103 protein-coding genes, 3 pseudogenes and 1 other annotated feature (2 of these 107 cut by a window edge) are annotated in these 115,343 nt (G+C 46.0%); of the genes and pseudogenes, 34 read left to right on the top strand and 72 right to left on the bottom strand.

The window, feature by feature from the left end:
- From srfAB (NSQ12_RS02110) to hxlR, 5 genes and pseudogenes are all read right to left on the bottom strand, one after another.
- Positions 1–243, bottom strand: a pseudogene (gene srfAB, locus NSQ12_RS02110) (surfactin non-ribosomal peptide synthetase SrfAB); its annotated part reaches 7,287 nt to the left of the window's first position; the annotation flags it as partial.
- Positions 189–329 carry a competence protein ComS gene (comS, locus tag NSQ12_RS02105; RefSeq protein WP_010886404.1) on the bottom strand — a complete coding sequence of 47 codons (141 nt, stop codon included), beginning with the start codon at positions 327–329 and terminating at the stop codon, positions 189–191. The pseudogene srfAB (NSQ12_RS02110) and the gene comS, both read right to left, overlap by 55 nt.
- 43 nt (positions 330–372) lie before the next feature.
- Positions 373–3,465 (bottom strand): annotated as a pseudogene (gene srfAB, locus NSQ12_RS02100) (surfactin non-ribosomal peptide synthetase SrfAB); the annotation flags it as partial.
- 12 nt (positions 3,466–3,477) lie between these two features.
- The gene (gene srfAA, locus NSQ12_RS02095; protein ID WP_339175781.1) at positions 3,478–14,241 is read right to left on the bottom strand and encodes a surfactin non-ribosomal peptide synthetase SrfAA; all 10,764 of its coding nucleotides are present in this window, start codon (positions 14,239–14,241) and stop codon (positions 3,478–3,480) included.
- Between the two features lie 573 nt (positions 14,242–14,814).
- Positions 14,815–15,177: a transcriptional activator HxlR gene (gene hxlR / locus NSQ12_RS02090; RefSeq protein WP_003246265.1), complete on the bottom strand. Its 363-nt coding sequence runs from the start codon at positions 15,175–15,177 to the stop codon at positions 14,815–14,817.
- 231 nt (positions 15,178–15,408) lie between these two features.
- Between hxlR and hxlA the strand changes: the two genes are divergently transcribed.
- The 5 genes from hxlA to nin all read left to right on the top strand — a co-directional run bounded on the left by hxlA (position 15,409) and on the right by nin (position 19,478).
- Positions 15,409–16,041, top strand: coding sequence for a 3-hexulose-6-phosphate synthase (gene hxlA, locus NSQ12_RS02085; RefSeq protein ID WP_032724921.1), 633 nt, complete (start codon positions 15,409–15,411; stop codon positions 16,039–16,041).
- Between the two features lie 5 nt (positions 16,042–16,046).
- Complete coding sequence (hxlB, locus tag NSQ12_RS02080; protein WP_339175779.1) at positions 16,047–16,604, top strand: 6-phospho-3-hexuloisomerase; 558 nt, start codon at positions 16,047–16,049, stop codon at positions 16,602–16,604.
- Positions 16,605–16,714: 110 nt separating this feature from the next.
- Positions 16,715–18,436: a methyl-accepting chemotaxis protein TlpC gene (tlpC, locus tag NSQ12_RS02075; RefSeq protein ID WP_160243140.1), complete on the top strand. Its 1,722-nt coding sequence runs from the start codon at positions 16,715–16,717 to the stop codon at positions 18,434–18,436.
- A 167-nt stretch (positions 18,437–18,603) separates the two neighbouring features.
- Positions 18,604–19,053 carry a DNA-entry nuclease gene (gene nucA / locus NSQ12_RS02070; RefSeq protein ID WP_014475770.1) on the top strand — a complete coding sequence of 150 codons (450 nt, stop codon included), beginning with the start codon at positions 18,604–18,606 and terminating at the stop codon, positions 19,051–19,053.
- A gap of 26 nt (positions 19,054–19,079) precedes the next feature.
- A complete protein-coding gene (gene nin, locus NSQ12_RS02065) occupies positions 19,080–19,478 on the top strand; it encodes a DNA-entry nuclease inhibitor (protein ID WP_029317188.1) in 399 nt (132 codons plus the stop codon).
- Between the two features lie 36 nt (positions 19,479–19,514).
- On the opposite strand, the gene bglC is transcribed toward nin, so the two are convergent.
- From bglC to NSQ12_RS02045, 4 genes are all read right to left on the bottom strand, one after another.
- Entirely contained in the window at positions 19,515–20,948 is a 1,434-nt protein-coding gene (gene bglC / locus NSQ12_RS02060; protein WP_029317189.1) for a 6-phospho-beta-glucosidase, read from the bottom strand.
- Positions 20,949–21,101: 153 nt separating this feature from the next.
- Positions 21,102–21,434, bottom strand: coding sequence for a YckD family protein (locus NSQ12_RS02055; protein WP_015252849.1), 333 nt, complete (start codon positions 21,432–21,434; stop codon positions 21,102–21,104).
- 81 nt (positions 21,435–21,515) lie between these two features.
- Positions 21,516–21,971: an RDD family protein gene (locus NSQ12_RS02050; RefSeq protein ID WP_160243142.1), complete on the bottom strand. Its 456-nt coding sequence runs from the start codon at positions 21,969–21,971 to the stop codon at positions 21,516–21,518.
- A gap of 18 nt (positions 21,972–21,989) precedes the next feature.
- Complete coding sequence (locus tag NSQ12_RS02045; protein WP_160243144.1) at positions 21,990–22,187, bottom strand: hypothetical protein; 198 nt, start codon at positions 22,185–22,187, stop codon at positions 21,990–21,992.
- 160 nt (positions 22,188–22,347) lie between these two features.
- Between NSQ12_RS02045 and NSQ12_RS02040 the strand changes: the two genes are divergently transcribed.
- Complete coding sequence (locus tag NSQ12_RS02040; protein WP_160243146.1) at positions 22,348–23,211, top strand: transporter substrate-binding domain-containing protein; 864 nt, start codon at positions 22,348–22,350, stop codon at positions 23,209–23,211.
- A 9-nt stretch (positions 23,212–23,220) separates the two neighbouring features.
- Positions 23,221–23,901 carry an amino acid ABC transporter permease gene (locus tag NSQ12_RS02035; RefSeq protein ID WP_003234624.1) on the top strand — a complete coding sequence of 227 codons (681 nt, stop codon included), beginning with the start codon at positions 23,221–23,223 and terminating at the stop codon, positions 23,899–23,901.
- Positions 23,902–23,949: 48 nt separating this feature from the next.
- Here NSQ12_RS02035 and zinU read toward each other — a convergent pair whose 3' ends face one another.
- From zinU to NSQ12_RS02005, 6 genes are all read right to left on the bottom strand, one after another.
- Positions 23,950–25,143: a zinc metallochaperone ZinU gene (gene zinU / locus NSQ12_RS02030; protein WP_087614274.1), complete on the bottom strand. Its 1,194-nt coding sequence runs from the start codon at positions 25,141–25,143 to the stop codon at positions 23,950–23,952.
- A gap of 27 nt (positions 25,144–25,170) precedes the next feature.
- Entirely contained in the window at positions 25,171–25,350 is a 180-nt protein-coding gene (locus NSQ12_RS02025) for a hypothetical protein (protein WP_032677541.1), read from the bottom strand.
- A complete protein-coding gene (locus NSQ12_RS02020) occupies positions 25,281–25,499 on the bottom strand; it encodes a hypothetical protein (protein ID WP_162175546.1) in 219 nt (72 codons plus the stop codon). The genes NSQ12_RS02025 and NSQ12_RS02020 overlap by 70 nt, the downstream gene beginning before the upstream one ends.
- 81 nt (positions 25,500–25,580) lie before the next feature.
- Positions 25,581–26,165: a L,D-transpeptidase gene (locus NSQ12_RS02015; RefSeq protein WP_032730538.1), complete on the bottom strand. Its 585-nt coding sequence runs from the start codon at positions 26,163–26,165 to the stop codon at positions 25,581–25,583.
- Positions 26,162–27,076, bottom strand: a complete 915-nt coding sequence (folE2, locus tag NSQ12_RS02010; protein ID WP_144500918.1) for a GTP cyclohydrolase FolE2 — start codon at positions 27,074–27,076, stop codon at positions 26,162–26,164. The genes NSQ12_RS02015 and folE2 overlap by 4 nt, the downstream gene beginning before the upstream one ends.
- A gap of 116 nt (positions 27,077–27,192) precedes the next feature.
- Positions 27,193–28,398, bottom strand: a complete 1,206-nt coding sequence (locus NSQ12_RS02005) for a nitrate/nitrite transporter (RefSeq protein WP_032677544.1) — start codon at positions 28,396–28,398, stop codon at positions 27,193–27,195.
- 179 nt (positions 28,399–28,577) lie between these two features.
- Between NSQ12_RS02005 and nasB the strand changes: the two genes are divergently transcribed.
- From nasB to cobA, 5 genes are all read left to right on the top strand, one after another.
- The gene (gene nasB, locus NSQ12_RS02000) at positions 28,578–30,893 is read left to right on the top strand and encodes an assimilatory nitrate reductase electron transfer subunit NasB (protein ID WP_003234634.1); all 2,316 of its coding nucleotides are present in this window, start codon (positions 28,578–28,580) and stop codon (positions 30,891–30,893) included.
- A 6-nt stretch (positions 30,894–30,899) separates the two neighbouring features.
- Positions 30,900–33,032, top strand: a complete 2,133-nt coding sequence (gene nasC / locus NSQ12_RS01995; protein ID WP_032677547.1) for an assimilatory nitrate reductase catalytic subunit — start codon at positions 30,900–30,902, stop codon at positions 33,030–33,032.
- Between the two features lie 120 nt (positions 33,033–33,152).
- Positions 33,153–35,570, top strand: coding sequence for an NADPH-nitrite reductase (gene nasD / locus NSQ12_RS01990; RefSeq protein WP_003234637.1), 2,418 nt, complete (start codon positions 33,153–33,155; stop codon positions 35,568–35,570).
- Positions 35,571–35,601: 31 nt separating this feature from the next.
- Positions 35,602–35,922 (top strand): nitrite reductase small subunit NirD, encoded by a 321-nt coding sequence (gene nirD, locus NSQ12_RS01985; RefSeq protein ID WP_003246252.1) that lies wholly within the window; start codon positions 35,602–35,604, stop codon positions 35,920–35,922.
- A 60-nt stretch (positions 35,923–35,982) separates the two neighbouring features.
- On the top strand, positions 35,983–37,434 hold the full coding sequence (gene cobA / locus NSQ12_RS01980; protein ID WP_074794510.1) for a uroporphyrinogen-III C-methyltransferase: 1,452 nt from the start codon (positions 35,983–35,985) through the stop codon (positions 37,432–37,434).
- A gap of 31 nt (positions 37,435–37,465) precedes the next feature.
- Here the strand turns inward: cobA and ffoR are convergent, their stop codons facing one another.
- Entirely contained in the window at positions 37,466–38,476 is a 1,011-nt protein-coding gene (gene ffoR, locus NSQ12_RS01975; RefSeq protein ID WP_163136475.1) for a ferredoxin--NADP(+) reductase, read from the bottom strand.
- A 160-nt stretch (positions 38,477–38,636) separates the two neighbouring features.
- Between ffoR and NSQ12_RS01970 the strand changes: the two genes are divergently transcribed.
- The 3 genes from NSQ12_RS01970 to NSQ12_RS01960 all read left to right on the top strand — a co-directional run bounded on the left by NSQ12_RS01970 (position 38,637) and on the right by NSQ12_RS01960 (position 41,349).
- Entirely contained in the window at positions 38,637–39,491 is an 855-nt protein-coding gene (locus tag NSQ12_RS01970; RefSeq protein ID WP_217011617.1) for an alpha/beta hydrolase, read from the top strand.
- 99 nt (positions 39,492–39,590) lie between these two features.
- Positions 39,591–40,475 (top strand): permease, encoded by an 885-nt coding sequence (locus NSQ12_RS01965; RefSeq protein ID WP_010886400.1) that lies wholly within the window; start codon positions 39,591–39,593, stop codon positions 40,473–40,475.
- A 4-nt stretch (positions 40,476–40,479) separates the two neighbouring features.
- Entirely contained in the window at positions 40,480–41,349 is an 870-nt protein-coding gene (locus tag NSQ12_RS01960; RefSeq protein ID WP_160245385.1) for a TIGR03943 family protein, read from the top strand.
- 36 nt (positions 41,350–41,385) lie between these two features.
- Here the strand turns inward: NSQ12_RS01960 and putR are convergent, their stop codons facing one another.
- From putR to NSQ12_RS01925, 7 genes are all read right to left on the bottom strand, one after another.
- Positions 41,386–42,621 (bottom strand): proline utilization transcriptional regulator PutR, encoded by a 1,236-nt coding sequence (putR, locus tag NSQ12_RS01955; RefSeq protein ID WP_003234651.1) that lies wholly within the window; start codon positions 42,619–42,621, stop codon positions 41,386–41,388.
- A 152-nt stretch (positions 42,622–42,773) separates the two neighbouring features.
- Positions 42,774–44,195, bottom strand: coding sequence for a sodium/proline symporter PutP (putP, locus tag NSQ12_RS01950; protein ID WP_010886399.1), 1,422 nt, complete (start codon positions 44,193–44,195; stop codon positions 42,774–42,776).
- A 123-nt stretch (positions 44,196–44,318) separates the two neighbouring features.
- A complete protein-coding gene (gene pruA / locus NSQ12_RS01945; protein ID WP_134991932.1) occupies positions 44,319–45,866 on the bottom strand; it encodes an L-glutamate gamma-semialdehyde dehydrogenase in 1,548 nt (515 codons plus the stop codon).
- A gap of 16 nt (positions 45,867–45,882) precedes the next feature.
- A complete protein-coding gene (putB, locus tag NSQ12_RS01940) occupies positions 45,883–46,794 on the bottom strand; it encodes a proline dehydrogenase PutB (protein ID WP_003246421.1) in 912 nt (303 codons plus the stop codon).
- 189 nt (positions 46,795–46,983) lie between these two features.
- The gene (locus NSQ12_RS01935; RefSeq protein WP_129092922.1) at positions 46,984–47,766 is read right to left on the bottom strand and encodes a nucleotidyltransferase domain-containing protein; all 783 of its coding nucleotides are present in this window, start codon (positions 47,764–47,766) and stop codon (positions 46,984–46,986) included.
- Positions 47,767–47,849: 83 nt separating this feature from the next.
- Positions 47,850–48,806 (bottom strand): cephalosporin C deacetylase, encoded by a 957-nt coding sequence (cah, locus tag NSQ12_RS01930; protein ID WP_015715213.1) that lies wholly within the window; start codon positions 48,804–48,806, stop codon positions 47,850–47,852.
- A 71-nt stretch (positions 48,807–48,877) separates the two neighbouring features.
- Positions 48,878–49,852 (bottom strand): LysR family transcriptional regulator, encoded by a 975-nt coding sequence (locus NSQ12_RS01925; protein WP_119898983.1) that lies wholly within the window; start codon positions 49,850–49,852, stop codon positions 48,878–48,880.
- Between NSQ12_RS01925 and NSQ12_RS01920 the strand changes: the two genes are divergently transcribed.
- Positions 49,775–50,731 carry a class I SAM-dependent methyltransferase gene (locus NSQ12_RS01920; RefSeq protein ID WP_326379060.1) on the top strand — a complete coding sequence of 319 codons (957 nt, stop codon included), beginning with the start codon at positions 49,775–49,777 and terminating at the stop codon, positions 50,729–50,731. The genes NSQ12_RS01925 and NSQ12_RS01920 overlap by 78 nt on opposite strands.
- Before the next feature lie 27 nt (positions 50,732–50,758).
- Here NSQ12_RS01920 and NSQ12_RS01915 read toward each other — a convergent pair whose 3' ends face one another.
- Complete coding sequence (locus NSQ12_RS01915) at positions 50,759–51,319, bottom strand: shikimate kinase (protein WP_003246473.1); 561 nt, start codon at positions 51,317–51,319, stop codon at positions 50,759–50,761.
- A 277-nt stretch (positions 51,320–51,596) separates the two neighbouring features.
- Between NSQ12_RS01915 and tmrB the strand changes: the two genes are divergently transcribed.
- Positions 51,597–52,190: a tunicamycin resistance ATP-binding TmrB gene (gene tmrB, locus NSQ12_RS01910; protein ID WP_160245580.1), complete on the top strand. Its 594-nt coding sequence runs from the start codon at positions 51,597–51,599 to the stop codon at positions 52,188–52,190.
- 49 nt (positions 52,191–52,239) lie between these two features.
- On the opposite strand, the gene nadE is transcribed toward tmrB, so the two are convergent.
- Together nadE and NSQ12_RS01900 are read right to left on the bottom strand one after the other, a co-directional pair.
- A complete protein-coding gene (nadE, locus tag NSQ12_RS01905) occupies positions 52,240–53,058 on the bottom strand; it encodes an ammonia-dependent NAD(+) synthetase (RefSeq protein WP_019712417.1) in 819 nt (272 codons plus the stop codon).
- A gap of 129 nt (positions 53,059–53,187) precedes the next feature.
- Positions 53,188–53,784, bottom strand: coding sequence for a DUF1989 domain-containing protein (locus NSQ12_RS01900; RefSeq protein WP_003246345.1), 597 nt, complete (start codon positions 53,782–53,784; stop codon positions 53,188–53,190).
- Positions 53,785–53,913: 129 nt separating this feature from the next.
- Here NSQ12_RS01900 and NSQ12_RS01895 point away from each other — a divergent pair, with 129 nt between their 5' ends.
- Positions 53,914–55,254: an amino acid permease gene (locus tag NSQ12_RS01895; RefSeq protein ID WP_003234675.1), complete on the top strand. Its 1,341-nt coding sequence runs from the start codon at positions 53,914–53,916 to the stop codon at positions 55,252–55,254.
- A gap of 1 nt (position 55,255) precedes the next feature.
- Here NSQ12_RS01895 and NSQ12_RS01890 read toward each other — a convergent pair whose 3' ends face one another.
- The 3 genes from NSQ12_RS01890 to NSQ12_RS01880 all read right to left on the bottom strand — a co-directional run bounded on the left by NSQ12_RS01890 (position 55,256) and on the right by NSQ12_RS01880 (position 57,254).
- Positions 55,256–56,017, bottom strand: a complete 762-nt coding sequence (locus NSQ12_RS01890; RefSeq protein WP_327842241.1) for a YqcI/YcgG family protein — start codon at positions 56,015–56,017, stop codon at positions 55,256–55,258.
- A gap of 69 nt (positions 56,018–56,086) precedes the next feature.
- The gene (locus NSQ12_RS01885; RefSeq protein ID WP_003246469.1) at positions 56,087–56,716 is read right to left on the bottom strand and encodes a LysE family translocator; all 630 of its coding nucleotides are present in this window, start codon (positions 56,714–56,716) and stop codon (positions 56,087–56,089) included.
- Between the two features lie 73 nt (positions 56,717–56,789).
- Positions 56,790–57,254, bottom strand: a complete 465-nt coding sequence (locus tag NSQ12_RS01880; RefSeq protein WP_003246360.1) for a MarR family transcriptional regulator — start codon at positions 57,252–57,254, stop codon at positions 56,790–56,792.
- A 112-nt stretch (positions 57,255–57,366) separates the two neighbouring features.
- Between NSQ12_RS01880 and bmr3 the strand changes: the two genes are divergently transcribed.
- Positions 57,367–58,905 (top strand): multidrug efflux MFS transporter Bmr3, encoded by a 1,539-nt coding sequence (gene bmr3, locus NSQ12_RS01875; protein ID WP_003246377.1) that lies wholly within the window; start codon positions 57,367–57,369, stop codon positions 58,903–58,905.
- A 43-nt stretch (positions 58,906–58,948) separates the two neighbouring features.
- Here the strand turns inward: bmr3 and NSQ12_RS01870 are convergent, their stop codons facing one another.
- From NSQ12_RS01870 to NSQ12_RS01850, 5 genes and pseudogenes are all read right to left on the bottom strand, one after another.
- Positions 58,949–60,574, bottom strand: a complete 1,626-nt coding sequence (locus NSQ12_RS01870) for an L-lactate permease (RefSeq protein WP_339175764.1) — start codon at positions 60,572–60,574, stop codon at positions 58,949–58,951.
- 31 nt (positions 60,575–60,605) lie between these two features.
- Positions 60,606–61,571 carry an L-lactate dehydrogenase gene (locus tag NSQ12_RS01865; protein ID WP_029727056.1) on the bottom strand — a complete coding sequence of 322 codons (966 nt, stop codon included), beginning with the start codon at positions 61,569–61,571 and terminating at the stop codon, positions 60,606–60,608.
- Between the two features lie 176 nt (positions 61,572–61,747).
- Positions 61,748–63,727, bottom strand: coding sequence for an alpha-amylase (amyE, locus tag NSQ12_RS01860; protein ID WP_339175761.1), 1,980 nt, complete (start codon positions 63,725–63,727; stop codon positions 61,748–61,750).
- 148 nt (positions 63,728–63,875) lie between these two features.
- Positions 63,876–64,477 (bottom strand): annotated as a pseudogene (locus NSQ12_RS01855) (DUF6773 family protein).
- 115 nt (positions 64,478–64,592) lie between these two features.
- A complete protein-coding gene (locus NSQ12_RS01850) occupies positions 64,593–66,026 on the bottom strand; it encodes a YfcC family protein (RefSeq protein ID WP_029727054.1) in 1,434 nt (477 codons plus the stop codon).
- Positions 66,027–66,175: 149 nt separating this feature from the next.
- On the opposite strand from NSQ12_RS01850, the gene NSQ12_RS01845 reads away from it, so the two are divergent.
- Complete coding sequence (locus NSQ12_RS01845; RefSeq protein ID WP_029317212.1) at positions 66,176–67,327, top strand: M20 peptidase aminoacylase family protein; 1,152 nt, start codon at positions 66,176–66,178, stop codon at positions 67,325–67,327.
- 37 nt (positions 67,328–67,364) lie between these two features.
- Here the strand turns inward: NSQ12_RS01845 and opuAC are convergent, their stop codons facing one another.
- The 3 genes from opuAC to opuAA are packed head-to-tail and all read right to left on the bottom strand — an operon-like array spanning position 67,365 to position 70,352.
- Complete coding sequence (gene opuAC / locus NSQ12_RS01840) at positions 67,365–68,246, bottom strand: glycine/proline betaine ABC transporter substrate-binding protein OpuAC (RefSeq protein ID WP_003234700.1); 882 nt, start codon at positions 68,244–68,246, stop codon at positions 67,365–67,367.
- On the bottom strand, positions 68,246–69,094 hold the full coding sequence (gene opuAB, locus NSQ12_RS01835) for a glycine/proline betaine ABC transporter permease subunit OpuAB (protein WP_003234703.1): 849 nt from the start codon (positions 69,092–69,094) through the stop codon (positions 68,246–68,248). The genes opuAC and opuAB overlap by 1 nt, the downstream gene beginning before the upstream one ends.
- 1 nt (position 69,095) lies before the next feature.
- On the bottom strand, positions 69,096–70,352 hold the full coding sequence (gene opuAA / locus NSQ12_RS01830) for a glycine/proline betaine ABC transporter ATP-binding protein OpuAA (RefSeq protein WP_024571578.1): 1,257 nt from the start codon (positions 70,350–70,352) through the stop codon (positions 69,096–69,098).
- 289 nt (positions 70,353–70,641) lie between these two features.
- On the opposite strand from opuAA, the gene NSQ12_RS01825 reads away from it, so the two are divergent.
- Positions 70,642–70,944: a metalloregulator ArsR/SmtB family transcription factor gene (locus NSQ12_RS01825; protein ID WP_010886398.1), complete on the top strand. Its 303-nt coding sequence runs from the start codon at positions 70,642–70,644 to the stop codon at positions 70,942–70,944.
- A gap of 68 nt (positions 70,945–71,012) precedes the next feature.
- Positions 71,013–72,185, top strand: coding sequence for an MFS transporter (locus NSQ12_RS01820; protein WP_327837500.1), 1,173 nt, complete (start codon positions 71,013–71,015; stop codon positions 72,183–72,185).
- Positions 72,186–72,471: 286 nt separating this feature from the next.
- On the opposite strand, the gene niaP is transcribed toward NSQ12_RS01820, so the two are convergent.
- The 7 genes from niaP to NSQ12_RS01785 form a co-directional block, all read right to left on the bottom strand.
- Positions 72,472–73,674, bottom strand: coding sequence for a niacin permease NiaP (niaP, locus tag NSQ12_RS01815; RefSeq protein WP_015252880.1), 1,203 nt, complete (start codon positions 73,672–73,674; stop codon positions 72,472–72,474).
- 121 nt (positions 73,675–73,795) lie between these two features.
- Positions 73,796–74,887 (bottom strand): toxic anion resistance protein, encoded by a 1,092-nt coding sequence (locus NSQ12_RS01810; protein WP_003234715.1) that lies wholly within the window; start codon positions 74,885–74,887, stop codon positions 73,796–73,798.
- A 15-nt stretch (positions 74,888–74,902) separates the two neighbouring features.
- Positions 74,903–76,516, bottom strand: coding sequence for a YceG family protein (locus NSQ12_RS01805; protein ID WP_339175757.1), 1,614 nt, complete (start codon positions 76,514–76,516; stop codon positions 74,903–74,905).
- Positions 76,517–76,599: 83 nt separating this feature from the next.
- Positions 76,600–77,373 (bottom strand): TerC family protein, encoded by a 774-nt coding sequence (locus tag NSQ12_RS01800; RefSeq protein WP_003234719.1) that lies wholly within the window; start codon positions 77,371–77,373, stop codon positions 76,600–76,602.
- A 51-nt stretch (positions 77,374–77,424) separates the two neighbouring features.
- Positions 77,425–78,003 carry a TerD family protein gene (locus NSQ12_RS01795; protein WP_003241242.1) on the bottom strand — a complete coding sequence of 193 codons (579 nt, stop codon included), beginning with the start codon at positions 78,001–78,003 and terminating at the stop codon, positions 77,425–77,427.
- 34 nt (positions 78,004–78,037) lie between these two features.
- Positions 78,038–78,619 (bottom strand): TerD family protein, encoded by a 582-nt coding sequence (locus NSQ12_RS01790; RefSeq protein WP_003234723.1) that lies wholly within the window; start codon positions 78,617–78,619, stop codon positions 78,038–78,040.
- 21 nt (positions 78,620–78,640) lie between these two features.
- Complete coding sequence (locus NSQ12_RS01785; RefSeq protein WP_003234725.1) at positions 78,641–79,240, bottom strand: TerD family protein; 600 nt, start codon at positions 79,238–79,240, stop codon at positions 78,641–78,643.
- 283 nt (positions 79,241–79,523) lie between these two features.
- On the opposite strand from NSQ12_RS01785, the gene NSQ12_RS01780 reads away from it, so the two are divergent.
- Positions 79,524–80,519, top strand: a complete 996-nt coding sequence (locus tag NSQ12_RS01780; RefSeq protein ID WP_339175754.1) for an LLM class flavin-dependent oxidoreductase — start codon at positions 79,524–79,526, stop codon at positions 80,517–80,519.
- Between the two features lie 37 nt (positions 80,520–80,556).
- On the opposite strand, the gene znuB is transcribed toward NSQ12_RS01780, so the two are convergent.
- From znuB to rapJ, 6 genes are all read right to left on the bottom strand, one after another.
- On the bottom strand, positions 80,557–81,399 hold the full coding sequence (gene znuB / locus NSQ12_RS01775; protein WP_003246340.1) for a zinc ABC transporter permease ZnuB: 843 nt from the start codon (positions 81,397–81,399) through the stop codon (positions 80,557–80,559).
- The gene (gene znuC / locus NSQ12_RS01770) at positions 81,357–82,052 is read right to left on the bottom strand and encodes a zinc ABC transporter ATP-binding protein ZnuC (RefSeq protein ID WP_014475714.1); all 696 of its coding nucleotides are present in this window, start codon (positions 82,050–82,052) and stop codon (positions 81,357–81,359) included. The genes znuB and znuC overlap by 43 nt, the downstream gene beginning before the upstream one ends.
- Positions 82,053–82,106: 54 nt before the next feature.
- Positions 82,107–83,066, bottom strand: coding sequence for a metal ABC transporter substrate-binding protein (locus NSQ12_RS01765; protein ID WP_003234733.1), 960 nt, complete (start codon positions 83,064–83,066; stop codon positions 82,107–82,109).
- 187 nt (positions 83,067–83,253) lie between these two features.
- Entirely contained in the window at positions 83,254–84,939 is a 1,686-nt protein-coding gene (locus tag NSQ12_RS01760; protein ID WP_339175751.1) for an alpha-glucosidase, read from the bottom strand.
- Positions 84,940–84,963: 24 nt separating this feature from the next.
- A complete protein-coding gene (locus NSQ12_RS01755) occupies positions 84,964–85,740 on the bottom strand; it encodes an SDR family oxidoreductase (RefSeq protein WP_339175749.1) in 777 nt (258 codons plus the stop codon).
- Between the two features lie 106 nt (positions 85,741–85,846).
- Positions 85,847–86,968 carry a response regulator aspartate phosphatase RapJ gene (gene rapJ, locus NSQ12_RS01750; RefSeq protein WP_015715201.1) on the bottom strand — a complete coding sequence of 374 codons (1,122 nt, stop codon included), beginning with the start codon at positions 86,966–86,968 and terminating at the stop codon, positions 85,847–85,849.
- Positions 86,969–87,090: 122 nt separating this feature from the next.
- Here rapJ and cwlK point away from each other — a divergent pair, with 122 nt between their 5' ends.
- Positions 87,091–87,594, top strand: a complete 504-nt coding sequence (cwlK, locus tag NSQ12_RS01745) for a peptidoglycan L-alanyl-D-glutamate endopeptidase CwlK (protein ID WP_029317221.1) — start codon at positions 87,091–87,093, stop codon at positions 87,592–87,594.
- Between the two features lie 7 nt (positions 87,595–87,601).
- Here the strand turns inward: cwlK and NSQ12_RS01740 are convergent, their stop codons facing one another.
- A complete protein-coding gene (locus NSQ12_RS01740; protein WP_038428124.1) occupies positions 87,602–88,963 on the bottom strand; it encodes a YcdB/YcdC domain-containing protein in 1,362 nt (453 codons plus the stop codon).
- Positions 88,964–89,149: 186 nt separating this feature from the next.
- On the bottom strand, positions 89,150–90,571 hold the full coding sequence (locus NSQ12_RS01735) for a YcdB/YcdC domain-containing protein (protein ID WP_339175746.1): 1,422 nt from the start codon (positions 90,569–90,571) through the stop codon (positions 89,150–89,152).
- Positions 90,572–90,744: 173 nt separating this feature from the next.
- On the opposite strand from NSQ12_RS01735, the gene NSQ12_RS01730 reads away from it, so the two are divergent.
- Together NSQ12_RS01730 and NSQ12_RS01725 are read left to right on the top strand one after the other, a co-directional pair.
- Complete coding sequence (locus NSQ12_RS01730) at positions 90,745–90,876, top strand: hypothetical protein (RefSeq protein WP_003246334.1); 132 nt, start codon at positions 90,745–90,747, stop codon at positions 90,874–90,876.
- 22 nt (positions 90,877–90,898) lie between these two features.
- Complete coding sequence (locus tag NSQ12_RS01725; protein ID WP_003234750.1) at positions 90,899–91,963, top strand: DUF4352 domain-containing protein; 1,065 nt, start codon at positions 90,899–90,901, stop codon at positions 91,961–91,963.
- Positions 91,964–92,001: 38 nt separating this feature from the next.
- Here the strand turns inward: NSQ12_RS01725 and NSQ12_RS01720 are convergent, their stop codons facing one another.
- The 3 genes from NSQ12_RS01720 to natA all read right to left on the bottom strand — a co-directional run bounded on the left by NSQ12_RS01720 (position 92,002) and on the right by natA (position 94,971).
- Positions 92,002–92,934, bottom strand: coding sequence for an aldo/keto reductase (locus tag NSQ12_RS01720; protein ID WP_339175744.1), 933 nt, complete (start codon positions 92,932–92,934; stop codon positions 92,002–92,004).
- A 135-nt stretch (positions 92,935–93,069) separates the two neighbouring features.
- Positions 93,070–94,230, bottom strand: a complete 1,161-nt coding sequence (natB, locus tag NSQ12_RS01715) for a sodium ABC transporter permease NatB (RefSeq protein ID WP_339175742.1) — start codon at positions 94,228–94,230, stop codon at positions 93,070–93,072.
- Positions 94,231–94,971, bottom strand: a complete 741-nt coding sequence (gene natA / locus NSQ12_RS01710) for a sodium ABC transporter ATP-binding protein NatA (RefSeq protein WP_015252894.1) — start codon at positions 94,969–94,971, stop codon at positions 94,231–94,233.
- Positions 94,972–95,114: 143 nt separating this feature from the next.
- Here natA and natR point away from each other — a divergent pair, with 143 nt between their 5' ends.
- On the top strand, positions 95,115–95,816 hold the full coding sequence (natR, locus tag NSQ12_RS01705) for a two-component system response regulator NatR (protein WP_003234759.1): 702 nt from the start codon (positions 95,115–95,117) through the stop codon (positions 95,814–95,816).
- Positions 95,817–95,828: 12 nt separating this feature from the next.
- Positions 95,829–96,785: a two-component system sensor histidine kinase NatK gene (natK, locus tag NSQ12_RS01700; RefSeq protein WP_153939946.1), complete on the top strand. Its 957-nt coding sequence runs from the start codon at positions 95,829–95,831 to the stop codon at positions 96,783–96,785.
- Between the two features lie 39 nt (positions 96,786–96,824).
- Here the strand turns inward: natK and NSQ12_RS01695 are convergent, their stop codons facing one another.
- Positions 96,825–97,901: a helix-turn-helix domain-containing protein gene (locus NSQ12_RS01695; protein WP_003234762.1), complete on the bottom strand. Its 1,077-nt coding sequence runs from the start codon at positions 97,899–97,901 to the stop codon at positions 96,825–96,827.
- 234 nt (positions 97,902–98,135) lie between these two features.
- Here NSQ12_RS01695 and NSQ12_RS01690 point away from each other — a divergent pair, with 234 nt between their 5' ends.
- Positions 98,136–98,519 carry an RDD family protein gene (locus tag NSQ12_RS01690; RefSeq protein WP_009966469.1) on the top strand — a complete coding sequence of 128 codons (384 nt, stop codon included), beginning with the start codon at positions 98,136–98,138 and terminating at the stop codon, positions 98,517–98,519.
- 37 nt (positions 98,520–98,556) lie between these two features.
- On the opposite strand, the gene lipA is transcribed toward NSQ12_RS01690, so the two are convergent.
- The gene (lipA, locus tag NSQ12_RS01685) at positions 98,557–99,195 is read right to left on the bottom strand and encodes a lipase LipA (RefSeq protein ID WP_038428323.1); all 639 of its coding nucleotides are present in this window, start codon (positions 99,193–99,195) and stop codon (positions 98,557–98,559) included.
- 161 nt (positions 99,196–99,356) lie between these two features.
- The gene (ansZ, locus tag NSQ12_RS01680; RefSeq protein WP_069703672.1) at positions 99,357–100,484 is read right to left on the bottom strand and encodes an asparaginase AnsZ; all 1,128 of its coding nucleotides are present in this window, start codon (positions 100,482–100,484) and stop codon (positions 99,357–99,359) included.
- 216 nt (positions 100,485–100,700) lie between these two features.
- Between ansZ and lmrA the strand changes: the two genes are divergently transcribed.
- The gene (gene lmrA, locus NSQ12_RS01675; RefSeq protein ID WP_029317230.1) at positions 100,701–101,267 is read left to right on the top strand and encodes a transcriptional regulator LmrA; all 567 of its coding nucleotides are present in this window, start codon (positions 100,701–100,703) and stop codon (positions 101,265–101,267) included.
- A gap of 38 nt (positions 101,268–101,305) precedes the next feature.
- A complete protein-coding gene (lmr(B), locus tag NSQ12_RS01670; protein ID WP_032728901.1) occupies positions 101,306–102,745 on the top strand; it encodes a lincomycin efflux MFS transporter Lmr(B) in 1,440 nt (479 codons plus the stop codon).
- 42 nt (positions 102,746–102,787) lie between these two features.
- Here lmr(B) and NSQ12_RS01665 read toward each other — a convergent pair whose 3' ends face one another.
- Positions 102,788–103,900, bottom strand: a complete 1,113-nt coding sequence (locus NSQ12_RS01665) for an aminotransferase class V-fold PLP-dependent enzyme (protein WP_339175738.1) — start codon at positions 103,898–103,900, stop codon at positions 102,788–102,790.
- Between the two features lie 78 nt (positions 103,901–103,978).
- Here NSQ12_RS01665 and pcp point away from each other — a divergent pair, with 78 nt between their 5' ends.
- The gene (gene pcp, locus NSQ12_RS01660; protein ID WP_339175736.1) at positions 103,979–104,626 is read left to right on the top strand and encodes a pyroglutamyl-peptidase I; all 648 of its coding nucleotides are present in this window, start codon (positions 103,979–103,981) and stop codon (positions 104,624–104,626) included.
- Here the strand turns inward: pcp and tatC are convergent.
- The 6 genes from tatC to cwlJ form a co-directional block, all read right to left on the bottom strand.
- A complete protein-coding gene (tatC, locus tag NSQ12_RS01655; protein ID WP_014475692.1) occupies positions 104,623–105,351 on the bottom strand; it encodes a twin-arginine translocase subunit TatC in 729 nt (242 codons plus the stop codon). The two genes, pcp and tatC, sit on opposite strands and share 4 nt — an antisense overlap.
- Positions 105,352–105,411: 60 nt before the next feature.
- A complete protein-coding gene (gene tatAD / locus NSQ12_RS01650) occupies positions 105,412–105,624 on the bottom strand; it encodes a sec-independent protein translocase protein TatAD (RefSeq protein WP_003223835.1) in 213 nt (70 codons plus the stop codon).
- 12 nt (positions 105,625–105,636) lie between these two features.
- Positions 105,637–107,388: an alkaline phosphatase PhoD gene (phoD, locus tag NSQ12_RS01645; protein WP_038427315.1), complete on the bottom strand. Its 1,752-nt coding sequence runs from the start codon at positions 107,386–107,388 to the stop codon at positions 105,637–105,639.
- 18 nt (positions 107,389–107,406) lie between these two features.
- Entirely contained in the window at positions 107,407–107,583 is a 177-nt protein-coding gene (locus tag NSQ12_RS01640; RefSeq protein ID WP_136654900.1) for a hypothetical protein, read from the bottom strand.
- Positions 107,584–107,662: 79 nt separating this feature from the next.
- Entirely contained in the window at positions 107,663–108,394 is a 732-nt protein-coding gene (locus NSQ12_RS01635; protein WP_339175733.1) for a VWA domain-containing protein, read from the bottom strand.
- A 105-nt stretch (positions 108,395–108,499) separates the two neighbouring features.
- Positions 108,500–108,928, bottom strand: coding sequence for a cell wall hydrolase CwlJ (gene cwlJ / locus NSQ12_RS01630; protein WP_015715185.1), 429 nt, complete (start codon positions 108,926–108,928; stop codon positions 108,500–108,502).
- A gap of 311 nt (positions 108,929–109,239) precedes the next feature.
- On the opposite strand from cwlJ, the gene NSQ12_RS01625 reads away from it, so the two are divergent.
- Positions 109,240–109,626, top strand: coding sequence for a YndM family protein (locus tag NSQ12_RS01625; RefSeq protein WP_339175731.1), 387 nt, complete (start codon positions 109,240–109,242; stop codon positions 109,624–109,626).
- A complete protein-coding gene (locus tag NSQ12_RS01620) occupies positions 109,586–109,720 on the top strand; it encodes a hypothetical protein (protein ID WP_119122840.1) in 135 nt (44 codons plus the stop codon). The genes NSQ12_RS01625 and NSQ12_RS01620 overlap by 41 nt, the downstream gene beginning before the upstream one ends.
- Here the strand turns inward: NSQ12_RS01620 and NSQ12_RS01615 are convergent.
- The 7 genes from NSQ12_RS01615 to mphK form a co-directional block, all read right to left on the bottom strand.
- Positions 109,681–110,367 carry an ABC transporter permease gene (locus NSQ12_RS01615; protein ID WP_080121049.1) on the bottom strand — a complete coding sequence of 229 codons (687 nt, stop codon included), beginning with the start codon at positions 110,365–110,367 and terminating at the stop codon, positions 109,681–109,683. The genes NSQ12_RS01620 and NSQ12_RS01615 overlap by 40 nt on opposite strands.
- Before the next feature lie 18 nt (positions 110,368–110,385).
- Positions 110,386–111,309, bottom strand: coding sequence for an ABC transporter ATP-binding protein (locus tag NSQ12_RS01610; protein WP_024572520.1), 924 nt, complete (start codon positions 111,307–111,309; stop codon positions 110,386–110,388).
- A gap of 91 nt (positions 111,310–111,400) precedes the next feature.
- Positions 111,401–112,336, bottom strand: coding sequence for a two-component system sensor histidine kinase YcbM (ycbM, locus tag NSQ12_RS01605; RefSeq protein WP_072175252.1), 936 nt, complete (start codon positions 112,334–112,336; stop codon positions 111,401–111,403).
- A 1-nt stretch (position 112,337) separates the two neighbouring features.
- Positions 112,338–113,006, bottom strand: coding sequence for a two-component system response regulator YcbL (gene ycbL, locus NSQ12_RS01600; RefSeq protein ID WP_339176651.1), 669 nt, complete (start codon positions 113,004–113,006; stop codon positions 112,338–112,340).
- A gap of 96 nt (positions 113,007–113,102) precedes the next feature.
- Positions 113,103–114,041 carry a DMT family transporter gene (locus NSQ12_RS01595; protein WP_144500909.1) on the bottom strand — a complete coding sequence of 313 codons (939 nt, stop codon included), beginning with the start codon at positions 114,039–114,041 and terminating at the stop codon, positions 113,103–113,105.
- Between the two features lie 20 nt (positions 114,042–114,061).
- Positions 114,062–114,223: an anti-TRAP regulator gene (gene rtpA / locus NSQ12_RS01590; protein WP_003234807.1), complete on the bottom strand. Its 162-nt coding sequence runs from the start codon at positions 114,221–114,223 to the stop codon at positions 114,062–114,064.
- 96 nt (positions 114,224–114,319) lie between these two features.
- Positions 114,320–114,567 (bottom strand) — a binding site (T-box leader).
- Between the two features lie 56 nt (positions 114,568–114,623).
- On the bottom strand, positions 114,624–115,343 hold the 3' portion of the coding sequence (mphK, locus tag NSQ12_RS01585; RefSeq protein ID WP_088467501.1) for a macrolide 2'-phosphotransferase MphK. 201 nt of this gene lie beyond the right edge of the window; only the last 720 of its 921 coding nucleotides appear in the window; its start codon lies beyond the right edge, outside the window; its stop codon occupies positions 114,624–114,626.

The following is a 115,343-nucleotide window of genomic DNA, read 5'->3' as shown; positions in this document are numbered from 1 at the left end:
AAACGGCCGAACAAATGCTTTGATTATCTCTTCCGCGTCTTCTTCCCGTCCCTTGGCAGCCTCCAGCTGGAACGATATGTTTTTATGAACGGTTTGCACAACCTCTCCGTCGATCATGTCAAACGATGTACGGAGGATTTCGTGCCGGTTGATTAATTGCTGAATCGCGTTTTCAAGCCGGTCTTTATCTACTTCTCCCTCCAGCAGAAGTACAGCGGGGACGTTGTAGCTTGTGTTTGCTTGTCCAAGCTGATTGAGGATATACATTCTCCGCTGGGCCGGGGATACAGGATAATGCTGCTGATAAGATGCTTGCCTGATCGGTTCAAACGTCTGCTCCTCCTTGCTTTCGTTCTCTTCCAAATACAGTGCCAGTTCTTGAATAGTCGGCTTTTCAAAAAGCACTTTTATCGGAACTTCCTTATGAAAATGCTCTTGAATTTTCGCCGTCATCATCATCGCTTTCAAAGAATGGCCGCCGATCATAAAGAAGTTATCGGTAACGCCTGCTTTGACGCCGAGTATTCCTTCCCAGATCTCCGCTAATTTCTTTTCACTCTCTGTTTTTGGTGCTGCGTATTCCGGCTGCACGGCTTCTGATTGCGGTGCAGGCAGTTCTTTTTTGTTGATTTTCCCGTTTGGCGTGAGCGGCAGACTGTCCATTTGAATCAGGTGGGCAGGGACCATATAGTCAGGCAAAGACTGAGACAGTGTTTTTCTCAGCTCACTCACAGCCACTTCACGATCCGCCGTGAAGTACGCGCAAATTTCATTTTCATCTGCTTTGTTCTTGCGGATGATCACCGCAGCCTCTGTCACATGCTCAGCCATGTTCAGTTTTGTTTCAATTTCGCCAAGCTCAATTCGGAAGCCGCGCACCTTCACTTGGTTGTCGATTCTGCCTAAAAATTCGATATTGCCGTCCGGCAGCCATCTTGCCAAGTCACCAGTGCGATAAATTCTCTCACCCGGTCTGAACGGGTCTTCGAGAAATTGCTTCTCCGTCAGCTCAGGGAGATTGACATATCCACGCGCTACACCGATTCCGCCTACGCAAAGCTCACCAGGCGCGCCGATTGGCTGCAGGCATTGCTGCTCATCCATAATATAGGCAGTGGAATTTCCGATCGGCTTCCCGATTGGGATAGAGCCGCCATACTCGCGGTCGATCAGAAAACTGGTTGAAAACGTCGTGTTTTCTGTCGGGCCGTACCCGTTCCACAATGAAAGCGACGGCGATGCCTGTTTTACTTTGCTGACAATATGCGGGACAAGGGCATCTCCGCCGATGATTAAATGGCGCAGTGTGCCGAACATACCCGCATCCTTTGCAGCAAGCTGGTTGAATAAAGGTGATGTCAGCCACATGGTTGTGATGCTTTGCTCACGCAGGAATGCAGCAAATTGTTTCGCATCAAGCAGTGTCTCTTTTTTGACCGGATAAAGCGCTGCGCCATTCAGCAGTGCGCCGAATACCTCAAACGTTCCGGCATCAAAGCTGACTGCCCCCGTTTGCGCCATGCGGTCCTCTTCAGTAACAGGAACGTACCCGGCATTTTTGACGAGGCGCAGAATGCTTTTATGTTCGATCATGACGCCTTTCGGTTTGCCCGTTGAACCGGATGTGTACATGATGTACGCCAAATCAGACGGGGCGGATGGCAGGTTGAGATTGTCAGCCGCTTCACTTTCTTCAAAGCCTATGGCCAGTGTAAGAACCGGCACCTGCAGCTGATGTGCCTGCCCTGTATAAGAATTTCCGGTCAAAACCATTCGAACGGAGCTGTCCTCTGCCATGAAACGAAGACGATCCCCAGGAAGCGCTGGATCAAGCGGCACATATGCGGCGCCTGCTTTTAACACAGCCAGCATGCCGACAACGGTTTCTACTGAGCGGTCGTTCATAATCGCTGCTGTTTCCCCTTTTTGAAGCCCTTGTTCGACAAGCTTTCTCGCCAGACGGTTAGCCGCTGCATTCAGCTCGCGGTACGTCAGCTCGGTTCCTTCATATACGACGGCAGTGCTCGCCGGCGTCCGTTTCGCTTGCTCTTCAAACACTTGGTGAACAGCCATTCCTTCAGGGAGTTCGGCTTTCGTGCTGTTAAACACCTCGACAATTTGCCGGTGCTCTTCGTCTCCAACAAGCCCGTACTCACGCACAAAAGCGGCCGGCTGATCGACAGCTGCTTCCATCATGCGGGTAATGTGCTCCGCTGTCCGTTCGATAAAAGCGGAATCAAAGGCGGCTCCGTTATATTTAATTTTGACGGTCCATGTTTTGCCTGGATACACAATCAGGTTGAAATCGAAGCTCGTTTGTTCAAATGCGCTTTCTACCTTAATCGAAAACCCGAGGCGGTCTTCCATGCTGCCGTTTTCAAGCTCTTGATCAAGCGGATAATTTTCAAACGCGACCAGATGGTTTAAGAGATTGCCATCAAGGGCTGAGCGTTTTTGAATCTCATAGAGCGGCACGTAATCGTAACGCTCTGCCTCTACTGCATGCTGCTGAACAGCTGTGAAAATATCAGCGAATGCAGCATCTCGTTCAACTTTCACCCGCACCGGAATGGTGTTGATAAACAGCCCCGCCATCGTTTCAATTCCGTTGATTTCAGACGGCCTTCCTGAGACGACCGTTCCGAAGACAACATCATCCGTAAAGTTGTATTTGCTGAGAACAATGCCCCAAACGGCCTGAAATAGGTTAGGCCCTGTCACTTGATGGAGATTTGCGGTTTGCTGAATACGGGCAACCAATGTTTCGTCCCATGTAAAGGAATATTCTTTATTGACGTATTCGTCTTTTTTCACAGGCAGGCGGCCCGGGAGCACGCTTGGCTGTTCAAAACCCGCCAAGCGCTCGCTCCAGTAGCTCTCCGCTTCTTCATTGTCCTGTTTTCCAAGCCATTTGATGTAGTCGGAGTAAGGCTTGCCTTGACCGTTTGCAGGTGTCCTTCCTGCTCTGAGCGCTTCATAGTTTTGGAACAGGCTTTTCATGAGGACGCCCATGCTCCAGCCGTCCATCATAATATGATGATTGCTCCAGACAAGATACAGCTGATCTGCAGCAAGGCGGAAAACCGCTACCTTGAACAAAATGTCTTTTGCCAGGTTAAAGCCTTGGCGCTGAACGTCTTGTTTGTAACGCTCAATGTGCTCTTTCTGGCGGTTCTCGTCTGCATGACTGATATCCTCATAATGCACCTTTGTTTTGCGTTCCGCTAACACGACCTGACGCGGTTTTTGCAGCTGCTGATGCACAAATACCGTACGGAGAATATCGTATGACCGAATCAGTTCATTGACGCTTTTCTCAAAGATTTCAAGATCAAAAGCGCCGTGAATCCCAAGCTCTAATTGTGTGAAGTACGAGGAAGAATGCGGATCAAGCATCGCATGATACAGCATTCCTTCCTGCATTGGTGTCAGTGCGTACACCTTTTGAATCGATTTTTTGCTCATATGCCACCTCTATTAGAAAATTTCCATTAATTTATCCAGCTCATCCAGCGTCAAATCGTCGTCACCAAGATCACTCGGGGTCAGTTCCGTACCGTCTTGAGATAGGCAATGTTCAATGATTCTGAGAAGATGCGCTTTAAAGCTGTCACTGAATGTTTGTACTGTTTTTTCATGAAATTCAAGAGAATGATAGGCCAGTGACATCGTCAGTTTTCCGTTTTCGATATATCCGACAACATCCAGCGCATTCGGTTTTTCTGTTTCAGGGCTTAATGACTGTCCTGATGGCAGCTCTGATCTCGTAAACAAACCTGCATCCGACATTTCGTCAAACTGACCTAAATAGTTGAAGCTGACATCCGGCTGAATCGAGAACGCCACATCTTCTTTATGTTCCGGTGCCGTCAGATAGCGCAGAATGCCGTATCCGACTCCCTTATTCGGCACATGTCTGATATCTTCTTTCATTTGCTTCAGCTGGTAGCCCAGATCATCCGCATGCTTCATATCGAGCACCATTGGGTACATACTTGTAAACCAGCCGACTGTGCGAGAAATGGTCAGGTCTTCTATGATTTCTTCACGTCCATGCCCCTCTAAATGAACACTTACTCGATCTTGACCCGTCCACTCCTTCATTGCCAATCCGAATGCCGTCAGCAAAATATCATTCATTTCTGTGTGATATGCCTCATGCACCTTTGTGGTGAGCTGTTCTGTCTCTTCAGCAGTCAGCGAGAATTCAATTGTCTTTGTATGTTTCATTCGCTGATCACCAGATTCGCGGTCTTTCGGAAGCTTTGCCGCAACAGCTTGTTCTTCAAGCTGTCTCCAATACTCTTTTTCTTTCAAAAAGGCTTTGGAGTTCGCGAAGTCTTGCAATCTCTCTGCATACTCTGCAAATGAATGTGTTTTCTGCGGGAGAACCGGTTCATTGCCTTGCTCAAGCTGTGTGTATACCGCGGCGAAATCCTCCAGTAAAATCCGCCACGACACGCCGTCAACCACTAAGTGGTGAATGGCAAGAAGCAAGTGGTCTCCGTCTTCCGCTTGGAACAATCCTGCTTTTAACAAGCCGCCTTCCTGCAAGTCGATGCTGCTTTGCAAACGCTCCGCTTCTCTCTCTATACGGTCTTCGTAATCTGCAGCTTGGCCCTCAATCTGGATGACCTCCAATTGAGCTGAAGCAGCTTCAAGACCTCTGTTGTATTGAATGACGTCTTCCAGTCCCTCACGGTAGACCATACGGAGCGCGTCATGATGCTCGATCAGCGCCTGCAATGTTTTCTCCACCCGTTCAGGGTCAAAGCCCTTCGCGGCGTGAAGCATCACCGACTGGTTCCAGTGGTGCTTGTTCGTGAAGTTCTTTTCAAAGAACCAGCGCTGGATCGGCGTCAGGATGACTTCGCCCTCTACCGGGCCTTGGTCTGCCTGTTTGCCTTCGGCACGCTCTACGTACTGGGTAAGCTCCTCGATCGTCGGATGCTGGAAGAGATCTTTCATTTCCAGCTTCCAGCCGTGCTGATTCAAGCGGCTCGCCATTTGAATTCCTTTGATGGAATCTCCGCCAAGCGAGAAGAAATTGTCGGTGACACCGACTTCAGGTATTCCAAGCACGTCCTGCCAGATGCCGGCAAGCAGCTCTTCCATGTCAGTCGTCGGCGCTTTGTATTCTCCGCTTCCCGCTTCGATGTCCGGCTCAGGCAAGGCTTTGCGGTCCACCTTGCCGTTTGCCGTAACCGGAAGCTCGTCCAGCGTCACCCAGAACGCCGGGATCATGTAATCCGGCAGGGTTTCCTTCAGTGCTGATTTCAGTGCTTCTATGTCAGCTGATTCCGGTGTGACATACGCCGCGATCGCTGTGTTGCCGCCTTTATCTTTGACAGCTGTCACCGCCGCATCCTGCACCTCAGAAAGCTGGGCGAGCTGGACTTCAATTTCTGAGAGCTCGATCCGGTAGCCGCGGACCTTGACCTGCTGGTCGATCCGGCCGATGTATTCGATGCCGCCGCCCGTCCATTTCACCAAATCGCCGGTGCGGTACATGCGCTCACCCGGCACAAACGGATCAGCGACAAACCGCTTCGCGGTTTCGTCTTCTCGATTCAGATAGCCGCGTGCCAGTCCGCGCCCCGCCACGCAAAGCTCTCCGGCTACGCCTTCCGGCTGCACCTGATTGCCCTCGCCGAGAATGTATACTCTCGTATTGGCAATGGCCCTTCCGATGGAAAGCGAGCCTTCCTCCGGATGGATTTCTGCGCTTGTGGCAACGACCGTATTCTCTGTCGGCCCGTAGTTATTGACGAGTGTGTACGGCTTTTTCACTGCGCGCTTCAGCTTGTCTCCTCCAGTAAGCAATACGCGAAGTGATGTGTTCTCAAGCTCCATGAACTGTTCCGCAAGCTGTGTCGGCAGGAACGTGATCGTTACGCCGTTCGTTTCGAAGTAATCGTTCAGGCGGACGATATCGAGTCGGATCGCTTCATCAATGACGTGAAGCTCGGCACCGATCGTCCAGGTCGGGAACATCTCCCAAATGGAAGCGTCGAACCCAAAGCCCGCGTACTTCGCACTGCGGTCCTCCGCTGTCATGCTGAACGCGTCGTGGTGCCAGAAGCACAGGTTCACAAGCGCATGGTGCTCAACCATGACACCCTTCGGCTGTCCGGTCGTTCCAGACGTGTAAATCATGTACGCCAAGTTCTCCGCGGTTACAGCGGTTTCTGGATTTCCCTCGTCGTTTTCATCAAGCGGCAGGCTTAGAATCGTGCGGCTTCCGTCGAGAAGAATGACATCTCCCGTAAAGCTGTCCGGCACTGAAATCCCTTCCTGTTTCAAGAGAAGCTTCGCGCCGCTGTCCTGTAAAATATACTCAATCCGCTGATCCGGGTAGTCAGGATCAATCGGCACAAACGCCGCTCCGGCTTTCAAGACGCCGAGCACCGCGGCGGACATTTCAAGCGACGGCTTCGTGAGAATGCCGACGCGGTCATCCGGGCTAATGCCGCAGTCCATCAGAATCCGCGCGAGACGGTTCGCCTTCGCATTCAGCTCGCCGTACGTCCAAGACTGGCCGTTGTATGTGACAGCCGGGCGGTCTTTGTGGCGCTGGACAGTCTCTTCGAATAGCTGATGAACCGTTTTGTCTGTCGGCACAGGCAGCGCTTTGCCCTTCCATGCCTCAAGAAGCGCTTGTTTTTCTGTTTCAGTGACCAGTGACAAGCTGGAAAGCGGCTGGTTCGGGTTCCCAGTAACAGCATCTAAAAGCTCCATCCAATATTGCTTCCATCGTTCAATCGTTTCCTGCTTAAACAGAGCTGTATTGTATTCGAGTACGAATGTAAGCCCTCCGTCGGTTTCGTCAGCCGTCAGCGTGAGGTCAAACTTGGCTGTTTTCCGTTCAAACGGATGCGGCTCAAGCTGAATCCCTTTCATTGTTAAATCCTTTATATTCGCATTTTGCATTGAAAAAACTGCATCGAATAACGGATTTCTGCTTGTGTCACGCTGAACCTGAACATTTCCGATCAAATCCTCAAGCGGGTAATCCTGCGCATCAAAAGCGCTGAGTGCCGTTTCTTTCACTTCGTTAAGATAGTCAGCAAACGTCTTTTCACCCTTCGGATACGTGCGCAGCGCCAATGTATTGACGAACATTCCGATGACGCGGCTGACGTCCGCTTGAGATCGTCCGGCCACAGGTGAACCGACGATGATATCGTCTTGCCCGCTAATTTTTGATAAAAACGCACTGTATGAAGCCAGAAGCACCATGTAAAGCGTGGAATTCGTTTCTTTTGCAAGCCTGCGCAGAGCATCAGCTTTGCCTGCTTCTAATGAAAATGCAATGCGGTCTCCCTCAAATGTTTGAACGGCAGGCCGACTGTAATCAGTCGGAAGCGTCAGCACCGGCAGCTCTCCGTCCAGCTCCTTCAGCCAATGCTCTTCTTGCTTCTTGTAAAGCTCAGACTGAATGAACTGCTTCTGCCACACGGCATAATCCTTATATTGAATACGGAGCGGCTCAAGGGTTTCTCCGTCGTACAGCTTTGAAAGCTCCTCAATCAGCACACCGACAGATGCACCGTCAGAAATAATATGATGCATATCGAACAGCAGCACATGCTCAGTGTCTGAATGCTTGATAAGCCCTATTCTGAACAGTGGAAGTTGGTCGATTTTGAAAGGCTTAATAAACTCAGAAACGATCCGCTCTGTCTCTTCTTCCGGGGCTTCGAAATAGGCTATCTCGCACTCAGCCTCTTCCCAGATCCGCTGCACCGTTTCTCCATCTTTTATTTCAAACGTGGTTCTCAAGGCTTCATGACGCTGCATTAACTGCTGCATGACGCTGTTAAGCCTTTCAACATCAAGCTCACCTGTCAGGCGCAGAACCGCCGGCATGTTATAGCTCGTTTGCGCATCCTCAAGCTGCTGAAGCACGTACATCCGTTTTTGCGGTGAAGAAACAGGATACGTATCTTGTTTCTCTGCCGGGCTGATACTTGCGGCTGTCCCTTTTTCAGCGGAGGCAATCACCTGTGCCAAGCCCTCAACCGTCGGTGACTGGAAGAGATCCTTGAGTGACAGCTCAACGCCCAGTTCCTGATGAACCAAGGCAAGCATCTTCATGCCTGCTAATGAATGTCCGCCAATGTCAAAGAAGTGGTCATAAGCGCCGACTTGTTCTGCCTGAAGTACCTGTGCCCAAATGTCCGCGACTTTTTGTTCCGTTCCATTGCGTGGCGCAACATATGAAACACCTCTTGAAACGTTGGCATCAGGAATCGGCAGCGCTCTCCGGTCAATTTTTCCGTTCCCTGTCAGCGGCAGCTCGTCCATTTGGATAAACACCGCAGGAACCATATATGCCGGCAAGTCCTTCGCAGCATGCTCTCTCATCTCTTGTGATGAGATGTCTCCCTCTCCGACATAGTAAGCACACAACAGTTTATCTCCCGCTCCTTGATCAACGGCAAGCACAACACTTTCCTGAACACGATCATGGGTTTGCAGCTGATGTTCGATTTCTCCAAGCTCGATGCGCTGTCCGCGAATCTTCACCTGATGGTCGATTCGCCCGATAAATTCGATGTCGCCATTCGGCAGCCATCTCGCAAGGTCTCCCGTTTTATACATGCGTTCGCCGGATGTAAACGGATGGGGAACAAATTTCTCCTCAGTCAGTTCTGGACGGTTGTAATAGCCTTTCACGAGACCTTCGCCGCTGACGCAAAGCTCTCCGGCAATCCCGGCAGGCTGCACGTGTCCCGTACGGTCAAGAATGTATACTTCCGTATTGCTAACCGGTTTTCCAATCGGAACAGACAGCGTGTGCTCCTCCAATTCATCAACCGGATGATACGTCGCGAAAACCGTGCTTTCAGACGGTCCATACATGTGAAGGAGCTTGCCCTTTCCAACCGTTTGCAAAGCTTTTCTGACATGCTCAACCGAAGCCCGTTCCCCGCCAAACATAATCTTGCGAAGCGTTGACAAGCATGCCGGATTCAAGTCCACAAGCAAGTGGAACAAAGCGGTTGTAATCATGAGAATGCTGATGTTCTCCCGTTCAATGACGCGGGACAGGCGAGCCATGTCCAAAACGGTTTCCTTCGGTATCAGCACCAGCTTGGCTCCGTTTAACAAAGATCCGAACATATCGAACATAAACGCGTCAAACACGTAATTGGAAAGACCGAGAATCGTATCCTGTTCTGTAATGCTGAGATAATTCGTTTCCTTCACCGTGCGGAGAATATTGGCATGTGTCACGATATTCCCCTTAGGTGTTCCAGTCGTTCCAGAGGTATACGTCAGGTTGGCCATTGCTTCAGAATCAAGAGGCAGTGCGAGATTGCGCGCATCGGCATGATAGCTTTCTTCCTCATCGGCTAGCACGAAAACGCCCTTAAATTCCGCTTCTTCCGCCAAAGCTTTTAATTTCCTCTGAGTGAGAAGCACCTTTGCTCCGCTGTCACGGAAGAAATGCTGCATCCGCTGAATCGGATGTTCCGGATCGATCGGAACATAAGCCGAACCTGATTTTAATACTGCCAAGATCGACACAATCATATCCATTGACCGCTCGCATAAGACAGCCGCTGTTCTGCCTTCGCCAGCTCCAAGAGAAAGAATGCCGCGGGCTAAACGATTGGCCCGTTCATTCAGTTCACGATAAGTGAGTGATTCGCCTTCATATTGAAGCGCAGTGTGGTCTGGCGTATTCGCCGCTTGCTCCTCAAACAGCTGAACAATTGTTTTGTCTTTCGGATAAGGTGTTCTGCCAGGGTTAAACTGCTGAATTTGCGAAGCAGCCTCCTCTTCAGAAAGAAGCTTATACTCGGAAATCGGCTTCTCCGGATCAGCCGCAGCATCTTCAAGCAAACGCGCAAAATGCGTAAGCAGCCTGTCTGCCGTGCTTTGTTTAAACAGCTTTGTGCTGTAATCCACATCAATCTCAATGCCTTCATCGGTTTCTCTCGCCTGCACCGTCAAATCAAATTTGGCAATCTTGAAATTGGTCTCTTGAACAGACAAGGAAAGATCGCCGACAGCCGGAATGCCCTCTGTCGCGTTTTGAAGGCTGAACATCGTGTCAAACAGCGGATGCCTGCTAACATCACGCGGGATGTTCAAATCTTCAACAAGCCACTCAAACGGATAGTCCTGATGAGAAAAGGCATTCAGCACCCGTTTGCGGACACGCGAGATCAATTGGGTAAACGTCTCATCTTGCTTCACCTCACTGCGAATCGCAAGCGTATTGACGAACATCCCGATAATGCCCTCTGTATCGGAGTGATTTCTGCCCGCTGACGGTGTCCCGACAATGATGTCATCCTGCCCCGTATACTTTGACAAAAGCGTATAGTAAGCGGACAGCATCACCATATATAAAGTGGCGCCGTTTTGTTCAGCCAAACGATTGAGGCGATCCTTTACCCCCGCATCCAGCTTGATTGACACCCGATCCCCTTCAAAGCTTTGAACAGGCGGTCTTGGGTAATCGGACAGAAGCTGAAGCACCGGGATCTCGCCTGCAAAGACTTCCTTCCAATAAGCCTGGTCCTTCTTGTACCCTTCAGCAGCCTGTCTGCTTTGCCATACAGCGTAGTCCTTATACTGGAGACGAAGTTCAGGAAGCTGTTCGCCTTTATAAATGCGTGCTAACTCCTCCAGCATAATGCCAATGGATACACCATCAGAAATCAAATGGTGCATGTCAAACAGCAGCATATGACGGTTCTCTTCAAGCCCCAGCAAACCGATTCTGAACAGCGGAGCTTTCGCTAAATCAAATTTCCGAACGAATGAAGCCATAATTGCCTCATCTGAGCGGCCGCCTCTTTCAATCATTTCGATGTTGAAATCAACGCTATCGTGAATGTTCTGTCTCGGCGTGCTGTTTTCAAGAACAAATGATGTTCTCAATGACTCGTGGCGTCGGATTAACCCCTGAAATGCGCGCTCCAGCTTTTGAATATCTAAAGGCCCTTCCAGAATTGCTGCTGCCGGCATGTTGTAGCCGACTCCCGCATCCTCGAACTGGCTGACGATATATGTTCGCTGCTGTGCCAATGAAAGCGGATAATGCTCCTGTTTTTCAGCAGGTTCAATCACCGCAAAAGCTTTGCTTTCTCTGTGATCAGCTTCCTCTGCAAGAGCCGCAATCGTCGGATGCTCAAACAAATATTGAAGCGGAATCTCGACGCCTGCTTCCTTATGAATCTTTGTTAAAAGGGTCATGGCCTTCAATGAATGCCCGCCCGTTTCAAAGAAATTGTCAAAGACCCCCGCCTTCTCCACGTTCAGCACGTCCTGCCAAATGGCTGCGATTGCTTTTTCAGTCTCATTTCGCGGCGCTGTATAGGCAGTGCCGCTGACAGCCTTCACCTCTAGCGCAAACAGCTTGCGGCGGTCGACTTTGCCGCTTGGCGTAAGCGGAATTTCTGTCACTTCTGTAAAGTAAGCCGGCACCATATAGTCAGGAAGCTGTCTGGCCGCATGCTCCCTTAAGCCGGCTGGCGCAAATTCGCTTCCAGGCTTCTGCACAACATATGCGCAAACCTCAAGATTTCCCTGTTCGTCAGGGCGTGCCAAAACAACGGCTTTTGCAACGTCTGGCGCCTGCTGAATCACGGCTTCAATTTCCCCAAGCTCAATCCGGTATCCGCGGACTTTGACCTGGTCATCCTCTCTGCCTAAATATTCGATTGTTCCATCTGGAAGCCAGCGCACCACGTCCCCGGTCCGGTACATGCGATCGCCCGGCACGAATGGATCTTGTAAAAACTTCTCTTCCGTTAATTCAGGCAAATGCAAATAGCCTCGGCCCACACCGTCTCCCGCGATATAAAGCTCACCCGCCACGCCTTCAGGCTGCAGCCGGCCTTTTTGATCCAAAATATATAAGCGGTTATTCCCCAGCGCTTTCCCGATCGGCACATACGCTGATTGAACTGCATTCTCAGGGATAACCGGATGAACAGACGCGTCAACGCACGTTTCAGTCGGCCCGTACACATTAGTCAAACGCGGCGCTGTGCCGGCTTCTTTAAACAGCTTCAGCAGCTTGTCCGCAACAACAGATGACAGGCCTTCTCCTCCGATCAGCATGTGCTTCAGTTTTAGGCCTTCAAAATCGCCCGCTGCTGCCAGCATTTGCAAATGAGCCGGTGTTCCATCCGTCGCCTCAATGCTGTTTCTCCGATAATATGTAGCAAGGGCGGTCCCGTTCGTCACTGTTTTCTTCGGTACGATATAAAGGGTTTGTCCCAAAAGAAGCGACGCGAAGATCTGCTTCACTGACGCATCAAAGTGGAACGGCGCAAGCAATGCCATCCGCAGGGTTTGGCTGCCGCTTTGGTAAATCGTCTGCTGCAGAGATTCAACCAAATGATGAACCTGGCGATGCTCGATCATAACGCCTTTCGGACGTCCGGTTGTTCCCGATGTGTAAATAATGTAGGCAAGATTCCGCGCGTTTACATCAGCCTCCGTCATATCGTCTGCACCTTCCGCAATTGCCTGATCTAAGTCAATCAGCTCAGCATCGGCTTCAGGCGCTGCAACCTTCGATTCAGTCAGGATGAAGTCCGCCCCGCAGTCCTCCAAAATATATTGAATCCGCTCTGCAGGAAAACCCGGATCAATCGGCACATAGGCTCCGCCGGCTTTTAAAATTCCCATGATAGCTGTAATCATCCGTTCAGAACGTTCAATCAAAACCGCGACAGGACTGTCCGGGCCAACCCCTTTCTGTTTCAGCACATTGGCGATGCGTGCAGATTGCTCATGTAACGTTCGATAGGACAATGTACGATCTTCGAATACAACCGCTGGATGATCTGAAAGCTGCTCAGCCTTTTCTTGGAACAGTTCCGGGATCGTCATGTCCTTACGGTAGCTCACAGATTTACCGCCCGCCCTCGCAAGCAGCTTCTCTTTCTCCGCATCAGAAATCATCGTTAATTCATCAATTGTATGTTCTGGATGCGTTAACGCGTTCTCCAGCATTGTAATCATGCGCTCACAAATCATGTTGATTTCTTCACGTGAAAATAAATCAGTGCGGTAATCAAAATCTATGGTGAGTTTCCCAGTATCCCATCGATCCTTCACATGGATCGAGACATCATTTAATCCGCTGCCGCTGAAAATCGGCTCAGTCAAAAAGGCAAGGTCCTCTTCTTTTTGCCACTGCATCACCTGATATTCAAGAGAAACAGTAAACAGCTTGGTCAGAGAGCTCTTTGTTTCACGCAAATCGTTGATCAGGAGATTATACGGGTACTTTTGGTGGCGGAGTGTCTTCATGAGATCCTTCATCCGGTCTTTGACAAATTCTAAAAACGCCTGCCCGCCGTCAATGTTTGTCCGAAGCGGAACCGTAGAAACAAACATGCCAAGCATCTGCTTCTCTTTCGCATTTGTCCGGTTGCCCATAAAGGTTCCCGTCACAACATCATTTTGGCCGCTGACCCTGTACAAATAGGCGGCGAGCAACGATTGAAATACCGAAAGAACACTGACTTTATTCGCCTCACAAAACGACAGAATCTGCTGATGTAGCGCTTCAGGCACATCTTTAGAGAACCTCTCAGCATCTAAACTTCCCCCTGCGGATGCATTCCGTTTCAAGGAAACAAGTTCAGGCACCGATTCAAATTGTTTGTTCCAAAACGCCTTGTCCTTTTCAAACCGCTTCGATTGAGCATAGTCCTGTTCAGATAAAACATGATCGATAAATGAATGCGAGATTCCTTCTTTTGCCTCTGAGCCGCTGGCTAATTCTAAATAAATGTGCATGATCGCATTCCCGAGAATATTCATGGAGATACCATCAGAAATCACGTGATGAACATTTGCGTAAAACCATACTTCATTTTCCTTTATGGTGAACAAGGAAAAACGGAATAAATCACAATCGTACAACGGCAAAGGTTTTTTCGTTTCCTCCCGGCTCCATTGTGAAATAAACTCTATCGCATTCGGATCTTCAGTAGTGTCAGTATGTTTTATATCAACAGGCCGATACTCGCTAATATATTGTACAGGCTCCCCGTTTTCATCTAGCCGCAACCGAAGGCGCATGGCGTCATTTCTGCGAATAAACTCTTGAATCGCCTGCTCAACAAGCACATAATCAATCGCATCAGCTGAAACCAGCTTACCAATCCCCGCAAGATTTGAAATGCTCGTGTGAGGATAAAATTTTTCTGTGTACCAAATTCGTTTTTGTGCATCCGTTAAAGGATAAAAAGTTATTTCCATATTGTCATACCTCCCCTAATCTTTATAAGCAGTGAACATGTGCAACGCATTTTCTCTTTCTTATCCATATCAGCTTTTAATTCTTATGAACTAACAGCCGAAATAGCCCAAAGTACTACACTTAAAAAGCAGTGCTTCCAATCAAAAAACAGATGGCCGCTATTAAAGCAGGCTGCCGTCAGTCAGCATTGCGGCGTTTAACATAAGCGGATAAAGACCGCAAGACCCCACCCTAATAAGAAACCAATTTTGGCTATTTATTCATTGTTTTCAATATTTTTTATCTTTCTACCGTTTACTTTAAATGAAAAAAATGTTTTTATCACCGAAAAATGGGTGAAAAGTTTCATGCGGGATGCCGAAAGATTCCAGTTTATTTACAGGGATATTTTTGCGGGATGCCGCAATCATTTCCACTAAACATTATTTACAGAAAAATAAAAATTTTTAAACCAAACTGCTGCGTTCAATCTTTTTTTATTGCTGAATGCAATTTACAATCTTTACATGACTATGTGTACCGCGCAAAAACCGAAAAAAAGGCAAAAAAAAGACACCCTTGCGAAGAGCGTCTTACAACGATTCTTTCATGACATTTTTGTCGATATCAATCAATTCCATATAACCTTTCCCCCACTCATACATGGCTTCAAGAATAGGCATGAGGCTTTCTCCGTGCGGGGTCAGAGAATATTCAACCTTCGGCGGGACAACTGGATACACTTCCCTGTGAACAATCATATCCTGCTCAAGCTCTCTCAGCTGATTCACGAGGATCTTCTGCGTAATATCAGGAATCAATGTTTTTAATTCATTGAACCGTTTTGTGCCTTCTTTTCCTAAATGCCATAAAATGAGCATTTTCCATTTACCGCCAATCACTGCAAGCGTTAATTCCTTCTCACAATTAAACCTTTTGTCGTCCATCCGGCTCAATAGAATCCCCCCTTAGTAACCTTTTTGTATGTTAGATACGTATCATCACTTACTTACTTTTTTGCAGACTCTTTTTTCATTATACTCACTCATAAAATCAAGCGAAAGAAATCTGATTGTCTCTCCTCACAGTATCCTCCAAGTAACTTGTTGACTTCAAAGTGCCTACTTCTCATCAAATAAGAGAACCTATAGAATGAAAAATAATTCGAAAAAGGGAGTGGATCAACAATGGAATTACAGCTTGCATTAGACCTCGTCAACATCCCGGAAGCCATTGAGCTCGTCAAAGAGGTAGAACAATACATCGACGTAGTTGAAATCGGAACACCGGTCGTCATTAATGAAGGCCTAAGAGCCGTTAAAGAAATAAAAGAAGCATTTCCTCAATTGAAGGTTCTTGCAGACCTGAAAATCATGGATGCCGGAGGCTACGAAATTATGAAAGCGTCGGAAGCAGGCGCTGACATCATCACCGTTTTAGGAGCTACAGACGACGCAACGATTAAAGGCGCAGTAGAAGAAGCCAAAAAACAAAAGAAGAAAATCTTAGTGGACATGATTAACGTGAAAGATATCGAGTCCCGTGCGCAAGAAATTGACGCACTCGGTGTTGACTACATCTGCGTCCACACTGGCTATGATCTTCAAGCAGAGGGCAAGAACTCTTTCGAAGAATTAACGACAATCAAAAACACCGTAAAAAACGCAAAAACCGCAATCGCGGGCGGCATCAAACTTGATACACTACCAGAAGTGATCCAGCAAAAGCCTGACCTTGTCATTGTCGGAGGCGGAATTACAAGCGCAGCTGATAAGGCGGAAACAGCTTCAAAAATGAAGCAGCTGATTGTCCAAGGATAACTCCGATGAAAACGACTGAATACGTAGCGGAAATTCTCAATGAGTTACACCGTTCAGCAGCTTATATTTCTAATGAAGAGGCTGACCAGCTTGCCGATCACATTCTTTCATCCCACCAAATTTTCACTGCGGGTGCGGGGCGGTCTGGGCTGATGGCAAAATCCTTCGCGATGAGATTGATGCACATGGGCTTCAATGCCCATATAGTAGGTGAGATTCTCACTCCGCCGCTCGCCGAAGGAGATCTAGTTATTATCGGCTCAGGATCAGGCGAGACAAAGAGCTTGATTGATACCGCAGCAAAAGCAAAAAGCTTACACGGAATTGTTGCCGCTTTAACCATCAATCCGGAATCAAGCATCGGAAAACAAGCGGACCTCATCATCAGAATGCCTGGTTCTCCTAAAGACCAGTCAAACGGAAGCTATAAAACCATTCAGCCAATGGGATCATTATTTGAACAAACTTTGCTGCTCTTCTATGATGCAGTGATTTTAAAACTCATGGAGAAAAAAGGTCTCGATTCTGAAACTATGTTCACTCACCACGCAAACCTTGAATAGCATCACACAACCGGCCTGAAGATCAGGCCGGTTTTATTTTTTCTAAAATAAAACTTTAAACCCAAAAACCCGATAAGTAATATGACCTGCAAATCGTAAAGGGAGGAATTATGTTGATAAAACGATTTAAGATGAAGCTAGGAACTAAAATTCTTTGCCTCGTTTTCGTGGTGATTCTTTTGTTTTCGGCATCAGTTGGCACTGTGATGCTTAAGGAAATTACAGAAAGCATGAAACAAATGGCAACTGAAAAAGCGAAAGGTGATCTCGCTTTAAGCAGCACTTATATTGATGATGTCATGTCAGGCGACTGGCAGGTGAAAAACAATAAGCTCTATAAAGGGCAAACACAAATCAATGGAAATGAAGATATTGTTGATCTGCTTGGTGAAAAGACAGGTGATACCATTACCATTTTCCAAGGCGATACTCGTGTTGCAACCAATGTCATGAAGAATGGCGAAAGAGCCGTCGGCACCCAGGCTTCTTCTGAAGTTATTGCCGCTGTTTTAAAGAAAGGAAAGCGTTTTTACGGACAAGCAGATGTAGCAGGTTCTTCTTATCAGACTGCATACATGCCGTTAAAAGATCAAAATGGGAACATCATCGGCATGCTGTATACCGGAGCTAATCAAAGTATTTTAGCATCACTTACACAATCACTTTTCACTCAATTCGCTATCGTTCTTGTTATCGTCATTATGGTATCAGTCATCCTTGTCTTGGTTTTCACCAGAAAAATCAACAAGCGGCTGAACGCTTTAAAAAGCGCCTTTGAAAGTGCCGGAAACGGAGATATGACAATAGAGGTGTCAGACAAAACCGGTGACGAGCTTTCAGAACTAAGCGTCTATTATAATAAGATGAGAATGAAGCTGAACGATACCATACAAACCGTACAACAATCAGCCCTTCAGCTTGCGTCAGCCTCTCAGCAGCTCTCAGCCGGAGCAGAGGAAACAAATCAAGCTTCAGAAAAAATCACAGAAGCTGTACAGCAGATTGCAAATGGAGCCCAAGATCAGATCACCCGAATTGAAAACAGTGAAAGCTCATTAAAACAAGCTTCAGCAGACATCCGGGATATTTCTGCAAATACTGCCGCTATCTCTGACAAAGGGCAGCTCGCTCAATCAAAAGCAGACATTGGACAAAAGGAAATTGCAAATGTACAGGCGCAAATGGATGCGATTCACCAGTCAATTCAGAAAAGCGGAGAAATCATACACCAGTTAGACGGCCGCTCTAAACAAATTGAGCAAATTTTATCGGTCATCACCCAAATTGCCGATCAGACAAACCTGCTTGCGCTGAATGCAGCGATTGAAGCTGCCAGAGCCGGTGAACAAGGAAAAGGCTTTGCTGTTGTTGCTGATGAAGTACGAAAATTAGCAGAAGAGTCTCAACAGTCTGCGGGGCAGATTTCAAAACTGATCATAGAAATACAAAAGGATATGAACCGGTCTGCAAGATCTGTTGAGCATGTGAAAACAGAAGCTGCAGAAGGAGTCACCATGATCCAGCGCACCAGAGATGCATTTAAGGAAATTGCAGCTGCAACAGGTGAAATCAGCGCCGAGATTAGTGATTTATCAGCATCTGTAACAAACATTTCAGCCAGTGCACATCAAATAAATGATTCCTTTGCAGCCAATACGGCCGACATTAAAGAATCTACTAAAAATACCCGGCAAGCGGCTGCATTAACAGAGGAGCAATTTGCTGCAATGGAGGAGATTACCGCAGCTTCTGAAACACTTTCTCAATTAGCTGAGGAGCTTACCGGTATCATAAGCCAATTTAAAATGATTAATCAAGCCGAAAACGGCTGATGACTTACTATCATTATTGTAAATTGGCAATCGTATTTTGATGAAAACAAATATTTCGATCTGCTAAAATTACGATTTCTGCAATAAACTGATCGTAAAACATAAAATTTAAACCTTTACACCAAATGCTTTCTGGATTACTCTTGTGTCAGTTTTAAAAGCGGGAGGTGAACATCACGACGGACATCATAAAAACGATACTTCTCGTCATCGTCATCATAGCAGCTGCAGCTGTCGGCCTGATAAAAGGAGACTTTTTCTCAGCTGATCAAAAAACGTCTCAAACGAAAGAATATGATGAAACAATCGCCTTCCCATCTGACCGGTATCCCGAAACTGCCAAGCATATTAAGGATGCGATAAATGAGGGACACTCAGAGGTGTGCACTATTGACAGAGACGGAGCTGAGGAACGCCGCGAGCAATCATTAAAGGACGTACCTTCCAAAAAGGGGTATGACAGAGATGAATGGCCAATGGCCATGTGCAAAGAAGGCGGTGAGGGAGCTTCTGTAGAATACATTTCTCCCGCTGACAACCGCGGAGCAGGCTCTTGGGTCGGGCATCAGCTTACCGATTACCCAGACGGCACAAAGGTTTTATTCACAATTCAGTAAACAGTACATAGAGGAGGAACAGCACATTGATCAAATCATGGAAGCCGCAAGAACTTTCGATTTCATATCATCAATTTACTGTATTTCAAAAGGATTCTACACCTCCTGTAATGGATTGGACTGACGAAGCGATTGAAAAAGGATATGCTGCGGCAGACGGAGCCATTTCCTTTGAGGCACAGCGAAATACAAAGGCCTTTATTCTTTTGCGCCTGAACAGTTCAGAAACAGTAAGCTCCTACGAAAAAAAAGTGACTGTTCCTTTTCATGTCACAGAAAACGGAATTCATATTGAAAGCATCATGTCTAAAAGACTGTCCTTTGATCTGCCTAAAGGAGACTATCAATTGACATGCTGGACTGTGCTGGCTGAAATGTCAGATTTGCACGCCGACACTTATATTATTGATGCTGTTTCTGTGTAATGAAAAACCCCTGAGAGAATAACTCTCAGGGACTCTTTATAAACTTTCTCCGTTTGTCTTGATGACATCTTGATACCAATAAAAGCTTTTTTTCTTCAAGCGTTTTAAATCGGATGTGCTTTCTTCATCACGATTGACATATACAAATCCGTATCTTTTTTGGTAGCCGTTCAGCCAGCTTAACAGATCAGTAAACGACCAGCTGCAATAGCCGATTAAATCGACACCGTCACTGATGGCTTGTCTGCATTGCTCAAGATGCGAACGCAAATAATCAATTCGATAATCATCCTGTACAGTGCCGTCCTCAACTTTATCAAATTCACCCAAACCGTTCTCTGTTATAAACACTGGAAGCTGATAGCGGCTTGTAATTCGGCGAAGACCGATACGCAGCCCAATTGGGTCAATTGTCCAATCCCAGTTGCTCGTTGTCAGATGCGGATTTTTTTTCGTTTTGAACACTCCGGGTATCCCCGTCTCCTGATTGGTTCCCTTTTGGCCTGTCGTATTCATTTTCCCTTCTGACACACCATCAAGCGGATTTCGTTCATAGGTGATCGTCTGATAATAATTGACACCTACAAAATCAGGCTTCCCTTTGGCAAGCAGCTCCATATCTCCTGCTTCGATTGTCGGCGCCCATCCCTGTTTGTCCAAGTAGCGGAATGGAATTTGCGGGTAGGTTCCCCAGCAATACATGTCAAGCCACCAATTGTTCATAAATTCTTCGGCGTTTTCAAATGCCAGTATATCCTCTGGATGGCTTGATAAAGGGTAAGCCGGAGAATAAGCAAAGCTAGGACCTATTTTGCCTTCAGGCACATATTCTCTAAATGATTCGATGGCTTTTGCATTAGCCAGAAACGCAATATGATTTGCTTCGTAAAATCGTTTTCTGTCTTTCACTCCAGGCGGATGCATGGCTGTAATAAATCCGTGATTAAAATTGTAGTTCTGTTCGTTTAACGTAACCCAATATTTCACCCTGTCTCCAAAACGTTTATAAAGAGTAATACAGTAGTGATTAAAATCTTCTATGATGTTTCTGGATTCAAACCCGCCGTATTCGTCCATAAGCGCTTGAGGCAAATCCCAGTGATATAAAGTCAGAACCGGCTCGATGTGATGAGAAAGCAATTCATCAATCAGACTATCGTAAAACGCTAGACCTGCTTCATTGATCTCTCCTTTTCCTTTTGGAAAAACCCGTGGCCAGCTGACGGAAAATCGATATGCTTTTAACCCCATCTCAGCCATCAGAGCGACATCTTCTTTAAATCGGTGATAATGGTCAACCGCAATCTCGCCATTGGTTCCTTTAAACGTTTTGCCCGGTATTTTCGTAAACACATCCCAAACAGAAGGGCCTTTGCCATCTTCATTCCAAGCGCCTTCAATCTGGTACGCGGCAGAAGCAGAGCCCCACAAAAAATGTTTCGGAAAAGATTCTGGATGCTGGTGGATCATAGTGTTTATCACTCCTGAATTATTTGATAAACCTATCATAGGCTATGAAACGCGTTTCAGATCAACTCGATGTTAGTCGCGGAACAGCTCAGCTAATATTGCCTACCTGTAAATAACGCAAAAGCACCCAATTCCAATTGGATGCTTTCCATCTTAATGTCTTTTTTCAAATTTATGCGGATGAGGATGGTGCTTTGGAACAAAGCCGTTTTGTTTCATCATTTCAAAGTGTTTGTCCAAGTGATTTTTGATGTGTTCTCCTCTTTCTTTAGGCAGGATACCGTATTGTACATACTTTGAGATCACGTCTTTGCGCTTTTTAAGAATCTCTGCTTCCAGTTGTTCAATCTCTTTCTTTTGCTGATCTGTCAGTGTAACATTTGCGGGAGGCTGCTGCTGTTTTTCAGCGGCCTCAGCTGTACCGGTCAGAGAAATGACAGCCGCTGCAATGAACATTGTGATGATGTTGATGGTTATTCGTTTCATCCAGTTTATTCCTCCAATCCTATTTTTCATATGTTTTGCTGCCTTGTATTTTTTATGCATAAAAATAAAAAGAGCGAACCATTATTCGCTCTTTCTAATCTCTTCGTCAGCATTAAGTTCTTCTTCACCTGGCGTCGCATAAGTGACATACGTTCCCGCGATTAAATCATGCAGGGTCCGTTTGTCTTCTCGTACGGCAATCAGAATCAGGCTGGCGATCAAGCCGAGTCCGAAGGTTATACAGTAAACCAGGCCGGCTACAATAACCCGTAAAAACATTGTTAACAGACTGACCTGTGATCCGTCTTTTTTTACGATTCTGATTCCGCAGATCCTTTTTTCGATAAGATAACCGCGCCAAAACACCGGCAGCAAAATAGAATACAGCAGAACAACCAAACTGATGAACATGCTGTCGTTTGGGTCTTTTCCTGTAATCAGCCAATAGATCAGCAAAAGCGGCACGGAGACTATAATGTAGTCTAACAATGCAGCTCCAAGTCTGATCCAAAATCCGGCTGGTTTGTAAATATTCATTTGACTCCCCATTATGGTTTAAATGTTTCCATTTTCTTTCTCATCGGATATATCATATGCCTTAGGGGCATCAGCAAGACTTAAATTTATTCTGAAGATCGGTTTCATGCCTCTTGACCATTTCTTCCGGTATTGGCATAGATGAGTGACGGGTCTGCTGCATCCTTCACTTTCAAATGCGTTTCCTTGGTACGTCTGGCATTCATCCTTGGACAACTCCTTTGTTCATCACCAATTCCCTTCATAGCCGCTATTAAACACCCACTATGCCTTTTGTATACACAATTCGAACTTTTTGAAAACGCGATCAACATATTGCAACCCCTTATGTTCAATGCTATCTTTTTAGTTGATTAACAGATTGGGGGAACTATAGGTGAAATCATTCATGCATTCCAAAGCCGTTATATTCAGTTTCACAATGGCTTTCTTTCTTATATTGGCAGCCTGTTCCAGCAAAAATGAAGCCGATTCCAAGGATACAGGCTGGGAGCAAATCAAGGACAAAGGGAAAATCGTAGTCGCTACATCAGGTACGCTTTATCCCACTTCTTATCATGATACCGACTCTGGCTCCGATAAGCTGACGGGCTACGAGGTTGAAGTCGTTCGTGAAGCGGCAAAACGATTGGGGCTGAAGGTTGAGTTCAAGGAGATGGGCATTGACGGGATGCTGACAGCGGTGAACAGCGGACAGGTTGACGCAGCCGCAAATGACATCGATGTGACGAAGGACCGCGAGAAGAAGTTCGCATTTTCCACTCCATATAAATATTCATACGGCACGGCAATTGTCCGAAAAGACGATTTATCAGGGATTAAAACGCTCAAGGATTTAAAAGGGAAGAAAGCGGCTGGCGCGGCTACAACCGTCTACATGGAGGTCGCGAGAAAATACGGCGCCAAAGAAGTGATTTATGATAATGCGACGAATGAGCAATATTTAAAAGATGTTGCCAACGGACGCACTGACGTCATTTTAAACGACTATTACCTGCAGACACTTGCGCTCGCGGCATTCCCGGATCTCAACATAACAATTCATCCTGACATCAAGTACATGCCGAACAAACAGGCCCTTGTCATGAAAAAAAGCAATGCGGCACTTCAGAAAAAGATGAACGAAGCATTGAAAGAGATGAGCAAGGATGGCTCTTTGACTAAACTGTCGAAACAATTCTTCAATAAAGCAGATGTATCAAAAAAAATTGATGCCGACGTTCAGGACGTTGATTTGTAATCGGACGCCATGATCAATAGCATTCAGTGGGAATATATTTTCAACACGAAGCTGGCCATTGAATCGTTCCCTTATGTCATAAAAGGCATTGGGTATACACTGCTCATCTCTTTTGTAAGCATGTTTGCGGGAACTGTGATCGGCCTGTTCATATCACTCGCCAGAATGTCTAAGCTTGCTTTGTTAAGATGGCCGGCGAAGCTCTATATCTCATTTATGCGGGGCGTTCCGATTTTGGTGATTTTGTTTATCCTTTATTTCGGGTTTCCTTATATCGGCATTGAATTTTCCGCTGTCACGGCTGCTTTAATCGGCTTTAGCCTAAACAGCGCCGCCTACATTGCGGAAATTAACCGTTCAGCCATTTCATCCGTCGAAAAAGGACAGTGGGAAGCCGCATCCTCGCTGGGTCTTTCCTATTGGCAGACGATGAGGGGCATCATTTTGCCGCAATCGATACGTATTGCGCTGCCTCCGCTTGCCAATGTATTGCTCGACTTAATCAAGGCGTCATCTCTCGCTGCGATGATTACAGTGCCGGAATTGCTCCAGCATGCGAAAATCATCGGGGGCAGAGAGTTTGATTATATGACCATGTATATTCTGACCGCTCTCATTTATTGGGCCATCTGCTCCATTGCCGCGGTCTTTCAGAATATCCTTGAGAAAAAATACGCTCATTATGTTTAAACAAACGTTTCATTAAAAAAAGCCGCTCCCCAGGGGACGGCTTTTTTTCTATTGATTCAGCTTCCATTTAAACGGGTCCTCAAACAGCGACCAGTCGGAATCAAATTCATATTCAGTCAGCAGGCATTGATCAAGCTCTTTCGTAATCGTTTCTTCATCCAGGTCAGTTCCGATAAAAACTAGCTGTGTTAGGCGGTCGCCGAACTCCGGGTCCCACTCCTCCAGGATTTCCGGCTCCTGCTGTTTGACTTGCTCCTGCTCAAGCTTCGGCAGCGCCGCCACCCAATAAGATACAGGCTTAATCGTAACCGACGGACCTGCTTGCGACATCAGCAAAGCAAGGTTGTTATGAGATGCGCACCAGACGATTCCTTTGGCACGTACCACGTTCTTTGGCATTTGATCCAACCAACGGTAAAATCGTGTAGAATGAAACGGCAAACGTCTCTTATATACAAATGAAGAGATACCGTATTCTTCTGTTTCCGGGGTGTGTTCCGCATGGCCTGCCGTCAGCTCTTGAATCCAGCCGGCCGATCCGCTCGCTTCCTCGAAGTTAAATAACCCTGTATGCAAAATCTCCTGCGGTTTTACATTTCCTTTGACGGAACGAATGAACCTGGCTCTTGGCTGCAATTTACGAAGAACGTTTTCAAGCTGTTCGAGCTCTTGCTCGCTGACCAAATCACATTTATTTAAGATCAGTACATCGCAAAACTCAATTTGATCAATCAAGAGGTCGGCGATTTCTCTTTCATCCTCTTCCCCCAATGCTTCTTTGCGGTCCAGAAGGCTTTCGCCTGACTGATAATCATGCCAAAAACGGTTGGCATCAACAACCGTCACCATCGTATCCAGCTGACAGAATTTTGTAAGATCGATTCCCATCTCTTCATCGATATAAGAGAAAGTCTGGGCCACCGGGATCGGTTCGCTGATTCCTGTCGATTCGATGACGATATAATCAAACCGTCCGTCTTTTGCCAGCTTCTCAACTTCAATTAATAAGTCTTCGCGAAGCGTGCAGCAAATGCAGCCGTTTGACATTTCCACAAGCTTTTCATCTGTTCTGGAAAGGCCACCTTCCTGCTTAACCAAGCCCGCGTCAATGTTCACCTCGCTCATATCGTTTACGATAACCGCTATTTTCAAGCCTTCGCGATTTTGCAAAATGCTGTTCAGCAATGTTGTTTTTCCCGCACCGAGATAACCGCTCAGTACGGTAACCGGAATTTTTTTCATAATAGTGCCTCCATTAAAATAGAATGATTACGATTTAAATTGAATACTTCGCCGTATGTACAATGGTGTAGAGCAGCTTTTCGCGCTCATTTCTCGCTGCCGCCCGATTTCTAAATCAGTAAAGACTCCAACCGCGTTTAATCCTTTTCCCCATCGCAAATCCCTGCCCTTGCCGACATTCGGAAAACCGCAGCTTGCATAAAGCAATTGCTCCACTTGCGTTGCTGAACCGATGGAGAGCGCAAATATCTCATCAGAATGCGGCTTGTGTATCGTCTCCAGTTTTCAAGAGACGCTTCATGGGGATCAATGACAGCAAGATCCTTAGCCTTTACGCTTTTCACAGATACAGACAATGATAAGCCCTTTATCATAAAACGTAATTGTTACGATTTAAATTGTATGGTCTTTTTTCCTTTTTGTCAACGGTTTTCAATTCAGCTGATCACCACTTTTGTATGTTCAGGGATATTTTCATATACCCATTTCGCATCTGGAATGGTCAGCCTGATACATCCGTGAGATGCTTTCGTTCCTAGTTTTTCTGCTTCCGTTTTGATGACTTTTTGATCCTTAGTCATTGGCACACTATGAAATAAAAATTCACCGTGATTTTTCCATGATACCCAGTATTCTGCGCCTTCCTGGTATCCTTCGGAGAAAAACCATTCTCCCCGTTCAGGCTCTACATAAAAGGTGCCCTTTGGCGTAGCATCATCTTTTGTTTGATCAAGACCAGAAGAAATCATCATTGTATAGATGGTGTTGCTTCCTTCCTTGATGTAAGCCTTCTGCTCCTTCACATTCACATCAATCCAGACATGCTTCTGTTTAATATCCGGGTATTCTCCGCCCGAAGGCTTTGTCCAATCAATGCTTGTTTTTTCTGGTTTTCGGGCGGCCGTCATGTGCTCGTCCGTTTTCTTCGTATTTAAACTTGCGTGTTCTTCCGTATGATAAGAACACGCTGACAGCAGGCTGGCCGGCACAAGAACTGCAATAATGAATAATGAGCGTTTCATATTCTATCCACCTGTTTCGAAAAACGCAGCTTCGCGCAGGCATCGTGGAGATGGATCGATTCTTCATTGCGGCATTCAATCTCAAAGGCCGACACCCATTCAAGCTCAAACAAATCAGCAGCAATCAGCCGGACGAGATCCTCAACAAATCTCGGGTTTTCATAGGCCGTTTCTGTCACGGCTTTTTCATCAGGCCGCTTCAATACCGGATGCAGTCTCGCAGAAGCATTTGATTCTGCGGCGTGAAGCAAATCAGCTTTAACATCACTTGGCAGCGATGCGGCCGGGTGAATATCCGCCCAAATGCTGACCGTTCCCCTCTGATTATGGGCACTGTATTCGCTGATTTCCTTGGAGCAAGGGCACAGAGTCGTTACTTTTGCTGAGATGCCGGCACGCTGTTTAAACGGCTGATCTTTGCGATAGGTGACAGACATGAATATATCAGCATGCATCAAACCCGCTTTCTCAAGCTTCGGGCTTTTCCGTTCGAAAAACCACGGAAACCTCACTTCAACTGTGGCAGATGATGTGTCCATGTTTTCTGCAAGCTCTTTCGTAAATTGCTGAAGAGAGGAAAATGAGAGAATCCAACCATTTTGATGATAGACTTGCAGCAGCTCTGTTAACCGGCTCATGTTAATCCCTTTCTGATTTCTCGGCAAATTACAAGTCATTGTAAAGTTCGCAGCCGTTGTTTGCTCGGCAGGCATCATGGCAGAAGTGATTGTGACTGGATGGGACACATTAGCGACACCTACATGCTGAATGTCAAAAAAATAATCCTTCCTGATATTTTGCAGGTCCTTCATTTTCTCTTTTTCCACTGGTTTCTCGCCTTTGATCGGACTGACCGATCCAAAGTATTGAAGACGCTCCGTTTTTTTCGGGAGCAGCGTATGTTGATTCATTCAGAAAACTCCTCTCGCTAACAAATCGTAATAATTACTATTTATTTTGATCTTTTCACTGTTGAAAATCAAGAGAAAATAAAAAAGACACGCACAAACGCGTGTCCGTCAAAATCCTAAACATCCGCCGGGCTGCTTTCCGCGCTCCAGCTTTTCCGCCAGTAATAGCCTGCGGCAAGCACAAGTGCAAACGCCAGCAGCGCGATACAGGAAAACGTGATAAAACCGATAGCATATGTGCCTGTCATCTGTTTGAGAGATCCTAAGATGTTCGGCAGGAAAAACCCTCCGATTCCTCCGGCCGCACCGACGATTCCCGTCACCATGCCGATTTCTTTGCGGAAACGCTGCGGCACGAGCTGGAATACTGCGCCGTTTCCCATTCCGAGCCCCATCATTCCGACAAACAATAGAACAATGACCATTGAAAGAGATGGCAGGCTGCTGACTCCGGCCATACACAGTGCCACGATGACAAACAATACAGAAAGAACTTTCGTGCCGCCGACACGATCCGAAATCAAGCCCCCGACAGGCCGGAAAAAGCTCCCCGCCGCCACACATAATGTAACGAAGTCGCCCGCGTGAATTTTTGACAGCTGGTATTGATCAACAAAGAAAATAGATAAAAAGCTTGAGAGCCCGACAAATCCGCCAAATGTGACGCTGTACAGCAGGCAGAAAAACCATGTTTCCTTTTGCCCGAACACATGCAGATAGCTTTTGAGCGGCTGCGGAGCCGGCTGTGCAGGAGAATCCTTTGCCATGGATACAAAAAGAATAAAGACGATCAATAATGGAATTAGCGCAATTCCCATGACAATGTGCCAGCCGAACTGCTCTGCCAGACGAGGGCCAAACAGGGTTGCAAACAACGTGCCGCTGTTCCCCGCTCCGGCAATCCCCATCGCAAGTCCCTGCAAATGAGGCGGATACCAGCGGCTGGCCATAGGCAGCGCTACAGCAAAGCTTGCCCCCGCCACGCCAAGCAGAATCCCGATGGCATACAGCTCAGTCAGGGAACGGCCGCCGAATGTCCCCCAAAGCAGCGGAATCATCGTCATCAGCATCCCGATCACTGCCGTTTTTTTCGGTCCGATTCTGTCCGTTAAAATACCAAGAATGATACGAAACACAGATCCAGATAAAATCGGCACAGCTACGACAAGCCCTTTCTCAAAAGGAGACAGGCCAAAATCCTGAGAAATATAAACACCCAGCGCCCCAAGCATAACCCATATCATAAAACTGACATCAAAGTATAAAAAGGAACAGAGCAAAGTGAGTGGATGACCGCTAGTTTTCAGTTCCGACAGCTTCATAAGATTCCCCTTTCTAGACCCTCATTATTTTACATTTTCTGAATCAAGGATATAGGACCATTATTTTCTGGAAAAGACATGTGTAAGTTTTTGTGACACGTTTAATGCGTTAACAATGCATTGTGACATAATTTTTAATAGGAGAAAACTTACGAGCTTCGCCAAAGGAGGTCTGATACATGAAGAAACAAAGATTGGTGTTAGCGGGAAACGGCATGGCCGGAATCCGCTGTATTGAAGAAGTATTAAAGCTGAATCGCCACATGTTTGAGATTGTCATTTTCGGAAGCGAGCCGCATCCCAATTACAATCGCATTCTCTTATCCTCTGTATTGCAGGGTGAAGCGTCACTCGATGATATTACACTGAACAGCAAGGATTGGTACGACAAGCACGGGATCACGCTTTACACAGGCGAAACGGTTATTCAGATTGATACAGATCAGCAGCAGGTCATCACAGATCGGAAACGCACTCTGTCGTATGACAAATTAATAGTGGCAACAGGTTCCTCCCCTCATATTCTCCCTATCCCCGGGGCAGACAAAAAAGGTGTCTATGGATTTCGGACAATAGAAGACTGCCAAGCACTGATGAAGATGGCCCAGCACTTTCAAAAGGCTGCGGTAATCGGAGCCGGCTTATTAGGACTGGAAGCTGCAGTCGGTTTACAGCATCTCGGTATGAATGTCAGCGTCATTCACCACTCCGCCGGCATTATGCAAAAACAGCTCGATCAAACAGCGGCGCGGCTGCTGCAAACAGAGCTGGAACAAAAAGGCCTAACCTTTCTTTTGGAGAAAGACACCGTCTCCATTTCCGGCGCCACGAAGGCAGACCGAATCCATTTTAAAGATGGCTCTTCATTAAAAGCAGACTTGATTGTGATGGCGGCCGGCGTCAAACCGAATATTGAATTGGCTGTATCCGCTGGAATCAAAGTGAACCGCGGGATCATCGTGAATGACTTCATGCAGACAAGCGAACCGAATATCTACGCCGTTGGTGAATGCGCTGAGCATAACGGAACGGTGTACGGATTGGTGGCTCCGCTTTATGAGCAGGGAAAAGCTCTCGCCAGTCATATTTGCGGCGTTCCATGTGAGGAATATCAAGGCTCAGCACCATCAGCGGCGTTAAAAATAGCTGGAATCGATGTGTGGTCAGCAGGAAAGATCCAAGAGGATGAACGCACGACGAGCATCAAAATCTACGACGAACAAGCAAGAGTTTATAAAAAAGCGCTTTTTGTAGATGAAAAACTGGCCGGCGTTATTTTATTCGGAGACACCCGTGACAAGCAGCGGCTTCTCGACAGCCTCCTTAAACAACGAGACATCTCCATTGTCAAAAAGCAGATCATCGAACCGGAGACAAGCGGCCCTTTATTTGAATCCATGCCTTCCAGTGAAACGATTTGCCAATGCAACACAGTGACGAAAGGCGCGATTGAAGACGCGGTGCACACGAATAGCTTAACAACTGTTGAGGAAGTCAAGCACTGCACCAAAGCCACTGGGTCCTGCGGAGGATGCAAACCGCTCGTTGAAGACCTTTTGAGGCACATGACCAACAGCGAATATACGAAGCCCGCCGGCACACCTTCGTTTTGCAGCTGTACTGATTTTACAGAAGACGACATCATCGCTGAGCTTCAGCGCAGGCCATTCACTAATCCGGCAGAAGTGATGAACCAGCTTGACTGGAAAACAAAAAACGGATGCAGTACTTGTGTTCCTGCGATTCAATACTATCTGGAAATGCTGTACCCTGGGTTTGTCCAGCCTGAGCCAGCCACTGAAGAGACATGCATCCTGATCCCGCAAATGTACGGCGGGCGGACAAACGCGGAGCAGCTAAGAACCATCGCCAACATCATTGAGGCATACAGCATTCCCGACGTATCCATCACTCACGGCCAAAGGCTGAAGCTTTCCGGGATCAAGCCTGCGGATCTCCCGAACATAAAAAAAGACCTGAAGATGCCCGTTTACACTAATGAACACCGACACGCGCTGCAAAGCATCAAAGCATGTACATGCGGGCAAAATCGATCAATTCAGCAGCTGGCAGCCCAAATCGAAAGACAACTTGAGATGCTTCCCTTACCCGCTCCCATTTCTATCAGCTTATCATGTGAAACAGACTGCACCGATGCCGCCCTGCAAGATGTCGGCGCAATTCGGAGACAAGCTGGCTGGGACATTCACATCGGCGGCGTCCGGGGAACTCATGCCCGTTCAGGAGCTTTGTTTTGCGTGACTGAGAACGAAGACAGCACTGCCGGCATGATCAAAGGACTGATCCAGTATTATCGGGAAACGGCTCATTACTTAGAAGGTGTTCATCAGTGGATAGACCGTCTCGGGATCGTTCATATCAGAGAAGTGCTATTCGAAGAAGACCTAAGGGCACAGCTGCTGGAAAGCCTCCAAACAGATCTGTCACTGATTCAAAACCCGACTGTAGAGACGGGTGCATATAAGAAAGGATGAGGCATTTTGACTGAACGACTGCTTAGATATTTCCGTGATAAACAGCAAGACGTCCAATCAGAAAAAACATATGACACTCAATGCCCGTTTTGCAGTATGCAGTGCAAAATGCAGCTCGTGGAACAAACCATCGTCACGCGTAAAAAGTACACTGCGATCGCGATTGATAATCCTACAACACAAGGTCGGCTATGCATGAAGGGCATGAACGCCCACCAGCATGCCCTGAACTCCTCCCGCATCACCCGGCCGCTGCTGAAGAAAAACGGCGAGTTTATGCCTGTTTCCTGGGAAGAAGCACTGAATTACATTAAAGACCAAGTGACAATGATCCAAGCAGAACACGGCCATGACGCCATGGCGGTATACGGAAGCGCCTCGATTACAAATGAAGAGGCGTATTTGTTAGGGAAATTCGCACGGGTGGGCTTACAGACAAAATACATCGACTATAACGGGAGGCTTTGTATGTCCGCCGCAGCAACCGCAGCCAACCAAACATTCGGCGCAGACAGAGGCTTAACGAATCCCTTATCAGACATTCCCCACACCCGTGTGATCATTCTGGCCGGCACCAATATCGCGGAATGCCAGCCCACGATTATGCCGTATTTTGAAAAAGCGAAAGAAAACGGAGCTTACATCATTGCCATTGATCCGCGTGAAACAGCGACAACGAAAATCGCCGATCTTCATTTGAAAATCAAACCCGGCACAGACGCCGCTCTTGCCAACGGTCTCGTCAAAATCATCATCGACGAACAGCTTATAAACGAGGATTTCATTCAATCACGAACAAATGGATTCGAAGAGCTGAAGCAGCATACTGACTCGTTGGACCTGAACGACATCGCCGAACAGACGAGTGTCCCGCTGGCGGATATAAGAAAAGCTGCTGTAAAGTTTGCCAAGGAAACGTCCGGCATGCTGTTTACAGCCCGCGGGATTGAACAGCAAACCGATGGAACAGCGGCTGTGAAAGGCTTCTTAAACATGGTGCTGATCACAGGAAAAATCGGCAAACCTTACTCGGGCTACGGGGCGATCACCGGACAAGGCAACGGGCAAGGCGCCAGAGAGCATGGCCAAAAAGCCGATCAGCTTCCAGGCTACCGTTCTATCGAAAACGAAGAACACCGGGCGCATATTGCGAAAGTGTGGGGAATCCATCAGGATGAACTCCCGCGAAAAGGTGTCTCAGCCTATGAAATGATGGAAAAAATCAATGACGGCGACATCAAAGGATTGTTCCTCATGTGCTCCAACCCTGCTGTTTCCAGTCCAAATGCAAATCTCGTGAAAAAGGCTTTAAGAAAACTGACATTCTTTGTCGCAATCGATTTGTTTATTTCTGAAACTGCGACATACGCAGATGTGATTTTGCCCGCCTCCTCTTACTTAGAAGATGAGGGCACCATGACAAATGTCGAAGGCCGCGTGACATTAAGAGAAGCAAGCCGGCCATGTCCCGGCGAAGCAAAGCATGATTGGCAGATCATTTGTGATCTCGCATCCGCTCTCGGCAAGGGCCGCTACTTTTCTTATACGTCAGCGGAGGATATTTTTAATGAATTGAGAGAAGCGAGCCGAGGCGGGATTGCCGATTATTCAGGCATCTCATACGACAGGCTCAGACGTGAAGGCGGCATTCATTGGCCGTGTCCGGAATCTGATCATCCCGGAACTGGGCGCTTGTTTACAGAATCATTTGCTCATCCGGATCAAAAAGCGGCATTAAGTGTGATTCCAAACGAACCATCTGTTCCAAAAGAGAAGCCAACAGCCGATTATCCGCTTTATTTAACGACAGGCAGAGTCATGTCTCACTACTTAACAGGCGTCCAAACAAGAAAAAGCGCCGCCCTTGCCGCGAGACATTTTGAATCGTTTATGGAAATCCATCCGCAAACAGCAGCGACCTACAATATCGAGGACCGTGTACTGGTAAAAATAGAATCGCCGCGGGGAAGCATCACCGTCCGCAGCAAATTATCAGAACAAATCAGAAAAGATACTGTTTTTGTTCCCATCCATTGGGCAGACGCTCAAAATGTGAATGATTTAATCGGAGAAGCCTTAGATCCAGTCTGTAAAATGCCCGGTTTTAAGGTATGCGCCGTCCGAATCAGACCTATTTAAATTTTTCATAAAATTTTTAGAACTTTTCGTATATTTTGTTACATTTTATAACATGTATCTTAAATATTCCTTTTTGCTGTGCTACGCTGGAAAAAACATTGATAAGGAGCGGATCATCTGATGGGAAAAAAACAGCTAGTTCTTGTTGGTAATGGAATGGCCGGGGTAAGGGCCATTGAAGAGATACTGAGTGTTGCTAAAGACGAGTTTCAGATCACAATTTTCGGTGCCGAACCGCATCCCAATTACAACCGAATCCTTTTGTCAAAAGTGCTTCAAGGCGATACAGATATTAAAGATATTACGTTAAACGATTGGGACTGGTACGAAGAAAACAACATTCAATTGTATACAAATGAAACAGTCATCAAAGTGGACACGGAAAACAAAACAGTCATCACAGATGCAGACAGAATCCAGCCTTACGATGAATTGATCCTGGCGACAGGCTCGGTCCCTTTTATCCTTCCGATTCCGGGCGCAGACAAAAAAGGCGTCACAGCTTTCCGGGACATAAAAGATACAGACACAATGCTCGCCGCGTCAAAACAATATAAAAAAGCTGCCGTCATCGGCGGAGGACTTCTTGGTTTGGAAGCAGCTCGCGGACTGCTGAATCTTGGCATGGATGTGTCCGTCATCCACCTTGCCCCATTCCTGATGGAGCGCCAGCTTGATGCAACGGCAGGACGCCTGCTGCAAAACGAGTTAGAAAAACAAGGTATGACCTTTTTACTTGAAAAGCAAACAGAAGAAATTGTCGGTGACGACCGTGTCGAAGGCCTCCGATTCAAGGATGGCACAAGCATTGAAGCTGATTTAGTCGTCATGGCTGTCGGCATCCGCCCAAATACAACGCTCGGGGCCGAGAGCGGCATTCCGGTTAACCGCGGCATCATCGTCAACGATTATATGCAGACTGAAATCCCGCACATTTACGCGGTCGGCGAATGTGCCGAGCACCGAGGAATCGCCTACGGGCTTGTGGCGCCGCTATATGAACAGGCAAAAGTGCTGGCAAAGCATATGTGCGGCATCGAAACAAAACCGTATGAGGGCTCCGTTCTCTCCACACAGTTAAAGGTATCAGGCGTCGAGGTCTTCTCTGCCGGTGACTTTAACGAATCAGAGGAGAAAAAAGCGATTAAAGTCTTCGATGAGCAGGACGGCATCTATAAAAAAATAGTCCTGAGAGGCAATCAAATTGTCGGTGCTGTTTTATTCGGCGACAGCAGCGAAGGCAATCGCCTGTTTTCTATGATTCAAAAAGAAGCCGATATCTCTGAAACCTCTAAAATATCAATCTTACAGCCCCTCAGCCAGGAAGCAGGCACAAGCATAACCGCAGCGATGAGCGACGATGAAATCATCTGCGGCTGTAACGGCGTGTCAAAAGGTGCGATTATTCAAGCCATACAGGAAAAGGGCTGCTCGTCAACGGACGAAATCAAAGCATGCACCGGCGCATCCCGCTCATGCGGAGGCTGTAAGCCGCTCGTAGAAGAAATCCTCCAGCATACGCTCGGATCAGACTTTGATGCGTCAGCGCAAAAAGAAGCCATTTGCGGCTGCACCACATTGTCGAGAGATGAAGTCGTAGAAGAAATCAAAGCCAAAGGGCTGTCACATACAAGAGAAGTCATGAATGTGCTCGGCTGGAAAACGCCAGAAGGCTGTTCTAAATGCCGACCCGCTCTGAACTACTACTTAGGCATGATCAATCCAACCAAATACGAGGATGACCGAACATCCCGCTTTGTTAATGAACGAATGCACGCCAATATTCAAAAAGACGGAACATACTCAGTCGTTCCTCGGATGTACGGCGGCGTGACCAACTCCACAGATTTGCGCAAGATAGCCGATGTCGTTGACAAATATGAGATCCCGCTCGTGAAAATGACAGGCGGCCAGCGAATTGATCTTATCGGCGTGAAAAAAGAAGACCTTCCGAAGGTATGGGAAGATCTTGATATGCCATCGGGCTACGCGTACGGAAAAACGCTCCGCACAGTGAAAACATGTGTAGGCGAGCAATTCTGCCGCTTCGGCACACAAGACTCCATGGCACTGGGCATTGCGCTTGAGAAAAAATTCGAAGGGCTGAACACGCCTCACAAAGTCAAAATGGCCGTGTCTGCCTGCCCGCGAAACTGTGCGGAATCCGGCATTAAGGACCTTGGCGTTGTCGGCATCGACGGAGGCTGGGAGCTTTATGTCGGCGGAAACGGCGGAACCCATTTGCGTGCCGGCGATTTGCTGATGAAGGTGAAAACAAATGAAGAAGTCTTAGAATACGCGGGCGCTTACCTGCAATATTACAGGGAAACCGCAAACTATCTGGAGCGTACGTCCGCATGGCTTGAGCGCGTCGGTTTATCCCATGTCCAATCCGTGTTAAACGATCCGGAAAAGCGGCAGGAGCTGAACGGCCGAATGAATGAAACACTCTCTGTCCACAAGGATCCGTGGAAAGACTTTTTAGAGGATAAACAAACCTCTAAAGAATTATTTGAAAATGTCGTGACCACATCATAATGACAAAAACTATCATTGAGGAGGAATGGACATGGTAAACAAAGACGTAACAAAAGTATGTATCGGAAAAATTGAAGAATTGCCTGAACAATTAGGCAAAACAGTGTATATTGAAGATAAGGAGCTCGCGGTTTTCAAGCTTTCAGACGGAAGCATCCGCGCCATCGAAAACCGCTGTCCGCATAAAGGCGGCGTCCTGGCAGAAGGCATCGTCAGCGGCCAATATGTTTTCTGCCCGATGCACGACTGGAAAATTTCCTTAGAAGACGGAATCGTCCAAGAACCTGACCACGGATGCGTCAAAACATATGAAACGCTGATCGAAGGAGAACATGTTTATCTCGTATATTGATCAAAAGACCGGATCACTTTTCTAGTGGTCCTTCATTTTTTACAGTGACGGAAGGATGACATGATCATGAAGAACGGAATCGTATATTTCGTGGGAGCCGGACCCGGCGACCCAGGCCTGCTCACCATCAAAGGAAAACAGGCGCTCGAGGAAGCAGATGTGATTTTATATGACCGGCTCGCCAACCCGAAGCTGCTCGAATTTGCATCACCGGACTGCCAGTTTATTTATTGCGGAAAACTGCCAAACCGCCATTTTATGAAACAAAAAGAAATTAACGCCCTGCTGGTTGAAAAAGCATTAAATGGGTTAACCGTCGTTCGCTTGAAGGGCGGAGATCCGAGCGTATTCGGCAGAGTCGGCGAGGAAGCAGATGCTCTTCATGAGCACGGCATTCGCTATGAAATGGTGCCGGGAATCACCTCTGGAATTGCAGCGCCGCTATATGCGGGCATCCCCGTCACGCATCGGGATTTTGCATCGTCTTTTGCCATGATTACAGCGCATGATAAATCATTAAAAGGCACGCCGAACCTTGACTGGGAAGGGCTGGCCCGAAGCGTTCAAACCCTTGTTTTTTACATGGGTGTCAAGAACTTGTCTTATATTTGCCAGCAGCTTATTTCATACGGGAAATCGCCTTCTGTCCCTGTCATTGTCATCCAATGGGGAACGTGGGGCCGCCAGCGGAGTGTGAAAGGAACACTTGAGAACATTCAGCAAAAAGTGCAGGAACACCAGATTACAAACCCTGCGATTATCGTCATCGGAGACATCGTCAACTTTCAAACACACAGCTGGTTTGAAAGCAAACCGCTCATCGGACGGCATTTGATGGTTGTGACTCATGGCGAAGATGAAGACCCGCTTGCAGACAAGCTGCGCGATTCCGGCGCCGATCTCATCGAGTGGCCGAAATGGCGGACCGAAAACATGCCTGTCAATGAAGAAATTCTTCGAAAGATTGGCACCTTTGAAGACGTTTTTTTCACATCGCGCCGGGCGGTTTGTGAATTTTTCAGAGCACTGGCTTCTCAGAAAATCGACATCCGCCAGCTGACAGCCAAACTGAGTGCAGCATCTGAGCAAGCAAAGACAGAGCTTGAGAAACGGGGCTTTCTTGTCACCGCCATTCAGCCTGATTCAGAGAAACGTCTTGTTGTCGGGAGCCGCCATGCAGTGGAAAACATGCAAAAGCATGAATCCTGTTCGTTTTATATCACTCATGAAAACGTCATAGATGACCGGTTCACCCACATGATTCAGCGTACCATCAGTGAATCCCCGCTGCACATGGTCATTTGCCCGAACAAGCTGTCCGTTCAGCAATTGATCAATGGTGGCGAACAAATTGGCATTTCGCCGGAATTGTCAGCAAGCCGGCCCCCTATCGTCTGTATAGGCGATGACTCAGCTGCCGAAGCTTATGGATTCACAGCTGTACAAGAACAGGATGAATTGCTAGCTTTCATTCAGAATCAACAGACGCAGAAAAAGCTCCTTCACAGCTGATGGCTGGCAGCCCTTTCCCCCAAGGGCTGTTTTATTTATGTACCAATTTTTTATGATGGGTGGAATACATCGCCATATTCTCGGCCTTAGGATCCAAATAAGCCTTAGCGCTGTTGACTGCTGTCGGGCCTTCCGTAAAGCCGCCGGCAATTAATCTCAGCTTGCTTTCATAAAAAGCCGCGTCGCCCGCCACAAACACGCCCGGAAGATTCGTCCGCATATGTCTGTCAGCTTTCACCCTGCCTTCTTCAATCTCCAGCCCCCACTCCATCATCGGCCCTAGATCAATTTTGAAGCCATGATTAATGATCAGCTCATCAATTTCTATGTCTTTCCTCTGGCCAGACTCAGTATGACAAACGGTCACGCTTTTGATGCGCTCTTCATCTCCGTTCAACTGCTCCAGCCGATAAGGCGTAAGCACCCGCACCGATGATTGCTTCATTTTCGTCACGCTGCTTTCCATTCCGCCGAATTCCTCACGCCGATGAACGACAGTCACAGACGCCGCAATCGGTTCAAGCTCATTAGCCCAATCGACCGCAGTATCTCCGCCGCCTGATATCACCACGCGCTTATCTTTAAACGCATCGAGCTTTTCCACTCCGTAATGAAGATTTTTGCCCGCATATCGGGCCGCATCCTCGCTGTCAAACTCATTGACCTCAAGTGTACCCATGCCGCAAGCCAAAATCACAGTTCTTGTATAGTGCTTTTCCCCTTCAGAACCCGTCAGAACAATGGTGCCTTCATCTAGGCGTTCAAACCCGGTCACACGCTGATTCAATACGATATCAGGATCAAACGTTGCCGCCTGCTCCTTCAGCTGCTCGATCAGCTGCTTTCCCGCAATCCCCGGTATGCCGCCGATATCGCGAATGATTTTCTCAGGAAAGAATAAAGACACCTTCCCTCCGAGCTTCGGCAAAAATTCGATTACCTTTGTTTTCAGCTCCCGCATCCCGCAGTAAAAAGCAGTAAACAGCCCAATCGGCCCCCCGCCTATAATCGTAACGTCATATACCTCTTGATTCTCAGCCATCCGTCCTGCCTCCCGTTCACATCTATATCAAAATTTTAATTGAGAATGAATATCAATACAAAGTATATCATATTCAAGGGCCTTTGTTTATTCATTTCTTCACCTTGTGATCAATTGTTGAAAACCCTATAATAGGCAAAAAAACAAATGGGAGTAACAGATGAAAAGACGAGTCGAAACGATCACCTTCGAAGGACATACACTAGAATATTCAGTGGCTGGAAAGGGTGCCCCCATCCTTGTCATGCATGGCGGGCATTCAAATTGTTACGAGGAATTCGGATACACAGCGTTGATTGAGCAAGGGTATTCCATCATTACGCCTTCAAGGCCCGGCTATGGACGAACGTCAAAAGAAATTGGAAAAAGTCTTGCCAACGCCTGCCGTTTCTATGTGAAATTATTAGATCATTTACAAATCGACAGTGTCCATGTGATCGCCATCTCAGCAGGAGGGCCGAGCGGCATATGCTTTGCCTCACATTATCCGGAAAGAGTAAATACATTGACCCTGCAATCCGCGGTCACCAAAGAGTGGCTCACCCCAAAAGACACTGAATATAAATTGGGGAGAATTCTCTTCCGCCCGCCGGTGGAAAAGTGGATATGGAAGCTGATTTCTTCTTTGAATAACGCTTTCCCGCGTTTGATGTTTCGAGCTATGAGCCCCCAATTCAGCACGCTTCCGTTTCAGCGAATCAAGTCCTTGATGAATGAAAAAGACATAGAAGCATTTCGGAAAATGAACAGCCGGCAGCGCTCGGGTGAAGGGTTTCTGCTTGACTTGTCACAAACCGCCGCTGTCTCTTCAAAAGAGCTGCAAGCCATCATATGTCCCGTACTGATTATGCAAAGTGTTTATGATGGATTGGTGGGCTTGTCACATGCACATCATGCAAAAAAGCACATTCGTGGCGCTGCTCTCTGTTTGCTTCACTCATGGGGACACCTGATTTGGCTCGGAAAAGAAGCTGCAGAAACAGACAGTATCCTACTCGGCTTTTTGGAATCCTAACCAAAGTGAAACGATCCTTTCCCCTCCTCCGTCAAACAAGCAGTGCCTTTTTTTCTGGTATCATAAGAAAGGCAGCTTAACATGAGCGGAGGTTTTATTGTGACAGCACAATCATCTTTTCTTCAGCTGAATTCTATTTTTATCAGCATTTTAATAGAAGCCATTCCGTTTATTCTGATTGGCGTCATACTTTCCGGAATCATTCAAATGTTTGTTTCTGAAGAAATGATTGCAAGAATCATGCCGAAAAACCGTTTTCTCGCTGTTTTATTCGGTGCGCTGGCCGGCGTTTTATTTCCCGCCTGCGAATGCGGCATCATCCCGATTACGAGGCGGCTTCTGTTAAAGGGAGTTCCTCTGCATGCGGGCGTTGCTTTCATGCTGACCGCGCCTATCATTAATCCTATCGTTTTATTTTCTACTTATATTGCGTTCGGGAATAGATGGAGCGTGGTCTTTTACAGAGGCGGACTGGCTCTCGCCGTTTCGCTGATCATCGGGGTCATTTTATCCTATCAATTTAAGGATAACCAGCTTTTAAAGCCTGATGAACCCGGGCACCACCATCATCATCACGGCACCTTGCTCCAAAAACTGGGCGGGACCTTGCGGCATGCCATTGATGAATTTTTCTCCGTGGGGAAATATTTAATCATCGGCGCCTTTATCGCAGCCGCTATGCAGACGTATGTCAAAACATCCACTCTGCTTGCGATCGGGCAGAATGATGTATCCTCTTCCCTCGTGATGATGGGTCTGGCGTTTGTCCTGTCGCTTTGTTCAGAAGTTGATGCGTTCATCGCGTCTTCCTTCAGCAGCACATTTTCATTAGGATCGTTAATCGCCTTTCTCGTCTTTGGCGCAATGGTGGATATTAAGAATCTATTGATGATGCTTGCGGCCTTCAAAAAACGATTTGTTTTCCTGCTGATTACATACATTGTCGTGATTGTTTTAGCGGGATCACTACTGGTAAAGGGGTGATTGGATGTTTCGTTTATTGGTGCTGATGGGATTTACGTTTTTCTTTTATCATCTGCATGCCTCAGGAAATCTAACAAAATATATCAATATGAAATATGCCTATCTTTCCTTTATTGCGATCTTCCTGCTGGCCATTCTGACCGCCGTCCAAGCATATCTATTTATCAAGTCGCCTGAAAAAAGCGGGCATCACCATGACCATGATTGCGGGTGCGGGTGCGGGTGCGGCCATGATCACGAGCATGACCATGAACAAAACAAGCCATTTTATCAGCGTTATTTGATTTATGTTGTTTTTCTTTTTCCTTTGGTGTCAGGCATCTTCTTCCCGATTGCAACGCTTGACTCATCCATTGTCAAAACAAAAGGGTTCTCGTTTAAGGCGATGGAGAGCGGAGATCACTACTCCCAAACACAGTATTTGCGGCCTGATGCCAGCCTTTATTACGCGCAAGACAGCTATGACAAACAAATGAAACAGCTGTTTAATAAGTATTCCAGCAAAAAAGAGATTTCTCTGACCGATGACGATTTCCTAAAAGGAATGGAAACCATCTATAACTATCCGGGTGAATTTCTCGGACGGACGATAGAATTTCATGGATTTGCTTACAAAGGAAACGCAATTAACAAAAATCAGCTGTTCGTATTAAGGTTTGGCATCATTCACTGTATCGCTGATTCCGGCGTGTACGGGATGCTTGTGGAATTTCCGAAGGACATGGACATCAAGGATGATGAATGGATTCACATTAAGGGCACTCTGGCCTCAGAATATTACCAGCCATTCAAGTCAACTCTCCCTGTCGTCAAAGTAACTGACTGGAATACCATTAAAAAACCTGATGATCCGTATGTTTACAGAGGATTTTAAGTGAAGACGAAACCAGTACAAGTACTGGTTTCTTTTTTATTTCTTTTTCATCAGCATCAAATCGAGATAGAGCTGGCACCGTGTTCTGAAATCGCTTAAATCGATCGATGTCATCTCAGTAATCTGTTTGATGCGGTAATTCAATGTATTTTGGTGAATAAACAGCTGTTCTGCCGCTGGTTTTGTTTTGCAGTTGTTGAGGAGATAGATTTCCAAGGTTTTGAGCAGCTCAGTGCTGCTTTCTTCGTCTTTTGCTTTTAATAAAGCTAAATCTTTATTCTCGTATTCTAAAAATTCATTTTTCTGTTCGATGCTTTCTAAATAGCGGTAAATGCCGAGTTTGGCATATTCATATGGAATGTTTTCCTGATTGCCGGTGATTTCTGCGGCTTTGATGACTTCAAGTGCTTCTGTGTAGCTCTTGCCAAGTTTTAATAGGTGATTATATTCGTTTCCGATACCGATATAAATAGGGGTAGGTATTTTTTGAAAGTGAAAATGTGTTAACAGCTTGTTAATAAACTCAGAAGCTGCTGAGGAGACGGAGCTTTTTTGGGAAAAACTCGCTACGACGATGACAATATTTGATTCGATCGTTAAGACATGACTGACCTTATCCCGTAAATTCAGGTACGACCTGATATTTTCCTTTAAATCCTCTACCGCTTCCCCATCCCCATTTGCGGCGTGCAGGATAACAACTGAAAACATGGAAGGCAGCACGGTGTTGATCCTTTCAGCTTCCCGTCTGAGTTCCTTCTCAGAGGTAAATTGCTGATAGATCGCCCGTTTGATGAGATCCTCTGCTTTTTCTTCCTTTTCCTGTTTCAATTTATTCGTTTTATAAATAATTTTCCCGACATGGAAGGAGGTCTCGTACAAAAAGTCGAGCTCTTCATCCGTCAGATTTTGGTCCAGCTCCTGAATCCAGATGTAGCCCATGACTTCCCCTTTGTGCTTTGCACTCACGACCACCCTCTGGTTTAACCCAATGCTTTCAATTTTATTGACGCGAAAAGGCTCAGGCTCTGTTTTCAATTTTTCAATAATTCCGTCCTTCAGAAACCTCTCAAAAATCTGGACCGGACACTTTTTCGAAAAAATAGTCTGCTGGTTGGCAGAATCAAAATGGTTAATATAGTAAGAATTATAGGCTAACAAAAAGAAATCCGCGCTTTCCAGTATCACTGGCTTTTGCAGTTCATAGCTAATAAAATCAATCAGCTTATCAACATCTGAAAATGAAAAAACTCTCTCTAAAAGCTCTTCCATACCTTTTTCTCCTATACTTTTTTTACTTTAATCATATCCATACGGGGTCTTTTTGTATAGAAAAAAATACGTTTGTTTCCAAAAGAAAAAAATGGCCGCTTAAAAGGAGAAAAGAGGAAAAAGGGACAGCCCCTTCCTCCTCCTTTCGATCTTTATTGTGACATTGTATCTTGGTAGTCGTTGAACTGGTCTGTGACAGCTTGTGACGGAGCCTGCGTCAATATGCTGACAAAAAAGACGGATAATAGACTCGCAGCAAAACCAGGTATCATTTCATACAGAAAGTCCGAAAGACCGGCATTCGCCCAAATGATTACAGTCGCTGCTCCCACAATCATGCCGGCGAGTGCCCCCCATTTGGTCATTCGTTTCCAAAACAGACTGAGCAGTACAACCGGCCCGAATGATGCACCGAAGCCCGCCCACGCGTAGCTGACCAATCCAAGGATGGTGTTATTTTTCTCCCAAGCCAGAACCAACGCGACAATTGAAACAGCCAGAACAGCCAGACGGCCTAAAAACACCAGTTCTTTATCTGAAGCTGAGCGTCTGAACATCGACTTATACAAATCTTCTACCAGAGAGCTTGATGTCACAAGCAGCTGGGAAGAAATTGTACTCATAATCGCGGCCAAAATCGCTGAAATCAGAAAACCCGTGATAATCGGATGGAACAAGATATTCCCTAACTGAATAAAAATCGTCTCAGGGTCCTTCAGTGTCATGCCCCGCTGATGGTAATAAGCGATTCCGCCCAAACCGGTCAGCACTGCGCCTACTGCAGACAAAATCATCCAGCCCATCCCGATTCTGCGCGCTCTTTTGATCTCTTTGACAGACGTGATCGCCATAAAACGCACAATAATATGCGGCTGGCCAAAGTATCCCAGCCCCCAGGCAAACAAAGAAATAATGCCAAGGACGCTCGTTCCTTTGAAAATATTAAACATATCAGGATCTACAGAGCGGATTTCAGCAACTGTATCACCTGCTCCTCCCGTGTGGAAAAACGTAACGATCGGCACAAGAATGAGTGCGGCAAACATAATGATCCCCTGAACAAAATCTGTCCAGCTGACTGCCAAAAAGCCGCCAAACAGGGTATATGCCACAACAACACCCGTCACAATCCACAGGCCGGTGTGATAATCCATCCCCAAGATGCTGTTGAATAAGACGCCGCCGGACACCATTCCGGACGATACATAAAACGTGAAAAAGACTAAAATGACAATTCCTGAAAACAGTCTGAGAAGCTTTGTTTGATCTCCGAAGCGATTTTCCAGGAATCCGGGAATTGTAATGGAATTCCCCGCTTTTTCAGTATAGGTTCTCAGCCGCGGTGCGACGTAAAGCCAGTTCGCCCACGCTCCAAGGCAAAGTCCGATGACGATCCAAGCGCCGCTCAGACCAGTAGAAAACATGGCGCCCGGAAGCCCCATTAGCAGCCAGCCGCTCATATCGGCAGCGCCGGCACTGAGAGCAGTTACTGCCGGACCCAAAGAGCGTCCTCCCAGCATGTAATCCGTCAGATTCGACGTACGCTTGTAAGCAAAGTAGCCGATTAGCAGCATTCCCGCCATATAAATACAAATCGAAATAATCAGCTGTGTGTTTTCTATGGCACTTCCTCCTCTTTTTTATAGTATATGGATGAAATGGACACCCCCGCAGGGAGGATGCCCATTTAGTCCCGCTTAGAACATTTCACTGATTGTTTTTGCTTGCATATGCAGAGCCAAGTAATCCGGTCCGCCTGCTTTTGAATCCGTTCCCGACATTTTGAAGCCGCCAAACGGATGGTAGCCGACGATAGCACCTGTACAGTTGCGGTTGAAGTATAGGTTTCCGACATGGAATTCCTGTTTCGCACGCTCGATGTGCTTGCGGTTGTTTGTGATAACCGCGCCTGTCAAACCATATTCAGTATTGTTTGCTACTTCTAAAGCTTCATCAAAGTCTGACACTTTACAAAATGCAACGACAGGTCCGAAAATTTCTTCCTGCATGAGTCTTGCTTTCGGATCAAGGTCAGCGAAGATCGTCGGGTTGATGAAGTATCCTTTCGAATCATCACCGGTACCGCCGCTTACTAAACGCCCTTCCTGTTTTCCGATCTCAATATAGCTCATAATTTTATCATAAGAACCTTGGTCAATGACAGGTCCCATATAAACATCTGCACTGTCAGGTTTAGCTGTTACTTTTGATTCCGTAATTTCAATAACACGCTCTAATACTTGATCATACACTTTTTCATGAACTACTGCACGTGAACCTGCAGAGCATTTTTGTCCCGCAAAGCCGAATGCTGAAGTAAAGATCGATTGAGCCGCTAATTCAATGTCCGCATCCTCATCAACAACAACCGTATCTTTCCCGCCCATTTCAGCGATGACACGCTTTAAATGCTGCTGGCCCGGCTGTACTTTCGCAGCGCGTTCGAAAATTCTCGTACCAACTTCTCTTGATCCCGTAAATGTGATAAGGCTTGTTTTCGGATGGTCAACAAGATAGTCGCCTACTTCCGCTCCGCTTCCCGGAACAAAGTTGACTACGCCTTTTGGCAATCCGGACTCTTCAAGCACCTCAACAAATTTTGCTGCAATAACAGGTGTAGCACTCGCAGGTTTCAGAACCACTGTGTTTCCAGTAACGATCGGCGCCACTGTTGTGCCTGCCATGATCGCAAACAAGAAGTTCCAAGGCGGGATAACGACTGTCACTCCAGTCGGCGTGTATACATATTGGTTTTTCTCGCCTTCACGGCTGTTGACCGGTTTGCCTTTTGCCAGTTCGATCATTTGGCGTGCATAATACTCCATGAAGTCAATCGCTTCAGCCGTATCGGCATCCGCCTCGTTCCAAGGCTTTCCTGCTTCTTTCACAAGCAAAGCTGAGAATTCATGTTTTCTTCTGCGGACTTTGGCAGCAGCGCGGAACAGGACAGCCGCTCTCTCTTCAGGAGACGTATATCTCCACTCTTCAAATGCTTTTGCAGCCGCTTGAATCGCTTGCTCAGCGTGCTCTTGAGACGCTTTTGACACTCGGCCGACGACTTCTTCTTTATCAGCCGGGTTGATTGAAACGATTTTCGCTTCCGTTTCCACTCTCTCGCCGTTAATGACAAGCGGATAGTCTTTTCCTAAATATTCGCTTACTGTCGCAAGCGCTTTTTTAAACGCTTCCACGTTGTTTTGATCTTGGAAATTTGTGAATGGCTCGTGTTTGTAAGGTGTTGTCATGATAATCTCTCCTTTTTTACTTCTTTGTCATTCCTTTGAAAGCAAATGCAATGTTTGACGGACGTTCTGCAAGGCGTCTCATAAAATAGCCGTACCAATCCTCGCCGTATGGCAGGTAGACTCTCATGTTATAACCTTCTTTTACGAGGCTGAGCTGGGTTTGCGACCGCATGCCGTACAGCATCTGAAATTCAAACTTGTCATTGGCAATGCCATGTTCCTTGGCAAGCTGCTTTGTAAAGTCGATCATTTTGTCGTCATGTGTGGCAATCGCTGTATAGTGACCGTTTAAGAGCTGCTTTCGGATGATTTTTTTGTAATTTTCATCGACATCGCTTTTCTCAGGGAAAGCTACTTTTTCTGATTCTTTATAAGCTCCTTTTACAAGGCGAAGGAACGGGTTTAAAGAATCCAAATCGTCAATGTCTTTTTCCGTCCGGTACAGATAGGCTTGCAGCACTGTGCTCACATGCTCGTATTTCTTTCTGAAATCTTTGAAAATATCAAGCGTTTTCTGGCATCTGACTTCGTCCTCCATGTCAATGGTGACCATGATTTTATGTTTCTCGGCCGTCTGAAGGATTTTTGTCATATTTTCATACACCAAATCCATATCTATATCCAAACCTAAAGACGTCATTTTTAAAGAAACGTGTGAGTTCAGCTCCTGATCCGCGATGGTCGCAATGGTTTGAATGCACTCTTCCGTACGCTCCCGTGCGACCTCGGCGCTGTTCACAAACTCGCCTAAATGATCGACAGTAACTGACAAGCCTTGGCTGTTAAGCTGTCGAATGGTCGGGATTGAACTGTTAAAGTCATTCCCGCCGATAATTTTACCCGCTGCTACCCGGCTTCCCCAGTTTCTTGCCATTTTATTGAGAAAGCCGCTTTTGGATAAAAATAAGAAAAAATCTCTTGTGATCACTTCCAACCTCAACACCCCGCAATCTAAGAAGTATTTGTATGAGTTTATTGTAAATGGACAAAACCGACGTTCACAATATTCTCAAAATACAAAGATTCTGATTATTTTTGTGGGTTTGCCACAATCAGATAGTTAGAAAGTCGGGGGGGATTCTGTCGAATAAAGGAGAAAAGGAAGCGACAAAAAACATCAGCTTCCTCCATCCTTCCACACTTCTTCAACCGTATTCAAAAGCAAACGGTTCAATTCAGGTGTCATATCTTTTTTCTCTGCCTTCAGTTCTTTTGCCTCTTCCATGATTCTTTCGATTTCCGTTTCAATGAATTGGTGAATAACATTGATTCTTGCTTCGAGGTCAAGCTCTTCCCCTCTTCTTTTCCGTTCAAGCAAAGTTTCCATTTCAGCCTTCAGCTCGGGTTCAGCAACAAGTTCATTCATCAAAACAGTAAAGTCCATTGGCGGTATGGTTCCGTGCTTTTCAATCCATTGGCAGGCCAAAATAGGCCGAAGAACGTAGAAGTACTTTTTAATTTTGACCTCTTGTCCTTGTAGATAATCCTTGACGTTCCTTCTCGCCATATTGATATAGTGATACACGCTTGCTTCAGGCTTAAATGCCTCCGTGCGCAGTTTTCTTAACTGCTCTGCGGTCGTAAATGCTTCGTAATACACAATGTCTGAGGACAGCCATTCGAGGAGCGGAGGGTTTGATTTTTTGAAAAGCCGAAGCGTTTTTCTCAGCTCCCAGCCGCTGATATCCAACAAATCGTGAATCGGTTCCTCAATGACATCACGCTCCTGCTCAATTGAAAAATACCACTCCTTTTTCGGCACATAAATAAAGCGGACGTCGTAATCACTATCCTGCGACGGAAATCCCCATGCGCGGCTTCCTGACTCGACGGCATACACGATTTTGACTCCATATGACTGCTCGATCCGTTTTAATTCATCAATGATTCTTTGTTTCATATCTATTCGTCTCCAGTCTGTTCTCATTCCGGCAGTTTGCAGAAAAAAACCGCCTGATGATATGCGGCGGCTTTTCACATTTATCAGCCTTTAAGATGCTGCTTAAAGAAAGCAAGTTTTTCCGTTTGAAAAGCAGGGATATACTCATGTCCGAAGTAGCGGTACACCTTCAGCTCTTTCTCTGTTTCCAAATGATTGTAGGCGGCAAACACGGTGGACGGCGGCGTGACCTTGTCAATCAGGCCGATTGACATCAGGACAGGCACCTTCACTCGGTCAGCGAGATTCATAATATCGAAATATGAAAGTGTCTTCATCGCCTGCACTTCTGTTTCCGGGCTGCCATTTCTTCTGAAGAAGGAATTGATTTCAAGGTACGGCTGTTCAAGCGCCACATCAATGGCCCGTTCGAAGTTGCTTAAATAAGGATAATCGGCAACCGCGGCTTTTGGAATGTCTGACAGCGCTGCTGCGGCAATGGTTAAACCTCCGCCTTGGCTTCCTCCTGTCACACCGATCCTTGTTTCATCAACCTCGTCAAAGCTGCTGATGACCTCAAGCGCGCGGACGGCGTCCAAATAAACACCGCGGTAATAGTATGTATCTTTATCAAGAATTCCTTTCGTCATCCAGCCCAAAGCGTGACCGTGCGGTGAAATACTCGTATCCTCGCTGCTCTGCTGGCCGCGGACAAGCATGCCGAATGCGGCGTAGCCATGGAGTGCCCAGTTTACCATTTCATGAATCTCACCATCATAGCTTGCATTGTAGCCATGATATTTCACGATCGCCGGATGCGGGCCTTCCTTGTCAGGCACCGCGTACCATCCGGTAATGCGGGCGTTTCCGAAGCTTTTATATGTGAGACGGTACACTTTTACTCCGTCAGCAGGATAGTCAACCGGCTGTAAATCAGGTTCTGCTTGGACTTTTGCAAGTTCCTCCAAAGACAATTTCCAAAACTCAGAAAAATCTTTCGGTGCTGTTTTTTCAGGCTTATATGTTTGCAATTGGTCGAGCGGCAGATCGAATAGTTGCATTTCCGATTATTCCCCTTTGTTTTATAAGATTTAGTTTGTATTCCTATACTACCACGTTTCGGCTTTGTTTTCTAAATATTTTCATCTTTGTTTCCCAGACAGCCTTCATCAAACGTTTGTTTAAGACTTTCCCGGCTTAGTTCCATAAAGGCCTGGGCGGTCAGACTGACATAGCGGTTCTTTAAAAAGACAAAGACGAGGGTTCGTGATGGCGCGGATTGAATCGATAAATAGATCACACCCGGATCTTTATCCCTTCTGACCATATTCGGCGCCATTGTCACACCTAATCCGTTAGCCACAAGAGATTGGGCGGTTTCAATATGGCTTGTCTTAAAGGCAGCATTCGGCTTAAAGCCGCTTTCCGCACAGAGATCGAGAACTGTCCTGCGAAAGCCGAAGCCTTCTTTTAACAGAATAAAGGGCACGTTCCTTACCATGTCAAGCGGCACGCACGGCTGGCGTCCCTCATCTTCTTCCAGCGCTTTCTCAATCAGAGCGACCATTTCCGGCGGCATCCACCTTTGTTTTTCCTTCGGCACCGCGAGAACAACCGGTTCCGTGAGCAAGGGTATAATGGAGAGCCGTTCATCCTCGATCGGCAAGGATAAAACAGAAAGGTCAACTTCTCCCTTTGCCGTCATCTCCTCTAATGAAACCGGATCTTTTTCAACAAGCTGAACCTCCACATGAGGATAGCGCGCCAAAAACTGCTTCAGCAGCGGGGGAAAGAGATATCTCCCTGTTACAGCAGGAATCCCGATGGATAATTTATGACCGATTCCCTGTGATCGCTCCTGCATTTCCCGAAGCAAATCATCTCTGGAACGAATGATGTCCTCGGCTTTTTCAATGAAACGCCTGCCGTGAGGTGTCAGTGTAACAGAGCCATGGGATCTGTGAAAAAGGGTAAGCCCCAGCTCAGCCTCAAGCTTTTTGATTTGCTGGCTGAGAGACGGCTGTGCGATATGAAGATGTTCCGCCGCCTTTGTAAAGCTTTGGCGCCGGGCAATTTCCGCTGCATATTCCATCACTTTAATATCCATTTCAGCCCCCATAGGTTGAACCTATCGTTTCCATCATTTTTATATCTTAGACGAATCATAACAAAAATTGCTAACATAATCCATATCATCATTTACGAAAAGAAGGAGCTGGTTCAAATGACAAATGAAACACCGTTTTCTAAAAACGCCGAGATGTATCGGGATGAAAAGGTATTTGCCGAGGGGGAAGATTTGGGGTTGATGATCAAAACAGCGGAATGCCGGGCAGAGCATCGGGTGCTGGATATCGGAGCGGGCGCCGGCCATACGGCCCTGGCATTTTCTCCTTATGTACAGGAGTGCATCGGTGTTGATGCGACGAAAGAGATGGTTGAGGTTGCGTCCTCCTTCGCGCAAGAAAAAGGAGTTGAAAACGTACGCTTTCAGCAAGGAACGGCAGAGTCACTCCCCTTCCCCGACGATTCATTTGACATCACCACCTGCCGATACGCAGCCCACCATTTTTCAGATGTCCGCAAAGCTGTCAGCGAGATTGCACGCGTACTAAAACAGGACGGACGTTTTCTCTTAGTTGATCATTACGCGCCTGAAGATCCCGTTCTTGATGAGTTTGTCAATCATTTGAACCGGCTTCGAGACCCTTCCCATGTTCGAGAAAGCTCATTATCAGAATGGCAGTCGATGTTCAGCGCCAATCAACTGGCCTATCAAGACATCCAAAAGTGGAACTTGCCGATTCAATACGATAGCTGGATCAAACGAGGCGGAACCCCCGCTGACCGAGAAAAACAAATCATTACCCACTTGAATCACGCATCAGACGAAGCACGCGACACGTTCTGTATTACATTGAACCAAAACGGACAGCCCATCTCCTTTTGTTTAAAAGCGATTTTGATACAAGGGATAAAACGATAAAAAAAGCCGTGCGCTGCGCACGGCTTTTTACATCGGCTGATAAAGATCCCAGCCAATTTTTAATGTCTCAACAATGTAATCGGCAACCTCTTCCGGGGAAAGGTTGTCTGTTGCCACTTTTGAATTGTGCTTGTCATAAATGACTTTTCTTTCGTTAAACAGCTGTTCCATTTCATCCATTGAACGGTTATGCAGTACAGGGCGGCTTTCGATCAATAAATCCGCGCGCTGCTTCCAGTTCTCCCATGACAGGTCCAGATGAAGCACGAGACAGTTTTCCAGACAGCAATTTCTGATTTCTTCTTGTTTAAAAGATCCCCCGCCCAGAGATACGATTTTGAATCGTTTATGATGGCAGATGTCTAAAATATATTCCTTCTCCGTTTTCCGGAAAAAGTCTTCCCCCTTTTTCTCAAATATCTCAGGAATTGACATATTGAAATCCTTTTCGATCTGTTGGTCAATATCGATAAAATCTCTATATAATTTTTTAGCGACCAATTGGCCGATTGTCGTTTTTCCTACACCCATGAATCCGATCAGGACGATATTTCTTTCTCTTACTGGGATGGCTCGTTTAGCGTTCATCTTCGGCGAAATCCTCCTAAGGAATGAAATTTTATCTTCATTATATGCTTATTTAGCGAATATTTATATAGATACCGGCTTTACCGGTCAAGCTTATAGTGCGCTTTGTTGTTTAGCCATTTTTGCCTGAATGACATTCATTGTACAACATTTCTGCAGGTATTTTAATACTTCGACGCAAAAAAGCATTAAAACCTTCCGACTTTATTGTTTTTCCAGCTGACTCTTCGATTGAAGGGTCTTTTTCTGTATGATGAATAGGAAGGGAGAAATGGCGATGATCATTTGGATAAACGGGGCATTCGGTTCCGGAAAAACACAAACAGCCTTCGAACTGCACAGAAGGCTAAACCCATCTTACGTGTATGATCCCGAGAAAATGGGTTTTGCGCTGCGCTCCATGGTGCCGCAGGAGATCGCAAAGGACGATTTTCAAAGCTATCCCTTATGGCGGGCGTTCAATTACAGTTTGCTAGCTTCTCTGACAGATACATACCGCGGCATCATTATTGTGCCTATGACGATTGTACATCCTGAATACTTCAATGAGATCATCGGCAGGCTCAGACATGAAGGAAGGATCGTTCACCACTTTACATTAATGGCTTCAAAGGAAACCTTGTTAAAAAGGCTTCGCACCAGAGCAGAAGGAAAAAACTCATGGGCCGCCAAACAAATTGACCGTTGCGTTGAAGGTTTATCATCACCCATTTTTGAGGACCACATTCAAACAGACAACCTGTCGATTCAGGATGTGGCAGAGAACATTGCCGCGAGAGCCGAACTCCCATTAGATCCTGATACGAGAGGCAGCCTCCGAAGGTTCACCGACAGATTAATGATAAAGCTGAATCATATCCGCATCAAATAAAGCTTCTGTACACGACGAAAGCCCGCTCCGAGAGCGGGCTTTCTTCAACTTATTTCCACCAGTCATCAAACATAGACGCCGGAACCTGGCGTTTATGTTCTGTCATGCTGTAGCGTTTTTCCAGCGCTTCTGATACTTTCGCTGATACTTCTTTTCCTTCGAGATAATCGTCAATCTCGTCGTAGGAAATGCCAAGCTCTGTTTCATCCGACTGCTGCGGTTTTTCGTCGAGCAGATCGGCAGTCGGTTCTTTTAAGTATAAGCGTTCCGGTGCACCCAGCTCTTTCAGCAGGGTTCTTCCCTGGCGCTTCGTCAAGCCTGTCAGCGGCAGGAGGTCTGCTCCGCCGTCACCGTACTTCGTAAAGAAACCAGTCACTGCTTCAGCAGCATGGTCTGTTCCTAACACAAGAAGACCTTCCTGGCCGCCGATCGCGTATTGCGCGATCATTCTTGTTCTTGCTTTTACGTTTCCTTTATTAAAGTCCGTCAGCTGATCGCCTGTTTCCTGCTGATACTGTTCAGAAAAAGCGCTGACTGTCGATTTAATATCAAACTTCCATGATTTATCCGGCTTAATAAACTTCAAAGCAAGCTGGGCATCGTCTTCATCCTGCTGTGTGCCATGCGGAAGACGGACCGCGATAAATTGAGCGTCTCCGCCCTCTTCGCGAATGCTTTCCACCGCAAGCTGAGCGAGTCTTCCCGCAAGTGTTGAATCCTGTCCGCCGCTGATTCCCAATACAAAGCCTTTAGCACCGGTTTTCTTTACATATTGTTTTAAAAAATTGACTCGGTCCTCAATTTCTTGCTTTGGATCAATTGAGGGCTTCACATGTAACTCACGCATAATCTTTTCCTGCATGCTCATCCCAATCATTCCTCCTGTACATTTTCCCTTGTTACTGATCATTTCCCCAAATCAATGAAAATGAATCATGACTGTTATGTATCCCTATTAAATATAGCACAGGTCTTCATTCACAGTGAACAAGAGAGATCAGCTGACTTCAACCCGTATGGATGTCACACTGTCGCCATTGCATTTCCCTTTTTCAATCGGGCAGGAAGAAAACGCGACAATTAAATCCATCTCCGCCCTGAGCCTTACATAATCTCCGGCATTCGAAAGCGGCGTTTCCACAGACAGATTCCCTTTCTCATCAAGGACAGTATTCATAAAAATCGCAAATGGGTAATGCATGTGAGGCTTCGGTACGCCAAACTGCTCAAGCGCACGGTTCATATTGTCATAGCACGTATCCTGAAACTCATCCTTTTGCTTCCCATATAAGAGCCTGTTCATATCAGGACGGCAGGCGGGCAACAGCAGATCATGCTTGCCGACCGTATCTTCAATCAGGGTTAACATCGGCTTATACAGGTTGGAGTAGAGATGGTCGTTGACCTTCACATGAATGGAGTGATTGGCGTCTATCGTCGCTCCCTGATCAAGGTGTTCATAAAAATCCTTGGCATGGTATGCGACAAAATCAGCCACCTGCTGCCCTTCTACATCAACCACCTTTAAAATCTGACCCTTTTTCAGCTTCAGCCCAAGCCCTTTTTTCGGCTCCACAATATATTGCTGTGTCATTGGTTTGCTCCTTTTTTCATTAGTATGAGCGTCCGCTTCCTTCTCCATGTAAAAAGAGGCAAAAATCCGATGTATATAAGCTTTGGACAGATCACAATCTAACCTTAGATAAAAGGGGTTGAATAAATAATGAGCCAAACAAAAAAAGACCAGCCAAAAGGGAATCTGGCTTGGTGGCAGCTGTCACTGATCGGAGTCGGCTGCACGATTGGAACAGGCTTCTTTCTCGGTTCCAGCATCGCAATTGTAAAAAGCGGTTTTTCCGTTCTCCTTTCATTTCTGATCGCAGGGATCGGTACGTATTTTGTCTTTGAACAGCTCGCCAAGCTATCGGCGAAGCAGCCGGAAAAGGGCTCGTTTTGTGCGTATGCCCGAAAAGCATTCGGCAAATGGGCAGGCTTCAGCAACGGCTGGGTGTACTGGACATCAGAAATGCTGATTACCGGAAGCCAACTGACAGCCATTTCGCTATTTACGAAGCATTGGTTTCCTCAAGTGCCGCTATGGGTGTTTGCCTCAATCTACGCAGTACTGGGGCTCCTTATTATTTTCACCGGCCTGTCCGTCTTTGAAAAAACAGAAAACGTGCTGGCAGTCATTAAAACAGCTGCTATTTTTATGTTTATTGTCATTGCCATCCTGGCTTTATGCGGTATCCTGTCCGGCGGAAATCATGGCATACATGTTCCAAATAAGACGATTGAGTTTTTCCCATACGGCGCCATGGGGCTGTGGACAGGTTTAATCTACGCGTTTTACGCTTTTGGCGGAATTGAGGTCATGGGGCTGATGGCGGTTCACTTAAAAAAACCTGAGGAAGCGTCTAAATCAGGGAAACTGATGCTGGCAACGCTGGCGATTATTTATATTATTTCAATCGGGCTGGCTCTGCTTTTGGTTCCGTTACACGCGTTTACTGAACAGGACAGTCCGTTCATTACATCATTAAAAGGATATAACCTTGAGATCATCCTTGATATATTTAACGGGATTTTCATCATCGCCGGGTTCTCGACCCTTGTCGCTTCGCTTTTTGCCGTTACGACATTGCTTTGTACAATGGCTGATGACGGCGACGCGCCGAAATGCTTTACTCTAAAGGAAGGCAAAAAAATATGCTGGCCGGCACTTGGGCTGACGTTTGCGGGGCTTGTCCTCTCCATTATTCTGTCGTTAGTGCTGCCTAAAAACATTTATGAGCATATGACAACAGCTGCGGGGCTTATGCTTTTATACACTTGGCTGTTTATCCTGTTCTCCAGCAAAAAGCTGACTGATCCCGAGGGCATGGGAAAAACGCAAATTTATTTAGCGATGGTTCTGATTGCTGCGGCTGTGTCCGGTACATTGTTTGAAAAATCAAGCCGGCCCGGTTTTTTCGTCAGCATAGGTTTTCTCGTGATCATCGCCATCGTGACCATGATCTATCAAAAAAAGCAGGGTCATAAAGATCGCCCTGCCAGTCCTTGATTTATTTCATTTTGTTGAACATGTTCTTTAAATAAGAAAACGGGCACTTCGATACCTGTTTTTCGTCATCACGGAGGAAATACTGCTTCCATTCACGATTATTCTTTCCTCCGTACCAGCCTAATTGCGGGTGAATCGGAGCCTGATCATAGGCCTCTAAACGAGATCGGATCAGCCTGCTCATGTTACGGCCAAATGCAGTTGATCCATTTAGGTCATCAAACACCCACCTTGGCTGAAACGTGACCATAAAAAAAGGAAAGCTCCGGCTTCTTCTTGCCTCGTGCCCCGGTGTAGCGCACAGAATGAAATACGGCTCGCCGTCAAAACAAAACTCCCATTTATAATGCTCGGGATCGGCCGGAATGTCTTCCGGCCATTCTTTTTCGTCTTGATGACTCAGTCTATTTAAAAAGCGCCAAAACAGCTCTTCATACGCTTCAATCGAATAATGCTCCGCCAAATCTTCCGGTGTATCAAACAACACAACGAGGGATGCGTATTTTCCCGTTTCCCGCGATATCTTGCCGTACTCCGAAAGCAACGGAGCCAGTTCCTCCGCTGTACGGTTTTCCCGCGGATCTCCGGCAAAAGCAATCCGAAGCTGATCAGTCAGAAACGCCTGGCGTCCGGGAATGCACGGAAACGTATCCGCGTCGTCCCCCAGAGTTTCTGCCAGCAGCTCAAAAGCGATTCTTTGCCATTCAGGAAGCTCTTCCTGAATACGTTCCAGAAAACTTTTGGTGTAAATCCCATTCACCATTGATCCACCTCCAGTATCATCTGGATACTATATTAAAACTGGAAGCGGCAGGTGACTGTCCTTCATGAATCAGCCCAATAACTGTTTGATGCCCTGATAACCAAAGTAAAAGCCAAACACAAGGAGGGATACACCGGCGATTCCGGTCAATCCTCTCAATAGCTTTTCATGAAGCAGGTTTCTGAACGTACTGGCTGTGATAGCCATGCAGAAATCCCAGATTAAAATGCCGATCATGATGCCGGAGCTATAGATTAGAAGCTGATTCATATTGTAGGCCTCTGCTGTTTTCGCAAGAATGCTTCCGTAAATTCCAAGCCAAAAAAGGATGCTCAATGGGTTTGACAATGAAATGAGAAAACCCGATGCGAATGTTTTCCTGTATGACGGTTTCCCCCGCGAGCTTCGCACATCCATCGGTTCTCTGACGTTTTTAAGCGTTTCAATTCCGGTATAGGTCAGGACAAAAAAGCCGAAGAGCCACAAAAACGTTTTCACAAATGGAGCGGTCAAGAACTGCGACAGCCCGAAATAGATAAAAAGCATGTACAGCCCATCCGCTGTCATGGCGCCTAAACCGAAAATCCATGCATGCCAAAAACCGTTTTTAATTCCTTTGTCTATTTGCGCCGCATTCACTGGTCCCACAGGCGCAGACAAGGACAGTCCCAGCACAATATAGCTCAAAAAAATGTTCACCGGCCCGTACTCCCTTCTCTTATGTAACTTGTACAATTTATTCGGGAACGGGCCAAGCTATGCACAAATTCACTTACTGTTTCAGACGTTCAAGCTCTTCCTCCATAATATCGGCGGCTTTGCCTACAAAACTGAAAATGAGTTCCAGCTCCTCTTCCGTATATTCGCGGCACAAATCCATCGTTGACTCAGACAGAGGACGGAACAAATCCTTTATATGTTTTTTCGAAGCAGTCAAAGGGACGATTACGACTCTCCTGCGATCGTTCGGGTCCTTTTCACGAGCCACATACCCCGCTTTTTCCAGCCGGTCAACAAGCGCCGTGACGGAACCCGTGCTGAGGCCGGTTTTTTTCCCCAACTCTCCGGCCGTCATCGGCCCTGCTTCATTTAAAATGTCAGCTGATTTCAAATCGGTGGGAAACAGACCGAGAGCTTGAGCGGCTGCCTGATGAAACAGAACCGTTCTTGTGCCCAGTTTTCGAAAAAGCTGAACAGCAGTCTTTTCCAACTCACTTCTGGAATTTCTTGTTGACAACTGACAGTCCTCCCTATAAAATCGAGTTTATCTTGATAATCGAGATATTCAACAATCAAACTATTATCATGATATCAGAACTTACATAGAAAAGTAAGAGGAGGTAGAACAAATGGACACAACAACAGCAAAACAGGCTTCCACCAAATTTGTGGTCCTCGGTCTCCTGCTGGGCATCTTGATGTCTGCAATGGACAATACGATTGTTGCCACCGCGATGGGCAATATCGTAGCCGATCTTGGAAGCTTCGATAAATTTGCCTGGGTGACGGCATCCTATATGGTGGCGGTTATGGCTGGCATGCCGATTTACGGCAAGCTTTCCGATATGTACGGCCGAAAACGTTTTTTCCTGTTTGGACTTATTTTTTTCTTAATCGGTTCTGCTTTATGCGGGATTGCCCAGACGATGAATCAGCTGATCATCTTCCGGGCCATTCAAGGGATCGGAGGCGGCGCGCTCCTGCCGATTGCCTTTACCATTATCTTTGATTTGTTTCCGCCGGAAAAACGCGGAAAAATGTCCGGCATGTTCGGTGCTGTATTTGGATTATCCAGTGTTCTTGGTCCGCTCTTAGGCGCGATCATTACAGATTCGATCAGCTGGCACTGGGTGTTTTACATCAATGTGCCGATCGGCGCATTGTCATTGTTTTTCATTATTCGCTACTACAAAGAATCTCTGGAGCACAGAAAGCAGAAAATAGACTGGGGCGGCGCGATTACCTTAGTCGTATCCATTGTATGCCTGATGTTCGCCCTTGAGCTTGGCGGCAAAACATACGATTGGAACTCCATTCAGATCATTGGGCTGTTTATTGTATTCGCCGTTTTCTTCATTGCCTTTTTTATTGTGGAGAGAAAAGCAGAAGAGCCGATTATTTCTTTCTGGATGTTTAAGAACCGCTTGTTTGCCACAGCGCAGATTCTCGCTTTTCTGTATGGCGGAACATTTATTATTTTAGCGGTATTTATTCCGATTTTCGTTCAGGCGGTCTACGGCAGCTCGGCGACAAGCGCGGGCTTCATTCTGACGCCGATGATGATTGGATCAGTCATCGGAAGCATGATCGGCGGGATCTTCCAAACGAAGGCAAGCTTCCGCAATTTGATGCTGATATCTGTTATAGCTTTCTTTATCGGCATGCTGCTTCTTTCCAATATGACGCCTGACACAGCACGGGTATGGCTGACAGTCTTTATGATGATTTCAGGCTTTGGTGTAGGCTTTAACTTCTCCCTGCTGCCGGCGGCATCGATGAATGATCTTGAACCCCGCTTTCGGGGAACGGCAAACTCTACAAATTCATTTTTGCGATCATTTGGCATGACCTTAGGCGTCACCATATTCGGAACGGTGCAAACAAACGTATTCACGAACAAGCTGAATGACGCCTTCAGCGGTATGAAAGGCTCAGCGGGATCAGGCGCTGCGCAAAATATAGGCGACCCGCAGGAGATATTCCAAGCGGGAACACGTTCCCAGATTCCTGATGCGATCCTGAATCGCATTATTGACGCGATGTCATCAAGTATCACGTATGTCTTTTTGCTCGCTTTGATTCCAATTGTCCTCGCGGCGGTTACCATTTTATTTATGGGAAAAGCCAGAGTGAAAACAACAGCCGAAATGACAAAGAAAGCAAATTAACATAAAAAAGCAGTACATGCTGGGCATGTACTGCTTTTTTCTATTACACTCCAAATCTTGCAAGAATAAACGTCCATATACAAATAATCACTAACAGAATCAGGCTGTACGCCACTGTCCTTTTAAACAGTTTAGATTCCTTGCCTGTTTGGCCGACCGCTGCGGCAGCGATGGCGATAGATTGAGGAGAAACAAGTTTCGCCATGACACCGCCCGCCGTATTTGCGGCTAACAGCAAATCTGAACCCGCACCGATCTGCGCTCCCGTGACAACCTGCAAATGGCCGAACAAAGCATTATTGCTGACAACAGAACCGGTGATGAACACGCCAATCCAGCCGAGAACAGGACTGACAAACGGGAACAGGTCTCCTGTTTTCGCCAATGCTAACCCAATTGAAGAGCTGAGCCCTGCGAAATTGGCCAGATTGGCAAACCCCATCACGAAGCAGATCGTCATAATCGGCACCCACAGCTCTTTTCCCGTCTCCTTCAAGGAAGCAAAGGCATCCCGATAAGAGAAATTTTTGCTGAACAGCCCTGTCACAATGACCGCCGCTAAAATCGCTGTACCAGTCGCTGACAGCAGATCAACTTTAAAGACTGCATCTAACGGCATGGCAGATGGCGCAATCGGCGGCATTTTCATAATTTGCTGATGCAGAAAAGGCATTTTGAACAGGAGCGTTGATTGATATAACAGCCCGCCTTCTTGGAAAAGCGCTTTGAAGGCTGGAAGGCTCCAGATGGTGATCGCCGCAGTTAAAATGTAGAATGGAGACCACGCTTTCGCAATGTCAGCGGCACGGTATGCCTTTTTCTCACCAGCATCGCCGGCCCCTTCCTCGCGGTAAATCTCTTTCGGCTGCCATTTGTGGAGGAAGAGGGCAAGCCCGCCCATGCTGAATAAGGCCGCCAAAATGTTTGCTAATTCCGGCCCGAGCACCGCCATTGTCAGTGTCTGAACCGCTGTATACCCACCGCTCACAACCAGAAGAGCGGGCCATGTCTGTTTGATTCCTTTCATTCGGTCTAATAAGAATACAAGCAGGAATGGTATTAAAAATGAGATCATCGGCAGTGTCCACATTAATGTCCGTGACAGCTCAAGAGCAGACAAATCACCAATCTGCGCCCCTGTGATGACAGGAATCCCGATCGCCCCAAAGGCTCCGGAGGCAGCGTTTGCAATCAAGCAGAGCGCCGCCGCTTTTAACGGTTTAAAACCAAGTTCGACGAGCAGCGCCGCACTAATCGCAATCGGAACACCAAAACCGGCCGCGCCTTCTAAAAACGCGTTAAAACAAAAACCAATTAATAATAGCTGTAATCGTTGGTCAGGCGAAATGCCGGCAATGCTGGACCGAATAATGGTAAATTTCCCGGTTTTCACTGCGATTTTATACAGCCACACCGCCATCAGGACGATGTAGCCAATAGGCCACAGCCCGCTCCCGATTCCTAACAAAACAGAAGAAATCGCTTTTTCAACCGGCATATGAAATGCCAAAACGGAGACGAAGAAACTGACGGCTAGGGTAAGAAATGCCGCAAGAATGCCTTTCATTTTCAAAACAGTTAAAGCCAAAAGAAAAAAGAGAATCGGAGTGAGCGCCACAAGTGCGCTCACATACTCGTTTCCAAACGGATCATACAACTGCTCCCACATTGACAATCAGCCCTTTACTCTAAAGTTGCGGTTAGTTGACTTTTTGTTCTGCAAAATGAGGTTTTAAAATGTTTTTAAGGACGCCGGCGCTGTGAAGGAACTGTTCTTTTTCTTTCTCATTTAAGTTCAGCTCAGTGATACCTGCGATCCCTCCGCGGTTCACGACAGCCGGCACACCGATGTACACGTCATCTGCACCGTATTGCCCGTCCAAATATGTGCTGACAGTTAATATGCTGTTTTCATTATGAAGAATGGCTTTTGTAATGCGAGCAAGACTCATCGCAACCCCATAATAAGTCGCGCCTTTTTTCTCAATGATATGGTAAGCTGCGTTTTTCACATCATCTACAATTTGGTCCAGCTCCTCTTGTTTGTACGCATCGTTTTTCTCAACGAGTTCACTGACCGGCACACCGCCGACATTCGCGTGGCTCCAAACAGGAAGCTCTGTGTCGCCGTGCTCTCCGATAATATGCGCGTGTACGTTTTGAGGCGCTGCGCCAAAGTATTCGCTCAGCATGAAACGGAATCTCGCAGAATCTAGTGTTGTGCCGCTTCCGATCACCCGCTCTTTTGGCAGGCCGCTGAATTTCCATGTTGCGTAAGTCAGGATATCAACCGGATTTGTCGCGATTAAGAAAATGCCGTCAAATCCGCTCTCCATGACTTCACTGACGATGCCTTTGAAAATCTTCAAGTTCTTTTCTACTAATTCAAGGCGTGTCTCACCAGGTTTTTGGTTTGCTCCGGCGCAAATGCAGACAATATCAGCATCCTTGCAGTCTTCATATGTTCCGTAAGATGTTTTGACCGGTTGTGGCGCAAACGCCTTTCCGTGGTTTAAATCCATCACATCGCCCATTGCTTTTTCTTTATTTACATCAATGACCACAAGCTCATCTGTGATCCCTTGGTTAATTAACGCAAATGCATAACTGCTTCCAACAAAACCCGCTCCGATTAAAGCTACTTTATTTACATGTTTGTTCATCATTAATCATCCTTCCAGGGTATGTTTCTCTTTGATGTCTTTTTATTTGTGAAGTATTTCACATTTATATTGTGCAATACTTCACAAACTTTTGCAAGAGAAAAGTTTTGTCTGATTTATGAACAAAAAAGAAACCATCATAGATGGTTTCTTTCGGTAAGTCCCGTCTAGCCTTGCCCTCAATGGGGAAGAGAACCGCTTAAGCCCGAGTCATTATATAAACCATTTTGCACGTAATCAAAGCCAGGCTGATTCTGGCCGGGCACTTGGGCGCTGCCATTATTAAAAATCACTTTGGCGTTGGTTGTATCCGTGTCCGCAGGCAGCGTCAGCGTGTAAATTCCATCTGCATTTTTAGTCATTGGTTTTCCAGGCCAAGATCCGGTCAATTCAATTGCCCGGCTCCCATCATGTTTATAGATATAAGCATTTACCTGGCTCCAATGATTCGGATTTTGATAGCCGATGGTTTTGGCCGAAGCTGGATCTCTTTTAACAAAGCTGTATTCCTCGGTCCTCGTTACACCATCACTGTTCGTTCCTTTTAACATGATGGTGTATGTTTTGCCAAATGGATCTCCTTTTCCGATTGTGAATTGATCTCCATCCTTAAACGCTGTCTCTGGTCCATTATTGATTTGATAAACGGCTTTTGTTGTATTCGCATCTGCACGCAATGTAATCGTCAGTTGATCATTGAAAGAATGTGTTACACCTGTTTTGTAATTCTCAAGGAAAACATGAGGCGCTTTTGCAATATCATCAGGATAAAGCACAGCTACAGACCTGGCATTGATCGTGCCTGTCAGTTTACCATCGTTCACTTGAAATGAACCCGCTCCAGCTTTATTGTCATACCTGCCATCAGGCAATTTTGTTGCCGTATTGATAGAGACAGAGGATGAACCTGCATTTGCCAGCACAACGCCATGTGAGCCGCGCTGATTCATAAATATCTGGTTGTTTCCATTCGGGTTCGAGAGTTCCTCAGGCTGTCCAGCCATCACATTGTGAAATCTATTGACCGCAGTGATAGCCTGATCTTCAAATAAAGCACTCCCGCGATCGCCTATTTGGCTTTTCCCCGGGAATCTCACACCATTTCCGCCTCCCTCAGGTCTGGAAAAGAAAAGAGGCGTACTGCCTGAACGAGAAGCTATCACCGCCCAGCCTAAACGGATATCATCATCGCTCATCCATGTCGACTCTTCATCATCATTGGCATACGTATCATGCGACTCTACCCATGTCACTAGCTTGTCCGCAGACACATCAGATGCATAGTGGGAGATATTCGACACGCCCAGATTGCGATTCTTTAAAGCGGACCTTATGGAATGCCCATAGTTAGACGCTGTCACATCCATATAATTCGCATATGCAGCATCTCTTGAGGCACTATCCTGCAGGATTTCTCCGTATTGGAACTCTGCAGATGTATTTGTGATATTCGGCCAAAATTGACTGCCGTAACTCCCATCATCCGGAAGCTCTATATGTTTGGCGGCATCAAATCGAAAACCGTCTGCCCCGTCATTCAAAGCCCTTTCTAAGAACCGTTTCAGATAGGACTGTACTTGTGTATTTTGTGTATTCCAGTCATACAGCCCGAGCAATGAATTCTGCGTGACATCCCATCGATCCGACCAGTTTTTAATTTGCGTGTTTCCATGTGTCCAGTTTGGAATACTCTTAATCTCATTGGAAATCGCGGCATAGTCACTGGTGGTATGATTTATGACCGCGTCAACAATGACCTTTATGCCATATTCTTCAGCGGCTGCACACATTTCTTTAAATTCTTGTTCAGTACCTAAGTAACGGTTGCCAATTTGGTACGATGTCGGCTGATACAGCCAGTACCAGTTCGACATGCTTTTATCTCCTTGGTTCCCTTCCTTTACTTGGTTAATCGGAGATGTCTGAATGGCTGTATATCCTGCATCATGAATATCCTTCATATTATGTTTTAACGTATTGAACGACCAATTCCATGCATGAAGAATGGTTCCGCTTTTGATCGACGGTGCTGTAAGCTCATTCGATTTGTTCGCCGTTTCAGCACTCGCAGCCGCCGGTCCTGCCAGAACCAAATGAAACAGCAATAAAAATCCAGCGAATAACGGCAGTAAAGAGGTTTTGAATCGTTTTGCAAACATTCTTGACACTCCTTATTTGATTTTTTGAAGACTTACTTCGGAGTCAAAAATCCCTCTTACTTCATTCTTCCGCTTCCTCCTTTCAACCTGATGTGAAGACTGGAGAATTTTGTTAACGCTTACATTTTAAATTATCACAATCACTCTATCAAAACAACTTGGCAGAGTGAATACAAATCAATGTTCCTATAAAAAAAGCTGCCCGAAACTGTGAACGCTTCCCTCGCTTTCCAAACAAAAAAAGAAACCATCTATTTTTCAAGATGATTTCTTTTTTATTTCTTCTTTTACCGCTCTTCTGTAAGCCAGCTTCACAATCACATACCGAAGCAGAAACAGAACGCCGCCGCAGACGATAAAAAGAAGAATCATTTTCAGCCAAGCGAAGAATGTATGGGGAATCCCCCTGTCGTACATCGTAAGCACCACTACCGCAAAGGCGACCGCAATTGATTCTATTCGCTGCTGCTTCACCCGTTTTTGCAGTTCTTCTTTGGTGTCTATTCTCGGCATGAGCATTCCGGATGCCGCAGCCCTGATGCAGTAATATAAGATAATGATGAACAAAAACACAAGGCTTGCAGCCCATTCTTTAAACGGAAATTCAAACATAATGCCGCGGATGATCACATCAAGCAGCGCAAATGCTCCCGCTATCATCCCAATCTCCGACCAGATTTTTTGTTCTTTTTCTTTTACTCTCTTATTTTTCCCATTCACGCCTGAAAGTCTATTACGCAGATTATTCATGACCTTCCTCCCGCACTTTTACGAATGGCTTATGGCTTACATGTTACAATAACAGCCTGCGCTTCTGCAATGAATAACTCAAAAGCCCGCCGTACAAGCCGGCGGGCAGCAATCGTTAAAACGGCCCCCAATTGATCATGACGCCGATCACGATAAAGACAAGCCCGATCAAGAACCAAATCAGAGCAAGCGGCACCATAAACCGCAGCCACTTGACATACGGAATACCGCTGGCGGCAAGCACCGCCATGAGAACGCCGGATGTCGGGTTCACACAGTTGACGACCCCTTCTCCAAGCATAACTGCCTCCACCGCAACCTGTCTCGTGATTCCCATCAAATCAGCGAGCGGCGCCAGTATTGGAATAAATACAACGGCTTCGCCAGAACCTGAAGAGATGAGAAAATGAAGCAGCGCACTGGCGATATACATGCCGATTGCCCCGGCAATCGGGCTGAATCCATCCAAAAGTGAAGCCAAAGCATTGACGACAGTATCGAGAAGCTTTCCATTTTCAAGGATAACGGAAATGCTTCGTGCCATCCCGACAATCAGCGCCCCGTATACAAGACTTTGGCAGCCCGTAATGAAGGTTTTGGCAATATCGTTCGCCGCAAGCCCGCCTATTAAACCGGCAAGGACAGAAATAAAAATAAATGTCGCAGCCATTTGGGAATCTGACCAGCCAAGCTTCAAAGCGCCGTATAAAAATCCGACAAGTGAGAGTCCCGCCACAGCCAAAATCAGCTTATGGCGAACGGTAAACGGCACTGACTGATCTTCTTCTTTACCGGCTTCGGCCATTCCTGCCGCAGGGAACCAATCTGTTCCTAACACACTGGCATCTTTTGATTTTTTTAATTTTCTCGTATACAAATAGATATAAATAATAGAAGACAGCAAAAAGCATATGTATATCACAACTCGCAGGCCGATTCCTGAGAAAAGAGGGAGCTCCGCGATTGATTGTGATAAACCGAGCGGTGACGGTGATAATATGGTGGAGTTAAATCCAGCGTAGCAGCCGATGTATATAACAGCGGCTCCCGCGACTGCGTCCCATTTTAAGGATCGTGCCACAATGAGGCCGATGGGGATAAAACCGATAACTGAATTCACGACAATCCCGGTTGTTCCGAGAATGGAGAACAATGCGCCGACAATACAAATAAATAATAATTGCTTTGTGCGGAATTTGCTGATGACATTGTAAATCAGGCCATTGATGGCACCCGTTTTTTCTAGAATAGCAATGGTGCCGCCTGTGAATAGAATCAGAAAGATGATGGGTGCTGATCCAACCATTCCATCCTGTAGAGAAGTAAAAAAGCTGATCAAGCTGACCGGAGACTGTTCAATTGAATGATAGCTTCCCGGAACAGCGGTCGTGACATCCCCCTTTGTCACGCGGTCAAATTCACCTGCCGGCACAATATATGAAGCGATTGCGCAAATGAAAGCAATCATAAATAAGAGGACATAGGCGTCAGGCATTTTAAATGTCATTCGTTTTTTCTTAGGCTGTGTTTCGGCTGCTGGCATACTCATATTTCGATCCATCCCCTCTGTTTGAAAATATTAATTATTCTGAATAGTAGCAATATGTGCTATATTATATACAGCCTATCTTCCTGTTTCAATATAAATAAAGTAAAGAAGGTAAAAATTCATTCTGATAGAAGGAGGTATTTCTTACCATGCAAAAGCTTTCAGAAGACATGAAACAAACCATTATGGACATCTTCGAGCATCTGCACGCGAACCCTGAAGTCAGCTGGAAGGAATATGAGACAACTTCATTTTTGAAACAAAAGCTTGAGGATTTAGGGTGCCGGACGCGCACGTTTTCAGACTGCACCGGGGTTGTCGGCGAAATCGGCTCAGGCTCACCTGTTGTAGCGGTACGCGCTGATATTGACGCGCTGTGGCAGGAGGTTAACGGCACATTTCGCGCCAACCATTCCTGCGGACACGATTCACATATGACAATGGCATTGGGCACATTAATGCTGCTAAAAAAACAACCTGAGCTTCCGAAGGGCACAATCCGTTTTATCTTTCAGCCGGCAGAAGAAAAAGGCGGCGGCGCCTTGAAAATGATAGAAGAAGGCGTGCTTGATGATATCGACTATTTGTATGGCGTTCACGTCCGTCCGATCCAGGAAACACAGAACGGCCGCTGCGCTCCGTCTATTCTGCACGGATCAAGCCAGCACATTGAGGGAACGATCATCGGGGAAGAAGCTCATGGCGCCCGTCCGCACCTCGGGAAAAACAGCATTGAAATTGCGGCATTTCTTGTACATAAGCTCGGACTCATTCATATTGACCCGCAAATCCCGCATACCGTCAAAATGACAAAACTTCAAGCCGGCGGTGAAAGCTCTAACATCATTCCAGGAAAAGCATCGTTCAGCCTTGATTTGCGCGCACAGACCAATGAAGCCATGGAGGCGTTAATCGCCGAAACAGAAAGAGCCTGTGAAGCGGCCGCCGCTGCATTCGGCGCAAAAATCGAGCTGCAAAAAGAACACAGCCTTCCTGCGGCAACACAAAACAAAGAAGCTGAAGCGATCATGGCAGAAGCCATTACAGATATCATCGGGGCTGAGCGGCTTGATGACCCGCTTGTCACTACCGGCGGAGAGGATTTCCATTTTTACGCCGTGAAGGTGCCGAATCTGAAAACAACGATGCTTGGCCTAGGCTGCGGGCTCCAGCCGGGGCTCCATCATCCGCACATGACCTTTGACAGAAATGCGATGTTCAACGGCATTCACATTTTAGCGAATGCCGTGCTCAAAACATTTCAGAAGGCGGAATCACTTGCTGCCGCTAACGCTTCTTAACGCAAAAAAGCAGCCTGGCTACAGGCTGCTTTCTTCATTATTTATTCAAATCTTCAATTGAGTTGACATTTTTCATATATTGAGGAACAACAAGCCCCATCTTCACACCCGTCATACTGGTGCCAATATCATCATATTTGCCTTTATATTTAGCGGCGTATGCTTTATGGGTATTCGGCAGCCATGCGGAAAGGGATGCATCCGCACTTCCCGTTGCAATTGCAGTCCACATTGGCCCAGCCTCTACCTGAGTAAGTGTTACCTCATAGCCCAAGTCTTCTAAGACTTTGCCTATGACGTTTGTACTTGCAATCTCACTGTCCCACGCCACATAGGCAAGGTTGATTTTGTCTCCCTTCACCTTTTGAACGCCTTTTGTCCATTCGGCAATCTGATCCTTGTGTTTATTCACGTACTCAGCAGCAACTTTGGCAGGTTTCTCGCCTTCTTCCACCTTGATCATGATTTCGCCCATTTCGTCCTGCGTCCATTTAAACTGGCTCAGAAGCTTTGCGGCATTCGGCTGTTCTTTGCTGAAGCCTTTGCGTGTGATCGTATGGATTTCCTCTGCGCTGCCATAAGATTGTTTCGGATCATCGAGATATTTCAGCTTATATCTGGAGAACATCCAGTGCGGTGTCCATCCTGTAATGATAATCGGTTTCTTACGGTCGTATGACTTTTTAAGCGTAGCGGTCATCGCAGCACTTGACGCTGAAATCAATGTCCAGTCATTCAGGTCATAATCCTTCATCGCTTTGTCAGTCAGGGACATAATCCCTGAACCGGGGTCAATCCCGATGATGGTCTTATTCACCTGTTCTGCTGCGGATGCATTTTCATCGTTTTCTGAACCGCAAGCCGCAAGTGAGAGCGCCAGCATGGCGGAAACGCCGATGCCGATGATTTTTTTAAGCATCAGGCATTCCCCCTGCTTTTCTTCTTCACTTTAATATTTTGAGTAATACGGTCCAAGGTAATGGCAACGATAACGATGGCGATACCGGCCTCTACTCCGACCCCGGTTTTCAGCTGTGTAACGGCACTATATACTTCAGAACCAAGTCCCGGTGCACCGACCATTGCGGCGATAACAACCATTGATAACGCAAGCATGATGCTCTGGTTAATTCCGGCCAAAATCGTTTTTGTCGCAAGCGGAAGCTGAACTTTAAACAAACGCTGAGCTGTTGTAGAACCGAATGCCTCAGTCGCTTCAATCAGATCCGCCGGCACTTGTTTAATACCGAGAACAGTCATGCGGATTGTCGGCGGCATCGCGAAGATAACAGATGCAACAACACCCGGCACAACACCGATGTTAAAGAAGAAAATCGCCGGCAATAGATATACGAAAGCAGGCATTGTCTGCATTAAATCAAGAATTGGCGTTACAATACGGCGAACCGTTTCTTTCTGAGACGCCCAAATTCCAATCGGAACCCCGACCACAATCGAAATAATCACAGATGTCAAAACAAGCGCCAATGTTTGCAGCATTGGGTCCCAATATCCTAAATAATCGATCAGGAGGAATCCAATCAACGTAAATAACGCAATTCCCCTTGTACTGATCCACCACGCAAGTGCGGCGAAAATAATCGTTAACAAAATAGATGGAATAAATCCAAGACCGGTGACAATTCCATTTACAAAAGCGGCCAATCCGTTTGCAATTCCGTCGAAGAATCCGCCAAACGTCATCGTAATCCAGTCAACAAAACGGTCAATGATATCTGCTAAAGGTATTCTAGGCAGTCTATCCATCTTACTTCACCTCCTGTACAGAAGGATCTTGTGTTTGTTCGCCAGTGCCTTCAGCGTTGATATACTCGTTATTGCCGGCAAGTGCGCCAATCAGCGCGCCTCTTACGACAATTCCTTTCATTCTTTGCTTCTCATCCACAACCGCAATTGGAATATTCGCATCGGACACAACGTCAAAAATCTCAGTCAGATACGTATTCTCTGGTACAGTCGTAAATTCTGTATTCAAGATGTCTTGAAGTGACAAATCAGACTCAGCCGCTTTTTTCGCATCAGACGCATAGATAACACCTAATAATTTCTTTTGTTTATCCACTGCATAAATTGAAGATATTCCAAGGTTTTTCATCAGTGTCAATGCTACGCGAGGCCCTTTATCAATCCGCACTGTTTCAGCGCGTTTCATAATGTGGCCTGCTGTGAGGACTTTAGACAAATCAACATCTTCGACGAATTTCTCAACATATTCGTTAGATGGATTCATCAGGATTTCTTCAGGCGTGCCGATTTGAACGATATTGCCGTCCTTCATTAGGACAATTCTGTCGCCGATCCGCAACGCTTCGTCCAAGTCATGCGTAATAAAGATAATTGTTTTTCCGACATTATCGTGAAGATCAAGAAGCTCATCCTGCATATCTTTACGAATCAGTGGATCAAGCGCACTGAACGCTTCGTCCATCAGAAGGATGTCCGGATCATTTGTCAACGCGCGGGCAAGGCCGACACGCTGCTGCATCCCGCCGGAAAGCTGGTCTGGATATTGGTGTTCAAATCCTTCGAGCCCGACGAGCTTAAGAGACTCAAGCGCTTTTTGCTGCCGCTCTTGTTTGTCTACACCTTGAAGTTCCAGTCCGTATTCTGTGTTTTCAAGTATCGTTCTGTGCGGGAACAGAGCGAACTTTTGGAAGACCATGCTGATTTTCTTCCGGCGGACTTCCCGGAGCTGGTCTTTAGACATATTTGTTATCATGTCACCATCAATGTAAATATTTCCGGCAGTCGGTTCAATAAGCCGGTTTAACATCCGTACTAAAGTTGATTTACCGCTCCCTGATAGACCCATGATGACAAATATCTCACCATCATATACTTCAAAATCTGCCTGATTAACACCAACGGTTGATCCGGTTGCTTTCAGGATCTCTTTTTTTGTCTTTCCGTTGGCAAGCATTTGAACTGCCTTCTTTGTTTGTTTCCCAAAAATCTTAGAGACTTTCTCGACTTTTATCTTAATTGGTTTCTCATCTACACTCATATTTTCCCTCCATATTAAGCAATCTTTATTACCGTAACATTTATGTAACTTCCCACACAAACAGCATATTCTCTTTTATTCTGTACCATTTCTTTATAAACATCCATGTGACCACATGATCTTATTTATGCTTCTAAATGCTCTGTAATCCTCCTATATGATTGTATTTTACGGGTGATTTTTCGCCTATCTTTAGTTGAAAACGCTTTTATTGGAATTGAATTCCTCCTTCCTCTTATGACTTCCTGCTCCTTTACTGGAAAAATAAGTTGCTTTTTCAACACCCATTATGTATTATAGTTTCATGACTATGAAACAATCAGATGATCAAATCAGAGCGCAAATTTTTAAAGCACTGTCTGATGAATCAAGGCTTGCCATTATTCGTACGCTTTATGTCAGCGGAAAAGAACTCAGCTGCGGTGAAGTAGGTGAAAAGTGCAATATTGTCAAAACCACGGCATCTTATCATTTTAAAACGTTGCGTGAAGCGGGATTGACGGCAACCCGGAAAGATTCGCGGACAAAATACGTCAGTTTGCGTGAAGACACATTTCAAACATACCTGCCTGGCTTTTTGGAAACCCTCTAACAAAGGGTTTTCTCTATACATATCTGTTTCATAGTTTCAAAGTTATAAAACAATAGGAGTGATAAAATTTGAATCGCATTTGGCTTTTCTTCAGTGTCATGTTTGTCATTGGCACGGATACCTTTTTGCTTTCGCCGCTTCTCCCCCTTTTACAGGATCAGTTTCATGTCTCTACTGATTTGTCAGGCTGGATGGTCAGTGCTTATGCACTCGGTTATGCGCTCTTCGCTTTCATTGCAGGCCCAATCTCAGACCGGCTGAACAGGAAAACAGTCATGCTGTGGGGACTTGCAGGCTTTATCGTATCCACATTTTTATGCGGCATCGCTCCCTCTTTTGCCGCCATGTGCCTGTTCCGTTTTGCCGCAGGCGTTAGCGCTGCGTTTGTGACGCCTCAAATTTGGGCGTCCATCCCAGTCATTGTCCAGCCTTCTCAGATCATAAAAGGCATGGGGATTGCGACAGCAGGTTTGGCCGCTTCACAAATGCTCGGACTTCCTATTGGAGGGTTTCTCGCTTCCTTTACATGGCATACGCCATTTTTCGTTTTGTCAGCGTGCTCGCTTATTCTTCTATTGATCCTGGCGGCGGTCATGCCTGGCATCCGGCCTTCTGAACCATTGGCGCGCCCATCAATTGTCAACCCCTATCGGGAGCTTTTTTCATTGCCGAAAACATCGGTTATTCTGCTTGCCTATTTTCTGTTTCAAACCGGAAACTTCGCATCGTTCAGCTTTCTGGGTACTTGGCTTTCCACGGATTATCATTTAACCGTGTCACAAATTGGCGCAGCTATGCTTGTACTCGGACTGGGAAATATGCTCGGGAGCCTTATCGGCAGCCGGGTTTCAGAAAAGCTGGGCATGTTTAAAACACTGATCAGCGGGATGCTGCTAATGGGCGCTCTCTATTTCGCTCTTCCGTTCTTTCCAAACTTGTTTTTAGTAGAAGCCGGCTTTTTTCTCACGTTCTTTACAGCTGGCATCATCTTTCCGTTAATGATGGGTGTCTTTCAATCCATTGCACCAAATGCGCGAGGAACCATCGCTTCCCTTTCCAATGCCGCTATGTATGCCGGGACCACTGTCGGTACAAGTATTGCAGGTTTTTTATATCAAAGCACACAGCATTTCGGAGCTGTCACAGGATTTACTGCCATTCTGTTCATACTTTCTATGACGCTCTACCAGACAATTAGTAAAACCGGGAAACGCCAATCCGCAGCCCGGGCGCAATTGTAAAAAAAGCACCTCATTCAAGAGGTGCCTCAGATTGTTGACAAAATCCTAAAATGGTTTTCATTTTAGGATTTTGTCATCTTTTCAGCGTGATTGAAAACCCTTGAAGTCTAGGAAGGACGAGCATAGGAGCGGACATTCACAGGATGTGATGACGACGGCGTTTAGGCAGGACGCCTGAGAATTTAGCCGTTGATCCACTTCGCATTGAGCACCGAAGCGCAGTCCTGACAACGAATGCGAGGGTTTGTCGACACGCTGAAAGCACCTCTTTTAAGAGGTGCTTTTCCTATTCTAGCTCAGTTTGTTTCGTTTCTTTTCCCATAATCAAAATACAAGCAACCGCGAGTAAGATTGCAATGCAAAAGATTGAAAAGATGACCGAAAACGAAATATGACGGGCTGCCAGAGTTCCGACGAGCAAAGGCCCGAAGATGCCGCCGATTCTTCCAAACGCTGCTGTCGTTCCTGAACCTGTTGCTCGAATCGCAGTCGGGTATTGCTCCGGGGTATAAGCATACAGCACGCCCCACGCACCGAGATTGAAAAACGATAACAGCATTCCAGCCGTAAGGAGAAGACTTAAGGAATCCGCCGTTCCGAAGAAATAGGCGCTTCCTGCTGTGCCAATCAAGTAAATGACGAGTATCCACTTCCGGCCCGCTTTTTCAATCAGCCATGCGGCAGAGAAATAGCCAGGTAGCTGAGCAAGCGTCATCAGCAGGACATATTCAAAGCTTTGAATCATGCTGAAGCCTTTCAGCAGCATAACACTCGGGAGCCATAGGAACATGCCGTAATAAGAAAACACCACACAGAACCAAACGATCGACAGCATCACGGTCGGCCGTATATACTGTCTTGCCCAGACGCTTTTTACATTCTCCCACACCGACCTCTTTTTGGCAGAAAGCGATTCATATTTCGGCGAATCAGGCAAACTCGTCCGCAGGTACAGCGCATAAAAAGCAGTCAGCGCAGTTAACAGCAGGGCAGCCTGCCAGCCAAAGCTTGGTATCACAAAGTAAGAAATCAAGGCCGCTGCGAGCCAGCCCACGGCCCAAAAGCTTTCCAAAAGCACAATCACTCTGCCTCGCTTTTCAGGCACAACCGCTTCCGAAACGAGTGTTGAAGCGACTGGAAGCTCTCCGCCAAGTCCCATACCAATCACGAAACGAAGGATTAGAAATGCCGATAAGCTCGTCACAAAAGCGGAAATGCCGCTTCCGATGGAAAAGCATAAAAGGGTGATGATAAACACTTTTTTGCGGCCGATTCGATCAGCAAGCAAACCAAACAAAAACGCACCCGCAGCCATGCCGATGGAATTGACGCTTCCGATCCATTTCATTTCCTCGGGCGACAGATTCCACTCTACATGGAGCGCGGCGATAATAAACGATAATATTCCGACATCCATTGCATCAAACAGCCACCCCAAACCGGCGACGCCCAGCAGTTTACGCTGGGATATAGGCTGTTGTTTTCCCATTGCCAACACCTCTGATATGCAAAATGATTACCGTTTAAGTTTACACCTGTCTTTACACATTGTCATTAACTAAATGATGTAATTGAGAAACCCCGCTTATGTTCCACAAGCGGGGTTTTTCTTATTGCTGCAATGCTGCTTTTTTAATATTATCCTGAAGCTGTGCAATTCGTCTCGCGCCGTCTTCGCGGAGGCGCTTGTTTTCTTCTTCGATTTGTTTTGTTTCCTGCATGCCGCTGACAATCGTGTTCCAAGACGATTCGATCGTTTCAATATCTATGCTCGGTCTGCCGGCCATTCTGGCAATTTCAACACTTTGGCTCGAGATGTTTTCAGCATTTCGTTTCAGCATCTCGTTTGTCCGGCGGTCAAGCTCGCTCATGGAATCAGCCACAAGCTTTTGCCGCTTTACCGTAACAGCCTGAATAATGCCGTTTTTGAAAATCGGAATGGTAATGATAAACGCGGAGTTGATTTTCCCGATCAGCTTTGCATTTCCTCGCTGCAGGAGACGGATTTGAGGTGCGGTTTGAAGCGCCACCATCCGTGCCATGTCAAGATCATACACCCGTTCCTCAAGCGCCTGAATGCCGTTGCGCAACGTATCGAGCTGCATTTGCGCCAGCTGGTTCCCGCTTGCCGCTTTTTCCTCATATGAAGGAAGGATCGACTGCATCTCTTCCAGTTTCATCTGCCCGGCAACGACGTATTTTTCAAGCTCCATATAGTATTTGATATTGTTTTCATACATTTCATCGAGCGTGTAGTTCGTCTTCGTCATCTCATCTTTGTATTTTGAAATCTCAACGTGGATTTTTTCAATCTCTCCGCCAAGCGTCTGATACTTTTTAAAGATTTTTTCAATCATGCTGCCGCCGCGTTTGAAAATTTTCGCCATTAATCCCTTTGGCTCATCAAAATCATTTTTGTCGAAGCGGTCCATGATTTTCCCAAGCTGAGTCAGCATTGTGCCGGAGTCTGTCACGCTTGTTGTTTTCATCATCCCCAAGATGCGGTCAGAGAACTTGGATATTTCAACGGCCGGCTCCTTGCCGTACTCAAGCAGCTCCATTTGGTTTTTGACGTCAATTTGTTGAGCAAGCCGCTTCACTTCTGGTTCCTGACGGAGCTGAAGGCGGATATCGTCAGCTTTTTGCTGGGAAATCTCTTCATTTTTATCGAGAACAAGCGGATTTTGATTTTCTGTTGTCATGCTTTTCTTCTCTCCTTATTTTTGGGTAATGGTTCTGAAGAGCCTTTTCACAATCGAAGGCTCTTTGTAGTCCTGCTGAAACACCATGTCATCCAGCCAGTGGATATCATACTGATCCTCTTCAATAAACTGCTCAATATCTTGGTGTCCGGGCGGATTATAAATGATGATATCGATTCCGATTTCATTCAGGAACAGCAGGGCGGCAGCATCCGAACGCGTGAGTCCGCCGCTCATTTCCGTATGATATAAAACGAGTTTCGGAACGGTTTGCGCATAGTCGAACATTTGAATCAATTTCAGCAGATTAGCAGGCAGGTTTGTTGTTTGTTTAAACAAATAGATTTGAACATCCTTGACTTGTTCCTGATGCAAAGCCTTAAGCCGCGGGTGCCTGCACATTCTCGAAATCGTTTTGGCAATGGCAGTCTGAACGCCCGCCGGCAGCTGTTTGTACTGCCACACATTGCTTGCCATCAGCTTGTCCGGATCAATGTTCCCTTCTTGATCAAGTGCGTGGCTGTAGTGAAATTGATAGTTCGACTTTATTTCTTCTGTAAATGGAAAGCTTCTGACCATTTCTGTTTCCTGATAATCCGCTAGAGTATGAAGCCTGTTCCAATATTCCTTATTGTCTTTCGACACGCCCATAATTTTGGCGAATACATTCGGAATCTCAATGGAATGTTTATCAGCTTTGAAATTCGGCCGAATAAAGGCGCGTTCTTTCGTGATTAAAAACAATTCATCATAGGTTGTTTTCAGCGTAACGGACACCGGTGTGTGATCTCTGAACTGCCACGGCTTATACAGCATGGATTCCTCGTGATTCAGCACATGTTCAATTTCCTTTGTTGAGCGGTAAGCCACTGTTGATTTCCGGTCTGGTTTTTCTTTCGGAAACGGCTGAAGCTCCGAAACATCCGGGAGCTTTTCCGTAAAACCGAGCTCCTGCTTCGGGTCGACAAGCGCCAGCTGATCCGTTCCCGCCGGATGGAACAGCAGTACATCACAGCCGACCAGCATCAGATAATATAAGAAATAGAGCTGGCTTTTCGTCGCATCTCCATACCAAACAACCTTCGGCATCTCCCGCTCTATATCGGTTTTTTCCAGCCAAGGGTTCAGATGGTTTAAGGAAAACTTCGAGACATCAAGCAGCACTCTGCGAAAATCAGGATGATTCAGCCCCTTTTCATGACTGTCCGCAAAGGTATGTAAAAGCGTCATCAGCGCTTTTCTTAAATGGCGGTGCATCAGGGGATTTGAGTGCTTCGCAATCAGCTTTTCCCCGTCCAGAAAGGCAACAAAGCGGCTGACTGACAGCCCTTTTTCTTTCTGATTGATGGAATGAATATGCTGAAGCTTTTGAAATGTTTCCGGTTCGATTGTTTTATCAAGCGTTTCACTCAAAATCGTTATGCGGTCGTTTACAGACAGCTCATACAGCTCGTTATAGTAATCCGTCTCATCAATAGGCGTGCCCAATATCTGACCGGCAAGACGAGAAAAAGAAAGGCCTTGTGCAGTTTCATAGTGATCCCGCTCCGGCAATGGCTGAAACAGCAGGCTTTTCCAATCGCCATCAGCCGGAAGTGCTTTATGAATGGTTAGTTCTTCTTGTCTCATCATATCCTCCTTTCCGGTTTGTCATTGAACGATATTTCGGTAACAAAAAAGGAAGGACATTGAACCTCCCTCCTTGTTTTGTTTTATTCTTCTTTTGAAGCGGCTGTTTGTTCGCGCACCTGCTTTTGTTTATTGATGTAGTGAATGATCAATGTTACCGCAAATGCAGCGATAATGATAATGAAGAATACAGAGTGCGGCATTTCGTAATGGAAAGCGCTCCCCGCCATTTTCAGCGCGATAATGCCGATTAAGACGAATGCTGTGTTTTCCAGCTCAGGAATTTTATCAATCAGCACAAGGAATACTTTTGCCACTGTACGCATCATTAAAATACCAAGCATACCGCCAATCAGAAGCACCCATACTTTTTCAGATACTGCAAACGCGGCCAGGATGCTGTCCACAGAGAAGGCAAGATCCATTAATTCTACTGAAATGACAGTCGCCCAGAAGATCCCAAACGTGCGGACCATCCAAGAGTTTTTCTTGATGCCGTCCGCTTCCTCTTCTTTTTCGCCAATCCAGAAGTGCTTAATGACGAGCCAAGCCAGGTAAAGCGCGCCAAGCACCTTGATCCACCAGAATTTAATGAGAAGCATACCGAGCCCGATGAAAATAAACCTGAAAATATAAGCTCCAAACAAACCATACGTTAACGCTTTTTTCCGCTGTTTTTCCGGCAGGTGTTTAACCATGACCGCAAGAACAAGCGCGTTATCGGCCGATAAAAGGCCTTCCAGAACAACAAGGGAACCGATCAAACCCCAGGAAACAGGATCAGTCAGAACTTCCCCCCACATTTTCCAATCGAAAAATGAAGCATACGTAGACAAAATATGATGTAAAAAGTCCAAGTTTTTTCCTCCTATTAATTTGAAACGGTGACTTCTCTATTTGTCACTCGCTTACACTTGCAAACCGTAATTCCGGCACAATGCAGCCAGCCCGCCGGAAAATCCGCTGCCGATTGCATTGAATTTCCACTCGCCGCCGTGTCTGTAAAGCTCACAAACGACAACAGCTGTTTCAATGGAGAAGTCTTCTCCCAAATCGAAGCGAAGAAGCTCATTCTGCGTTTCTTCATCCACAACGCGGACAAATGCATTGGAAACTTGTCCAAAGTTTTGGCTGCGTGCTTCAGCGTCGTGAATGGTCACTGTGATGCCGATTTTCTCAATGTGAGCAGGGATTTTTGAGAAATCAACGATAATCTGCTCATCATCTCCGTCGCCCTCACCCGTGCGGTTGTCACCCGTATGGATGACACCGCCGCTCGGATGTTCAAGGTTATTATAGAAGACGAAATCGAGATCATTTACGCAGTTATCATGCGCATCAACTAAAAAGGCCGAAGCATCCAGGTCAAAATCGTGTCCGCCGGAGTACTTGTTTGTATCCCAGCCTAAGCCGATCACCGCTTTAGTCAGTCCCGGATTTGTTTTTGTTAAATCAATGCGCTGTCCTTTTGATAATTGAATGGCCATACTGCCTCTCTCCTTTCTGCTCTTCGTATTTGTCTTAACCGACTTGCAAACCGTAGTCTGTTGCAATGCGGGCAAGGCCGCCTTGGTAGCCTGAGCCGATTGCTGAGAATTTCCACTCGCCGTTATGTCTGTAAAGCTCCCCTGCAATGATTGCCGTTTCAATAGAGAAATCTTCTGCAAGATCGTAACGGATGAGCTCTTCATTTGTTTCTTCATTTACGATGCGGACAAACGCGTTTGATACTTGTCCAAAGTTTTGGCTGCGCGCTTCTGCATCGTGAATGGTAATAACAAATGAGATTTTATCAATGTTTGCCGGTACAGCGCTGAGATTTACTTTTACATTCTCATCGTCGCCTTCGCCAGCACCAGTCAGGTTGTCGCCTGAATGAACGACTGAACCATTGCCGCCTTCAAGCTGGTTGTAGAAAATAAAGTCGTTTGGTGACGCGCATTTGCCTGCGGCGTCTAACAGAAACACACTTGAGTCAAGATCAAAGTCGTGCCCGCCGTCATACTTGTTCGTATCCCAGCCTAAACCGACAACAACCTTTGAAAGACCCGGATTTGTTTTTGTTAAATCTACTTTTTGTCCTTTTGCCAATGAAATTGTCATGTTTCATCCACTCCTTTTCTTTTATACGTATCGGCTGATAATATCTTCTAATCTCGTATCGTTCGTGCCTTCACCGATCGCCGCAAACTTCCACTCACTGCCGCTGCGGTAGATTTCTGCTGTAATCAGGCTTGTTCTGCCGGCGTAATTGTCTCTCAAATTGTACTTGAGCATTTCCTCGTGATTAGATTGATCAACTACGCGGATAAACGCATTTTGAATCATGCCGAAATCTTGTTTTCTTCTGACACAATCGTAAATGTTCACTACAAATACAAGCTTATCGATGTTTCCAGGCACTTTATCTAAATCTATCATAATTTGCTCGTCATCGCCCGCACCGTCACCCGTCAGGTTGTCGCCTGTATGCTGTACACCGCCGCAGCGGCTTTTCAGGTTGCCGAAATAAATCAGGTTTTTCTTATCGGTGAATTTTCCGTTTTCCAACATCAGCACTGAAGCGTCACAGTCGATATTCGGACCGCCTCCGCCAAGCAGTTTGCTGAAGAACCCTCCGCCTGAGGACACTGGGTCCCAGCCGAGACCGACCATCAATTTTGACAGACCGGCTTTTCCTTTTGTTAAATCAATTCGTTGACCTTTTTCTAAAGAAATTGCCACACGATTCACTCCTACTCATCGAAATGTGAAGATAGTCACATTTATTTTTACGCTCACAAGGAAAATAAGCCGTAAATTACTAATATATACGTTTGTTATTATATCAAAGTTTCGTAAAAGTTAAGAATAATTGACGAAAAACCTCGAAAAAAAACTTCCATATTTGATATATGATTTGCAAATGCTATAAAGTGCGCTTCTTAAACAAACCATTTGACGCGGGCAAGTCATTTTGCCTATTCTGGTGTCACCATCTAAAAACAGACAGAAAGGAAGCGGCCTTTTGATTCAATTAAGCATACTTGATCAGGCACCTGTTTCTAAAGGAGAGAGCCCTGTGACAACTCTTCAGCATTCGGTTGAGCTTGCCCAATTAAGCGAAGAGTGGGGCTATAAGCGTTATTGGTTTGCCGAGCATCACAGCACGAAAGGACTGGCAAGCACAGCGCCTGAAATCATGATCGCCCGCATCGCAGCACAGACAAACACCATTCGTGTCGGATCAGGCGGCGTGCTTCTGCCCCAATACAGCCCATTTAAAGTGGCTGAAACCTTTCGCCAGCTTGAGGCCCTGTATCCAAACCGGATTGACCTCGGCGTCGGCCGTTCCCCCGGCGGCACGACAAAAACCAGGCTTGCATTAACGGACGGGGTGAAAAAAAGCTTAACCGAATTTAACAGACAGCTGCAGGATGTCTCTTATTTTCTAACAGATTCCCTTCCTCCCGACCATCCGTATGCCGGAATCAAAGCGGCGCCCCTTATTGGTACGGCACCCGAGCTATGGGTGCTCGGTCTTGGTGAAAACAGCGCAAGACGCGCGGCGCACCAGGGGATTGGATATGTATTTGGGCATTTCATTAATCCCGAGCGAGGAGAAAATGCATTCCGCATCTACCGGGAAAGCTTTCGGCCCTCAGCCCATTTTTCGAATCCATCCGCACTGTTTACGATTTTTGTCATTTGCGCAAAAACAGATGAAGAGGCAGAAGAACTCGCATTAAGCCAGGATTTGTGGCTTCTTCGCGTCGGAAAAGGCTTGGACAGCCGCGTGCCAAGCATCGAGGAGGCAAAAGCCTATCCCTACACAGCGTCCGATAAAAAACTCATAGAAGAAAACAGAAAGCGGATGGTGATCGGTTCTCCAACCACTGTCAAACAACAGCTGTTAGACCTCACAGGCCGCTACGAAACAAATGAAATCATGGTTCTGTGCAATGTGTTTGATTTTGAGGCGAAAAAAGAATCGTATGAGCGCCTTGCCAGATTGTTTCTATAAAAAAAGCAGTTTTCCCTAGGGAAAACTGCTTTTCATGTTATCGGCTTCTTTTTTTGCGCTGAGCTTCTTTTTTGATAAACGTCCAAACTCCCTGAACTGCAAATCCGATTAATAGCAAAACGATCAATAGCAGGGTAATAGACGGACCTGGCGGCGTCCCGAGCTGATAGGATGATGTCAGTCCCGTAAATACGCTGAATAATGAAATGAGTATGGCTGTAATGAAAACCATGTTAAAGCCTTTTGCAATTCTGATGGCGAAGGCTGCCGGCAATACGAGCAGGGCCGATACAAGAAGGACCCCGATGATCGGAATAATGACTGAAATCGCAAGGCCTGTGACAATACTGAATGACAGCGAGAGAACGTTTGTATTGATTCCCGATGTTTTGGCTGTAGCTTCATCAAACGTCAGCAGGTAGAGCGGCCTTCTCAGTACGATAAAATAAAGCAGGATCAGCAGTGTGATAATACTGATAATATAGACCTGCTGCTGGTTTACTGTCACAAGCGATCCAAATAGGTATTGATCGATGCTCATATTGGCTGTGCCTTTGGAAAGGCTGATTAAAAACATCGCGAAGGACAAACCAGCTGCCATTAAGATGGCAATGGACACTTCTGAATAAGTCCGATACGCCCGCCGCATGTATTCAATTCCGATCGCGCCGATGGTCACGACGACTATGCTTGCTGCGGTTATATTGGTGCTGAGAAAAAAGCCGATGGCAACACCTGACAATGAGATATGTGAAAGTGTGTCAGCCATTAAGGCCTGTCTTCTGAGAACGAGATACACTCCTAGTATCGGAGCCATGACGGCGATCATGCCGCCTGCTAGAAAAGCTCGTCGCATGAATTCCAAGTCAAACATTTCCATCCGCCTTTTTCTCCTCTCTCTAATCGAATCACTTTATCTAAAAATTGCTGTACTTCGTTTTGTTCGTGAGTAACCATCACAACTGTGCGGTTGTGATTTTTCACAAGGTGATGCATAAATTCGTAAAATCCTTTTCTGCTGTCGTAATCAACAGCTGTCGTCGGTTCGTCCAGCATCAGCAGATCCGGGTTGCTGGCGAGCATTCTGGCGATACAGATTTTCTGTTTCTGTCCGCCTGATAAATCACCGATTTTACGATGACGGAGCTCCCACATTTCCACCATTTTCAGTGCTTTTTCTACTTCAAGATGATCTTCTTCATTTAAACGTTTAAACCATTTCCCTTTTGTATAGCGGCCTGACTGAACAAGCTCCAGCACCGTGCTCGGAAAGCCGGCATTAAATGAAGAAATTTGCTGCGGGACGTACCCTATGGTCAGGCGTTTCCCTTCTGTATTCCTTTTACTGATCGTCACTGTGCCTTCCCACGGTTTCAGCATGCCGAGCATTACCTTTATGAGCGTCGATTTAGAGGCGCCGTTTGGCCCAGTGATGCCGACGAACTCACCGCTTTCAATATCAAGTGATACTTTATCTAAAACAGGCGTATGGGAATAGCCGAAAACGATATCTTTCAATGAGACGAGATTCATGTTAATCTTCCTTTCTCACAAAGAAATAGTGTGCACCCTCCGGCGCACACTATCTTATGATTTAACCAATAGTGAATCTTTCAGGGCATCGAGGTTTTGTTTCATAATGTCGATATACCCTAAACCTTTATCCTGTTCTTCTTTGCTCAAGCCTTCCAATGTATTCAGCACTTCTGTCTTCGCGCCGATTTCACTGGCGAGCGTATCTGCGACCTTTGAGGATGCAATTTCTTCAAAGTAAATGACTTTTACATTATGTTCTTTGGCATATGTTTTCAGCTTTGCCAAGCTGGCTGCACTCGGTTCTTGGTCAGGTGACAGCCCTGCAATCGGAACCTGCTTCAAGCCGTATTCTTTTGCCAGATAGCCAAAAGCTGTATGCTGCGTGATAAATTCTTTTTTCTCCGCTTTTTTTGCGGTTGTACGATATAGTTTATCAAGATCCTGCAGTTTTGCAATATATTCTTTACTATTTTTCTCATAGTATTCTTTGTTATCCGGGTCCTGCTTCACGATTTGCGCCGTAATATTTTTAACTTCCTTCTGTGCCAGAACAGGGCTGAGCCATACGTGAGGATCCATTGCATGACTGTGCTCATGCTCTCCATGATCATGCTCTTCGTGTTCTTCTTCAGAGCCTTCCATTAAATCAATACCTTTGCTTGCATTAACGAAAACGGCATGGCCTTGGCCCATGCTTTTTTCAGCTGACGGAACCCATGTCTCCATGTATTCACTATTATAAACGAACAAATCAGCATCCTGAATGTTAGCAATGTCTTTCGGCGTCGGTTCCCAATCATGCGGTTCAACGGAAGATGGGATTAACAGATCCACATCGCCTTTGTCTTTTACAATTTGTTTTGTGAATTCATACATCGGGTAGAACGTTGTGACAACGTGCAGTTTATCACCCTTTGAATCCGCCGACCCTTTTGTTGATGAGTTGCCGCATGCTGCAACCAATAAAAAGCACGCTGCAATCACAAACAAACCGCTCCATTTTTTAAACATATCGTATATCCCCTCTTTTTCAGTAACTTTAAATCAAAATGATAACGATTTTGTAATCCTATATCATAATAAACCGAAGTCATTACGTTTTGCAAGAATAAATTTCATTTTCATTTATTCTTCCCGCCTGCAGAGCGAATATATGTACTAAAAAAACCCGGCTAAAAATGCCGGGCTACTTCAATCATTAGTTTGTTTTGTCCAGAAGATAGACCCTGCTCTCATAAGGCCGGAACACCATTTCGTCATCAAGATCATCGTTGTTATAATTGCTGAGAAGCAGAGAGGCCTGAGCTTTGCCGCAGTTCTTAGGCCACTGAAAAACAGCCTGCTCTTTTGAAAAATTATTGACCGACAAAAGCTGCTGTTTACTGTTTTCTCTCATGTATACAAACAACTGCGGATCGTCCGGAAGCAAAAGATCAAAGCTCCCTTTCATGAGGTCAGCGTACTGCTTTCTCAGGCTGATCAGCTTTTTGTAATAGATTAAGACAGAATCAGGATCTGCCTGCGCTTCCTCCACATTGATTGCGGTGAAGTTCGGATTGACCTTCAGCCAAGGCGTGCCGTCAGTAAATCCGGCATTTTTGCCGCTGTTCCACTGCATCGGGGTCCGGGCGTGATCCCGGCTTTTGGCTAAGATCGATTTCATCACATCATTTGGATCATAGCCTTTTTCAAACACCCGTTTATGATACATATTGATCGTTTGGATATCTTTGTAGTCTTCAATCCGGGTGAACGGCGCGTTTGTCATCCCGATTTCTTCTCCCTGATAAATATACGGCGTGCCCTTCATAAAATAAAGTACGGCTGCCAGCATTTTCGCTGATGCTTTGCGGTATTCCCCATCGTCTCCGAATCTGGACACAATCCGGGGCTGGTCGTGGTTGCACCAAAACAATGTATTCCAGCCTTGATGTTCAAGCTTCTTTTGCCATTTTGTCAAAACCGATTTTAAATCAGAAAGCTCAAGGGGCTTCAAATCCCAATGTTCTTTTCCGGGCTGCTGATCAAGCTCCATATGCTGAAAGTGAAAAATCATATTCAGCTCATGCTTATCTGTTCCCGTATATTTCAGGCCTTCTTCCGGTGTGACACTGCCGACCTCTCCGACAGACATGACATCATATTGGGAAAACACTTCATCTGTCATTTCTTTTAAATAGTCATGGATTCGTTCGCCATTTGGCTGAAAAGGCTTCGGCTCTGCCTGCTGATTGATATAGTCCTCATACGAAGGAAGATATTCTTTCTTAGAAATGAGATGGAGCTGATCAATTCGCAAACCGTCGACCCCTTTATCGAGCCAAAATTTCATCATGTCATACACCGCCTGGCGAACTTCGGGATTTTCCCAGTTTAAATCAGCTTGTTTGACGGCATTCATATGGAGATAGTATTCTCCGGTGTGCTCTTCGTATTGCCAGACCGGCCATCCATAGTTTGAGAGCCAGTCCGTCGGCGGGCCGTTCTTTGTGCCGGGACGCCAATAATAATAGCTGCGGTATTTGCTGTTTTTGTCCAGCTCCGCTTCTTTAAACCACGGATGCTCGACCGAGGTGTGATTTAACACAAAGTCCATCACCAGCTTTAATCCCCGCTGATGCACCTGGTCCAGCAGCACGTGAAAATCGTCCATTGTTCCGTAAGAATCCATAATCGCCTTATGGTTTGTCACATCATAGCCGTAATCAACATTCGGAGAAGGATAGATCGGGCAAATCCAAATCACATCTGCCCCGAGCTCCTTTATGTAGTCAAGACGGGAAATAATCCCCCGCAAGTCCCCAATTCCGTCTCCATTGCTGTCCTGAAAGCTTCTCGGGTAAATTTGGTACACCACTGCATCCTTCCACCAGTCTGTTTTCATCCCGCAATCCCCCTGTTTTGTGTTCTATTCAAGCTGAGACGGATAAAGTGTCATCCCGCCATCGACGAAAAGTGTTGTGCCGGTCACATAGCTTGCTTCCTCAGATACGAGCCAAGCCGCTGCTGCCGCCACTTCTTCAGGCTTTCCGAAGGCTTTCATCGGGATTTTTTTCAATTGTTTTTGCCTGCTCTCTTCCTTTTTCGTATCAACATTTGATTCTGTGGCAATGGTGCCGGGCACTATCGCATTGACGCGGATTCCCTTATCCGCATAATTGAGCGCCAGCGTTTCCGTCATCATCTTGATGCCGCCTTTGGATGTGGAATACTGAACGTTTACAGGGCGCGGAATCTGCTGGTGAACACTTGAGATATTCAGCACATTGCCCTTGATATTGTTTTTCATCATGTGGTTAAGTGCTGCTTTCGCTCCCAGAAAGGTTCCGGTAACATTGACATCAATCACTCTCTGCCAATCTTCAAGACTCATCTCATGCGGCATCGCCTCAACGCCGTTAAAACCAGAGTTGTTTACCATCACATCGAGCGTGCCGAAATGCTCTAAAGCTGTGTCCAAGAGCGCCTGAATCCCCTCTTCTTTTGACACGTCCGCCTCAACTGCGACGGCTTTCCCTCCGTTCTGTTTAATGATTTCTAGGGTTTCATCGGCTCCAGACGGGTCGCTGTGGTAGTTTACAACAACATTCATTTTCTCCTGTCCGAACCGTTCCGCAATGGCTTTCCCGATTCCTTTTGAAGACCCTGTCACAATCGCTGTTTTTCCGGTTAAATCTTTGTACATACTTGATATCCTCCTCTGTTTCTCACTATGCAGTGGAAAATACCCTGTTTTTCCGAGTTGAAAACAGCACAAAAAAAGCAGAGAACCTGTAGTTCTCTGCCATTTCCTATTGAAAACGCTGCTCGGCAAGCTTCTTTTTAATATTCATCAGCCTGCGGTAAAAGAAAGCGGCTGACTCGTAATGTTCCAGCTGATTGAAACGTTCCGCTGTATCATGCAGCAGATCTTCGGCGTCAGCAAGAAGCTGCCTGGATTCCAGCAGGTCAAAGCATTCTGTAAGCACGTTCAGGTCGCCGCTTCCAAGATACAGCTCATGAATGAGGCGGAATTTCGTCAAGTACATGTCATCCTCCCATTCAGCCGCGCTCTTTATCCCGCGGTCATACGCCTCTACTGCCTTGTCGTATTTTCCCTCTTTACAGTAGATATGGGTCAGTGAAAATACAGCTTGAACAGCTTGCTGAAAGTTGTGCTCCTCAAAAATGGCGGCGGCTGTTTTGAAATAGCCCTCCGCTTCTTTGTAATCACCCAGACTGTACTTACAGTGTCCGACATTATAATAGGCAGCGGCGATCATGTACGCTTCTTCAAGCTGCCTGGCATGATCTAAAGCGCTGCACAAGTGGGTCAGTGCTTTTTCATGATGATACACATCGGTCAAATTTCCGGCGATGATAAATTCACACTGAACCCGGCGGCGACCGTACAGTTCATATTTCGTATAGATATCAAGCGCCTGGCTCGCATAATTCATGGAAAAATACGTTTGTTTGATGTGATAATACACTTCTGCGACTTTAAAAAGAAACTCAGCTTTTTCGATCTCATCCTCGACATACTCGAGCTTTTCCTCGGCATGTTTATAATGGTCAATCGCTAATATGAAATTTTTCTGCTTGAATTCGTACATTCCTCTGAAATAATAAAAGTAGTATTCCAATAAGCCCGTGAGTTTTTGCTGATTGCTTTCAATTTCGTTCAGCATATCAGAGAACGGAGGCTTGGTGTCGCTGTCTTTCACCGGCATCAGCTTATCAAGCATGATTCGATGCCGGAATTCCATCAAAGAAAAATATAAAAGCAAGTCCTGATTCTCTTCCATATCTTCTAAATCATATTCAATCTCCTGCTTTAACGCTTCTGCTTGATCTGCTTCAAATGCGCGAATGAGCTTGTACCATTCATTCAGCTTTACTGCTACTTCTTCTGATGGAATCTTTGCTCTCATCGGTCTGCCTCCTTCCTCCTGCTACTATTTATGTTATATTTTATCATAGCTGTTCGCTTTTAGAGAGAGTCAATCACTTAAAAGCGTTAACATTCAGCACATCTTGAGAAAGTGAGACCGATATGAACTTACCCGCAAAAACATTTGTTATCTTATGTATTCTATTTCTTCTAGATCTTTGTTTTAGTTATATTCGGCATGAATGGCATTCTCAAAACGCCTTGCAGGACATGCCTGTCCCCTCGGATCTTCATCCGATTGTGAAGCAGAATGCCGATGCACTCAAAGCCGCTGCAGCGAATAAAGGCATTACCGTCGTCATTACTGAAGGATTCAGGTCCTTTAAGGAACAAGATGAATTATATAAACAGGGACGTACAAAAAAAGGGAATATTGTCACCTATGCAAGAGGAGGGGAATCGTATCATAACTATGGTTTAGCGATTGATTTCGCCCTTCAAAAAAAGGATGGCAGCATCATATGGGATATGGAATATGACGGCAATCAAAACGGAAAATCAGATTGGCTGGAGGTTGTCGAGATCGCTAAGACACTCGGTTTCGAATGGGGCGGGGATTGGAAACGATTCAAGGACTACCCCCACTTGGAGATGATTCCTAACTAGACACCCCTCACAGCCTTTTCTTTTTCCTTATGTGCGCATCAATATAGGAAGGGTAAACCGGCTTATAGACAAGTTTGTAGTGCTGGTCACTGCCTGCTGTAAAGTCAGGCTGCCATTCCAGCTTCACATCAAAAGCGGCTAAAAACGCTTCTCTCGCTTCTTCAGCGGAAACATCCGGCCTGTGATTTATCGCTTCCAATTGTTCAGGTTCAATATCAGGCGCCATAAAAGCGTCAATCAACCCAGTTTCCGGATTGACAATGATGCGGGCAGCGCCGAACCGCAGCGGCACTCCTTTATACCAGACAGAAAAATGGTTGCGGACTCTCCCTCTTTCATCAATTCGGACGGGATTCACCCTGAAAAACTCAGCCGCTCTCGGATAAAGGGCATACAAAAATTGAAGCGCTATCTCTTGGCATTCTTCCGTGGAGCATTGGCGGTTGTTCGGCCGCTCCATAAAAGAAAGCGCTGCTTTTAATTTTCCTGTTCTTTTATCCGTCTTCATTTTGATTGTGTTTTTATTTCTCGTTTCAAAATAGCTTCCTATGCTTAAATCCTTACGCTCCGGCGCAGCGCCTCTGCGCCACGTGCTTCCAATTTGTTCTCCAAAGTCTCTTTCACTGACTTTCTGCATATCAGAGGTAAAACCCAGCAAGGCAAATATATCAACTTCTTCCTTGTTCTGAAGCGGCGGCAGTGGCGCCGTGTTTTCTATTCTTTCATCTGCGATATGCTGGTCGGGCACAATTTCGTCTACATCTGCGGGATAGCTGTATCCCGGGAGAATCGGTTCATAAACAAGCCTTGGTTCCTGTTCGCCATCAATGACATCGTACATCAGCTCAAAAGACATTGTGTTTAAGTAATGGGACACAACCTTCTCTTTTGCTACAAATTCCGTCGGAACTTCGGCTTTATACCCTTCCCCGTAATATAGAAAGTGGACAATCTGACCGCTGCGTGTCATATCAATTAAAAAACCTGAATTGGGAATCGGAAGCCCCAGCTCCATTTTGGTATAGACAAACCGGATGTGCTGCCCCCGTTCTTCCTTGCCTTGAAAATGAAAATTCATAAATGTGCCGGGATGATTCGCAGCGGCAAACTGAAGAGCCGTCAGCTTCAGCTCAGCATCTGGAAGTTGTTTGTCTGTCTCGGAGCGGACAGTTGTTGAAAAGGTGAGCAAAGCGCCGTCATTTCTAAGTTCAACTGTAATGTGCTTTTCCGGATCTTTAGGGTCCTTCCAGATAAAATATGCCTGCCCGTTCTTCTTTTGCTTTTGGTCGTAATCTTCTATCTCAAGCTCATAATGCGTCGGTACATTTCCGATCTCCTGCGCCTTCTTTTTCAGCTGTTTATTAACCAATGAAGTCATCCCTTTCAAAGAGTCTACGACAAAGAGAATCCTGTTTATTATATAAAAAGACCTTTCTTCTTTTAAAGTGAAGAAAGGTCCTTTTCTATTATTGTCATTGTTTTTCGAGATTCTTTCTGTTACTTTCATCACGTACTCTCTTCTATACCTGAGGCAATTGCGTGACTTTTGGCTGTTTTACCATGAGCTGAAGACAGGCTCTCCTGTATGTGCATCGATAAAACGCGGATACACCGGCTTATAGACGAGCCGGTAGCTGTGTTCTTCATCATCTCCGTACTCTCTTTCCCAGCCAAGCTCAACTTTAAAATGCTGCCAAAAGATAGCCTTGGCTTGTTCAACTGAAATGGCCGGCACAGGATCAATGGTTGCCAGCTCATTTGGGTCAATATCTGGTCCCATATAAACGGTGATATACCCTGTCTGGCGGCTGACACAAATTTTGATCTGCCCAAATCGGATCGGAACTCCGTGACAATGCGCTTCAAATGTAAAAACAGCGACTGCGTTTTCTTCTTCATCCTTTTCATCGTATCTGATCCTAAAATATTGATCGGCATTCGGAAATAAAGTAAACAGAAAGCGAAGCGCGATTTTTTCGCACTCTGCCAAAGTTACTGTCAGCGGCCCTTTTTCCTCCATAAATGACATGACGCCTTCGAGTTTTCCGGTTTCTTTGTTATAGATGGTTTTCAGCACTTGATGAGTCCGTCCCTTAAACCAGCTGTCCATGTTTTTATCCGCCGGCTGATACACAGGGTCATCCGGATTCCGCCAAACGATTCCGATTCTCCCATCTCCCAAATCCGCTTCCCGCTCTTTGACAAACCCATTTTCAATACCAATCATGCTATCAGGATCGGCCTTTTCGCGGATGCCCTCGAATAAAGGGAGAGGAAAGCTCTCCGGCTCCCTGTAATCATCGTCATCATCAACTCCTCCTTGTTCTTCTTGAACCAAATCCGCAGGTACGGTAATCGCCCTACATTCAGGCTCATACACCAAATGCGGCTGATCATCTCCATTTCTGTAAACAGAACGATGGAGAACCTCAAACAAAAGGTTGAACTCCACGTCCTTCTTGATAAAGGCAAGTGCCTCTTCAACATCCGCGACCCTCTTTGGCTTGATGATGCTGCCCGCTTCGCCGTAATAGCGGAAGTAAACGATCTCACCTGATAAGGAAACATCAGCCATAAATCCGCTCATGGGGAGAGGAAGCCCATCCTCCATTTGAACATATGAAAATCTCACTTTATCGCCGTATGCACGGTCATTTTCTTCACGAACAAAGGCAGAGAGTGCCCCCGGATGATGAGTCTCGACAAATTGGCGCATGATATCCTCTAGTTTCTCCTCAGACAGCCTTTCTCCGCTTTCAGGCTCAATATCACGGGAAAGGGATTCCAGCTCTCCGTCCGGTCCAAGCTCCACGATAATGCCGGTATTCTCATCCTGAGGATCTGCCCAACAAAAATGAGCTCTTTTATCATCACCGCCATAATCTTCAATTTCCAGTTTTAAGTGTGTCGGCACCCTGCCGATTTCCAGTGCTTTTTGTTTCAGTTCCTCTTTCTTCACAAAGGCAGCCCCTTTCATCCTTCTTATGTTCCCTTCAACTAATCAAAAAGTAATAGTCTAAAATACACAGTTTTCTGAGTTTACCAGTTTTACCAGAACATTTTTCACCAAAAATAGGATGATGAACCTATTCAATATAAAAGCTAATAATCTTAAAATTAATTCCGTTGTAACTTTTTATAGGTCCATTCATGACAAAGGAGGGCGGAGTTTCCAGAAAATCCGGTGAAAACCGTGAGAAAAGAACTGATTTTTTTGGTTATATGATGCTAATCCATTCAAAAAGATCCATTTCTCAAAGACAAAAGACTCCCCTTTCCTAAACCATTTGAGGAGGAAAAATGAATGTTTCAGAAAAAAACGTACGCTGTTTTCCTAATTCTTCTGCTGATGATGTTTACAGCTGCTTGTTCCGGCAGCAAAACAAGCGCGGAGAAGAAAGAATCAGAAACAGAAAAAAGCTCAGATATAGCTCAAGTCAAAATCAAGGATGTCTCTTACACACTTCCGTCTAAATATGATAAGTCCACTTCAGATGACCAGCTCGTGTTAAAAGTCAATGTCGCGGTGAAAAACACAGGAAAAGACCCGCTGAATGTAGACAGTATGGATTTCACATTGTATCAAGGTGATACCAAAATGTCTGACACAGACCCTGAAGACTATAGCGAAAAGCTTCAAGGCAGCACCATTAACGCTGACAAATCCGTTGAAGGAAATCTTTTCTTCGTTGTAGATAAAGGCAAGCAATACGAGCTTAACTATACGCCGGAATCTTACGGTGATAAAAAGCCAAAATCAGTTACTTTTAAAATTGACGGAAAAGACAAAAAAATCCTGGCGACGGCAGATAAGCTCCAAGATTCTGCAAAAGCGTTATCAGCTTATGTTGATGTCCTTCTTTTCGGCAAAGATAACGCCGATTTCGAAAAAATCACCGGCGCTAACAAAAATGAAATTGTAAATGATTTCAATGAATCAGCCAAAGACGGTTATCTCTCAGCTTCCGGCCTTTCCAGCACATATGCGGACAGCAAAGCGCTTGATAATATCGTGAACGGCATTAAAGAGGGATTAAGCAAAAACTCTTCCATTCAAGCAAAAACGACTTCAATCTCTAAAGACGAAGCAATTGTTGAAGCCACAGTTAAACCTGTAGATGCGTCTTCTCTTTCAGACCGTATCGAAGACAAAGTGAAAGACTACTACAGTAAAAACTCTAGTGCCAGCTATGAAGAGGCAGTGAAATACGCGCTTCAAGTCTACCCTGAGGAATTTAAAAAGCTTGGACCTGCTTCATCTGAAAAAACAGTTGAAGTGAAAATGAAGAAAAATGACATCGACCAATGGCAGCTTGATATGGATGATTACAGAGCAGCAGAATTAGTCGAAGCATTCATCAAAGAATAAAACACCAAAAGGAAATAGCCATGACGGCTATTTCCTTTTTATTTAAAAATGTCGCTGATGAAATTCACTTCGTCTTCGGTGAGTTCAATGTTCAAGGTTTTCAGGTTATCCTGTAGTTGCTCAGGTCGTTTAGCTCCTGGAATAATGGCATCAATCGCCGGTCTCGTTAACAGCCACGCCAAGGCGACATGTGCCGTATCCACTTGTTTTTCCTCCGCTACTGCTTTCAGCTTATCTACTTTTTTGAGATTGTGGATAAACGTTTCACCCTGAAATTGAGGTTTATCCTTTCTGAAATCATCAAAGACTGTGTCTCGCGTGAATTTTCCTGTCAGCAGTCCGGACGCAAGCGGAAAGTAAGGAATAAAGGAGATGCCTTGTTTTTCACAGTATGGAAGAAGCTCTTTCTCGGCATCACGCTGTATGAGAGAATATTCGGCCTGGAAGACCTCCAAATAGCCATCAGCATTAAAATCCTGCAATTGCTGATAATCGAGGTTCGAAGCGCCGATTGCTTTGATTTTCCCCTCATCCTTCAGCTCTTTCAAAGTGCCCGCCACTTCAGCGAGAGGTGTTTTTCCATCCGGAAAGTGAATATAATACAAATCAATATAATCTGTTTTCAGCCGCTTCAGGCTCTTCTCGACCTCGCTGCGAAGAAACTCCCGGCTATTGTCTAATTCAATGCTGCCGTCCACTTCTTTATGAGCTCCTTTGGTGGCGATGATGAGCTCATTCCGCACGCCGCGTTCCTGTACGACTTCGCCGATTAATTCTTCAGATCGCCCCAATCCATATATAAAGGCGGTATCGATAAAATTGACGCCGCCATCCAATGCCGTGCGCACTAAATCCTTCCCTGTTTCATCATTTAGATTTGGAAATAGATTATGCCCGCCGACCGCATTCGCGCCGAATCCGATCCGCTTCACCTCCAGCTTCGTTTTGCCGAGTGTACGTGTTTGATCCATTGTTCCTTCTCCTTTGAAACCAATTTTGATGAAAAATAGTGCAGGGTCACTTTTTGTATTAGATATCCTTTTTCTATTTTCCTTCTTTTTTCAGGATATACAAAAAGGAGAAAGTGTATTTCTCGTTTCGCAAGTTTATTTTGGAAGAACCCATTTGTCTTTCAGGAAGCAGGCTCTGGCTAGTAAAAAGAAGATGGCGATGAGCACGGCGATGGTTCCTGACGTAGATAAAATGGCAGCCGGGTCAACCATCCCGAATAAAAGCTGTTTAAATAACGCATGCAGGTTCAGAAACGGGATGAGAAAGTATGATAAGTCAAATTGGTTCGGTGCCTTGCTGAAGATGAAAAACATCGGGAACACAGGCAGAAAGACGACGAGAGACATATAACTTTGCGCTTCTTTTACCGAGCTGGACATGATGCTGATGAAAAGCTCCATCGCAGAGATCAGCAATGCAGAGAGCACAATGATTAGCGCTGAAGCGCCGATTACACTCCACATATGATCTCCCAGCTGGAAGGCCGTTTTTAAATTTTCGGTAAATAACACGGTGGACAAAATCAAAAACACCAAAGCCAATACACCTGAAGCCACGCCAAAAGTGGAAACCGCAAGCCACTTGCCGACCATCATTTTGTTTCTGCTGACTGGCGTTAATAGCAGCGCCTCGATTGACTTCCGATCCTTTTCACCGGCCATGATATCAAGAGCGATCGGCATTGCGCCGGAAACAATGGAAGTCAGAATCAGCATGGGCAGAATGGCGGAAAGCATAATAGCGGAAGTCCCTTTCTCCTCATCCGCTTCCTTTTGCTGAATTGTAAACGGCTGGATCACCGATTGATCAATATGCTTATTTGTTAAACGTTGCTGCACAATTTCATTTTTGTACTGATCTAAGGCAGACTGCACAAGCTGCATGGCATTTGACGACCCTTGATCGATTGAATTGCCGTAAACATCAACCTTAAAAGGTGTCATGCTGTTGACATATGAGTCGAACTCTTTCGGGACGTTCAGATAGGCATCTGCTTTTCCTTCATCAACTGCCTCTTCAGGCTTTGCAAATGTTTTTACGCTGATTTCGTCAATCTCATGAAGCTTGCTTTCCAGTGCGGGCGGAAGCGAATGGCCGACAGCCAGCGTGTACTGCTCCCCTTTGTCGGACAGCATGCTTTCATAAAAAAAGACAAGTCCAAGCATCATAATCATCGGCACTAAGATTGTGAGTAATATCGTTTTTCTGTCGCGCAAAGCGTCGATCATTTCTTTTTTATAAATATGGCTCAGCATTTAAGAAATCCCCCTGACAAGCTTAGACATAAAGATGTAATTCAAATCCTCACTGCGCTCGCTCTCGTATAGTGATTCAAGCGCCCCTCGGTAAATCACCTCTCCGCTGTGAATCATGATGACACTGTCACAGAGCGCCTGCACTTCCTCCATAATGTGGCTGGAGAAAAGAATCGTTTTTTGTTCTCTTTTCAGCTGCTGTATAAATTCGCGGAAGATGTTGCTTGACGTAATATCAAGCCCAGTTGTCGGCTCATCAAATAAAATGATGTCCGGATCGTGAATCAGCGCTCTGGCAATGGCGACTTTCTGCCTCATGCCTTTCGAAAACCCGCCCACTCTCCGGTTCATATAATCGCGCATGCCAAACCGTTTCGATAAATCTTCTATTCTTGCTTTGATCTCGTGGCGGTTCAGCCCATACAGCCTGCCGAAGTATTGGAGATTTTCTTTAGCGGTCATCCTGTCGTAAAGCCCGGTTTCTCCTCCGAATAAGACACCGATTCTTTTTTTGACTTCTGCCGGCTGCTTGACCGTGTCAAAGCCGTCTACTGTGATTACACCCTGTGATGGTTCAAGCAAGGAAGCAATCATTCTCAGCATCGTCGTTTTGCCAGCACCGTTTTCTCCGAGAATGCCGACGACTTCTCCTTTTTCAATTGTTAAGCTTACATCTCGCACCGCTTTGACTACTTTTTTCTTATCCTGAAACCTGCGGCTGCAATCGGTCAGTGTAATCATGTCACAATCTCCCTTATCTTTATTTCTAGTAATGACTATATACGAAAAGCTGGATTAGTTGGATAAAGTTGTCGCGAAGAGTTCTTTTTATGTCGCGAAATGGGATAGAATAAAGATGATTCTATGTAACTAGGGGAATGATAATGGTAAAAGTCGGACTTGTAGATGATTATCGAGTAGATTTAGAGAAGCTGGAAGCGATCGTGTCCAGAATGCAGGACGTCGAAATTGTCTTTTCCACCGATTCAGCGAAGGAAGCCTACAGGCGGGTAAAGAACGGAGACATTGATCTGCTGCTTGCCGATATCGAGATGCCCCATATGTCTGGCTACGAGCTTGCTGATTTGATCAAATCCCATTCACTTGATGTGGATGTGATTTTTGTTACCGGCCACGGCGGTTATGCGGTTCACGCCTTTGACCTGAACGTCCATGATTATATTATGAAGCCGTACTATGCCGACCGTCTGGCCGCTTCCTTCGACCGTTACTTGAAAAAGAAAACGGAAACGAGTTTGAATGGGCGTATATTGATAAAGCAAAAGTCTGAAATGCATGTCCTGCAAAAGAAGGATATTATTTTCGCAGAACGGACGGGACGTTCGACGACAATTGTGACAACCGCCGAAGAGGTGCAAACGTATCAAACATTAAATGATATTAAAGGCGACCTGCCCGAAAAAGATTTTCTTCGTTCGCATCGTTCCTTTATTATCAACATTCATTACATAAAGCATTTTTCCGCTTATACCAAGCATTCATTCACAGTTTCTTTTGAGGGAACGTCTAAAAAAGCGATGATCACCAAGCAGCAGCTTGATTATTTTCAAAACTACTACTTTTGAGGAGTTCAGAACGTGATTACCCTTTTTCAATGTCTTTATCTGGTTTTATTTAGTTTCATATGTTATCAGGGAGCTGCTGCTTTTTCACACAGCACAGCCGCCTCTTGGCTCACCGCTGTTTTAGGCGCAGCTGCTGCAGGATTGTACATTTGGAATACGAATCGGGTGTGGAAACACTGTTCCTCAGGGCTTTGTGCATGGATTGCCGTGATTCAAGTGATGTCGGCGGGAGTGGTGCTGATCGGCACAGACATCATGCCGGCATTATGTGTAATCGCGATATTTGCAGGGTGTGAAGGGCTCCGTATCGGACAGTCTGCTTTGCAGGCAAGGCTTTCTGATCAAATTGATAAGCTGACTCAAGCTGAACAGCACGCCAATCAAATGCTGATTGATGTCAGAAGCCGGAATCATGACACAATGAAACATATCACTGCAATCAAATCAGCTCAGCCCAAGGCAGATACACAAGCATATATTCAAAAATGGGCGGATCAATACAGTCAATATGACCGTTTTTTGAAAGGAGAGAACGCGTACGTTGCAGGGGTGCTTTATGATTTTTTAGAAAAAGCCCGTGCCTCGAATGTGAGTGTTTCGCTGCATATGCATACACCGCTTTCTTCCCTTCCATTTTCGCCTGCTGATCAGGTCAGCTTGGTCGGCAACATATTAGAAAATGCGCTCGACAGCGCGGCGGAGACCCGAGAAAAAGCAAAGATTAAACTGGAGACTTCACTGCGCAGCGGACTTTATGTACTGACTTGTGAAAACAGCACTCCCGGCATGGACCCAAAAGTGCTCGATACAATTTATCAATCGTTTGGCCGCTCAACAAAAAACGGCGCTCATGAAGGCATGGGCACATATATCATTCAAAAACTGGTGAAGGGCGCTTTTGGCAGGCTGGATTTTACCTACCGCCACCCCGTCTTCCGGTTAGAAATCAAAATTCCGTTTCAGAAATAAAAAAACCTTGAAAAGCCTGGCTTTTCAAGGTTTTTTTCATTATGAGGATAACGCTTGTGCAAAGCGATCCGCTTCATCCTGCAGCGTGCTTTCAATTTCTTTGTAACGGCTGGAAATCGTTGATGCGCTGACGCCGTATTTTTTCGCCAGTTTAGCTTGAGAAACGGACGCGCCGTTAAGAGAAATCGCGTTTACATAATATTCAACTGCCGCAGCAAAAGCTTCCGGCTTTCTGATGACAGGTGATTTTTTCTCGCAGAATGTTTTCCAGATGTCAATAACAGCTGGGATCAATTCAGTCGGATACTCTTCCCCGCTCATGCCTTCTTCAATAGCCGCAGCGGTTTCTTTCTCCAAATCGTTTGCCCACTCAACAGTGCTTACTTCCGCTTTCTCTGCTTGTGGCTCTTCATCTTTCTCAGCTAACAACGCGAACAGAACGTTGTTGAATTCCTGCTTCATGAAGTCCTCCGGCGTTTTGCCTTCCTTCACAGCGGCATCCGCATATTTCTTCACCTTGCTGATCAGCGCTTCTGTTCTCTTCACCGGGAAGATCGTGAACTGCATGAAGAATTCTGCTTTTTCCGCTTCGTGGATTGGGTATCCAAGAATCAGGCTTCCCACTGGAGGAAGGTCTTGATTGCTGGCGTCCATTTCCACTTCGAATTGTTTTGCCGTAATGACATCTTCAAAGTGAATGATGCCTTCCTTCAGGTCCTTCAGCAGCAATAAAGCAGGCGTCATGCTCTGCCATGATTCTACGATCTCACGCGTTTTCGGACGAGTGATCGAATCGCCTTTTTTCTGAAGGTACTCTTCGAAGATTGTCTTCTCACCAGCAAGCGGGTGGAAGAAGATTCCCCAGATTCCTAAGTTAAATACGCTGATGTCTTTCGTCTGTCTGTCCATAGCAGAAAGAAAATCATGCTGGTTGATAAAGCCTGAAATGCTTTCTCTATGTACTGTGAAGGCATACTCCACTAAGTCTTCCTGAATTTGTTTTGCTTCTTTTGCCGCTAGTTCCGCCGGGAAGTCGACAACTTTACTTCCGCAGCATTTTTTATATTTCTTGCCGCTGCCACACGGGCAAGGGGCATTTCGTTTCACTTTTCCCACAATAAACCCTCCGAATTCTGTTGTAACTTTTCTATTTTAACAAAAATAACTTCTGAGGGCTTGGTTTCGGGCTAAAAAAGAATTTGGTAATGTGATAAGCTGGCTGATTATGCCAATTTACCTATGACATTTTCACCAACTTTTGTGATTTAAGGCTTATCACCTATTCCCACTTTAGGCCCTTCTTTTTTACAATCATTAGGTATTTATTTAACATTTTAAGGAGTGTTTCTATTGGAACTAGCTGGTTTCATGCTGCGCGCCTGCGCTCTTTTACTTGATGTAATCATTGCCGCAGCAGTGATTTTGGCAGCCGGATTTACGTTTGGCGATGGGTCCGCCGGTGTCATTATTGTCGCCATATTGATGCTGATTGTGTACCCTTTGCTGATGCCGCTGACAAATTGGAAGGGCACACTGGGCAAAAAAATCATCGGGCTGCAAATCGTGAGGGACGAAACATATAAAAAAATATCCTTCCCGCAAGCCATTGTCCGTTACCTGATAGCGTGGGTGCATGTGTTCTCCCGCCTGATCTATTTGACTGCCGCATTTACGAAGAAAAAACAAACCGTTCATGATATGGCTGCGAAAACCATTGTGCTGAAAGCAGAATAACCTTGAAGAATAGCATTCTTCAAGGTTTTGTTTTTCATTAATTCGTATTCTGGCCCCCGCCGTTCAGCCCTTCTTTAATCAGGCTGTTGACTTGGCTGCTGTACAGAAGGCCGATGTGTCCAACGCCATGGATTTGAACATTTCTAGCACCATCTAATCTTGATAAGTAATTCATGACAATCATATCGGCACTGCTGTAAATGGATGTGTATAAAATCTTTTGATTTGGATCTGTTCCCGGAAGCGCCTTGCCTGTCGTCAAACGGTTCGCGCCGCCAAGCGTCACGACGTTTGCAACTTTATTTCCGCCGTCCAGATTTTTTATGTAGTAAAGTGTGTTCGCGCCCCCCATACTGTGAGCGACAATATCCACTTTTTTCGCACCCGTTTCATCTAAAACCTTTTGCACAAATCGTGATAATACCGGTCCATTGTTATAATTTGTGCCTGTCTTGTCCCAAAAATCAACTGCATACAGCTTGTCCCGCGACCAGCCCTGAGATACGAGATAGCTCTTAATTCCCGCAAAATTGAATGATGCCCCTCCAATGCCGTGAACCATAACGACTGGATTGTGTTCAGCGGCTTTTACTGACGGCTGCAACGCAAACAGCGATGTAACAGACAGCATCAAAATTGTTACAAGTGCAATGATCCTTCTTTTTACAAATTTCATAATATCCTCCTTTTTTTGTAACAAATTCTTCAATTATATTACGTTACCAAATTAATTAAGTAAAGGGTAATTTTGGCTTATTTTTAAAGAAATTTTAAGATTCAGAGGTCATTATTGGTCCTAAAAAGCCAAAAAAAGAAGGCTTATTCGCCTTCTTTTCTTCAATACTCATTGAAATAAGCTTGGATTTTTTGAGGATCATTTGTTTTGGTAAGCGCAAGCATCAGCAACATCCGTGCTTTTTGGGGGTTTAAAGAGTTCGATGCCAGCAAGTCCTTTTCCGCATAGTCTTGGTTCGGTGTGACGACACCATTTCCCGTGCGGGTAGAGCGCACCACTGTGACGCCTTTTTTGACTGCGCTGTTCGCCCCTTTTTCGGCTGCGTCAGATAAAGACCCGTTCCCAGAACCGGCAAATACAATCCCCTTTGCTCCGGCTTTTACAGCAGCGTCAAACAGGTAGCTTCCGTCATTTTGGTATCCATAGATAATGTCAACCTGCGGCAGCTCATCAAGATTAGAAACCGAGAAATCCGTGTCCTTCGTATGCTTACGAGTAATCTCATTATTAAAATAGATATCATCTGCAATTGTTCCGACGAAGCCCATTTCTTCTGATTTAAATGTATCTGTTGTGGTTGTGTTTGTTTTGGTGACATATCGGGCTGAGGCAATCCGGTCGTTAAGAACAACAAGCGTCCCTTTCCCTTTTGCCTCAGGGGCACCTGCCACTTTCACTGCATTGTACAGGTTAGAAGGCCCATCAGCGCTGATGGCTGTGGAAGGTCTCATCGAACCGACAATAACAACCGGTTTATCACTTTTCACGGTAAGATTCAAAAAATAAGCGGTTTCCTCCAATGTATCTGTTCCATGAGTCACGACGATTCCGTCTACATCATCTGAAGCGAGCAAGTGGTTGATGCGTTTCGCCAGCTTCAGCAATATTTTATTATCAATATTTGTGCTGCCGACGTTAACAATCTGCTCGCCGCTGACGTTTGCAATGTCTTTCATTTCTGGAACTGCCTCGATCAGTGATTCAACGCCGACAACACCTGCTTTATATTCAGTCGTTGAGGTTTTCGATTGATCGGCACCAGCTATCGTGCCTCCTGTCGCTAAAATTCTAATGTTTGGCAGACCTTTTTTTTCAGAGGCAGAAGCCGAAGAGACTTTTTGTGTCTGCGTTTTTTCTTTCGGGGATTCTTTTGTTTCAGGAGAATGTGAACATCCGGTAAAAACAAACAATAGTGCGGTAAAAAGTACGAGCATTCGTTGTTTTTTCATCTATTTCTCTCCTTACATCCATATGATGATTAATCATTGAATATTTTATCTATTCAGTCAAAAGATCAGTCAGCTTTTCTCTCAGTATTTTTTGTTGTCATATCCTTCTTTTTTTGTCTTTTCATACAAAGAATTTTTCTTGACAATTGATGATTGAATCAAGATAATAGACCAGTCACTATATTTTTGATTGCAATTCAGTAAGGTGGGAATGTTATGAGTTATGGAGATTCCCGTGAGAAAATCCTTTCGGCAGCTACCCGGCTTTTTCAGCTGCAAGGGTATTACGGCACGGGGCTGAACCAGATTATAAAGGAAAGCGGTGCGCCTAAAGGCTCTCTTTACTACCACTTTCCCGGGGGTAAAGAACAGCTTGCGATCGAAGCCGTGAATGAGATGAAGGAGTATATCCGTCAGAAAATCGCGGACTGCATGGAAGCCTGCACCGATCCAGCGGAAGGCATTCAAGCCTTTTTGAAGGAGCTCTCCTGCCAGTTTTCATGTACGGAAGACATTGAAGGCTTGCCTGTGGGCTTGCTAGCGGCTGAGACGTCATTGAAAAGCGAACCGTTGCGCGAAGCCTGTCATGAAGCCTACAAAGAATGGGCCTCTGTGTATGAGGAAAAACTGCGGCAGACTGGCTGCAGCGAGAACCGTGCAAAAGAAGCCAGCACTGTGGTTAACGCGATGATTGAAGGCGGCATTCTTTTATCTTTGACGGCAAAAAACAGTACGCCGCTCCTTCATATCTCCAGCTGCATTCCTGACCTGCTGAAGAGATAAAAAAACGACATACTACATGCAGTTGATAGAGAGGGGAAATGATTTTGGAAACAACAGCTAAAGCATCTCAGCAATACAAAGTGATGCCGATTATGATTTCCTTGCTGTTGGCCGGTTTTATCGGCATGTTCAGTGAAACAGCACTGAATATTGCGTTAACCGACCTTATGAAGGAGTTGAACATTACAGCGGCAACCGTCCAATGGTTAACGACGGGCTACCTGCTTGTACTCGGTATCCTTGTTCCTGTTTCAGGACTGCTGTTGCAGTGGTTCACAACAAGACAGCTTTTTACCGTGTCACTAATCTTTTCAATTATAGGAACCTTGATCGCGGCACTCGCGCCAAGCTTCCCGTTTTTATTGGCGGCAAGGATCGTTCAGGCACTTGGAACCGGTCTTTTACTGCCGCTGATGTTTAACACAATCTTGGTGATTTTCCCGCCTCATAAACGGGGCGCCGCAATGGGAACGATCGGGCTTGTCATTATGTTCGCGCCCGCCATCGGCCCAACTTTCTCAGGATTGGTTCTGGAGCATCTCAACTGGCACTGGATTTTCTGGATCTCTCTTCCATTCCTTGTGCTGGCGCTTGTTTTCGGTATCGCATATATGCAGAATGTATCTGAAACGACAAAGCCGAAAATCGATGTATTGTCTATCATCCTGTCGACGATTGGCTTCGGCGGCATTGTGTTCGGATTCAGCAACGCGGGTGAAGGCTCCGGGGGATGGTCCAGCCCGACTGTTATCGTGTCGCTGATTGTCGGCGTTGTCGGCCTTATCCTATTTTCAATCCGCCAGCTGACAATGAAGCAGCCGATGATGAACCTCCGTGCGTTCAAATACCCGATGTTTATTTTGGGTGTGATCATGGTGTTCATTTGTATGATGGTCATTCTGTCATCTATGCTGCTTCTGCCGATGTATCTGCAAGGCGGCTTAGTCCTGACTGCATTTGCATCTGGTCTTGTTCTCTTGCCGGGCGGTATTTTAAATGGATTTATGTCCCCTGTTACAGGCCGCTTGTTCGATAAATACGGGCCGAAATGGCTTGTCATTCCGGGGTTTGTGATTGTCACCGTTGTACTATGGTTCTTCTCAAATGTCACGACCACTTCAACGGCTGTGCTGATTATCATCCTGCACACCTGCTTGATGATCGGGATTTCTATGATCATGATGCCTGCACAGACAAACGGTTTAAACCAACTGCCGCGTGAATTTTATCCAGACGGCACCGCCATTATGAACACGCTGCAGCAAATGGCTGGCGCTATCGGAACAGCGGTTGCGGTCAGCATTATGGCTGCAGGCCAGCATGATTATATGAGTACAGTTAAAAACCCTGCCGATCCGGCAGTCATCCCGCAAGCTTTGACAGCGGGTGTACAGCACGCATTTGTGTTTGCAATGATTGTTGCCATTATCGGTTTAATTGGCGCTTTCTTTATGAAGCGCGTGAAGGTAGATCATTAATATGAAAAGCCCCTGACTAATGTTCAGGGGCATTTTTTATGTTTACTTGTGGATCGTTTTCGCCGCGATTTCATCAATCGCGTGCCGCATTTCCTCCTTCGTATTATAAAAATGGGGAGCGAGACGGATGACATTGTCCCGCGGCGCGCAAATCACTTTTTTCTTCTTCAGCAACGCCGCCGTTTCCGATGCCCGCTCATCCCGGATCGCAACCATGCCCGGCTGACCCCCACCTTGTGCCGCCGCCAGCTGCAGGCCTTTTTCAGCGGCATATTGAACTGCATCGGCACAGATCGTTTTCACATGATCCCTGATATGAGAAACCCCAATATGATTCAGCAGCGATAAAGCCGCTGCAGCTGCGTATACGCTGATAAAAGCTGGGGTGCCCGTTTGAAAACGACGCGCGCCTTTCGCATAAGCCCCATCAAATCCGTTCTCTCTGCCGAACCAAGCTGATGCTTTCGGTTTCAGTGCGTCAGCCAGCTCCTTTCTCACATAAAGAAACGCCACACCCGGTATGCCGAGCAAATACTTCCGGGTGCCTGCTGCCAGCATATCTACGCCCCATTCCTTCACATCAATGGGAATATGCCCGGCTGATTGATAAGCATCTACAAACAATAAAGAGCCCTTTCTCTGAGAAATCTCGGCAATCGCTTTTATATCCTGAACATAGCCGTCACGATAATGAACGTGAGGAACACACGTCAGTACTGTTTCATCCGAAATATGCGTTTCATATTGTTCAAGCGGCAGCACGCCGTCTATTGATGGAATGACGGATACGGTATAATCGGAGTGTGCCTGCCAAACATGAGGCACCGCCGGAAAATCCATATCTGTATATACAACGTGCTTCTTTCCAAATGCAGTTAAGGACGATGCTACAGAAACCAGTGCATCAGAAACTGACGGCACAATCGCCACTTCATCCGGTTCAGCCCCGATCAGCTTTGCAAACTCGTTTCTCGCAAACTCTGTTTTTTCAATCGCTTCTTTCCAGTTCGTCCCTTTATACAGCAGGCTGTCATGATAATCCTGGATCGCCCTTGATACAGGCTCTGCCAATGCGCTCTGAGAACAGCTGGCAAGCATCGTATGCGTCTGCAAGATTGGGAATAAATGACGATACTGCTGCGGCAAATGCTCCATTATGATTCACTCCTTTACATTATTTTGATGAAAAACCCATAAATAAACAATAGAATAAAAGAAAAAGGAGATGGGAGCATGAGAAAAAAAGTGCTGATCACTGGCTTTGACCCTTTTGACAAAGAAACCGTCAATCCATCATGGGAAGCAGCGAAACGGCTTAATGGCTTCGAGACAGAAGAAGCCATTATTACAGCGGAACAAATTCCAACCGTCTTTAGATCCGCTCTGGACACTCTGCGCCAAGCCATTCAAACACATCAGCCGGATATCGTAATTTGTGTCGGCCAAGCAGGAGGACGGATGCAGGTTACACCGGAACGGGTGGCGATCAATCTTGCAGATGCGCGAATCCCCGATAACGAAGGACATCAGCCGATTGATGAAGAGATTTCTCCAGATGGGCCCGCCGCTTACTGGACAGGGCTTCCCGTGAAACGAATAACTGCTAAGATGAAGGAACACGGCATTCCAGCTGCGGTTTCCTACACAGCGGGGACCTTTGTATGCAACTATTTGTTCTACGGGTTAATGGATCACATTAGCCGGACATCCCCGCACATTCGCGGCGGTTTTATTCATATTCCTTACATTCCGGAGCAAACAATCGACAAAACAGCGCCGAGCCTCAGCCTGGACACGATTGTCCGGGCATTGAGAATCGCCGCTGTTACGGCCGCACAATATGATGAGGATGTGAAGTCACCGGGCGGTACGCTGCACTAAGCGGCCGCCGCTGTTTCTTCCCTCAGCCTCTTTTTGTAGACAAACGCCGATAGGGTGACACTCACTTCAAACAGGACAAGAAGCGGGATCATCACGAGAAAATCAGAAATAAAATCAGGCGGTGTAATCAATATGGACACGACAATCAGCAGAAAATAGGACAGCTTTCTCGCTTTGGCCAGTCTGTAAGGATTTAAGATGCCCAGCCTTGTTAAAAACATCACCACCAAGGGCATCTCAAACAAGAAGCCGAACGGCAGGCTCAAATTCACCATAAACCTAAAGTAGCGGTCAGCCGTAAACATCGTTTCAAAGTGGCCGGAGGATAAATGAGTCAAAAAGCTGAGCACGATCGGAAACAAGACAAAGTATCCGAAGGAGATGCCCGCCAAAAACAATGCAAATAAACCTGGTATGTACATGAGCGTCACCTTGCGCTCCGTTTTCGTCAGCGCCGGTGCAACGAAACGCCACAGCTGGTACGCGGCAACAGGGATAGAAGCCGCAATGGCACAAATGCCGGAAAGCATCATATACACCCAGAGGATTTCACTCGGTCCAAGCACAGCCAGCTTTCCATCCAAATCCCTGATCAGCCAGTCATAAATGTCCTGTACGAACAAAAAAGCCGTGATGAGAAATAGAAAAAATGCCGCAAGGGTGACGATAATCCGGCGGCGAAGCTCTTCTAAATGCCCGATCAGATGGGTTTCTTTTTTATCCATTCAAAAAAGCCCTCCCTTTCATAAAAAAAGAGGCAGACCCGGTGTCTGCCTCATCAGCATTCAGCCCGCGTTTTTGTCCTGCTTTACCGCTGTCAGCTCAGCTGATTTCTCTTCTTTTTCATCACCAGACACAAGTGATTTTGTGGCGCTTTTAAATTCCAGCAGTGTCCGTCCGGCGGCACGCCCAATTTCCGGCAGCTTGGAAGGGCCAAAAATAATGAGGGCGATGACGAAGATCAGAATCAAGCCCGGTATTCCAATGTTTGAAAACATAATTTCCACTCCTTAATTCGTGATTTTTGCCCGCTTCTTAATCATTTGTTTTTCGTGGGCTTTGTTGTGCGCAAAGAAACGATCCTCTTCGACCTCATCGGATTGCTTCACCCCGCCTTGGATTGTTGTGGATGATACCTTTCTCAACCCAGTTTGGTCTTTCTGGTAAACGAATGAAGCCCGCGTGGAAATGGCTGCGCCCGGCTCGGTCACAAACGGCATGACCCGATAATCGGCTTTCCACTGGTGAGGCGTCACTGTACAGCGGACATATCCGCGATAGTCGTTAAAGAACTTGATGTGCGGATTTTCTTTTAAAATTTGGTCCGTATCCGCCCGCTTATCGGCGCCGTTCCCTCCGGAAGTGATCGAGGTTCCAACAAATTCGGCTCCGAATATTTTTGAACTTGTCTTCTCGAAATCGACATGCAAATTCGATGCCCAGCTTGCGTGTACATCACCTGTCAGTACGACAACATTATTCAGATTTTTGCTTTTAATGAAATTGATAACCCGTTCGCGCTGAGCCGGGTAGCCGTCCCACGAATCCATGCTGTAGATCGGGCTTGCGCTTGTCCCGAAATTCCACTTGGCAAAGAAAATCTGCTGCGCCAGCACATTCCAGTGGGCTGTCGAACTGCCCAAATTGTTGAAGAGCCACTGCTCCTGTTCTTTTCCAAGCAGGGTCCGATTCGGATTGCGCGATTCATCAGAAGGCGGCTTATTGCCGTCGTTATTGGCTTGGTCGTCCCTGTACTGGCGGGTATCAAGCACATTGAAGGACGCCAGGTTTCCGTACGTAAAGTGCCGGTACAGCTGCATATCTGGGCCATTCGGCAAAGAGGAAATGCGGAGCGGCATATGTTCATAGTATGCCTGGTATGCTGCCGCGCGGCGGAGCACGAATGCTTCAACCGACTGTCCTTTTTCCGGTATTTTATTGGCATAGTTGTTTTCAACTTCATGGTCATCCCAAGTTACAACCCAAGGGAATGCCGCATGTGCAGCTTTAAGATTGGCGTCAGAACGGTATTGAGCGTGACGGTTCCGATAGTCTTGCAGCGTAATGATTTCCGCGCTGTTGTGCGTGCGGACATTGCCTGTTTTTGATACATATTCATTTGGGCCGTATTCATATATGTAATCACCGAGATGGAAGACAAGATCAAGCTTTTCCTTTGCCATATGCTTGTAGGCCGTATAATATCCGTGCTCATATTGCTGGCAGGAAGCAAATGCAAAGGTCATTTGCGACACATTGGCGCCAGGGGCAGGCAGTGTTTTTGTTTTTCCGACAGGGCTTAGTTCATGGCCGGTTTTGAAACGATAATAGTACACTTTGTTTGGCTCAAGCCCGTCCGCTTCCACATGAACGGAATGGGCAAGACTCGGTTTAGCCATTTCAGTGCCTTTTCTTACGATTTTGCGGAAATGCTCATCCTTTGCGACCTCCCATTTGACAGGCACCGCTTGCTTCGGCATTCCTCCGCCGTTCAGCGGATCTGGTGCCAGGCGCGTCCAGAGCACGACACTGTCAGAAAGCGGATCACCTGACGCTACCCCTAATGTAAACGGATAGCTTGAGAATTTAGGCGCAGCATTTACTTCAAAAGCCCCAACCGACTGGGCAATCGTTAATCCAAGAGAAAGTCCTGCAATCTTCCCCGCTCCTTGAATAAATTTACGGCGGTCAAACGTATTGTTTTGAAAGCTTTCCTCTTTCAGTTTCTGTACCCATTCATCAAAACGACTGTCGTATGCCATTCAAGATCCCCTCTCTTCTCATTGATCGTCTCCATTATAGGAAATCATTGTTAAACGACTGTGAAGAAGTGTGAACCGATTGTAAGCGCTGAACATTAAAAACAGGTCTTCCCTCACAAACCTGCCGCTGAAACATGCCGAAAGCTGGCTGAATGACGCGTTTTCTGCATATCCTGTCGTTTGCAAGCCGCCCATTCGGACTATTTTTCTTCACATGATCTTAAAAAAACAAAAACACCGAGCCATTTCGCTGAATGACTCAGTGCCTTATCAGTTATTTCGAAAACAATCTGCTGAAAAAGCCCTTCTTTTTCGGCTTTTCAGCAGGTGGCTCTTGATCTCTTACAATTCCTTTTTCCTTCGCTTCTTTCAGCCAAAATGGAAATTCAGCAAGCAGAGCATCATAAAGCTCATCATCAGAAATGCGGTCAATCTCTTCGATATGCAGGAAGTTCGTGTTATCAATGACACGCCCTCCTAACGTATCCAGTTTATTGAGAAAATCAAAGTTTCCGTTTCCGATGCCGACAAACTGCCAGAACACCGGTTTATCAGAAGAAGCTTCAATTATCGGTTTGATTGACTTTTTACAGCCCCCGTCATTGATAAAAACAATGAAAGCAGGATACGAGCTCGGTTCCTCCGTAACATATTTGCGCAGCACGTCCTTCATGACTGGCGGCTCATCATTTCTGCCGAATTTATGCAAGCGGTCATTATTTAAAATTTCACGATCGACATAGCCCGAAAAATCCTTTTCTGAAACTGGCTTTAATCGGGAAAATTCATTATCATACACCCATACATCCAGCAAACCGTTATCATCAAACTGATCAGCCACTGCCAAAATCCGCTCCACCACATTTTGAACCGTCCCGTTTTTGTAGAGCGGTCTCATCGATCCCGTAATATCAAGAACCAGTCCAACACGAGCCGTCACCTTCGTTAACTGCTTTTTCTCCAGTACGATCTTTACACTTTTCTTTTGCAGGTCAATTGTCGCCATTCTGTCATCTCCGTCAGCTCTTTTTTCTTCGATTATCTCACAGGAATATTTTCCATTGCATCTTTTCAAAGAAAAACACCGTTCAACTTGAACGGTGTCCTGTCTCTAAAATGTGTTATATACATTTTCACACGTCTCCGCCGTCGGCTGATAAAAGCAGTGTGACTTAAACCTTGCCACAAACGGCTGGTTATACCACTGGGCTGGACAGTCTCCCTCCGGCCTGAAGTACCACAAACTAAATTTTGCCGGCCAGCGTCTTTCACCGTTAATCGACCGCCGTGCAAGAGCACGCTCGCTATCTCGCGCCCTTTGATAAAAATATCCATGAGTCACAGCCTCAAACGCGTGTGGCTGATAAATCATCTGCCTGATGGTGCGGAGGCCTTTAAAATCTGAGCAATTCGCCCGCAGCCGATTAATTCCAACGTTGCCGACAAGCAGCATCCCCTGCTTGCCTTCGCCTTCCGCTTCCGCTCTGAGCAGCCTTGCCATCAAATCGACATCCGCACTCGTTGCTCTCACGACCGCCATCACGTCACCTCCCCTTGATCTCTTTTCATCATATTTCATTACTTCAGAAGTGATGACGGAGGGACAGGAGAAGTTTTTAAATTTATTCATCTAAAACAGCAAACATAATGGGCTGTTGGGCGTCAAAGCAGCGTCCGGTGCGGTACAAGCTTCACGTTTCCGCTGTCGAGGCGCCGCAGCCTCAATTCCTGATTCACATCATCGACCCCTCCCCAGCAGATTTGCACCCGCCTCCGAAAAGAAATAAGGTTTAACTTTTTACATTTGAGGAATTATACATAACAAATCAAATGACAAAAGGAGGAATTGTAATGACACATGTGAAAGCGCTCGCTATTAAAGGTATTATGACGATTATTGTGTTGTATCTGGTGCTTGGTCTGGGCTTTGGTTTCACGTTTGGTGATACGCTGCTAATGACGATTGTGTTAGGGGTTATTTCTTATTTGCTGGGCGATCTTTATGTATTGCCGAGATGGAATAATATGATTGCAACTTTGGCTGATTTTGGCTTGGCCTTTCTTGTGATCTGGCTGATGGGCATGCCGCTTTCCCTGGGGATGACTGGCGGTGAAGTTGCGTTGGCGGCTTTATTCGGCGCAATCCTCATGGCAATCGGTGAATATTGCTTCCATTTCTATATGATGAGCAAAGAGATTGGCAAGAAGCATTATCTTGAAACAAGAACAGACTCATAATGGAAAGGCCGGTGCTGACAGCATCGGCCTTTTATACATATTGGGCGCCTTTGTTTACGCATCCTGCTTGTCCGCATTCCTGATCGCCATGTAGGAAAAGAACAATCCGAATGCCGCTAACGATAACGGGATATACACAACAGATGAAATCGAGAAGCCCGGACTTGTTGAGCTGATGAGCATCACAATTACTACAGATGAAATGATGGTCGCCGGAACCGAGTGTCTACGCATCCCAAAAAAGATGGGAACTAAACTGGTTCCAGCGGCGCCAAAAGCGAAAACTGCCATTTTGACCGCCTGTTGAGAAATGATCTCGGAAGTAAGCTCTCCCGGTATGAAATGGTAGATCGAGTTCAGCCAAAAGAAACCGGCGGCTATGAGTATATTTGAAAGTAAAATCGTGATAAACGTCAGTCCGCCCGCGATCATAAGCTTAGCGGTGAGCAGCTTTTTACGGCTGATCGGGTACGTGAACATCACAAGAATGGTTTTGTTTTTATATTCCGAAATCACCAATTTTACGATCAGCACAGCGCCAAATACGATAAATACCGCTCTGACGAAGGTGCCGATGATGAGGAATGCTTCATCCGTACTTTGGAACGAAACCCCGCCATCGGCTTTTTCGGAATAACTGATCAGCCACATAAAGCCCATAATGATCACGTTGGCAATGAGGGCACCTCTGATATACCAGCCCATTTTCATTTTTCTTAATTCGATTCTGATCAAATTCATCAACGTGTCTCTCCTCCTTTACGCACTGATGCTATTGCCGTTGATCAATTTGATAAAATAATCCTCCAGCGACGTATACTTTTTGTTCATTGATTCAATGTCTACATCATTTAAAATCAGCGCTTTGGATATAGCAGGCTGTGAGGCTTCGGCTTCGTAAATTCGGATTGTTTTCTCATTTAAAATTTTAAAGTTGGTTAATTGCAGCTCTTTCTCAAGCACAAAGCAGGCCTTTGTCTGATTCGATGTAACAAGCTCGATGTATTCAGTGTTCTGGCCCCTGACATCCTCCATTGATACCTCTTCAAGCAGCCTGCCGTCCCGAATGACGCCGATTGTGTCTGCGATTTGTTCGATTTCACCCAGCAGGTGGCTTGAGATCAGCAGTGTCATCCCGTACTCTTTGCTCAGCACTTGAAACAATTGCCTGATCTTTTTAATGCCGATAGGGTCAAGACCATTCACCGGCTCATCCAAAATGAGCAGGTCCGGCTTCGTGAGGATGGCACGCGCAATTCCAAGGCGCTGCTTCATCCCGAGGGAAAAGGTTTTGACGGGTTTTTTGTCGATTTGTTTTAAATTCACCATATCCAGCACTTCTTGTATGGCTTTTTTATTGTGGTATCCCATATATTCACAATGCAGATCTAAATTTTCTTCAGCTGTCAGGTTTTCATAAAAAATCGGATATTCAATCATGCTGCCGATGTTCCCCAGCACCTCATATGACGTGTGGGTGAACTTGTTCCCAAGAATGATGATTTCACCGCTTGTCGGTTTGACAAGGCTCGTTAGCATTTTCATAATGGTTGTTTTCCCCGCGCCGTTCGGGCCGAGAAAGCCATAGATTTCACCTTTTTTAATATGCATGCTGACATTGGATACGACCTCTTTGCCCTGATACGTTTTGGTCAGCCCGTTTGTTTGTACGATATAAGTCAACTTTGTTTCTCCTTCCCTCTCTTTTCCTGTTTTCTATTGTAGCGGCGAGCCCTGTCATTTTTATTTCTCAAACCTTAAGAAATTCTTACGATTAATATGTCATGCGTTTCAAGGTGATCGTAAATGCAGTCCGTTCGTACGGCTTGCTTTGGACGGATATGGTGCCTCCCATTTTTTCTGTAAGCCGTTTTGTGATGGTTAAACCCAGGCCGCTTCCTTGAAATGCTTTATTTCTGGATTCTTCAAGTGTGTACAGCCTCTCAAACACCCGCTGCTGATCGGTTTCACTAATCCCTTTTCCGCGATCCCATACGGTGATGGCGATGTTCCTCTCATCATAAGACAGCGTCAGCCCGATTAACTTGCCGGCCGCGCCATATTGAATCGCATTGGACAATAGGTTTTGCAGGATTCTGTCCAGAGCCTCTTCATTCGCCTGCGCATACACCGGCGTATCCGGGATATCGATGGCTGCTTGAAAACCTTTTGACTGAACAGCGTCATAATAGTGCAGGATATTTCGTTTGCATATGTCGTTCATATGTACTTTGGTAATCGGGATCTCTTTATCTTCAGATTCTAATTTCGCTAAATCAAAAAAGGAGTTGATCATCTGAATGAGTTCATTTGTTTTCTGGCGGAGCTTCCCCAGCAATCTTTCCCGCTCTTCGTCCGGCATGTTCGGGTCACTTTGAATGGCTTCGATATAACCGAGAATGACCGTTAACGGCGTTTTCAGGTCGTGAGACATATTGGTCAGCATCCGCTTCATGGATTGCTCTGTTTTGGCAAATTGGGCGCTGATCTGCTGACGATTCTCAACGATAAGATTAATGTTAACAAGCAAGTCTTTGAGCGCATGATCGTCTGTAGGAAGCAAAATTTGTCCTGCCGAATCCCGGCTGAGCATGTAGCTAAGCTGGTCAGCCGTGTAAGCCAGATTCCCGTCCCGCTTCTTTTTCATTATGAATTGAATCACATTCAGACACGCCAGCGCGATGACAGCGGCCACCCATAGCACTGTCATTCTAAAACTCTCCTAATTTATAACCGATGCCCCATAGCGTTTTAATATATTGAGGGGAGGAGGGGTCATCCTCAATCTTTTCTCTGAGCCGCCGCATGTGTACGTTAATGATGTTCTGATCATCAAAGTACTCTTCATTCCAAACGGAACGGTAGATTTGTTCTTTCGTAAACACTTTTTTAGGATTTGATGCAAATAAGCACAGCAGCTGCCATTCTGTTGACGTCAGCTGGAGCGGCTCTCCGTTTTTCAAAACGGAAACATTGTCTATATCTATCGCAAGCTGGTGAATCCGGATCACCTTATTCACAGCCGGCTCCTCTGCCGAATATTGCGTCGCCCGCCGTATCGCGGCTTTCAGCTCAATCATCGAAAACGGTTTGGCGATATAATCATCCGCCCCAAAACCCAGTCCCAATGCCTTATCCACATCTCCGTCTTTTGCCGAAATCATTAAGACCGGTATATTGCTTTTTTCCCGGATGATTTTCAGAAAATCCATGCCGTTCAGCTTCGGGAGCATGATATCAAGGAGGACCAAATCGTATGAATCCTGCTGAAACAGCCGGATGCCCTCTTCTCCGTCGAAAGCATGCACAATTCCAAAGCCTTCTTTTGTTAAATAATGATCCACCATTTCACTGATTGAGTGGTCGTCTTCTACAAGCAATATGCGCTGCATCTTCTCACCTAACCTTTACAAAATCAAAAAACACACACGTAATTACACTTATTGTAATTGAAAAACGTGTGTGTTTTATAAAAATTATTCTTTTTTTCCTATTTTCAGCTTCCTGTATTCCATGCCCGTAATGACAAAGAATACGGCAGCGCATCCAATGACTTGAATGAGCCCGAGTCGTTCACCGAAAAATAAAGCTCCATAGAAAATCGTCAGGATAGGCCCTGCCATTGAAATGGCGGCGGCTCGCTGTGCCCCGATTCGTTTTATGCCCTCAAGCATTAGCACAAATGGAATCACTGTGGTAACGACTGCAATTACCGCGAACAAACCATACATAGAAAGCGGATATGCTGCCATTGGCGTATTCATGCCAGCCGCCGATTTGATCCCTGTGTAAAGCATCATGGCAGCTCCAGCAGCTGTCATCCCGTATGCATTGAGACGGATCCCTCCGATTTGATGGACGAGATGCCCGGAAAGGACAAGATAACCAGCATAGACCGCCGAAGATAACAAAATGAATACAGCTCCAATCATATTCGCCTGGAAAAGTTCAGCATTCCAGCCGCCCAGCGCCAAGAAAAGCCCAAACATGACCGCCAGAACTGCGAAAAGGTCCTGAATTGAGGACATTTTCCGGTCACGACACGCGGTGAATCCAAACACAAACAACGGATAGCTCATCAGCAATATACGTTCAACCATTGCGGATACATGGTTCAGCCCGATAAAATCAAGCAAGGGAGACAGAAAAAAACAAAACACTCCCGCGCCACAAGCCTTCCATAGGTCTCCTTTTTTCTTACCGTCTGGCATTGGAGGTCGGTATATTAAAAAAATCAGCCAAAACAGCGGAACAGCCAGCAGCTGCCTGTATAGCAGCACGGCATCTGGCTCAGCACCCATTTGGTATGCCCATTTTATCCAAATCGATTTAGACGCAAAACAAACTGTTCCGATCAGCAAAAAAATCGTACCTGCTGCGGCCTCACGAATCTTACTCTGCTCTTCTGCTCTCATCTCAGCTCAGCTTTTCTCCTTTACTTATTCAAATGCTTTTGGATAAAATCCAGAAGCGTATATCCTTGAGCAGTCAGAATAACACCTTTTCCGCTGCAGGCCGGGCAAGGTGTTCCTTCGATTTCTCCCGCTCTTTCACATTTAGGACATGCGACCTCAAGATCATCAGTTGCAATGACCATTTGATATCCTCCTTTCTAACTCATCTGCTATGCCACCACCAGCCATCGTCCATTGGCCGTCACCTCCTTTAAGAAACACAAAAACCCCCGTCCTATGAAAAGGACGAGGGTCTCGCGGTACCACCTTTATTAACAGCTATACAGCCGTTCACTCTAAGTACAGAAAACCTATGTTTCGATACTCCTCTCTTGGTAACGGGGAGAGAAACCCGGCATCGCCTACTATCCGTTCAGCAAAGCAATTCAGAAGCCCATTCGGCATCAGGGGAGGATCGGTTCACACCTGCCACCGACTCTCTGAACCTCCATTCTGATGCGTACTTGCTCTTCCTCACGATTGTTAATCCGTTCTATTATTTGTAGAGTTTATAATACTCGGTTCATGAAACGAAGTCAATTCTTAATCCGATGTTACACCAAGTGCTTCCAGCGCCATATTGATGTGTTCCTCCTGCTGTGTTTGCAGAGCTAGCTTGGCGATTTCCACCGGATACGCCGCCTGCATCTCTGAAATGTGTTCCTGCATTTTTGCCCATATCCGGCCGCCTGCTTGATCATAGTATTCAAGTAAACGGGCAGTTTCTTTTTCCCCGAAAATGGTTTGATAAAGAACAAAATCCTTGGCTGGATCGGCAACCTTCGCTTCTGTCCAATCCAGAAGTCCTGTGACACGTTCATTTTGGTCGATAAGAATATGCGGCGGGTGGAGATCGCCGTGTATCAGTGCAGAAAAACAAGGCCAGTATGCATCATCATCTATCCACTTTTGCCATCTTTCCCAAAGCGTCGTAGATACACCAAGCTTATTCTTCACATCAACCATAGAGTCTGCTGTCATTTGCCTGAAATCTTCTGGCCTTATCACTTCTATTCCGGATTGCCCAGCAGATATTTGATCCGTGCCATGTAATTTAGCCAGTATGTCGGCAAGTGTGCGGACAAAGTCGTCTGACGGCGGCTGATGATCCATATTCCATACATATTGCTTTTGTTCCAAGTCAATTCCAGCAGCCGGCGTTCCTTTTAACATGGGGTAAGCGATCAATTCCGGTGTATGAATTCTCCAATCCGGCACATCAGCAGTCAGATTCGCGCGGAGAAAGGCAAGCGTTATGCCTTC

The sequence above is a fragment of the Bacillus sp. PS95 genome, from assembly GCF_037963565.1.
GTDB lineage: Bacteria > Bacillota > Bacilli > Bacillales > Bacillaceae > Bacillus > Bacillus subtilis.
The sequence above is the reverse complement of the archived record's forward strand: the minus strand, read 5'-3'. Positions and strand labels throughout refer to the sequence as shown.

What these genes read in the sequence shown, in the direction of transcription:
- srfAA (WP_339175781.1), bottom strand. Translation starts at nt 14,241, where the DNA reads ATGGAAATAACTTTTTATCCTTTAACGGATGCACAAAAACGAATTTGG.
- hxlA (WP_032724921.1), top strand. Translation starts at nt 15,409, where the DNA reads ATGGAATTACAGCTTGCATTAGACCTCGTCAACATCCCGGAAGCCATT.
- hxlB (WP_339175779.1), top strand. Translation starts at nt 16,047, where the DNA reads ATGAAAACGACTGAATACGTAGCGGAAATTCTCAATGAGTTACACCGT.
- tlpC (WP_160243140.1), top strand. Translation starts at nt 16,715, where the DNA reads ATGTTGATAAAACGATTTAAGATGAAGCTAGGAACTAAAATTCTTTGC.
- bglC (WP_029317189.1), bottom strand. Translation starts at nt 20,948, where the DNA reads ATGATCCACCAGCATCCAGAATCTTTTCCGAAACATTTTTTGTGGGGC.
- NSQ12_RS02055 (WP_015252849.1), bottom strand. Translation starts at nt 21,434, where the DNA reads ATGAAACGAATAACCATCAACATCATCACAATGTTCATTGCAGCGGCT.
- NSQ12_RS02050 (WP_160243142.1), bottom strand. Translation starts at nt 21,971, where the DNA reads ATGAATATTTACAAACCAGCCGGATTTTGGATCAGACTTGGAGCTGCA.
- NSQ12_RS02035 (WP_003234624.1), top strand. Translation starts at nt 23,221, where the DNA reads ATGATCAATAGCATTCAGTGGGAATATATTTTCAACACGAAGCTGGCC.
- zinU (WP_087614274.1), bottom strand. Translation starts at nt 25,143, where the DNA reads ATGAAAAAAATTCCGGTTACCGTACTGAGCGGTTATCTCGGTGCGGGA.
- NSQ12_RS02015 (WP_032730538.1), bottom strand. Translation starts at nt 26,165, where the DNA reads ATGAAACGCTCATTATTCATTATTGCAGTTCTTGTGCCGGCCAGCCTG.
- folE2 (WP_144500918.1), bottom strand. Translation starts at nt 27,076, where the DNA reads ATGAATCAACATACGCTGCTCCCGAAAAAAACGGAGCGTCTTCAATAC.
- NSQ12_RS02005 (WP_032677544.1), bottom strand. Translation starts at nt 28,398, where the DNA reads ATGAAGCTGTCGGAACTGAAAACTAGCGGTCATCCACTCACTTTGCTC.
- nasB (WP_003234634.1), top strand. Translation starts at nt 28,578, where the DNA reads ATGAAGAAACAAAGATTGGTGTTAGCGGGAAACGGCATGGCCGGAATC.
- nasD (WP_003234637.1), top strand. Translation starts at nt 33,153, where the DNA reads ATGGGAAAAAAACAGCTAGTTCTTGTTGGTAATGGAATGGCCGGGGTA.
- nirD (WP_003246252.1), top strand. Translation starts at nt 35,602, where the DNA reads ATGGTAAACAAAGACGTAACAAAAGTATGTATCGGAAAAATTGAAGAA.
- cobA (WP_074794510.1), top strand. Translation starts at nt 35,983, where the DNA reads ATGATCATGAAGAACGGAATCGTATATTTCGTGGGAGCCGGACCCGGC.
- ffoR (WP_163136475.1), bottom strand. Translation starts at nt 38,476, where the DNA reads ATGGCTGAGAATCAAGAGGTATATGACGTTACGATTATAGGCGGGGGG.
- NSQ12_RS01970 (WP_217011617.1), top strand. Translation starts at nt 38,637, where the DNA reads ATGAAAAGACGAGTCGAAACGATCACCTTCGAAGGACATACACTAGAA.
- NSQ12_RS01960 (WP_160245385.1), top strand. Translation starts at nt 40,480, where the DNA reads ATGTTTCGTTTATTGGTGCTGATGGGATTTACGTTTTTCTTTTATCAT.
- putR (WP_003234651.1), bottom strand. Translation starts at nt 42,621, where the DNA reads ATGGAAGAGCTTTTAGAGAGAGTTTTTTCATTTTCAGATGTTGATAAG.
- putP (WP_010886399.1), bottom strand. Translation starts at nt 44,195, where the DNA reads ATGCTGCTAATCGGCTACTTTGCTTACAAGCGTACGTCGAATCTGACG.
- pruA (WP_134991932.1), bottom strand. Translation starts at nt 45,866, where the DNA reads ATGACAACACCTTACAAACACGAGCCATTCACAAATTTCCAAGATCAA.
- NSQ12_RS01935 (WP_129092922.1), bottom strand. Translation starts at nt 47,766, where the DNA reads ATGAAACAAAGAATCATTGATGAATTAAAACGGATCGAGCAGTCATAT.
- cah (WP_015715213.1), bottom strand. Translation starts at nt 48,806, where the DNA reads ATGCAACTATTCGATCTGCCGCTCGACCAATTGCAAACATATAAGCCT.
- NSQ12_RS01920 (WP_326379060.1), top strand. Translation starts at nt 49,775, where the DNA reads ATGAAGATGTTCCGCCGCCTTTGTAAAGCTTTGGCGCCGGGCAATTTC.
- NSQ12_RS01925 (WP_119898983.1), bottom strand. Translation starts at nt 49,852, where the DNA reads ATGGATATTAAAGTGATGGAATATGCAGCGGAAATTGCCCGGCGCCAA.
- NSQ12_RS01915 (WP_003246473.1), bottom strand. Translation starts at nt 51,319, where the DNA reads ATGAACGCTAAACGAGCCATCCCAGTAAGAGAAAGAAATATCGTCCTG.
- tmrB (WP_160245580.1), top strand. Translation starts at nt 51,597, where the DNA reads ATGATCATTTGGATAAACGGGGCATTCGGTTCCGGAAAAACACAAACA.
- nadE (WP_019712417.1), bottom strand. Translation starts at nt 53,058, where the DNA reads ATGAGCATGCAGGAAAAGATTATGCGTGAGTTACATGTGAAGCCCTCA.
- NSQ12_RS01900 (WP_003246345.1), bottom strand. Translation starts at nt 53,784, where the DNA reads ATGACACAGCAATATATTGTGGAGCCGAAAAAAGGGCTTGGGCTGAAG.
- NSQ12_RS01895 (WP_003234675.1), top strand. Translation starts at nt 53,914, where the DNA reads ATGAGCCAAACAAAAAAAGACCAGCCAAAAGGGAATCTGGCTTGGTGG.
- NSQ12_RS01890 (WP_327842241.1), bottom strand. Translation starts at nt 56,017, where the DNA reads ATGGTGAATGGGATTTACACCAAAAGTTTTCTGGAACGTATTCAGGAA.
- bmr3 (WP_003246377.1), top strand. Translation starts at nt 57,367, where the DNA reads ATGGACACAACAACAGCAAAACAGGCTTCCACCAAATTTGTGGTCCTC.
- NSQ12_RS01870 (WP_339175764.1), bottom strand. Translation starts at nt 60,574, where the DNA reads ATGTGGGAGCAGTTGTATGATCCGTTTGGAAACGAGTATGTGAGCGCA.
- NSQ12_RS01865 (WP_029727056.1), bottom strand. Translation starts at nt 61,571, where the DNA reads ATGATGAACAAACATGTAAATAAAGTAGCTTTAATCGGAGCGGGTTTT.
- amyE (WP_339175761.1), bottom strand. Translation starts at nt 63,727, where the DNA reads ATGTTTGCAAAACGATTCAAAACCTCTTTACTGCCGTTATTCGCTGGA.
- NSQ12_RS01850 (WP_029727054.1), bottom strand. Translation starts at nt 66,026, where the DNA reads ATGAGTATGCCAGCAGCCGAAACACAGCCTAAGAAAAAACGAATGACA.
- NSQ12_RS01845 (WP_029317212.1), top strand. Translation starts at nt 66,176, where the DNA reads ATGCAAAAGCTTTCAGAAGACATGAAACAAACCATTATGGACATCTTC.
- opuAC (WP_003234700.1), bottom strand. Translation starts at nt 68,246, where the DNA reads ATGCTTAAAAAAATCATCGGCATCGGCGTTTCCGCCATGCTGGCGCTC.
- opuAB (WP_003234703.1), bottom strand. Translation starts at nt 69,094, where the DNA reads ATGGATAGACTGCCTAGAATACCTTTAGCAGATATCATTGACCGTTTT.
- opuAA (WP_024571578.1), bottom strand. Translation starts at nt 70,352, where the DNA reads ATGAGTGTAGATGAGAAACCAATTAAGATAAAAGTCGAGAAAGTCTCT.
- NSQ12_RS01825 (WP_010886398.1), top strand. Translation starts at nt 70,642, where the DNA reads ATGTATTATAGTTTCATGACTATGAAACAATCAGATGATCAAATCAGA.
- niaP (WP_015252880.1), bottom strand. Translation starts at nt 73,674, where the DNA reads ATGGGAAAACAACAGCCTATATCCCAGCGTAAACTGCTGGGCGTCGCC.
- NSQ12_RS01810 (WP_003234715.1), bottom strand. Translation starts at nt 74,887, where the DNA reads ATGACAACAGAAAATCAAAATCCGCTTGTTCTCGATAAAAATGAAGAG.
- NSQ12_RS01805 (WP_339175757.1), bottom strand. Translation starts at nt 76,516, where the DNA reads ATGAGACAAGAAGAACTAACCATTCATAAAGCACTTCCGGCTGATGGC.
- NSQ12_RS01795 (WP_003241242.1), bottom strand. Translation starts at nt 78,003, where the DNA reads ATGGCCATTCAATTATCAAAAGGACAGCGCATTGATTTAACAAAAACA.
- NSQ12_RS01790 (WP_003234723.1), bottom strand. Translation starts at nt 78,619, where the DNA reads ATGACAATTTCATTGGCAAAAGGACAAAAAGTAGATTTAACAAAAACA.
- znuB (WP_003246340.1), bottom strand. Translation starts at nt 81,399, where the DNA reads ATGGAAATGTTTGACTTGGAATTCATGCGACGAGCTTTTCTAGCAGGC.
- znuC (WP_014475714.1), bottom strand. Translation starts at nt 82,052, where the DNA reads ATGAATCTCGTCTCATTGAAAGATATCGTTTTCGGCTATTCCCATACG.
- NSQ12_RS01765 (WP_003234733.1), bottom strand. Translation starts at nt 83,066, where the DNA reads ATGTTTAAAAAATGGAGCGGTTTGTTTGTGATTGCAGCGTGCTTTTTA.
- NSQ12_RS01760 (WP_339175751.1), bottom strand. Translation starts at nt 84,939, where the DNA reads ATGAAAACAGACTGGTGGAAGGATGCAGTGGTGTACCAAATTTACCCG.
- NSQ12_RS01755 (WP_339175749.1), bottom strand. Translation starts at nt 85,740, where the DNA reads ATGTACAAAGATTTAACCGGAAAAACAGCGATTGTGACAGGGTCTTCA.
- rapJ (WP_015715201.1), bottom strand. Translation starts at nt 86,968, where the DNA reads ATGAGAGCAAAGATTCCATCAGAAGAAGTAGCAGTAAAGCTGAATGAA.
- cwlK (WP_029317221.1), top strand. Translation starts at nt 87,091, where the DNA reads ATGAACTTACCCGCAAAAACATTTGTTATCTTATGTATTCTATTTCTT.
- NSQ12_RS01735 (WP_339175746.1), bottom strand. Translation starts at nt 90,571, where the DNA reads ATGAAAGGGGCTGCCTTTGTGAAGAAAGAGGAACTGAAACAAAAAGCA.
- NSQ12_RS01730 (WP_003246334.1), top strand. Translation starts at nt 90,745, where the DNA reads ATGACAAAGGAGGGCGGAGTTTCCAGAAAATCCGGTGAAAACCGTGAG.
- NSQ12_RS01725 (WP_003234750.1), top strand. Translation starts at nt 90,899, where the DNA reads ATGTTTCAGAAAAAAACGTACGCTGTTTTCCTAATTCTTCTGCTGATG.
- NSQ12_RS01720 (WP_339175744.1), bottom strand. Translation starts at nt 92,934, where the DNA reads ATGGATCAAACACGTACACTCGGCAAAACGAAGCTGGAGGTGAAGCGG.
- natB (WP_339175742.1), bottom strand. Translation starts at nt 94,230, where the DNA reads ATGCTGAGCCATATTTATAAAAAAGAAATGATCGACGCTTTGCGCGAC.
- natA (WP_015252894.1), bottom strand. Translation starts at nt 94,971, where the DNA reads ATGATTACACTGACCGATTGCAGCCGCAGGTTTCAGGATAAGAAAAAA.
- natR (WP_003234759.1), top strand. Translation starts at nt 95,115, where the DNA reads ATGGTAAAAGTCGGACTTGTAGATGATTATCGAGTAGATTTAGAGAAG.
- lipA (WP_038428323.1), bottom strand. Translation starts at nt 99,195, where the DNA reads ATGAAATTTGTAAAAAGAAGGATCATTGCACTTGTAACAATTTTGATG.
- ansZ (WP_069703672.1), bottom strand. Translation starts at nt 100,484, where the DNA reads ATGAAAAAACAACGAATGCTCGTACTTTTTACCGCACTATTGTTTGTT.
- lmrA (WP_029317230.1), top strand. Translation starts at nt 100,701, where the DNA reads ATGAGTTATGGAGATTCCCGTGAGAAAATCCTTTCGGCAGCTACCCGG.
- NSQ12_RS01665 (WP_339175738.1), bottom strand. Translation starts at nt 103,900, where the DNA reads ATGGAGCATTTGCCGCAGCAGTATCGTCATTTATTCCCAATCTTGCAG.
- pcp (WP_339175736.1), top strand. Translation starts at nt 103,979, where the DNA reads ATGAGAAAAAAAGTGCTGATCACTGGCTTTGACCCTTTTGACAAAGAA.
- tatC (WP_014475692.1), bottom strand. Translation starts at nt 105,351, where the DNA reads ATGGATAAAAAAGAAACCCATCTGATCGGGCATTTAGAAGAGCTTCGC.
- tatAD (WP_003223835.1), bottom strand. Translation starts at nt 105,624, where the DNA reads ATGTTTTCAAACATTGGAATACCGGGCTTGATTCTGATCTTCGTCATC.
- phoD (WP_038427315.1), bottom strand. Translation starts at nt 107,388, where the DNA reads ATGGCATACGACAGTCGTTTTGATGAATGGGTACAGAAACTGAAAGAG.
- NSQ12_RS01640 (WP_136654900.1), bottom strand. Translation starts at nt 107,583, where the DNA reads ATGGGCGGCTTGCAAACGACAGGATATGCAGAAAACGCGTCATTCAGC.
- NSQ12_RS01635 (WP_339175733.1), bottom strand. Translation starts at nt 108,394, where the DNA reads ATGGCGACAATTGACCTGCAAAAGAAAAGTGTAAAGATCGTACTGGAG.
- cwlJ (WP_015715185.1), bottom strand. Translation starts at nt 108,928, where the DNA reads ATGGCGGTCGTGAGAGCAACGAGTGCGGATGTCGATTTGATGGCAAGG.
- NSQ12_RS01625 (WP_339175731.1), top strand. Translation starts at nt 109,240, where the DNA reads ATGACACATGTGAAAGCGCTCGCTATTAAAGGTATTATGACGATTATT.
- NSQ12_RS01615 (WP_080121049.1), bottom strand. Translation starts at nt 110,367, where the DNA reads ATGAATTTGATCAGAATCGAATTAAGAAAAATGAAAATGGGCTGGTAT.
- ycbM (WP_072175252.1), bottom strand. Translation starts at nt 112,336, where the DNA reads ATGACAGTGCTATGGGTGGCCGCTGTCATCGCGCTGGCGTGTCTGAAT.
- NSQ12_RS01595 (WP_144500909.1), bottom strand. Translation starts at nt 114,041, where the DNA reads ATGAGAGCAGAAGAGCAGAGTAAGATTCGTGAGGCCGCAGCAGGTACG.
- rtpA (WP_003234807.1), bottom strand. Translation starts at nt 114,223, where the DNA reads ATGGTCATTGCAACTGATGATCTTGAGGTCGCATGTCCTAAATGTGAA.